Raw genomic sequence first — 112,238 nt, 5'->3', positions numbered from 1 at the left:
GCGTCGAAGTGGCGCGGTCCGGTGTAACCGGCGCGCTCGAGCAGGCGGACGAGGAGGAACGCCTCCTTGAGGTCCTCGGCGCCAAAGCGGAAGTCCTGGTCATAGCGGCCGATCCGCTGGCCGTTGAGGTCGATGTGGAAGAGCTTGTCCGCCCACAGCGCCTGCCCGACACCGTGATGGAAGGAGAGGCCGGCCATCGTCTCGTGCGCAACCTCGGGGTTGACCCCGACCATCTCCGGGTGCTCGAGCGTGCTGATGAAGTGGAGGGCGTGCCCGACGGTCGGCAGGAAGATGTCCCCGCGCGGCTCGTTGGGCTTGGGCTCGATGGCAAAGCGCAGGTCGTACCCCTGCTCGCGGACGTAGGCGCAGAGCAAGTTGATCGCCTCCCGGTAGCGCTCGAGCGCGTCCCGGGGGTCTTTTGCCACCCCGGCCTCTGTCCCCTCGCGTCCGCCCCAGAACACGTACACCTCCGCCCCCAGTTCGGCCCCGAGGTCGATCGACTGCATCGCCTTGCCGATCGCCGCCCGCCGGACGCGGCGGTCATTGGCGGTGAAGGCGCCGTCCTTGAAGGCGGGATGGCCGAACAGGTTCGTCGTCGCCATCCCGACCCCGAGTCCGGTGCTGGTGAGGGCGGCTTGGAAGCGACCGACGATGCGGTCGCGCTCGCTCGCTGACACGCCGTAGGGGACGAGGTCGTTGTCATGCAGCGAGACCCCCCAGGCACCGAGCTCGGCGAGCCGGTGGACGCTGTCGACGGGGTCGACGGGTGCGCGGGTCGCGTCGCCGAAGGGGTCCCGTCCGGGGTTGTTGACCGTCCACAGGCCGAAGGTGAAGCGGGACTCGGGGGCCGTCGTCATTGTCGGGGTCCTTTCAGGGTGCGGGAACGGCGGGGTTCGCCGACTCGGGGGAGACGGCCGAGATGGCCGGGTACAGCGCTCGGAAGCGGCGCTGAAGCTCGCGGTAGCGGGGCACGTCGGCGGCGACCGGCTCGATCGTGTCCCGCGGTCGAACCGCCGCGGCGGTCGCCTCAGTGAGGTCCCGCCAGAACCCGGCACTGACGCCCGCCAGCAGCGCGGCCCCGAACGCGGCCCCGTCGGCGGCGTCGGTCCGGGTGAGAGGGAGCTCGAGCATGCCGGCGGCGATCTCCGCCCACAGATCGCTCCGGGCTCCACCGCCGGAGAGCACGCCGGCGTCGATCGTCGCACCGCTGCTCCGCATCAGGTCGAGGCAGTCGCGCAGTCCCGCACAGACGCCCTCCATCACGGCGCGGACGAGAGCCCCGCGGTCGTGGCGGAGGCTGAGACCGGCGAACACCCCCCGCGCGTGGGGGTCGGCGTGCGGGGTCCGCTCACCCGCGAGGTAGGGCAGGAAGGTGAGGCCCTCCACCCCGGGCTCCCAGCGGGCGGCCTCGGCGACAAGCGCCCCGATGTCGGCCCCCGGGGCGAGGATCGCGGCAAGCCACTGAAGTGAGCCTGCGGCCGACAGCATCACCCCCATGCCGTGCCAGGTGTCGGCCACGGCGTGGCAGAAGGTGTGGCTCGTCCCGGCCGGATCGGGCCGGTAACTCGCCAGGGGGGCGAAGACGACCCCGGAGGTGCCGAGGACAACCGAGGCGACCCCCGGGGCGAGCACCCCGACCCCGACCGCGCCGGCCGCCTGGTCACCGGCGCCGGCGACGACGGGGATCCCGTCGGCGGTGTGACCCGCGACCGCTCCGGATTCAAGCGCCGGGGCGAACCACTCGAGCGGGATCTCGAGCCCATCGGCGACCGGCGCGCTCCAGGTTCGGGCTGCGACGTCAAAGAGCAGCGTCCCGCTCGCGTCCGAGACGTCATGGGCGTACTCACCGCAGAGACGGAGGCGAACGTAGTCCTTGGGCAGCAGCACGGCGGCGATCCGCGCGTAGAGATCGGGCTCGTGACGCCGCATCCACAGGAGCTTGGGCGCGGTGAAGCCGGCGAGCGCGCGGTTGCCGGTGAGGCGAACGAGCTCGGCGGCGCCGAACGTCGCCTCGATCTCCTCACACTCCGCGGACGCCCGCTGATCGTTCCAGAGGATCGCGGGCCGCAGGGGCCGGCCCCGGCCGTCGAGCGCGACGAGCCCGTGCATCTGGCCGCTGAGGCCGATGCCCACCGGCCGGCCCACCTCCCCGCACAGGCGTTCGAGCACGCCCGCCGTCGCCTCCCACCACCGCTCGGGCTCCTGCTCGGCCCAGCCCGGGCGGGGCACCGACAGGGCGTAGCCTTCCTCCGCGCGTGCCGCGACCCTCCCCGCGGAAGTGACGGCCACCCCCTTGACGCCGGAGGTACCGATGTCGAGCCCGATCACCATCGGCCGGTCACCGCGGGGCGCCGCCCACCGTCACTGAATCGAAGCACCGCCACCGCCAGTGATGTTAGCGTTATCACCCTGTCCAGTCAAAGACGATCTTCCCTCTTTGCTGGCATGTCCGGTGCAATGAGCGAGCCCAGGTGAGAGCGTGAACAAGATCGGTGTGGGCACCGTCGAGAGCGACGTGGAGGCGACCCTGCGCCTGTCCGCAGGCACGGCGAGCGCCGTCATCGTCGGCGGTGCCCTGCTCAGTGTCGGCTCGCTGCGGGTCGCCGGGCGCGAGTGGCTGTGCCGTGACGCGGAGATCCCCCCCAACTACCGCGTCCACGGCCAACGGGCCGGGATCACCCTGCTGCACCCGTGGGCCAACCGCCTCGGTGCCGACCGGTTCCCCCTCGGCGGACAGACCGTCGACGTGAGCGCCGCCGGGGATCGCCTCTCACGGGACGGCAACGGTCTGCCCATCCATGGGCTGCTCGCCCCGCGCCCCTGGCGGCTCGCTCGCGTCGGTGACGCGGTGGCGGTCGCGTCGCTCACCTGGTTGGAGGAGCCGGCCTTCCCGTTTGCCCATCAGGTGTGCGTGCGCTTCACGCTCAGCGCCGGACGGCCCGGCGTCGACGGCGCTCCCGGCAGCGGACATCCCGATGGCGGCGACGATCCCAGCCGCGACGCGGACGCCCGCGACGCGGACGCCCCCGGCGCGGCGCTGACCGTCGAGACCCGCGTGTCCGCCCTCTCAGACGCGGAGGTTCCCGTCGCGATCGGCTGGCACCCGTACTTCCGGCGCTGCCCGACTGCTGCGGTCGACCTGCCGGCGCTCGTCCGCCTCGCCGCCGACGCTCACGGTCTTCTGACCGGTGTGACGACGACGGCGGCCGCCGAGCAGATCGCCCTCCCCGGGGCGAGCCTCGACTTCGGGGTCGGCGGCCTCGATCCCGGCGCCGAGATGCGCCTCGCGCAGGACGACAGCACCGTCACGGTCCGTCTCGACGCGGGCTACGCCTTCGGACAGGTCTTCGCTCCCGAGGACGCGGCGGTCGTCTCCCTCGAGCCGATGGTGGCGCCGACCGACGCGCTGCGCGAGCCCGGCGCCGTGCCCGTGGCGACCCCGGGCCACCCCGTCCGCACCGGCTTCTCGGTGACGGTCCGGGCGGGAGACGGAACTCAGCGCGCGGCGGCCCGCCGGTAGCGGGAGACCGCCAGCGGCGCGAACATAACGAGGATCCCCGCCGTCCACAGCAGGGCGAAGAGCACGTTGGAGGCGGCGATCCCGTGGCCGTGCTCCCACAGGTACCGCGTCGCGTTGACGACGATCGTGAACGGGTTGACCTTCGCGAAGGCGCGCAGCACGGCGGGGAAGCTCTGGGTGGGCACGAAGGCGGAGGAGACGAAGGTGAGCGGGAAGACGGCGATGAAGCCGACCGAGTTGGCCGCCTCCGGCGAGGAGACGATCAGCCCGAGGAACGCGAACACCCAGGAGAACGCGTACCCGAACAGGGCGAGCAGGAGGCCGCCGGCGATCCCGTCGAGGATCGTCGTGTGGAAGCTGAACCCGATGATCAGTCCGGTGACGATCAGGACGATCATCGACAGGACGTTGGTGACGACGTCAGCGAGGGTCCGTCCGCCGAGCAACGCGGCGCGGGACATCGGCAGGGACCGGAAGCGGTCGATCAGCCCCTTGTGGAGGTCCTCGTTGAGTCCGAGAGCGGTGACGAAGCCGCCGAAGGCGATGTTCTGGACGATGATCCCGGGGATCAGGAAGTCCGCATAGTTGCCGTACCCGGTGTGGATCGCCCCACCGAACACGTAGCGGAACAACAGCACGAACATGATCGGCTGGACGGTGAAGGCGAGCAGCAGATCGGGGGCGCGTGGGAGGCGCACGAGGTTGCGCTCGGCGATGATCAGGGTGTCGGTGATCAGGCGCCTCATGGCCGACTCTCCGGGTCGGTTCCATCCTCGGCCCCGTGGCCGGTGAGGGAGAGGAAGACGTCATCAAGGGTCGGGCTGCGGAGGATGATGTCGTCGACCCCGACCCCGGCGGCGCTGAGCGACGTGACCGCCGCGACGATCGTTCCGGCGCGTTCGGCGACGCTCACCTTCAGCAGGCCGTCCTCGAGCACCGGCTCGTCACTGCCGACGCCCGCGAGCGCGGCGAGCGCGGCCGGCCGGTCCGCGCCGGCCTCGAGGGTCACCTCGAGCCGCAGCCCCCCGACGCGAGCCTTGAGTTCGGTCGCCGTCCCCTCTGCGATGACCCTGCCGTGGTCGATGACGGCGATCCGATCCGCGAGCCGGTCGGCCTCCTCCAGGTACTGGGTGGTGAGCAGCAGCGTCGTGCCCTCCGCGACGAGCCCCTCGATCACCTCCCACAGCCCGAGCCGGCTGCGTGGGTCAAGCCCAGTCGTCGGCTCGTCGAGGAAGAGGACGGGCGGGGAGACGACGAGCGCGGCGGCGAGGTCGAGGCGGCGGCGCATCCCGCCCGAATAGGTTTTCACCGGCCGGTTGGCCGCCTCGAGCAGATCGAAGCGCTCGAGCAGTTCACGGCCGCGTGCTTTGGCGGCCGCCCGCGGTCGGCCGTACAGGCGCCCGACCATCGTCAGGTTCTCCAGGCCGGTGAGGTTCTCATCGACGGCCGCGTACTGGCCGGCCAGTCCGATGCTCGCCCGCAGCGCGGCGGCGTCGGCGACGACGTCGAGGCCGGCGACCCGCGCGCTGCCCCCGTCGGGCTTCAGCAGCGTCGTGAGGACCCGGACGAAGGTCGTCTTGCCCGCCCCATTGGGGCCGAGCAGGCCGAGCACCGTCCCGCGGGTGACGTCGATGTCGACGCCCGACAGCGCGTGCACCTCCCCAAAGGACTTGGTGATCCCCCGTGCGCTGATCGCCACCTCAGAGCCGGCCTCCGCCCGTGGGCGGCCCTCGATGCTGGGTCCGGTCACGCCGCCGAGACTAGCCACCGGCCCGTCGGCCCGGCGGGCGGCGCGCCTCCCGCGGTGGCAGCGGCTATCCTCGCCGCACGCGCTCCGACCGGAGGAACCCAGTGAGAGTCTGGAGCGGTCGCGCCACTGTGAGGAAAGCCCGGCTTTCCGCAGTCAGGAACTCCGGCCGGTGTGAGAAACCTCGAGTGGGAACGCGCCATTCCCGGGGATGGGTCTGATGACAGTGGTTGGGCAGGATCGGTGCCCGGGAGTGCTCGCACTCCATGAGGCAGAGGACGGGCAACTGGCCCGCGTTCGCCTGCCGGGCGGACGGATCAGCGCCGACCAGCTTCGTGCCGTCGCGGACGTGGCGGAGTTCGGCAACGAGATCATCGAGCTCACCTCCCGGGCGAGCCTGCAGATCCGCGGCCTCGCCGACGGCCGCCGCCTCAGTGCCGTCCTCACGGACGCCGGGCTGCTGCCGTCGACCAGCCACGAACGGGTACGCAACATCCTCGCCAGCCCGGTCGCCGGCCGTCATCCCGGCTCGGTGTGGGAGACCGACGCCGTCGTGGCCGAGCTCGACCGGGCGATCTGTGGCGACCCCGACCTCGCCGCCCTGTCAGGCCGGTTCCTGTTCGGGGTCGACGACGGCGCCGGGCTGCTCGGCCACCCCGTCGACGTCCTGATCGGTCCCGGCGGGTCGGTGACGGCGGCGATCGAGGCGGCCCGGGCGGCCGCCGCCGACCGGGGCGGCGGCCGCACCACCACGGGGCCCGGCGCGGGTCCCGCCGTCCCCGTCGGCGCCTTGAGACAGCGCGACGGCCGTCACGCGTTCACGTTCCTGCCGCCGCTCGGGCGCCTCGACCCGGCGAGCGCGCGCGGACTCGCCGACCTCGCCCCGGAGGTGCGGCTGTCGGTCCGGCGCACCCTGACGATCGTCGACCTGGACGATCCGCTGGGGGTGATCGACGCCCTCGACGCCCTCGGGATGGTCTGTGACCCCGACTCCGGCTGGGTGGGGCTGAGCGCCTGCGCCGGTCTGGGGGCCTGCCGCCGGGCGACCGTCGACGTCCGGGCGCTCGCCGCCGCCCGCGCCCGGGGGCGCGGTCCGGGATCTCACCCCGAGCACTGGGCGGCCTGTTCCCGCCACTGCGGCCTCACCGGCGGTGCGCAACTGATGGAGGTGACGCTGTGAGCTACATCAAGGACGGGGCGGAGATCTACCGGCGCTCCTTCGCGCTGATCCGGGAGGAGGCGGACACGGCCCGGTTTGACCCGCTGCTCGAACGGGTCGTCGTGCGGATGATCCACGCCTGCGGGATGGTCGACCTCGCCGGCGACGTCGCGCACTCAGACGGCTTTGGCGCCGCGGCGGTCGAGGCTCTCGCCGCGGGGGCGCCGATCCTCTGTGACGCGAACATGGTCGCCTCCGGGGTGACCCGCGCGCGGCTGCCCGCCGCCAACGACGTGCTCTGCACCCTGACCGATCCCCGTGTCCCCGACCTCGCGGCCAGACTCGGGACGACGCGGTCGGCCGCGGCGATCGAACTGTGGCCCCTCGGGCAGGCGCTCGTGGTGATCGGCAACGCGCCGACAGCCCTCTTTCACCTCCTCGAGGGGATCGCCGCGGGCCGGCTCGCCCGTCCGGCGGCGGTGATCGGCGTGCCGGTCGGGTTCATCGGCGCGGCCGAATCGAAGGATGCCCTCGCCGAGTCGGGCCTCGAGTTCCTCACCGTCCGCGGCCGCCGGGGGGGATCGGCGATCGCCTGCGGGGCAGTCAACGCGCTGGCGAGCGAGCGCGAATGAGTGGCCGGCTGCTCGGCGTCGGGGTCGGCCCCGGCGACCCCGAGCTCGTCACCGTCAAGGCGGCCCGCGCGATCACCGCCGCCGACGTGATCGCCTACCCGGGCAAGGAGCACGGCCACAGCATCGCCCGGGAGATCGCCGCCGCCTACCTGCGGGAGGGCCAGATCGAGGTTCCGCTGCGCTACCCGGTGACGACCGGCCCGACCGATCATCCCGGCGGCTATGAGGGGGCGTTGGCGGACTTCTACGACGGCTGCGCGGAGACGCTCGCCGTCCACCTCGATGCCGGCCGGGACGTCGCCGTCCTCTGTGAGGGCGACCCGTTCCTGTATGGCTCCTACATGTATCTCCACGACCGGCTCGCCGCCCGCTACCGGACCGAGGTGATTCCCGGAGTCACCTCCTTCTCCGCCGCCGCCGCGGCGGCGGGGACGCCGCTCGTGCGCCGCGATGACGTGCTGACGATCCTTCCCGGCACGCTTGACCGCGACCTGCTCGCCGCCCGTCTCGCCGCCACCGACGCGGCGGTCGTGATGAAGTCGGGACGGACCTTCGCCGGGATTCGGGGGGCGATGGAGCAGGCGGGCCGGCTGGCGCGCGGCATCTACGTCGAGCGGGCCTCCTCGGCCCAGCAGCGGGTCCGGCCGCTCGCTGAGGTCGACGGCCCGGTCCCGTACATGTCGCTTGTGCTGATGCCGGCCCTCGGCGGGCCCGGGCGGGCGGCGGCGCCCGCCGGGCCGGGGCGGGCGGGCCGGGTCTCGGTCGTCGGACTCGGGCCGGCAGGCCCGGAGTGGCTCACCCCGGAGGCGAGTGGGGCCCTCGCCGCCGCGGAGGTGCTGATCGGATACGGGCCCTACCTCGACCGGGTCCCGACCCGGCCCGGGCAGGTGCGCCACGCGAGCGACAACCGGGTCGAGGCCGAACGCGCCCGCCACGCCCTCACGCTCGCCGCCGAGGGCGCGGAGGTCGCCGTCGTCTCCTCCGGGGATCCGGGGATCTTCGCGATGGCGACCGCCGTGCTCGAGGAGGCGTCCGCCCAGCCCGAGGTCGAGGTGCGGGTCATCCCCGGCCTGTCGGCGATGCAGGCGGCCGCCGCCCGGGTCGGCGCGCCGCTGGGCCACGACTTCGCCGTCATCTCCCTGTCAGACCAGCTCAAGCCCGCCGCCGTCGTGTCCGAACGGGTGAGCGCGGCCGTCCGGGCCGACTTCGTCCTCGCCCTCTACAACCCGGCCTCCCGCACCCGCCGGGACGGGCTGGCGGAGGCGATCGCGGCGATCGCGCGCGTGCGGGCGCCCGAGACACCGGTGCTCGTCGCGCGGGCGGTCGGCGCCGCGGATGAGTCGGTCGGGCTGACGACGCTCGGCGCACTCGACCAGTCGGTGATCGACATGCGCACGCTGCTGATCGTCGGCTCCTCCCAGAGCCGGGTCGAGCACGGGCGGATGTTCACCCCGCGCCGCTACCCGGCGGGCACGAGCGCCGGGGCGGGGACGGGCGCCGGGGCGGGGACGGGCGCCGCGGCGGGGACGGGCGCCGAGGCACGCCACACCGGTGGATGAGGTCCTCGTCATCGGCATCGGGGCGGGGGACCCCGAGCACATCACCCTCGCGGCGGTGAGCGCGCTCGCCCGCGCCGACGTCATCTTCTCCCTCGACCGCGCGACCGGCGATCTCACCGCCGCCCGCGATGCGCTCATCCGCCGCCACGCTCCGGCCACGCCCGTGGTCGTCGTGGACGAACCGCGCCGGGACCGTGGCGCCGCCGACTACGCGGGTGCCGTGGAGGCGTGGCGGGCTGCCCGCGCCCGGGCCTGGCAGGCGGCGATCGACGCCCACGCCGGGGTCGGCGCCTTCCTCGTCTGGGGTGACCCGGCCGTCTATGACTCGACGATCGCCGTGCTCGCGCAGTTGGCCGTGCCCTTCCGGGTGATCCCGGGGATCTCGAGCGTCGCCGCGCTCTGTGGCGCCCACCGGATCGCCCTGACCCGGGTCGCCGGGGAGGTGCTGATCACGACCGGCCGGCGGCTGGCCGCGACGGGCTGGCCGGTGGGGATGACCGACGTCGTCGTGATGCTCGACGGCCAGGGCGCCTACCACCGCGTGCGCACCGAGCCGCTCGCGATCTTCTGGGGCGCCTACCTCGGCACCGACCGGGAGCAGCTCATCTCCGGACCGCTCGCCGCCGTCGCCGCGCAGATCGACGCGGCGCGGGAGCGCGCACGGACCGAGTACGGGTGGATCATGGACACCTACCTGCTGCGGCGGTCCTGAGGGGCGGGGCGGACAACGCCGCCCCGCCCCTCGGGTGGGAGCTGCTCCCGCCGCGGCTCAGGCGGCACAGCAGGAGAGCTTGGCGACGTCCCGGCCGAAGGTCTGGGCGGCGAGCTTGAGGCCCTCGGCCATCGTCAGGTAGGGCGCCCAGGTGGACGCGAGGTCCGTGAAGGTCATCTCCGCCTTGATCGCCAGCACGGCGGACTGGATCACCTCACCGGCGGCATCGGCGATGATGCTCGCCCCGAGCAGCCGGCCGCTGCCGGCGTCCGCGACGAGCTTGAACAGGCCGTCGGTGTCGCCGTTGACGATCGCCCGCGGGATCGCGGAGAGCGGAAGCACGCTCGTCTGGACGACAAAGCCCGCCTCACGGGCCTGCTGCTCGGTGAGCCCGGCGAGGGCGATCTGCGGGCTCGTGAAGATGATCTGAGGCAGGTTGGTCAAGTCGAGGTGCCGGCCCGCGCCGGTGAGCGCGTTCTCAGCCGCCGCTGCGCCGCCCGCTGCGGCGACGTAGACGAACTGGGGCTGGGTGGTCACATCTCCGGCGGCGTAGATCGACGAGACGCTGGTGCGCTGAGCGTCGTCGACGACGATCGCTCCGTGGGTGTCGGTGACGACACCGACCGCCGCGAGGTTGAGCTGCTCGGTGTTGGGTCGCCGTCCGGCTGCCACGAGGATCGCGTCGACCTCGACCTCGATCCGCTCTGAGCCGACCTCCACCTCGAGCATCTTCGCGTCCGTCCCGGGGCGCACCCGGCGCGTGCTGGCGTGTTCGAGCACGGTGTGGCCCTGGCCCTCGAGCACCCGCCGGATCGCCTCGGAGATCTCCGGCTCCGAGCGCGGTGTGAGCGCGCGACGGGAGATGAAGGTGACCTGGCTGCCGAAGTTGCCGAGCATCTGTCCGAGCTCGAGCCCGACCGCGTTGGCGCCGATCACCGCCAGCCGTCGCGGTACGTCGGTGAGCTCGAGCGCGGTCGTGGAGGTGAGGTACCCCGCCTCCGCGAGACCGGGGATCTCGGGGATCTGCGGACGCGCCCCGGTGGCGATGAGGATGCGCGCGGCGGTGACGCTCGCCTCCCCGATCGTGACGCTGTGCGGGCCGCTGAGCTGCGCGGTGCCTCTGCGCAGCTCGATTCCGTACTCGTCGATCAGGTCGACGTACTTCTCCTGGCGGAGGCGTTCGACGATCTCCGCCTTGACCGACACCGCCTGAGCGAGCGCGCCCGGGTCGGCCCCGTCATGGTGGAGGGAGGAGACGAGCAGGCTCTTGGACGGGATGCAGCCGACGTTGACGCACGTACCGCCGATCGTGTGCGCCTCCACCATCAGGACGCTCTTACCCAGGTCGCGGGCGCGGATCGCGCCGGCGAAGGCCCCGCCGCCGGACCCGAGCACGATCAGGTCGTAGTCGTAGTCGGCGTCTGGGATGTCGCCGCCGTCAGGCACCGCGGTCTGCCCGCCCCGCTCGACCGCCGAGCGGACCCGATAGCGCGTGTCCGCCAGCGCCCGGTTCATCGCCTCCAGCGACGGGCCGTCGGCGGCGATCGTTCCGGTCCCCGCCCGCCAGTCGACCACAACCGATTGCGCCCCGGCCTCCTCGAGACCGTGGCGGACATGCCGGGCGCAGTCCGCGCAGGTCATTCCTTCGATCACCAGCGCAATTTCAGACACAGGGGGTTCTCCTGAGGTGGGTAGCGGTCATATACGTGATTCCGTATATTAGACCACATGGCCCCGCCCCCCGATGCCCTCCAGACCCCCGACGCGCCCGTCGATGCGCCCGACACTCGCGATGGCGCAGCGGCCGCGGACCTGCGTGCCGCCCCCTTCCGGATCGCCGCGCACCCGACCGAGCGGGAGCTGCTCGCCAAGTACTTCCGCACCTTCGGGGATCCGACCCGCCTCCACATCCTCGAACTGCTCGAGCGACACGGCGAGCTGTCGGTCGGGGAGATCGCCGCCGAGACCGCGACGAGCCAGCCGCGCACCTCCGCCCACCTCGCGTGCCTGCGCTGGTGTGGGTTCGTCTCCACCCGCCGCGAGCACCGGACCGTCCACTACGCCATCAGCGACGACCGCATCGGCGCGCTGCTCGGCCTCGCCCGTGAGCTGCTTGCCACCAACGCCGAGCACGTTGCCGCCTGCCGGCGGATCGACGGTTGTTGACCCCGCCCCACTCTCGCCTCGCCACCTTCTACAAGTCTGTAGTACTCTCTACAGGTCTGTAGAGGCAACGTTCGATGGAGGCACCGTTGACAGTCAGGACAACCCGAGGGACCAGCGGGCGCACGCGCCGGCTGCCGCGAGCAGTCGCGGCAGCTGGGGTCGCCCTCACCCTCGCCGGTTGCGTCCAGGCCGGCGCCGCGGCCCCCAGCGCTGCACCGGCGATCCCCATGACCGGCTCACCCTCCACCGGCACCCGAACGGGCCACCCGGTGCTGCAGGCCCCGTTGACCTTGCTGAGTGGCCGGGAGACGGCTTTGCGGGCGTTCACCGGCCGGCCGCTGATGGTGTGGTTCGTGGCCTCAGGGTGCGGTGCCTGCGCGGCGAGCCTGCCGGTCATCGCCCGCCATCTCTCGGCCTTCAGGGCCGCCAACGTGCGCATCCTCGTCCTCGGCCTCTATGGCGCCTTCGCGGGGGGCGAGCCGGGACGGGCCCAGCTCGTCCGGTTCGGACGCGGAGCCGCCGGAGATCGGTTCTACGACCCGGCCTGGACCTGGGGGCTCGCCTCCGCGTCACTGACCGCGGCGCTGGACCCGGCCGCGATTCCCGATGAATACCTCCTGCTCAACCGTTCCGGACACACCGTCTACCGTGGCTCAACGCCCGTTTCGACGTTGGGTCCTCTCCTCAACCACGTCAAGGAGCTGTGATGATCACCCCGCAGGCCGATCGGCCGACCCGCCCCCTCGCGTCGCCTGTCCCCCAGCCAACGAACCGTGAGCGGCCCCAGGAGCCGGGGGGCCAGGGCTGGCTGCTGCTCCTGCTCGCCCCGCTGCTCTGCTGCGGCGGCCCCCTGTTGATCACCGCAGCCGCCACCCTGGGGGGAGTTGCCTGGGGGGCGATCGGCGCGATCGTCGCCCTGGCGGCCGCCGTCGGCCTCGTACTCCTGCGCCGGCGCTCCCGCCGCTGCTGTGCACCTGGGGTCGGCAGCGGCCGGTCGGCCAGGCGGGTCGGTGACGATGTGACGGTGTCCCGGTGAGCGCGCTGACCGACCGGTCAACCCCGGCGAGCCCTGCGTCGTCTGACCGACCAGCATTCAGACGCGTGCTCAGAGACGTCGCCACCGACCGGGTCGCCCGGCGTGTCTTCGTCCTCGCCGTGCCCCTGATCGGGGTCGGCTACTCCCTCGTGCTGCCCTTCAGCTTCACCCAGCGCATCAGCTTTGCCAACTGGCACTACCTGGACCTGCGCTACGTCGCCTTCAGCGCCGCCTTCGCGGTCGGGATGGGATGGCTGATCGCGGTGCAGGTGCACGCCGTCCGCCGTATCCGCGCCAACGTGAGCGAAACGGCTGGCCGGACCGGACCCCTCGCCGCCCTCGCCGCGATCGTCAGCGTGCTTCCGAGCCTGCTGTGTTGCAGCCCGATCCTGCCGACGTTGATCGGTCTCGTCGGCCTCTCGGCCACCGCTCGGCTCACCACGACCGCCCACCTCCAGCATTTCTTCGCCGCTCGGGAGAACCTGGTGATGGGCGGCGCGCTCGCCGTGCTGGTGCTCACCGGGCTGTGGTCGAGTCGCAAGGTGGCCCGCGCCAACTGCCTGGGAGGGGTCTGCTGCGTTCCCGCCGGGCCAGAGGAGGGCGGATTCAGCGGCGACCGGCTCGGTCCCCTGTCCCCCGGGGCCGATGCCGACGCGGATCGGAGCCTGCGATGAGCCGCGGAAAACGCTCCCGGCAGGGAGGCACGAGCTCATCCCCGACCGGCGCCGCAGCGACGGGGACGCCACGCAGGAGCACCCGCGGCGGCACGGCGGCTGCCCAGCCGTCCCGCGCGCGACGTCCCTGGCTCGCCTGGGGACTCGGTGGGATCCTGCTCGTGGCGATCGTGGCGGTCGTTGCCGTCGCCGCCGGCAGCGGCGGCGGTCTGCCGCCCGGCACCGGCGGCCCGCCGGTCAGCCACGCGACGGGCACGCCGACGGCGGCACCGGACGGGGCGTTCATGACGACCACGCACACCGCTGAGACGGTCTCCGCGCTGAGGGGCACGCCGACCCTGCTGTGGTTCGTCACCACCTGGTGTTCGAGCTGCCAGGCGGGCACCCAGGTGATGAGCGCCCAGATTCCGAACCTCGCCCACCGGCACGTCCGGGTCGTCGAGCTCGAGCTCGCCGGCGATCTCGGAGAGCCGGGCCCCGCCATGACGACCTTTGCCCGCCAGCTCGCCGGCGGCGAGTACCACAGCCCCGACTGGATGTTCGGCACCGCCTCCCCCGCCCTCACCCAGACCTATGACCCCCACGGCTACCTGGACGTCTACTACCTGCTCAACGCCGCCGGGCAGATCACCTACGCCAACAGCAGTCCGGCCGCGACGATGAGCCAACTGCTCGCCGCGGTTGGCAAGATCACCCAACATGCGTGAGTGTGGATGGGAGACCCGGCCGGCGGCGGCTGGAGGCGGCGCGCCGGACGGACGCGGTCAGGCGGCATCCCGTGAGTGAGGGCCGCCGCTACGTCTGCGGGCACCGGCTCCCCGCCCTCGAGGCTGACGTCCTCGAGCTCCTGCTCGCCGCCGCGGGACCGATGACGGTCACTGAGGTGCAGGGCGCGCTCACCGGCGCTCCGCGCGCCCACACGACCGTCTCGACGCTGCTGACCCGTCTGCGCGAGCGCGGCCTGGTGACGCGTGAGCTCCGTGACCGTGTCTATGCCTGGGCACCCGCCGCCAGCGCTCAGGAGCTGACGATCGCCGCGCTCGAGCAGATCCTCGACGGGGTCGATGATCCGGACGCGGTCGTCCTCGGCTTTCTCGACACGGTGCGCGGCCGGCGGGCACGGCGACCGCGCCACTGAGATGGGCGCCGGGACGCTCACCATCCTGGCGCTCGCAGCCGTGCTCGCGTTGCTCCCCGCGGCGGTCGATCGCTGGGCGTCGCGCCGCGGGGCCTCCCCCCAGGCGCTGATCGTCCTCGCATCCATCACCCTGGCGGGCATCGGCGCCCTTCCGGTCGCCCTGATCGTCTGTCTCAGCGCCCGTGGCATTGGCCGAGACCGCCCGCTGCCGGGCGGTCTCGTGGTGCTGCTCGGGCTCGTGCTGCTCGCCGTGCTCGCCGGCCGCGCCACCGCCCGGACGGTCATCATCCGCCGGCGCTGGCGGGCGCTGGCCGAGATCGCGCATCGCCTCACCCCGACCGGGGCGAGCAGTGAGGTCGCGGTGATCCCCGTCAGCGACCTGCTCGCCTTTGCGGCGGGATCGCAGACGTTCGTCTCCCGTGGCCTGCTCGAGCGGCTCAGCCCGTCCGAGACCCTCGCGGTCATCGAACACGAGCGTGAGCACGCCGATCATCACCACGGCCGGCTGCTGATGGCCGCCACCGCGATCACGCACGCCTCCTTCAACCTCGCCCCGGCCCGGCGGGCGGCGCAGATCATCACGCGCGAACTCGACGTCCTCGCCGACCGGGCGGCCGCCCACCGGCTCGGGGATGCCTCCGCGGTACAGAGCGCCCTTGAGACGATCAGCGGTGCCGGCGATCCGGCGGACGGAACGGATCCCGCGACGCTCCGGCGCCGCCTGGACCGGCTCGGCCCCGCCCCGGGCACGTCGCCGCTGCGAGCCGAGAGCGGCGTGCGGCTCGCGACCCTTGCCGTCAGCACGGGCATCCTCATCACGATCTGTCTCTCCGTTCACACGACGAGCCTGTGGTTGGGGATCGCCACCTGCACGCTGCTCGTCATCAGCCTGTGGGCGTTCGTCGGTCCCGTGGTCGGCCCGCGCGCCCGGCGGGGCGCGGGCTCCGGGTGACGGCGCCGGTCAACCCCTCACGCCCTCGCGGATCCGCGTCATTCGTTGTCGATCTTTCGGGCGAGCCGTCAAGCGATCCAAAGTGACGAGGGGCTTGGACGCACGGCCGGAAGGCCATCGCCACTGCTCATGTGTGGTTCCGCCGATCCAGGCTTTCTCCCGTGGATGCCGGTGTGCGAGGCGCCACCGGCGACACGCGAGCGAGGGGCGGTCACCGACGGTCGCACACCGGCACGCTCGGTGGCATCCCGTAGACGCCCAATGCTACGGTTCTGTCATGTGCCGTGAGGTGTCGGTCCGAGACCTGCGTAACCACACCGCTGACGTGGTCGCGGCCGTCAAGGCCGGCGAGCGCCTGTCGCTGACGGTCAACCGGATGCCGGTGGCCGACATCGTCCCCCACGAACCGCGACGCAGCCCGTGGCTCCCGTCCCAACGACTCCGTGCGCTCGTCGACCAGTCCGGCGCAGATGACGCGCTCTTGGCCGATCTCGCCGACGTCCGCCGGGCGCTTGTCGGGGAGCCGTGAGTCGCGCAGTCGCCGATACGTCGGTGTTCATCGCGCGTGAGGCCGGGCGTCCGCTGGGGGAGTTGCCGGACGAGATCGCGGTCTCGGTGGTGACCGCCGCGGAGCTTGAGCTGGGTGTCCTCCGCGCGGTCGACCCAGGCGCCCGCGCGACTCGGCTGCGAACGCTCTCTCGGGTCCGAGCGGAATACCCACTGCTGGTGATCGACGATCAGACCGCTTCGTGCTTTGGGCGGATCGCCGATTCGGAGCTCCGGGCCGGCCGCAAGCTTCGTCGCCACGACGCATGGATCGCGGCGACAGCGCTACGTCACGGCGCGGCCGTCGTCGCTCAAGACCAAGATTTCAGCGTCTTCGCAGACGTCGAGGTCAGTCGCGTCTGAAGCGCGGCTCCCGGCGGGCGAAGCGATAGCACCTGAGCGTCTGCGAGCGCGACATGGTAGTGGCGGCAGTTTCGCGATCGCCCGGGCGTCGGCAGGTGCCAGGGGAACCGCCCGCACCTTTCCCGACGTCAGTGTGGTCAACGCCCCCATCGAGTCGCTGGCCGACAACCGCACGACGGAGGACGGAGAACGCGAAGGCAACCTCGCGCCAGCGCAGCGCGAGAATCTCCCCCATCCGCAGGCCGGTCACGCCACGGCGGGGAACAAGGTGCCGTCCAGCTCGACTCCCGCTGGGTCGTCAACTCCCAGTTGCTTCCGGCCCTTGACCCATCCCGGGTTTGCGCCCGCGCTCGAACTCGATGCCGCGCAGCCACCTCACAGGGCTTTCGCAGGGCCGACGGGGGGACTCGAACCGCCGACCCCTTCAGTACGAGGCAATCGTGCATTGCGCTCGAGCAACCGAGCAACCGCGTATTTGCAGGGCTTTCTCACTCGCACCACTTTCGCATGTGTGGCCAGATCCCCGTGGATTACCAGGGGATTTCTGTCGATCTGGACACAGATTCCGGGTTCTGTGGCCGGTTCCGGGTCCCCACCTGCTGGATCGCCGATTGGCCCTACCGCGATGCGACCGGCGGCGGTACTGCCAGGTCCTTGCAGATCTTCCGCGCGAGCTGCCAGACGATCTCGTTATGACGCGGGATCACGGACGCAGGGCCGGCGGGCCCGCGCCACTTCTCGTGTTTGGTTCCGCCGATCGGCTCGCAGCCATGCTCACGCAGATGACGTTCGAAGTCGCGCCGTTTCACGCTGTGGTCGTGAAGATGAGCGGCTCAGTGACGGCGGCCGTGTCAAGCGCCTCGTCTGGCGTCAGCATCGTCTGCAGCGCGTCGATCACATTCTCGCGCGCCTCGGCACGTGTACGACCCTGGCTGTGAACACCACGCACAGCTGGGATCGAAGCAACGATCCAACCGTCGTCGGCGTCCTCGTAAACGATCGTCAGTTGCAGCGTCTCGCTCATCTAGCGACGAACGGTAGCGCTCCGGTAGTCCGGGATCCAGCGCCCGCAGCACGGGGAGGGCAGGCCCTACGACACACCACCAACATCCACAACTGGCCATTTGCAGGGCTTTTGAGAAGCCGACGGGGGGACTCGAACCCCCGACCCCTTCATTACGAGTGAAGTGCTCTACCAGCTGAGCTACGTCGGCATATGCAGGGGATTGCCAGAATCACCGGCCCCGCGACCCAATTCTTGGAAGCGCGGGTACAGCAAACTCCTGGTCGACCACTGCTGGCGGCAAGCGTAGCTAACGCCCCGCGACTGCGGACCCGTCTGTGATTACCGGATCACCGGATCACCGGATCCCGGGCCATGGCCGAGGATCGAACGTTCAGGAGGCGCGACGTTCAGGCGATTCGGAGCTTCAATTCAGTGCTCGCCATCGCGAGCTGCCGCGCGCGGAGGCGCTCCTCCTCCGCCGGCTTTGGGCCCTCGTCCTCGAGGTCCTCCAGAGCGAAGGAATAGCTGCGCTCGATCATCTCGACACTGGTGCCGCACTGCTTCGCAATCGTCTGACGGTCCTCGCCGGCGCGAATCCGGAGCGAGATCATCCCCCGGCGCAGCGAGTACGGCGTCGCGCCCACGATCTCGCCGTGCTGGTCCGGCCATTGCTCCGCGACCTTGCGCACGGCGGGGGTGAAGTACCTGCCAGGCCACGTATGAGCCTGGCTTGCGCTCATGTGGCCGTCAGGTGCGCCGAAGCCGCCCCAGGTCGCCTCGCAGGAGGAAGTCATCAACGGCAGTTGGATAGCCATGCGCCGCGAGTGCGGCGTTCCATGCCTTGAGATCCTCAGCCAACAGAGCGTCGATCGGCGGCCTCCGAAGCGGCCCGGTCGCCCACTGGGTCTTGCCGGCATCAAGGACCCCGTAACTGAGTACCTCTCGGACAGCTGCGCGACGTCCTACGACATCGCCGAGCGCGAGGGCCCAGACCTCCTGGTTGCGCATTCCAAGGCCGTACTGCACAGATACGACGGTGGCGTCGCGCAGCGCAAGCAGCGGCGACCTTCGCTCGAGTCTTGCCAGCATCGCTAGCCGGATGCGCTCGACAGCGAGTGGCGAGAGTGCCCACGAGGAGAGATCGGCACGCCGCTTCCCGACAGGCTGGCGAGCGCGGCCGGTGCCGGCACGTCGGGACGCACGCCGCATGCCTCGGCGCCTCTGCATCCCAAGGCAGCCGTTAGCAGAGATCGGCCAGCTGTCGGACTCCACCGCCCACGACAGTGCCGACGACAGCACTCTCCACGCCCTCGTCTCGGTGGACGGACTCACGCCAGCCGCTCTCATTGCCTGAACCCAGCGCTTGAGCGTGTCAGCAGTCTGGAACTCGACGGCCGGCAGATGGCCAATCGCGTAGCCGCCACGCTGACCAAGTGGCTTGACCGCCGGTTCGACCTCGACCGTCTCTCCAGTCCTCTTCATCAAGCGTACCTTTGGGTTCCCGATGATGTGACGCGAAGCCACGTAGCGATAGCTGTCCCATGTGCTCGGGGCAAGCCCGCCGGATGAATCGGGATGCGTATCGGTCGCCAGCCATTCCCGAATCAATTCGCCAAGCGGCGTCTCGTCAGGCTGAACCTCTGGCGCGTCGGATCCCAGCAGAAAGTCCCGGAGTCGGTCGCGCCGCTCCGCATGGACGTAATCCTTAACCCACTTGTCGGCGGACTCCCGGGTCTTGAAGCTTTTCGAGTGCTCTTCCCCAGATGGTCTCGATAGCCGAGCTGCCAGCTACGCCCATGCCGACCCTGATAGGGCCACCGACCCGGTCTCCTCCACGGTTCAGCCATGTCGCTGTGCGGCGGAATTACGAGCGGAGGTGCCGGGCTTCCCCAGCGCGTCGGCGGACAGGTCGAACCGCATCTGCTTCCTCAGCTTAGGGGCTCGCTCCGGTTCGATCTGCTGCGGCCGGGGCGCCGGGTCGGACCAGCCAATCGGAGCACAGGCAGGCTCGACGAGTTGTGCGAGCGCCCAGTCGAGCACGTCCCCACGATCAAGCAGTACTGCTCGTGATCCGCGCCTTCGATGCGCGATCAATGCACCCGCTTGGTAGGCACGCCGCACGGTCTTGAGCGAGCATCGCGCAATCACAGCAGCCTCCCGTGGCGTCACCAGCGTTGGAATAACTGCAGCCATGGTCCAGCCATTCACGGAGTCGATCGGTAGTCGGCGAGGTACTCGTCGTCCCATCCGACCGTGCCCTTGACCAGCCGTTGGACCAGGCCGGCTTCCCAGCTGCCGGGGCGTCCGGCCGTCAGGGCGTCGGTAGAGCCGAGGTCCGCGGCGGCGCGTGCGAGGACGTCGGCGAGCCAGCCGCCGAAGTCGTGCTCCTGCTCGGCGGCGGCACGAACCGCCGCATGAGCCGTCTTGCTGTACTGGATCACGTCGAGCGTGGGCTTCATGTGTGTGCCTCCTGACTCATGGGGGTGCGGGTGGTGCTGACGGTTTCGAGCAGAACGGCGAGTGGCCAGGCGATCGGCCTTGGCCCGCTGCGGTGCCGGCTTGAGCGGCGGTGCTCACGGATGCGGTCGGTGAGGTCGTAGCCGTCGTTTCGCTCCGCGTCGAGGTCGACGACATCTACGGACTGAGCGACACCGGCGAGGTCGTGAGCAATACGCCTCGCGGCCTCTCGTCCGGGCACGTCGCAGTCCATGACCACGGTTACCTGACGGCCGGTGAACGCCTTCGCCCATTCAGCTCTCCACGCAGCGGCGCCGGGCACCGCGATCGCGGGGGCGCCGCTGGAGCGGGCCGCGATCATGTCCGGTGGTCCCTCCGCCAGGAGGATGTGCTCACGCAGGTCACGTGTCGGGTGTGGGATGAGCCCGAGACGGGTGCCGCGGACGGCGAGCACCTTAGGCCTGAGCTCGCCGAATGGGTCATAGCGGAGAAGGCCCCGGAGGCCGCCGTTGGCGTCGCGGATCGGAACGGTGATCCGTTCCCCGTCAAAGCCGATTCCGAGCTCGTGAATCGCCTGTGGCGACCACGCACGTTCCAGGATCAGCCGACGCATCAGACCGCCGTCCGCATCCAGCGCGGCTGCCCACCGATGTATGTCCGGATCGCTGATCTCGAGCGGACGGCACACCCGCGGCGGCTGGGAAGCCACGAGGACTGCCGGCCGCGCGGGAGCCGATCCGGAGCGGCGGTAGGCGAGCTGCCGCGGCTCAACCAGCCCACAGGCGACCATGAGGTCCATGGCGCTGCGCGGCGTGTGGCCTCGGGCGATTGCCGCGTCATATGCGCCGCCGCGGGCACCGCAGCCATGGCACTTCCAGGCGCCCGTGATGACGCTGACCGAGCAAGACGGCCGCCCGTCCCCGTTTTGATGAGCGCCAGAGTCGGCGAAGCAACGGACCGAGGCGTTGAGGTCCGCCCAGTCGGGCAGGTGGATGCCGAGCGCGGCGTAGAAGGAGCGCACGTCGGGGGTCATTCGCATGCCTCTGGGGTCTTGATGGCGATGAACCAGAACTCGCCGTTCAGCAGCGGAACCTCCCCCGGTCGGTGGCGCGCCCACTCCCAGCACTGATCCCAGCTGAGCCGCCCGGCCAGCATCGCCTCGGCTCGCTCGGTCGCAGTCATGTCCCAGAGCTCGACGGGGCGTTGCCGGGAGGTCCTGGCGGGAGCTTCGAGAAGGCTGGTCATGCTCCGCTCCCCCTGTACTCGCGGGACAGGTCTTGCCGGTCGCGCACGCCGCTCTCGTGCGCCTCCTTGACATCCGCGAGCAGGTCTTCCAGCTTGTAGTCAGCGATCGCCAACGCTTTGACGGATTCCGTCAGCGCGTAGTGCAGCTTGCTGGCGGCGTAGCGGTGATCGAGGGGATCACGTTCGAGGACGTCAGCGACTCGATGCCCCATGTCCTCGACGTTCTCGGCGTAGCGGACAAGCCAGCCGCCGAGCACCATCCGCACCGCGTGGATCGGGTCAGGGCTAATGCCTCTCTCTGTGTGTGTCGGCTGTTTGATCATGGTGTTCTTCATGTGCCGGTTGGCTGACAGGCGCCGGCCTCATAGGCCGGCGCCCATGGCTGTCAGCTCAAGCGGCCTCCTCCCCCGGGTCATCCTCTTCAGTCGAGGGGCTGTCGTCGTTGCGGCCGCCGAACTGCACGCGACCGATGACGTGGTGGCGGGAGCGGCGGTTGCCGCTGTCGTCTTCCCATTCGCGGTAGATGAGCCGTCCGGTGACGGCGATCGCCCGGCCCTTGGCCAGGTAGTTGGCGCACGCCTCGGCTTGGGAGCCGAACGTTGCGACGTCGATGTAGAGCGGTGGCTGTCCTTTCTGGTCGTTCACCGCCAGGCGCAGGGCGCAGACCTTGCGGTCATCGGCGAGTTCTTTGAGGACCGGGTCGGCGGTCAGGTGACCGACGAGGATGACGTTGTTGACTGCGGGTGCTGATGCGCTCATCTTTGGTTCCCTCCTTGTGGGGATCCGGTGGTTGACATAGCCCAAAACGCCGGCCGCTGGCAGGACGCGAAACCGGACTGTTGGGGAGGGGAAGAAAGCTGCGCGACCTTGGAGCGTTCTGCCAGTGGTCGGCGACACTGGGCGGCGGCAACCCAACCGGCTCCCGTCAAAGCGGAGGAACCCCGGTGAGCCGAACGCCAGGAAGCGGTCATCGCTGTCTCCCGGACCTGAGCGTGATCCACGCTGGGGCCAGGCGTCCGTAGACAAGCAGGCTGCTGGACCGCCCGGCTTGGCGGACCCGGTTGGGTGCTGCCAGGGGCCGATGCTCGGTTGAGCGGGTCCTGCCGCCCTGGCTCAAGCCGCGCTGTTGAGTGGAGATACGCGCGATCTCCTCCTCCCCGAGGATGTTCTTGAGGTAGTCGAGCGTCGCTCGGTCACCGATGCCGGAACAGAACAGGCGAGCGCGGTGGTTGGCGATGATCGTTTCGGCCCGGTCCCGTCCCCAGCGGTCATAGCCTTGGCTGATGTTCTGCAGGACGCAGAGCAGGTGCACGCCCTGCCCCGGTCCGGTTGAGGCGATCTCATCCAGGTTCGGTAGCGGCGCGATGTTCGCCACCTCATCCAAAGCCAACAGGAGCGCCGGCTCGATCGGCTTGCCGGTCTTGGCGCTGCGCTCATACGCCCCTGCGACCAGATGGGTGATCAGCGCGGCGAAGAGTCCGGACAGGCGCCGCTGGTCATTCGCGGGCGCCACGATGTAGAGGGTGTTCGCGCCGGAGAAGAGCCAGTCGGCGCTGAGCTTCGATTCCCCCATCGTTGCCCCAGCGACCTGGGGTTCCTGCCAGGCATCAAGGGCGGTCGCGATGGTCTGGAGCAGACTCGAGGTGAACCGGGGGTCAGCGTCTCGGACGGAGGTGACTGAGTCCAGCGCCGGCGTCGGTGTCCCGGCCGGGGCGTCGGACAGGATGTCGATCGGCTCCGTGAAATCGCTGATTGCGATCCAGTGGAGAACATCGGCCATGGTCATGTTCGCCGCCTGTGAGGCGGCGAACAGCAGCGCCGCGAGGTACCGGGCGCCGGCGGGTCGCCAGAACGCGTCATCGGCGCTGTGGCTGCTGGCGCCGTCGGCGACACCGAGCAGCGCCGCGGCGGTGCGGCGCGCACCGGTCCAGGTCGTCGACGCAGCCAGCGGCGACCACACCGCATGACTCAGCGTCGTGGACTGGGTGGGATCAAAGACACGAGCCTCACCGAGTTCAGAGCGGGCGGCGAGGGTCGCTTGGAGCAGATCGGTCTTGACCGACGTTGCCACGACCGGTCCCGCCCACTCACGCATCGCGGGAATCACCAGTCCCGTGGTCTTCCCGGACTGGGTCGGCCCCACGACGAGCACCGACGCTCGCTCCTCGGCGGCGATCAGCGCGCGGCCGTGACGGCCCAGCGTGATCCGTCCCGCCCGCGGCTCTTTGACTCTCAGGGTGCTGAGGTCACCGCGGCGTGCCCAGTGGGCGCTGCGTTTGCGTGGCCCGGCGTCGCGGAGACGGTCGATCATCGTGACTGCAATGACGAACCCGCCCGCCGCCAAGCCGGCAAGCGCGAGCCAGATCAGGTTGACCGGCTGGCCTTTCATGCGAACCCCAGCGGAGCCCGGCTGCCCATCGCCTGGTCGGTGTCGATCAGCTCCCACTCCAGGTCAGACAGGAGGTGACGAACCTCGAAGGAACGGCCGCCGACTCGCCACAGGGCGACGCCCTGCTCGAGTGAGCCGATCAGGTCACGTTCGGTCTCTGACAGCCCGAGCGCCTCGGTGCTGAGTGGGAGTTCCTGGGCGTGCTGGCGGTAGATGATCGTCGTGGAGGCATCTGCAAGCAGACCCTCGGCGAGACGCTGTTGCCGGGACCCCTCATCGCCGGCGGCGCGGAGGTCCGAGATGCGGTGCAGCACCAGCCAGTGCTGCACCCCGGTCTTGCGCGACAGCTTGAACGCAGCCTGGTAGTAGTCACCCAGGCCCGCGATCGGCAACGCACGCCACGCCTCGTCGTTGATCCGGATCGTCTTCTCGACCTCATAACCCAGCCGCTGGGCCCTGTCGGCACGTTCGACCCGTTTGGCGTCCAGGAACGCGACGGCGCAGACCATCGCGATCGCGATCGGCAGGTTCACCGCCGCCACCCCGTCGGTGATCTCCGACAGATCGAGGGAGATGACCGGGGAGTCAAAGACATCCTCTCCGGCGGTTGTGGGTCCGTCGAACATCCCGCGCAGCGGCCCCTGGCAGAGGCGCTGGAGGGCGAGGGCGACCTCGCGCAGTTCCTCCTGCGCGCTGTGGGGACTCACGCCGAGACGATCTGCCAACTGCGCTGTCGGATGGCGGAGTTGCTCGATGACGTCCGGGATGGACACCTCCGCTCCGTCGCTGGCGAGGTCAGCAGCTTCAAGCGCGGCGGTGAGTCCGATCGCTTCGGCCTGTGAAAGCGGCCGGTTGAGCATCGCCTTGGCGATCGCCTCCAGCAGGTTCTCCCGCAGCTCCCGCCGACCGATCCGCGTCAACGGGTTCAAACGCGTCCCGCCCCCCGGCGTCAGACGAATCACGGTCCCACCCAAGGCTCGGACGAGTGGCTCGTATTCGCCTTTGAGGTCGACGATCTCGCCGCGGCGCCCGAACAGGCGGGATCTGAGCAGCCAGGTCTTGGACAGGCTCGATTTGCCGAAGTCAGGCCGGCCGATCACCAGCGTGTTCGCGTCGTTCAACACGCCGCGGGCATAGAGCAGCCAAGGGTCATAGACGAAGCTGCCGCCATGCATGTCCCGGCCGATGTAAACCCCCTCAGAGCCCAGCCCAGCCTCAGCGACGGCCGGGTACACGGCCTGGAAGTGAGCGGTGGTGACCTGATGGCCGGCCCTCTCCCCCGGCACGAAACAGCGCCGCAACCGGGTGAACGGTGGCTGTGACAGGCCGCGCTCATGCGAGGTCATTTGAGCCCCCGGCAGAACGGCAGGCCGAAGGTGAACCCGACAGCCTGCTGTCCCCACATCCGCTCCAGTCGCAGTGGCGCGGCTTTGGCTTGGAGATCGACGCGGGAGACGGCGGCCTCGAGTTCGTCACGAGCGTCGGGACCGTCAGGAACCGAGACGGTCACATACGCGCTGTAGCGAACGTTCGCGTGACCATGGGCGAGCTCAACCTCCTGCCGCGCCGCGGCGGACTCGCGTTGGCGTTGGCGCTGGCTGGTCCGCTGCCCGATCCGGCCACGCAGGCTGTCCTCGGTCGCCGCCTCGGTCATCGCCCGTTCTGCCCGCCGGATCGCCTTCGCCGGGCCGAGCAGCTCCATGCACAACGCGACCGTCCGGGTGGTATCGGCGCGCATCAACAGCGGCTGCAAGAAGATCGCCCGCACGTCGATCCGTGGCCATTCCGCGACCCACAGCGTGCAGTGCAGGGCACCGTCGGTCTGGAGGTGGGACCAGTGCTCATCACGAGCCGCCGGCCACGCGGTGTGAGCCGCTGTGCCGGGTTCGGTGTCGCGGTCCTGATCGCGGTGGCGCTGGCGCCGTCCCCACGGGTCATATCCATCCCTCACCGCAGCGGCAAGCCCGCGGCGGGTCAGGACACCCGTCGGCGTGATCCCGGCTCCGTCGAGAAGCTCAATCAGCCGACCGATCTCACCGGCCAGGACAGCCATCGCGCCAATGTCCCCGCCGCCCAAACGCTGGATCGGTCGCTTGGCCGCGGGACGACGGGCATCGACCTGGAGGGCGAACAGCAGCTCGTGCTCCTCGGCGACGAGGCCGGCGCGGCCGATCAGGCGAAGGTATGAGACCAGCTCATAGGGAGGGTCGTCCAATGACGCGTCCTCACGCTTGGCGTCCAGCAGGTATCCGCCGAGCGCGTCAGGATCCCCCGGGAGGGCGCGCTCGATCCAGCTGATACGCCGGACCGGTGAGTCATCACGGGCAAGCGAGGCAAGCACCCCGCCGTACTCCTCCAACCGCTGGCGGCGCTCCTCCGGGGACAGGAGCTCGAACGCGCGGCATTGAACACGCACAGCAGCGGTATAGGTTCGGGCTCGCGTGTCCTTCGCGACCCCCAGCAAGGCGCGGTCATAGGCCGACAGCTCACACTCCAGCAACTGGATGTCGGCCAGCTCCGCCGGCATCGAGACCGGATCGGTAACGGGCTGGGGATCGAGGTCCCCGTCGGAGAGCGCGATCAGGTGCCCGGCCTGGGCGCCACGCGCGCGGAACCTGGCAGTGTGACGCCGGCTTGTGAAGCTGGTGATGACCGGCGCCCACTGCTCGATGGTCTGCCCCCGGACCGGGATCAGGACCAGCGCCGCGGCGACGCTGATTATCGCCAGGGCAACCAGTAGACCCTCGAGGCCGCCGAGTCGGAGGCAGCCGAGCGCAGCCGCGCCGGCGATGATCAGCCCGAGGATCTGCGGGATCCGCAGCCCCAGAATGAACCCGGCCGACGGGTGCGGCGCGAAGCGGTAGGTCGTCTCCCTCGGCGCCTCAGCCATCAGGAGCCTCCTGCCGCGCCGACCTCAGACACGACACGCAGCGATGCACGGCCCGGCCGTGCTGGGGGCCGGACCTGAGGGCCTGGCACGGCCGCCTTCACTTCCCCACCAGACTGCGCCGCAGCACCCGGTGACTGCCTCCCGCTTCTTGCCGGAGGAGCTGGCCTAGGACCGCGCGCCGTGCCGCCGATCCCGGCGGCAACTGCGACCGCGCCCTGAGCCGCACGGGATTCTGGCCGTATCCCGTCCGCTGGGACCCACGTTCCCCGCAGATCGAGCTGGGACATCACCGCAGGCGCGGGCGTGCCGGCAGGTGCCGGCCGCGCCGGACCTGGCCCGTTTGGAACGGTGTGGCCGACGGAATTGCCAGGACTGCCACCCTGGCCACCCGAGGGCCGCGGCCCCTGCGGTCCGCTTGAACCGCCCGGAGGGGAGGGCCCCACGCCCCCGCCACCACCTGAGCGGCTGCCAGACGGGCGGTAGCCACCCGAGCGTGTCCGCCCGCTGCCACTCAGGCGACCGCCGAGCCGACTCGCCCGTGCCGCCCCATCGCTGACAGCATGCCCGGCGGCGGCCCGGAACCCGGCAGCGATCGCCGCCGATTCAGCATCGGCGCCCACGATCAGCATCAGCGCCCACGGCGCCATCGCCGCCAGGGCAAAGATCGCAACCGCGGCGATGATCGTCCCAGCCGCCGGCGCCAGCCCACCACTCAGCGTCAACCCCGCCAGCGCCGCGTTCCCAGCGAAGGCGAGCACGATCAGCGTGACCGGCTTCAAGATCACAAACAGGAACAGAAGGCGAGCCAGACGACTGGTCCAACCCGACAGGCTCGGCCAGACCGACGCCGCCAACGCCACCGGGAAGAACAGCACCGCCAGATAGATCGCCGCGTTCCTCACGGCAAGCTCCACCCAGACGACCAGCCCCGCGAAGATCTCAACGACAGCCATCAACATCGCCAGGGCAGAGGAACCAAACCCACCGAACCCGCTCGACCCCCAGGCATGGGTCACCTGAGACCAGAACGTCTGATGCGAGGTTCCGATCACATCCGCGGAGATCGCATCTGTGACCTGCAAGGCCAGCATCGTCAGCGCGATCAGCAGCGCCGTTCCCAGCCCGGCGCGGAAGATCCCGACCAGCGTTGCCGCCAGCGCCGAGGGGTCACGGCGCACGGCTGCTGACGCGAATGCGATCAGCGAAACCAGAAGCGCGAGCGCAGCGCCAAGCCCAGCCATCGGCGCGAAGGACTTCTGAAACCACGCGGCCCGCAAGTCCGGGCTGCTGGTATTGGTGATCATCGAGACGATCGCCCCGGTCACCTTCTCCGCCGCACCGATCATCCACTTCGCTGCGAGATCGAACGTCGCTGCGATCCCGACCGCACCCACAGCGGCTTTGGCCAACGAGCTGGCAGCACCGCCGCTACCGCTGCCGCTGCAGATCACCTTCTGGACGACGCCGACACCCTTCTTGACCACACCGCCCACAGCGCCGCCTGCCGCGGCGCCCTCGGCCGTTCCCGCACCGTCGCTGGCCGCACCCGCCGCCGTTGCGCCCGCGGCGACGCCGGCTCCCTCAGCCACCGTGCCGGCGGCGGACAGGCCCTTGCAGACCAGCGTCTTGCCGACGCTCAGGATCGTCCCACCGACACCCTCGAGAACATGCAGCGTGCCGGAGACAACCCCGGCCTGGGCGGGAGTCGGTTGGGCGACACACAGCGCAGCCGCCAACGCGACAACAGCTGCGACGCTGCTAGCGAACCGTCGCATCACCGACTCCTGGAAACTCCAACTGGCTGCGCAGCTGCGACAGCGACTCGTCTCCTGAGGAGGCAGCGCCGGCGATCGCGCTCACTCTCCAGCGTCCGTCGCGCCACACAAGCGAGACCCGCTCGATCGCCCACACCGCTTCACGAGTCGCGGTCGCGTAAATCCACTCCTCCAGCACGGTCACCTCAGCAGCGCTCGGGGAGTAGCTGATGGGGTCCGTGGCGATCGCGACCCGCCGGAGCGGCACGCCAGATGAGCGTTCGATCGCGATCACCGACGCCGCGTGACTATCCATCGCGGACGCCTCCGCCGGGGTGCCAACAAGCCGGGCGACAGACGCCGTTCGCTCGATGCTCAGTGAATCCATGGCCCGCTCCAGCTCAAGGAGGTAGTGCGCCGCGGCCGCCTCTGCTCCGGGCTCGCTGTCGGCGAACCCAACCGTCACGCCGTCGACCACCCGCCTCGGTCCGGACATGACCGGCCGAGCCTCCCGTGTGATCGTCGCTCGCGAGGCTGCAAAGCCGAGCCAGAACAGAGCCAGCGCGACGGCCATCAGCACAAGCCCCGAGCTGAGCGTGCGCTCGGCCAACATCAGCCGAGGTTGAAGGCGAAGTTCAACAGCGTCGCCGCTGCCCCGACCAAGAACGCGACGGCCAGGGACGTGACCATCCCGATCTTCCCCCCCACCGCCGTGTGCTCGTTACCGATCCGACCGCCGATCGCCCACGTCGCCGCACCCAATAAGAAACCGGCCGCTGCGGCCATCAGCGCATAGACCGCAAAGCCGTTGATCGCGTGCTGGATCCCGACCGCCCCAGGGACGTTGGGATCAGGAGCGACCTTGAACGTGTATCCGGCCGCCGCCAAAAACAGGGACTGCACAGCTCCTCCTTCGATCGCACTGCCGTTTGGGAAAAGCGATGCTAACACCTGTTTTGCAAAACATGTAAAACTTGCGTTCTATGTTTCATGCAAGAGGCCGGTCCTCCTTTCTGCGTCACGGGCGGATCTCGTGAAGCGATGGGTGCTGTTCTTCGGAGTGCCCGTCATCGGCGTGTTCTGCGGCGGTACCGCAATCGCAGTGGTCGCTGGGCTGGCAGCCGTCGGTAACTGCTCCTCATCGGCCGCGGCTGCCCCGTCCCCTGCGGCAGTCTCCGCGATCCCAGCCGACCTGCTCTCGATCTACGAGCAGGTCAGCGCCCGGTACGGGATCCCGTGGGAGGTGCTCGCGGGGATCGGCCAAGAGGAATGCGACCAGGGCCGAAACCCCTCCCCCGCCTGCACCATCCAGCCCGGTTCCCAAGGTCCGGGCACCGCCAACTCTGCGGGTGCGTCCGGGCTCATGCAGATCGGAGTCGGCGGCGCGTCCGGCGACGCCTACGACCAACTACGTGGAGACCTGCCCGACCCGTCGCTCGGCCCCCATGACCCGACCACCAGCATCGAGCTGGCAGCATTGGTGCTGATCAAGGACAAGGGCGCGCCGGCGAATCAGCCGATCAGCGCCTACCTCCCAGCCGTCACCGCCTACAACGGCACCGGTCCTGCCGCGGTCGCCTACGCAAACCGCGTCATCGCAGACGCCACGTCCTACGCCGGCGATGGCGTTTCAGCCGTCTCAGCCTGCGAGACATCAGACAACAACAGCACCCTGATCATTCCCGGTGACCAAGCGAAGATTCTGCCGGACGGAGAGGCCGAAGCCCCCGCCAACGCGCCACCCGTGGTCCAAGAGATGATCGCTGCCGGCAACCGACTCATCCACTTCCCCTACAGCTGGGGCGGCGGCCACGGTGATCCCGCCCAGACCATGAGCCAAACCGACCCGAACCCGGCTCACTGGCCCGGAGATCAAGAGAACGGCGGGCCGGGCTACGACTGCTCCTCAGCCACCAGCTACGTCCTCTGGGGTGGCGGTTACCGGGATTCCTTGCTTGGCGGAAGCGTCTGGGATTCCACCGAACTGGAAAACGTCGGCCGACCCGGACCAGGGCATTGGGTCACCATCTACGCCAACGCCGGACACGCCTACATCGAGGTCGCTGGGATCTACCTCGACACGGCTGCCGGCGAGGGAAACTTACCCAACCCGCCGACTACCGGCCCCCGTTGGAGCCTGCGAGGCACAGGACCAGCTGGGTTTGTGGTCAGACATCCGCCGGGTCTTTAGTTGCGTCACAGCGTCGTTGACGACAGCCTGCGTGTACCGGATCAAAGCTTGCCTCGTGGGGTCACGCCGCGGATTCTGGCTCCGCGCCGAGCCGAGCAGACTTGGTCGTCGAACGACGACGAATGTCGTTGCCATCGAACTGTCGGCGACTAGGCCCGCTGAAGCCAGCCCTTTCGCCGCAAGAATTTACCGACTAAGCCTTATCGGCACTTCCTGTCCTGAGTTCCGGTCAGGTGCGAACCAGCACGACCGCCGAGTACTCGACATCGTTCGTCTCAGTGGCCGCGCCCCAAAGTCCTCCCGTCCGGCGTGAGCGGCGCGGGACCACCGAGTGCGACACGCTGATGATCTCCTCAGCGTCGTAGCCCACAAGGCAGTTGCTGAGCTCTTTCTCAAGCTTGTCGAGCGACGGCGCCGCCGCCCATATGACTCCCACGTCACCCATGAGAACAGGTTGGACCCGTTCCCGGACGGACCGCGTTCGCTTCACTCGATGCCCAACTCGACGTCACGGTGTCGTGGCCCGACGGCCCGGCCGAGTTGTCGCTGCGCCCGCTGGAGGCTGTCGTCAGCGCGCTGCCACTCCCGCTGCGCATCCCGGTCATGCGCGGACTTTGGCCCCAGCACTGACTTGTCGTCGATGACGTCGTGGTTGATGCGGAAGACCGTGACGTCACGGGCTGCTCGGTCCCACATGTCGCGTTCCGTCCGGGACTGCGGCCGATCACCGAGGGCATCGCGCAGCCACGCGGGATGCTGGTCCAACACGCGGCCGACGAGCTCATCCCTGATCTGCACGTAGTCCTTCTGCAGATCGGTCAGCGCAGTCTGTAGCCCGTCTCGTTCGGATATGACCTGAGAGGGATCCCCGAGTTCGAGTTCGAGATGAACGCGGCTGCCGCGGAGATCGTCGAGCTCCTGGTGATCCATCGCGATCGCCTTGGCGAGGAACTCGCGCTCCTGAGCGTGTCCGTCATGGCTTCGACCGAACTTTTGTGTCGGAGCGGGTACGGCCTCGATGCGGGTCTCGTGGTCAGCGAGGCGATCTGTGACCTCCCGGATCTGGACGTCAAGCTCGTCGAGCCTGCCTATTGAGCGGAGCGGCAGAACGGTGAGCGACATCTGCATATGGCCGATCTGATCACGGAGGTTGAGGAGGCGCTTGAAACTGACAGGCGGTTCAACGGCCTCGAGGCGAGCAGCGCCACGTTCCTGGGCGACGGGATGTCCGGCGGCCCGGCCGGCCACAAGCTTGCGGTCATCCTCCCGCCCGGACGGCGCGAGCTGAACCACAGCGAGGTCTTCGTCGTCGCGGACCAGCATCCGCCGCGCGACTGCCGCCAGCACGCTCGCTCGATCCCGTGCCCCAAGGCCGGGATCGGGCGCCACCTCGGCCCGGCCGTCGTAGTGGCGCTGCTCGTCAGCGATCAGCAGTTTCGTTTCGCCACGGGCACGGGACAGCGCGCTGTAGCTCCAACCGCGAGTCAAATCTGTTGGCGAGGCGACAACAATCGCCCGCTCGACGGTGCCGCCCTGCATCCCGTGGCCTGTAAGGCAGTAGGCGTGCTCCACGTGATCGGCGACGTAGGCGGCGGGCAGGTCGCGGTAGAGGCCGCCGTCGGTCTCCAACACGATGGCGTCAGATGCGACGCGGCGGACGGTGCCGCGAGTGCCGTTGTCGACGCCGACGCGCGCATCGTTGTCACGGCAGATGATCCGGTCACCGACGGCGACGGCGACCGGGCCAAACGCGTGCTCATCGCTCAGCTCCCCATTTGCAGTGCGGTGCGCCCGAGCGGCGACGTTAAGGTGATCTCGTGTCTCGTTGTCGCGGGAGATCATGACGGCGTCACGCGGACCGAGGTCGGCGATGGCGTCGACCCAAGCGCGGATGGCATGGTCACGCAGCTCGCTGGGGTCGAGGACGTTGACGCGCCCGGCAGTCTCGGCCCACGTCAGGAACCGCTCGGGCGCCCCGGCGTGAAGCGCGCCGAGCGCGCAGCGTTCCCCGGGGTCGCGCTGTCGCATCACCTCTGTGAGCCGGACCTCCCCGACGCGCTGCCCGACAGCCTTGAGCCAGCCGCCGGCGAGCACGGACGGCAGCTGGCCTGAGTCGCCGATCGCAATCACCTTCGCACCGGCCGTATCTGCGTGCTCAAGCAAGCGGGCGGTGATCCGGGTCGGGGCCATGCCTGCCTCGTCGATCACGATCACGGCGTTAGCCGGAATCGGTCGGGCGTTTTGCTCGATGTCGATCAGCGCCCTGTCGATCGTGCGCGCCGGGATGCCCGCCTCATCACTTAACTCCCGGGCGCCACGCCCGGTCGGTGCGAGACCGAGCACGTCATAGCCCGCCGACTCATAAGCCTGGCGGATCACCCCAGCGGTGTAGGTCTTGCCGGTGCCCGCCAGCGCCTCGACCACATCCACCCCGTTTCCCGAGGTCGCTACGGAGATGACCACGTCGCGCTGATCAGCCGTCAGCTGCCGATCAGCCCGCGAGACCATTTCATCTATGCGTGCCTTGTTGAGACTCGCGGTACCGGTCTTCGCGCGTCCTACCGCGGCGCGGATCAGCCGCTCCTCAGTGGCCACCAGATCGCTCGTGGTCATCTCACCGTGGAGGGTCGGCAAGACGTCAGCGCGGAGATTGAAGCCTTGGGCCAGCGAACGAACAGCAGGCACCCGCGCGCCTTGCTCTGCGGCGCCCGCGAACTGCTGAAGCACAGCCCGGTCATCAAACGTGTTGGCCCGCTCGGTGAGTCCGTGCTCGCCTGCCAAACGATCTTCGAGGCCTCCGTCTGACTCAGCATCGACGCTGCTGACCCCGGCGCGATCCTTACCTTGGCTCAGCAGCCGCCCTACAGCCTCGCGGTCCAGCCCGTGCTCCGCAGCCCTGGCTTGAACCTCCTCCCGCCAGGTGTGCGTGTCGACCCCGTATTGCTTCCGCTCTCTGGTGTCGACGGCCGCCGCCTCAGCCGACCGCTTGCTACGGAGCGAAAAGCCTCCCTCCTCAGCCGCTCTCTGCATCTCATGCCGCCGCTTCGAGAACTCCTCGAGCACGTCCTTTGGGATCGCCTGCAGCTCCGCCGCACCCTTCTTCACCGGGCCCCACTCCAGACCCAATCGCTCACTGACCTCGGCCCGGAGGTGGGCCTGATAGAGGTAGCCGGCGGTCTTGGCCGAGCGGTAGAGCGGGGTGCCGTTGAGCGCCGTGAAGCGACCGTCGGGCCCCTTGGCCATATTCGCGGCGACGACGTGAGTGTGAAGCTGGGGGTCCAGCGCACGCGACATCCGGTGCCGGTAGGCCGCGGCGATCAGGCCCTCAGCCAGGAACGTCTCCTGGCCGCCTGAACCGCGCCGGACCTCCACAGACGTGTCCTCGATCCACACCAGTGCCGCCCGCACGGAGGACTCATGAGCGGCAACCAGCTCGCAGGCAACGGGTTCGTCAGCGACAGCGAACAGGACGCTCACGCTCTTGGGCGCCGAGAAGGTCAGATCGAGCGCGGCGACCTTCGATGGGCGCCACCCCTGGAGCTTGGTCTGAAGATCCCGAGGGTCGGTCCCAGACAGCAGAGCATCGAACTGTGCGGCGTGCACGACACCATCCAGACCGAGCGCTTTGGCGCCGTGTCCGACCCACTCACCCGGTGCTTCGCCTCGCCCCGAGTAGTAGTCGTCATGCCCTTGGGCGACCTGCTGGTCGTAGTAGCGCTGCTGGCCGACGACGAGCTTCCCGATCGAGAGCATGCCCCGCATTATTGCATGTGCAAAACAAGACTTTACAAAAAGTGCAACTGTGTGCGAACCGGCGCGAAGCGACGGGAAGCAGCTTTGCCTGAGGCCGCTCAACCGATTTGTTCGCACAAGCGTTAGGATGTGAGGATGTCCGAGAGCGACACCTGCGAGCTGCTGTGTCTCGACCTGCCGCGCGCAGAGGCGCTGCGCCGTTCGCGCCCCGATCCGGCTGCGCTGGTGATTGCGGCCGAGCGCGCGAAAGCGTTGGGTGACCCGACGCGCCTGTCGGTTGCGTTGGCGTTGCGCGATGGCGGCGAGCTGTGCGTGTGCGATCTGGCGTGGGTGTGCGAGCGCTCTGACAAGCTGATCTCTCATCACGTGCGCCAGCTGCGTTCCGCGGGGCTGGTGCGTTCCCGCCGTGACGGCAAGATGGTGATGTACTCGCTGACCGAGGCCGGCACGACGCTGCTCGCAGCCGTTCACGAGCCGTTGACGGAGCTCAGCGCGTGAGCGAGGTTGAGCTGCCGACGCTCCCGATCCCGCCTTCCGCTACGTCGACGCTGAGGCGTGATGCGGGGTGGTTGCGCAGCGCCCGTCGGGCGCGGTGGTTGTCGTATTTCAGCCTCGTGTGGATGATGGCCGAGGGTGTCGTCGGCCTCGTCGCCGGCGCCGAGGCGCACTCCATCGGCGTGATCGCCTGGGCGATCGGTTCCGCTGTGGAGGCCGCCGCCGCGGTCATCGTGATCGTTCGTTTCACTGGACAGAACCGCTTCTCAGACACCGCCGAGCAACGCGCCCAGAAGTGGGTCGCTGGCAGCTTCTTCGTCCTGATCCCATACATCCTTTATGAGTCGGTGAGCAGGCTCATCGCCGGCAGCGACCCGCACCGCAATTGGCTGGCGGTCGGGCTGCTGGTGTCGAGCATCGTGCTGATGCCGACTTTGGGGTGGGCGAAGCTTCGCCTGGGCAGTCGTCTTGGCTCGGGCGCGACCGCGGGTGAGGGCACTCAAAACCTCCTCTGCGCGCTTCAGGGAGCGGTGGGACTCATCGGGCTGCTGCTAGGCAGCGCCGGGGTGGGGTTCCTTGATCCGGTGGCTGCGCTGGTGATCGCCGGGATTGCTGCGAAGGAAGGCGCTGAGCTGTGGCACGGCGATGATTGTTCGTGCCACTCCATGCCCGGACTCGAAACACCGCGTGCGGGCTGCGGCGATGAGGGCTCTGCGTGCTGCTGATGGCCCACGATCACGATCACGCTGCACGCGAGCACGACGGACATGGCCACGGCGGGCACTCTCACGGTGTCTCAGCCGATGCCGACCGCGGCAAGCTGGCAATTGCGCTCGGACTAATCGTCGGCTTCATGCTCTTCGAGGTCGTCGTCGGCGCGGTTGTGCACTCACTGGCGCTGCTCTCAGATGCCGCGCACATGCTCACCGACGCCGGCGCGATCGCTCTCTCGCTCGTGGCTATCCGACTGGCCGCCAGGCCGGCGAGGGGCGCGATGACGTTCGGCCTCAAGCGCACCGAGATTCTCTCCGCCCAGTTCAACGGCGCGACCCTCCTCATCCTCGGGCTGCTGATCATCTACGAAGGCATCACCAGGCTTATCAACCCGCCGAACGTCGGCGGCAGCGCGGTGCTGATCGTGGCGCTGGTTGGAATCGTCGTGAACCTCGCCGCCAGCTACACGCTCTCGAAGGCCAACCGACAGTCGATGAACCTGCAGGGGGCTTTTCAACACATCCTCACCGACCTTGCAGCGTTCATCTTCACCGCTGTCGCCGGCGCCGTCATCCTCGCGACCGGCTTTCGGCGAGCTGACGGCATCGCCTCGCTGGTCATCGCCGCGATCATGCTTCACGCCGCCTACGGGCTACTGAAAGCCAGCGGCCGCGTGTTTCTCGAAGCGGCACCCGAAGGACTAGATCCCGACACCATCGGCCAACGCATGATCGCCCAGCCCGGAGTGCGGGAAGTGCACGACCTTCACGTGTGGGAGGTCACCTCGGGTTTCCCCGCCCTGTCCGCGCACGTCCTGGCAGCCGAACACGACGACTGTCACGAGGTCGCTCACGCACTCAAGCGCCTGCTGCACGAGGAGTTCCACATCGCCCACACCACCCTCCAGGTCGAACACGAGCACGCCGAGCTGCTTCGCATCGAGACGCCTGAGCAGCAAGAACGACCGATATCGGCCCCGCCCTCAACCCAGATCTCACGGGCGACCGAGAGCAGCCGACCGAGAATCCCGACCAGACGCGAGCGATGAGAGTCGAGGTCCTCTACTTCGACGGCTGCCCAAGCCACGAGACCCTGCTGCCACGCCTGCGCGACCTACTGGACCAAGCGGGCGTCGACGCACCGATCGAGCTCAAGCGGATCGACTCACTGCAGACCGCCGAAAGCGAGCAGTTCCTCGGATCTCCGTCGCTACGCATCAACGGACAAGACGTCGATACGACCGCCCGCTCACGCGCCGACTACGGTCTGAAATGCCGCCTGTACAGCACCGCCCGCGGGCTCCAAGGCGCCATTCCCGACGAGCTCATCAACTCCAGCATCAGAGCACATCAGGACACGACCGCCTGAGCGCCCCCGTGCCCCCACAGACGCAAAAGCAAGGTACCGCGCCGTACCGGCAGTTTTCCCTTCCTCTTCGCCGTGGCTGTCGGGCAAAGGTTGTCGTCCGGAGCGGTTAATTCAATTCAGGCATGCCGCAGAACTTCATCGCTTGTGACCGGGGGCAGACGATGTTGATGCCGCCGGATTTGACGGATTGGGTACCGGACGATCATGTGGTGTGGTCGATTCTCGGGGCGGTTGATCAGATGGACCTGAGGGCGTTCTACGGCTCATATCGCGCGAACGGGCAGGGCCGCGCGGCCTATGAGCCGTCGATGATGGCCTGAGCTCAACCGGTCGTCGCAACGCGGGTTGGTGGAGTGACTCTAGTTCGGCCGAGACGACGGCGGCGGCGGGGTTCCCGCCGCAGATGCCGCTCTCGTCAAGGCCGCAAGATACTTGGAACGGCGTACCTCCAGCGACAGAAGTGCGGCCACCACCAGCTTGAAAGCCCCGGGTCAAGGGATGGGGCCGACGAAATTACCGGGAGGACCAAACTGTCGACGTTCCGAGTGAACGCCACTTCGGAAACCCGTCCATGCGGAGGCCCGTACCGGTCGCTCGAACTGTCTGGATCACGCGAGAGGGGGCGTCCGTTTTCAGGGTTCGCTGCTCTCCGTGCGGGGTTTTCCGCCGCGAGCGGCAGTTGCTTTCCGGGACCCATGCTGCTGTCAAAGCTCGCCGAATCCGGTCCAGCTGCAGCTCGCCGAATCCGGTCCACGTGTTGAACCAGCCCGCCGAGTATGGTCCTATACATCCCATGAGACAGCGAGCGCCAGTAATTCCGCTCTTTCTGGGTCTTGTTGCCTTGATCCTGCTGGGCGTGTTCGGTCTGCGAACCCACCACGCGGCCTCGGCGGGAAGCCTGGCCAGCAATCCCAACCTGGACCCAGGCACGTCGCTAGCCAAGCCAGCGACGGACTTCACGCTGCGCGACCAGTTCGGCCGGCGAGTGTCGCTTGGCTCCTATCGGGGCCGGGTGGTGCTGCTGGCCTTCATCGACTCCACCTGCACGACGGTCTGCCCGCTGACGACCAGCGCGATGCGAGCTGCTCAGCAGCAGCTCGGTCGGGCGAGTTCCCGCGTTCAGCTGTTGGCGGTCAACGCCAATCCCGCGGCGACGAGCGTCAGTGCCGTGCGCGCCTACTCCAGCGCGCACGGCATGCTCGTCGATTGGCGGTTCCTGACCGGATCCCAAGCGCAGCTGCGTCGGGTGTGGCACGCCTACGGCATCGCGGCTGAGATCACGCGCGGCCAGATCGACCACACGCCCGCGCTATTTGCGATCGACCCGCGCGGGGTCGAGCGCAAGGTCTACCTGACCCAGATGAACTTCACTACAGTCGATCAGCTCGGGCACGTGCTGGCGCGTGAGGCCGCCAGCCTGCTCCCAGGGCACCCACGCCTGCGATCCAGCAAGTCGTACGCGCCGCTGCCGCTGATCACGCCCGGAATGCCGGTCACGCTCCGGCGCGCTGGCGGAGGTAGCGTTCGCCTTGGGCAGCAGGCGCCGCGGCTATCGCTGTTCTTCGCAACCTGGGTGGACCCGGCAGCGCAACTGGCGCGGCACCTGGAGGAGTTGGGCAGGTATCAGGCGCTGGCGGTCCGCCACCACCTGCCTTTACTAACCGCGATTGACGAGCGCACCGTCGAGGCATCCCCCGCCGCGCTCACGAGCTTCCTGCGTGCGCTGCCGCACCCCCTCTCCTATCCGGTCGCCGTCGACCCAACCGGTCAGATCGCGGATGGCTATGAAGTGCAGGACGAGCCCTGGCTAGAACTTACCTCCGCCACTGGACAAATCCTGTGGTATGACGACCCAGTCAACGCCGGCTGGCCGAGCGCGTCTGCCCTCGGGGCCGATGTGCGAGCCGCGTTGGCGCACGCACCCAAGACTCCGGCGGGAAGTCAGGCGCTGGCGGGCTCGCCGGCGCCGCTAGCGGCGCTGCACGCCCAGGCAGGGCAGCTGCTCGGCACTAGTGGGCTGCTGGCGCGCATACGCGGTCTGCGCGGCTATCCAATCGTTCTGAACGCGTGGGCGTCGTGGTGTACCCCCTGCCGCAAGGAGTTCGGGCTGTTTGCCTCCGCCTCGCGCCGGTACGGTCAGCGGGTCGCGTTCCTCGGCGCCAACACCGAGGACTCTCCCGGCGACGCCCGGGCGTTCCTTAGACAGCATCCCGTCAGCTACCCCAGCTACCAGGCCACCACGGCCGAGCTCGCACCGTTGGCCGCGATCGAGGGACTCCCGACGACGATCTTCATCGGCCCCTCCGGCAAGGTCCTGTACGTGCACACCGGCCAGTACGAGACCCAAGGCACCCTCGACCAGGACATCGCCACCAACGCGCTGAAATAGTCGTCGTTGGATTTGGCCAGAAAGCAAGGCTCGCCAGCGGATGGCTAGCGGCGGTTCCTCATGCGCCACCGTCGAATGACACCAACATGGGGCACTGAGGAGAGCCACTGCGATAGGTCGGCCCCATGCCAACGCCGCACCTCTAACAGCTTCTCGGATCCAACGGACGATGAACCTCGCCGATATGCCTTCTTCCTAGGAGTTTGGTGTTTTTCGGGCTTGGGACAGGGGGAGAGCTGAAGCTCTCCTGAAGGTTGTCTCCGACGAAGACGGCCGCTGCGCGGCCTCCTGCTGTGCCTGAGAACTGGGTCGTTGGGCGGCCTTGGGTCTGTCCGAGCCTCAAGTCAAACTTGAGGGTATGAGTCTTGGTGTTTCTCCTCGCCAGCCGGACCTGTTCGCGACGACCACCAGCTTCTGTGAGAGCCGGATCGCGGCGGACTCGATCTACGGGCTGTTGCACCGTGAGTGCTTTGAGCTGTTCCCGGATGAGATGTTCGCGGACCTGTTCACCAAGGTTGGGCGCAGGTCGGTGCCGCCGATGATCGTCGCGGTCGTGATGGTCCTCCAGCGACTGGAGGGCTGTTCAGATCGTGAAGCGGTTGACCGGTTCGCTTATGACTTGCGGTGGAAGTACGCGGCGGGCGGCCTGGATTTCGACTATCCGGGGTTCGTGCACACGGTGCTGGTCGATATGCGCGCCAGGCTCGCAGCGTCTGAGAAGCCGGATCGGGTGTTCGAGGTCACGCTCGCTGCGGCGAAGCAGGCGGGGTTGGTCGGGCGCCGGCGGGTGTTGGACTCAACCGCTCTGTTTGATGCGGTCGCGACGATGGACACCGTCACTTTGATCCGCTCCGCGATCCGCGGAGTGCTCGCAGCCGCCGATCCGTCGTTGGAGGCCGGGTTGCGGGCGGTGCTGACGCGTGATGATGAGTACCGGTCTGCCGGCAAGCCGGTGTGTGATTGGGACGATCGCTCGGCACGCGAGGAACTCGTCGACGCGCTCGCCCGGGACGCGCGGGCGTTGCTGGCTGTGTTGGACGGACTGGAGCTTGAGCCGGTCTTGGAGAAGGCTGGTGAGTTGCTCGCGACGGTCGTTGGCCAGGACCTCGAGACCGATCAGGACGGCCGGTTCCGGATCGCCCGCAAGGTAGCGAAAGACCGGGTGATCTCAACGGTCGATCCGGACGCCCGGCATGGGCACAAGACCGCCGCGCGCGGGTTTGACGGTTACAAAGGCCATGTCGCGATCGACCCCGACTCAGAAGTAATCGTCGCTACGCACGTGAGCGCCGGGAACGTTGGAGACGCTTCGGCGGTCGCTGACCTACTCGCCCAAGACCTCCCCGCCGAGACCGCCGAGACCGCCGAGACTGCCGAGACCGCCGAGACCGCCGAGACCGCCGAGACCGCCGAGACCGCCGAGACCGCCGAGACCGCCGAGACCGCCGAGACCGCCGAGACCGCCGAGACCGCCGAGACCGCCGAGACCGCCGAGACCGCCGAGACCGCCGAGACCGCCGAGATGGTCGAGCCGTTGACTGTCTATGGCGACAGTGCTTATGGGACCGGCGCGGTGCTGGACACGCTGGAGCAGGCCGGCGTCCAGACGTTCTGCAAGACCCAGCCGCCCAGAGCGCCTGGCGGCCGGTTCCCGAAGACCGTGTTCCAGGTCGATCTGGACGCCGGCACGGTCACCTGCCCGGCCGATCACACCGTCGTCCTGCGGAAGCTCAAGAGCGGGCAAGTCGCCCGGTTCGGGAAGTTCTGTGCCGGCTGTCCGCTCGCCGCCCAGTGCACTGCCAGCCGGAAAGGACGCAGCATCCACCTCGGCCACCACGAACACCAACTCGCCGCCGCTCGCGCCCAGCAAACCGATCCGGCGTGGCGGGCTGATTACAGGCAGACCCGCCCGAAGGTCGAACGCAAGATCGCGCATCTGATGCGCCGCAAGCACGGCGGTCGTCGCGCCCGGGTGCGTGGCAGCACCAAGGTCGCCGCGGACTTCTCACTCCTCGCCGCCGCTGTGAACCTCGCCCGCCTCAGCGTGCTCGGACTTGACCGCCAACCCGGCGGATGGATACTCAGCACAACCTGAAACACGATCCGCAGACGCCCAGGACTGCCCAACCGGCCCAGGACGGCGCCTACGGCCAGTTAAAGCCGGCGTCCCGTCTCCGACGCGCAGCAAAAGGCCGCGCAGCGGCCGGCCTTCGTCAGAGACAACATCAGGGAGAGCTCCGCTCTCCCTCCTTCAAAAGCCCAGTTCGACACCAGCCTTCTAGCGCGACCCGACACGGGCAGATGATGTCGTTACCGGACGTGGGCGCACGAAAGCTGGTGCTCGGCCACGCCAGGGCAGATCGCGGCGTCGGGCGGATGCATGGGCGGTCCATAAGGCGGGAGGGGCATGATGAATCCGCCCGAGGCGGCGATCCGCTTCTGCATCCTCGGCTAATCCTCGATTCACCGTTCGCTGGGACGGAGTCGTCCGGAGCTGAGATTTAAATGAGTAACTGTTCAGTCCGTGGGGCCAGCTCAGGCGAGCTGCGGGAATGGGTCGCCGCGGTTGTGAGCGGTGATTAGTTCGCTGAGGTAGGTGAACAGTGAGCGGTGTTGCAATCGGCAGGTGCCGGCGGCGGAGAGGGCGCGTTCGGCGAATCGTTCGCCGTTGTCGCTTTGGGTGCCGAGCGAGACTTTGCGGTGGATCACGGGTGCGCGCAAGGCTCGTTCGGCGGGGTTGTTCGTCGGCTCGACACCATCGATCAGGGTGAAGGTCCAGAGCGCGGGCCAGATCTTCAGCAGGTTGTTCGCGAACCCGCGGTGCCAGCGGTTGCGCGCCTTCTTCGCGCTGGCGTGCTCGAGTAGCTCTCGTAGTTGTTCCTGGATCGGCGCGATCTCGGCCTGCAGCCGGGCGCGGTCGTGATGGTCGTGCTGGTAGGCGCGCCACGCGGCGAACACCTGCTTGGTCAGGTGCCCGCCGTGCTCACCGAAGGTCTTCTGCTCCGCGAGCCCGTCGGCATGTTTGCGGAAGTCGCGCTGAAGATGTGACCAGCACGCCTGGCGCTGGTTGGGGTCCAGGTGGTTGTATCCGGGCCAACGGTCGGAGATCACGATCCCGTCATAGCCGCTGCCGATCAGCGCGTTGAACTGCTCGCGGTTGCAATGCTCGGCGATCTGCAAGAAGACCGCGTCCGGGATACTCGCGCCCCACAACGCGCGCCCGTCGCCGCTGGTCCGCCAACCGGTTTCATCGACATGCACCGCGCCCTGATCCAGCACAAAGTCCTGGAGTTGCAGGTACGGGCCCGCCAAGGCCTCAGACGCGCGTTGGCAGATCGCGTCCGCGGCGCCCTTGGAGAGCGTGACCCCGAACAGATCACAAGCGATCTCCGTGATCCCCCGCCGCGAGATCCGGTAGGCGGCGGTCAACGTCACCAACGCCGCCTGCAACCGCAGCCCGAACGGCGAGCCAGCGATCTCCGGCACCTGTGCGCTGGTCCGCGCACGGCAGTGCCGGCAGCGCAACTGGTGGGTGCGATGCTCGGTCAAGAACACGCCGATCGGCGGCAGCTCAGCGACCTGATGGCGACCGAACCGGCCACCCGGCCGCTGCTGCGCAGCCGCGAACCCGGCGCCGCACGCGCCGCACGCATCCGGGTAGTGATCAACGATCTCATCCATCTGATCAGACGGCTTGTGCTCACGACCAGCACCACGATGCCCCGGCTGCCCGCCAGCCCTGCGCCGCTCACCCTCTCGCCGCGCGAGCTCCTTCGCTTTCTCCCGCGCCTCCGCCCGCCGCTGCTGCCGTGACTTCGGGGAATCCTGCGACGGCGGTCTGGAACTCGTCCGCGAGTCCTGACGCGTCTGCTCCTCCAGCCGCCTCAGACGTTCCTCATGCTGAGCAAAGCGGCCCACGAGATCGAGAATGAACTCAACACACACCTCACGCCCCGAGTCAAAGATCGCCTCCGCCTCAGCCCGCTCCATAACCGCAAGATTCGCTGCACCAAGCAGGAATCCCTGCCCATGGCCCCGACGACTGAACGGTTACTTAAATGACCTCCTGAGCAGGCAGAAAGCTGTCGTATGCGGCGACGGCGGGCCTGCAACAGGAGGTCACCCACATGGTGAAGGGTCTGCCGGACGCGACGCGGGTGCTGTTCGATGACGAGCGGGCGGTCGCGAACGCGGGGGTGATGCTGCCCGCGGTCCTTGCTGGGCGGCTCGGGATCGAGGCGCTGGTCGAGGAGATGGTCGATCTCGGTGATCGCGCCGGGGCGGCGAACCCGGGACGGAAGGTCATGTCGCTGGTGTCCGCGATGGCACTCGGCGCTGATTGCATCGACGATTGTGACGTGTTGCGCTCCGGCGAGACCGAGGCGGTGCTCGGGCATGGAGTCGCGGCGCCGTCGACGCTCGGGACGTTCCTGCGGGCGTTCACCTTCGGGCACGTCCGTCAGCTCGACCGCGTGCTGGCCGAGTCACTCTCACGCGCATGGATGGCTGGTGCCGGACCGGGTGACGGTCAGCTGGTTGTGGACGTGGACTCGTTTGTCGGTGAGGTCTATGGCTATGACAAGCAGGGCGCCGGCTATGGGTACACGCACAAGCGCGGGTATCACCCGATCCTCGCGACCCGTGCCGGGACGGGCGAGGTGCTCCATATCCGCGCCCGGAAGGGATCGGCGAACACCTCGCGCGGCGCGCTGCGATTCGTTGAGGAGTTGATCCCGCGCGTGCAGCGGGCGGGCGCGAGCGGGCCGAAGCTGCTGCGCGCGGACTCGGGGTTCTGGAACCACAAGATCATGGACCGGCTCCAGGCCGCTGGCTGGAGCTACACGATCGGTGTGCGCCAGCAGAAGCACGTGAAAGCCGCGATCACGGCGATCCCGGAGCAGGACTGGCGGGAGCGTCACAAGGTCTGTGTAAGGCGTGATCGAAAGAGACGAGCATGCCTTCAACCAAGCAGAAGAAGATTGATTGTGAGCGAGCTGGTGTTGATCTGGGTGGCGCCGGGGGCGAGCCCCTGGGCGAGCCCTCGGCGCCTCGGCGGGAGGTGTTTGGGCGACGGCCGCGGTCGAGGATCAGCGATGAGCGGGTCGAGGAGGCCGTGGAGCAGTGGCGGCTGGATCGGATGGTCGCTGGCTTGGATGAGCAGCAGCGCTCAGAGTTGGTCGACGGGCTGTTGGAGTCGTTGGGCGACGAGCACGGTCAGCTGCCCGAGGCGGTCAGCGATCGGCTGGTGGACGGGCTGATCCGCGGCAAGCGCTCTGAGGGCGAGATCCTGGGATCGGACGGGGTGCTGGGCGAGCTGACGCGGCGGCTGATCGAGCGGGCGCTGGGCGAGGAGCTCTCAGAACATCTGGGCTACCCGGCCGGGCACGCGCCGGCGGGCGGGACGGGCAACAGTCGTAATGGCGGGACCCCGAAGACGGTGCTGACCGCCAACGGGCCGGTGGCGATCCAGACCCCGCGCGATCGCCAGGGGCGGTTTGAGCCGGAGCTGGTCAAAAAGGGTCAGCGGCGGCTGGCGGGGCTGGATGAGAAGATCATCGCCCTGTATGCCGGGGGGATGACCACCCGGGAGATCGAGACCTACATGGGCGATCTCTACGGGCCGGGGGTCAGCCGCGAGACCGTCAGCCGGGTGACCGCCGGCGTGCTCTCAGATGCCAAGGAGTGGCAGGCCCGGCCATTGGAGGCGATCTACCCGATCCTGTACTTGGACGCGTTGATCATCAAGATCCGCGACGGCAACGCGATCCGCAACTTCGCCTGCTATCTGGCGATCGGCGTCAACCTCGAGGGTGAGCGCGACGTGCTGGGCATGTGGTTTCAGCAAACCGAGGGCGCCAAGTTCTGGCTTCAGGTGTTGACCGACCTCAAAAGCCGCGGGGTCGGCGACGTGCTGGTCTGCTGCGTGGACGGCCTGACCGGCTTTGCGGAGGCGATCGAGGCCGTTTATCCCAAGGCGTGGGTGCAGACCTGCCTGGTGCACGCCGTCCGCGCCGCGCTGCGGTTTGTGCCCTACAAGGACCGCCGCGCGGTCGCCGGCGACCTCAAGCGCATCTATACCGCGCCTGACCGCGACGCCGCCTGGGACCAGCTGGAAGCGTTCGCCGAGCGCTGGGATCCCAAGTATCCGATGATCTCCGCGGCCTGGACGGAGAACTGGGAGCGGATCGTCCCGTTTTTGGCGTTTCCCCCGGACGTGCGCCGCGCGGTGTACACGACCAACACGATCGAGGCGCTCAACCGCCAGATCCGCAAGATCATCAAGACGCGCGGGAGCTTCCCCGACGAGGATTCGGCCCGCAAGCTGCTGTATCTCGCGATTACCCGCGCGCAGCGCAAATGGCGCCACACCTACAACTGGAGCACGGCGCTGGCCGCGTTTCGGATCCATTTCGGCGACCGCATCCCTGACACTGCAATCTGACACCCACACGTTGACAAATCAGGAGTAACTGTTAACCTATCCACAGCGCTTACACAGAAAGCGTGACGCCCTCGGACTGGCAGACCCTTCCGGACTACCCCGAGAGCGGAGAGGCGCAGATCGCACAGACGATGCTCGGCCGCCAAAGACTGATCGTCAGGCGCACCCGCCTGGTCGGCGCGCAGGCCGAGCTGTGGCCCGACTGGCGCCACCACGCGTTTCTCACCAACCGAACAGATCCGCTCGAACAGGTCGAGGCCGAGCACCGCCAGCATGCCGTGGTCGAGCTCGCGATCCGTGACCTCAAGGACCAAGCGCTCGCGCACTTCCCGTCCGGGAAGTTCCTCGCCAACGCCGCCTGGACCGTGATCGCCGCACTGGCGCACAACCTGCTCAGGTGGACCACGCTGATCGGACTCCCCGACACGATCGTCCCGACCGCCCGGACGCTGCGCCGCCGGCTGCTGAGCATCCCCGGACGGATCACCCGCACCGCGCGACGAGTGACACTCCGAATGCCCGCCCGCTGGCCATGGCAGGCACAGTTCCTCACCGCGCTGCAGCGACTACGGGCCGTGCCAGCGCTCACCTGACCCGCCGACACGGGCAACGACGACGATCGGCTCGGGACCCTCAGGTTCGGCCTGCCCGAACACCGCCGCCAACAAGACCGCGACGGCCTCAACTGGCCCCACCCACAACCCGAACGGCCACCACTACACCGACCGAGCGCCCGCCGACCGTCCCAACGACCGATCACGCGCCGACTACGCCATCTCCGCGATCAGACCGGTGGATCGAGGCTAAACCCTGATCCACCGATGGGCTGGGTCAGAGTTCTTTTTTGCGGTCGCTGGGCCGGTTCTTGCTTGATGGGAGGTGCTGGCGGGGTTGAGACGGGGTGCCAGGTCTCTCGGCTATCGGGTCCAAAGCGGTTTTCGGGGTCGGTTTGGGGCGGCGGTGATCGCGCCCGGGGTGAGCGGAAGGTCGGCGGGAGTTCAGTGAGGCCGGGACCGGCCGGTCGGCCGGTCAGGCGGCTGGGAGTGCGCGTATCCGTGCGAGTGCGGCGAGGTAGTCGCCGTGCCAGGGCCAGCGGGCGGGGAGGTGCAGGGTCCAGCCGCGTGCGTGTCGGGTCAGCCGTCCGGTGATCTGGATCAGTCGGCGCCGCAGGGTGCGGGCGGCGCGGATGGTGCTGTTGGGCAGCCCGATGATCTGGGTCCATCTGAGCAGGTTGTGCGCGAGTGCGGCGAGCACGGTCCAGGCGGCGTTCGCGTAGAAGTGACCGGAGGGAAAGTGCTGAAGAGCCTGGTCTTTGAGGTCGGCGATGACCTGCTCCACGACGGCGTGGTCACGGTGTTCGGCCTCGACCAGGGCGAGCGCGTCGGTGCGGTTGGTGATGAAGCAGAAGTGTCGCCAGTCCGGCCAGAGCATGAGCTGCTCAGGGTCAGTCAGGCGGGTGCGGCGCACGATGAGACGCCGGTTGTTGTAGAGAGTCTCGGCGATCTGGGCTTCACCGCCGTCGGGGTACTCAATCGACTGCCAGTCACCATCTGCGATCCCATGGATCGCTGTGGTCACAGCCTTGATGTTGCGCACCCCGATGGAGTACTGCCAGCCCTTGGCCTCCAGCAGCTCGAACACCTTCATGTTCCAGAACCCCGAGTCTGCGCGCACGAGCTTTTGCCCGGTCGCACCGGCGCGTTCGACGCGGGCGATCAGTTCCTCACAGAACCGTTTGACACCCTTTTGCGTGTTCGCTGATCCCTTGCGCAGTCGGATGTGCAGCGCCTCGCGGGTATCGGCCCGGGTCGCCAGCAGCGGGTGATATCCAAACAGCTTGGTGTACCCGTATCCCGCTCCCTGTTTCAGTGGGCCGCACACCTCCCCGACGAAGCTGTCGATGTCGATCACCAGCCGGGCGTGGCCGGGGCCCGCGCCGGCCCGCCACGCACGCGCCAGCGTGTCGCCGAGCAGCTTGTCGAGCTGGCGAACATGCCCGAAGGTGAACGCGCGCAGGAACGTGCCCAGCGTCGAGGGCGCCGGCATCCACCCGCCGAGCAGCCGTCCGGTCCGGCCCGCCCGCAGCACCTGACAATCATCGATGCAGTCCGCGCCGAGGACCATCGCGAACAGGACCGCCATGACCTTGCGGCCCGCGTTCGCCGCCCCCGGACGGTCAGACCGCAGAGAGATCAGCCGGCCGGCGAGTGACTCGACCCCAAGGCGCCGCGCGAGCGTGCTGACCAGCGCGATCCCGGCGTCAGACACCGCCCGCTCATCATCAAAAACGACCTGGACGCCGTCCAGTCCGACCGTCGTGGCATCGTTCACCATGAAGGTGACCTCCTGATCGCAGGCCGCGACCGCCGGAATCGGTCGCTTTTAACCTGCTCAGGAGGTCATTCTTCACACGACCCCGGACAGAACCACCCCACAGAATCAGTGGATCAGGGCTAAAACGTACCCGTCCACGGACAGCCGCCACTTCTCGGCGTCCTCCGGGGACAGTGCCGTGGTTACGCACGTAGAACAGCTCCCACCGGGTTGAGTAACTCGCGTGCAAGCAGCTCCAGCGACGGCTCCGCCTTCGCTGGATCGCTCTCGTGCACGACCGGCTGATCGTTCTTTCCGAGCGCACGCCAGTCGTTGCGCCCCAGCCTCCGCTGCGCCCTCACCCCTACCACGCCGCCCCGGTTGTGGGCATGAGGTTCAAGGAGGCTTGCTGCGGCGGGCCGCGGACGGAGAACCCCTGAGTATGCAATCTGTAGCTACGACGCCAGGTAGTAGAAATGCTAGTGTTAGGAGGCGACCACCCCGGGTGGAGTCCGTAGGCGATAGAAGGAGCACAGGATGCGAAGGCGAGCTATTGCTGCCGCTGCTGGCGCAGTTGCGATCGGTACGGTCGGCTATCTTGGCGGGGTCAGCGCTAATCCCGCGCCGGCGGCTGCCCAGGCCCGCCCAGCGGAAGCGTCGATGATGGCGGACGCCGGCTCAATGATGGTCGGGCCCGGTGTCGGGGGGGCCTCCGAGATGATGGCGGCCCACCGCGGAAAGATGATGCGCGGCCCTGTGACGCGCCGGCTGCACCAGGCGATGGTGCGTGAGCATGAGGCGATGCTCCGGGACCGCGGGATGCGGCGCCTGTACGAGCAGATAATCGAGGTACCTCCCCAGATGGAGGCGATGATGCATGCGTACATGGGAGGTTGACGATGCAGCAGGAGTACAAGCCCTCGGCAGTCAACCGACTCAAGACGAGTGGGGCCATCTGGACGGAGTGATTCGGATGGTGGAAAAGCGGACCTACCTCATCGAGGTGATGAAGCAGTTTAGGCCTCGGACGGATTTGATCAACAACCACGGCAAGCATGTGAGCGCGTGCTTTCGGGCGCGGTATCTGAGCTGATCTCACTCGCACGCGCGCATCCGGACGCGCAGATGTCCTTTCCGGCACGCCCGGACCGTTGCCGTCGGGGCGCTCGGTCGTTCAGCGGAGCAGCGACAGCTCGCGGGTTGTGGCGCCGGCCGCTACGCCCAGAAGCTCGCAGAGGCTCTGGGCGCCTCACCCCTGATGGTCGGCGACTCGCGCCGCGAGCACTGACAGATCAAAGGCCGCTAACGAAGTGGATCGATACCGGTTTGACGAGCGGGCGGCCCACGTCGAGTTGGATCTGGGCGTGGGCCTGGAGCGGAATGTCACGCGGGTTGCCGTCGTAGAGCTTGCCGTCGTAGATGGCGGTGACCGCTCCGCTGGCCGGCCCGACTCTCGCCGGCCCCAGCGGCTGCCCCCAGATGTCGAAGAAGTCGCCGAGCGTGAATGTGCGCTGGACCGGGGACTCGATGTGGATGATCCCGTCGGCGGCGTGGGTGTGCAGCCAGTACAGGCAGCTGCCGCCCCCGACAAATGCGCCCTGCGGAGTGTTCTGCACCTGTGCGTTTGGGATGCCGATGCCGTAGGGCACTTGGCGGGCGGCACCGTCGACGAAGATCGTTAGATGAGCGTGGATGTGAAACAGGGACTGCTCGCTGCCCTGGCACTGGATGCCGTCGACGGTCTCGCCTCTGGCCGCCGATCCGGTGCCGGCAAGCGCCTGTGCCTGGAAGACTGGGATCCCCTCGGGGCTCAGCGAGGTTGGCTGCGGAGGGGCAGTGAGGTGACCCAATGAAGCGAGCGAGCTGAGCTTGAGCTTCGGTGCAGACCCCCGCGTGCTGAGCCGCTGCGCGATGCTCGGGCCGCCGCTGGCGATGGTGCTCACAATGACGATCGCGACGATTACGATCGCCGCCGCGCCGCCGCCGGCGAGCATGAACAGGCGCTTGCGGCGCGTGGCCTCCTCGAACGCCGCTTCGCGAGCCAGACGCTCTTGTCGTGCACGCTCCTTCTGTTCCTTGCGGCTGGCCATCGGCGGTCGAGATTACTACAGTGGCTAGCAGGTCGACGCTCGCGGGTTATGGGGCACCTCGTCCTCCTGTTCCGTCCAGAATCGCGTCGGCTCCTCGGTTCACCTACTATTCCCTGTAGAAGATGGTCCGGAACTTCGCCCGACGACGCCCGCCTGCTGTCCTGTGCGTCGCGGCGTTGGCGTTTGGGGCGCTCATGCTGCTGCGGCCCGCGCCGGCGGCCGCGCACGCGTTCCTGATCCGCTCGACCCCGACCCAGGGCGCTCGGCTCGCGCGCGCGCCGCGGCAGCTCACACTGGACTTCAGCGTGGCCGTCGTGCCCACGGCCACGCGGGTCTCCGTGCGGGACGCCGCGGGGGCCCGCATCCCGCTGTCGCGTCCGACCGTCCAGGGGAATGTCGCCGTTCAACGGTTGCCCACTGCCACGCGCGGCGTGTACGTCGTGTCCTGGCGGGTCGTTTCCAGCGGTGACGGGCACCTTACCGTTGGCGAGTTTGCGTTCGCCGCGGGATCGGGCGCGGTGCTACCTCACGTCCTAGCCTCAGGTGCGCAGATTGGTTGGGGGCAGGCTGTGGCGAGTTGGCTGCTGTTCGCCGGCCTGGCGCTCGCACTCGGCGGCACCGTCAGCGAACGCGCGGTGTGGCGGATCCAGGCAGGTCGGGGGGATCCCATAGCCCCGGCACCGGTGCGGATCGGCATCGCGCTTGCTATGGCGGCGTCGCTGGCGCTGATGCTGCTGCTGGCCCATGCGATCGCGGGTGGCGGCATCCTGCCCGCCTTTAGCTCCCTGGGGGCCGCACTTCGGTCGCGGTCGGGGGCGCTGACGCTGCTCTTGTTTGCCGCGCTAGTAGTGGCCGCCTGGATCGGACTCTGGCGACGGCAAGCAGCCGTCGCGCCGCTGATTGCGGCAATCCTCGCCACGGCCTGGCGAGGTCATTCCGGAAGCTCCGGGCACGCATGGGCCGTTGCCGCCAACACGGTGCACCTTACGGCCGCCGCAGTGTGGACGGGCGCGCTCGCGCATCTCGTGCTCGTGATCAGCCGGGGCCGCCGTGCGCTGACGGCGCATGAACTCCACGAGCCCCTGCGGCGCTACGCCCGGCTGGCGCTGTGGACGGTGAGCGTGATGCTCGGCGCCGGCGTGATCACCGCCCTGGCCGAGTTCCAGCACGTTGGGCAGCTTGTCGACACCAGTTACGGGAACGTGCTGCTGGCCAAGGGCGCCCTTGGCGCGCTTGCCCTCGCCACCGCGCTGGCAGCGCGCAAGCGGGCCCTGCCGTCTAATTCAGGACTGCGCCTGCCGCTGCTACGGCGCCTGACCCGAGGGGAGCTGGGCCTGCTCGCTGGCGTGTTGCTCGCCGCCGGCGTACTGGCCAACACGGCGCCACCGCAGCCCGCTGTCGCGGCATCGCCGGCCGCGGCCCGTCGCGCCCGCGCGCTGCTGGGTCCGCCCCCGGTAACTGGGCCTACGCTCCAGCTTGCGGACCTGGCCGGCCAGCTGGTGGTCGGCGTCACCGCCACCTCAGAGGAGCTGCGCTTTGCGGTGCTCCCGCCGACCGAGACGCCGGGACCCGGCATCCGATTGACCGCCAACGCCGTCGCGCCGGGCACAGGACCGGCCGGAGTCGACCTGTTTCCCCGGCCTTGCGGCACGACCTGCTTCACGCTCCACTACGCCCTGCGCCGCGGTATCACCGCCCTCACCGTGACGGCATCGGACCCGCCGTGGAAGGGCGGGTCTGCACGAATCGAGATTCCGTGGCCGCCAGGACCCAATCAGCCGGCGCTGCTGGCGCGCGTGACGCAGACGATGCGAGCGATCCCCCGGCTCGCGCTCACCGAGACCGTCACCAGCGGACCGGGCAGCCACGTGCTCCCCGACCATACGATCGTGAGCGGCCAGGACCTGATCAGTCAGGTCGAGGCCTACGCCGCCGGCGCCAGCGACGTTCACATCCTGCGCCGCCACGACGGTCAAACCGAGCTCGCCTTCGCGCTCCCGGCCTCCGAGATCTGGTACCGGATGACGATCGATAGCCATGATCGCGTCCTGCGGGAGACGATCGTCGACGCGCCAGCCCACCTGATCCGCAACAGCTTCCGCTACCCACCGTTCCGCCGGTGAGCCGGCCGCGGCACCACCCTGAAGTTCCCACCGCCCGCGCTCAGCGGCTCGCGCCCGCCTGCGGTGTCTCGATCGACGTGCCGAAGCGCTGTAGCCGAGCCGCGAGCTCGGCTTGACGGCGCTCGAGCACGATCAGCTCATCCTGCAGTCGGTCGCTGACCGAAGACGACGGTTGAGACGGTGGGCAGCAGGCTGGACGTCGCCCGCGGCGATGCTGCCACCACATGTGCGCCGGGCACAGCGAAGCCGCCACCAGCGCTAGCAGGCCAAACAGCCAGTCGCTCACGGCTGCTCGTCGTAGCCGACGGCGGTTGCCCGCCGGCCGCTGTCGAGCCGCTCGATCTGCTGACCGAGGCGTTGGTGCTCCTCGCGCAGCACCTCCAGGGATGGATGGGGGGATGTCTCGGCCACCGGAACGTGGCTCTGAGTCGGCTGCTGATTGGGGCGGCTGCGGTTGCCGCGCATCATCATCCACATCATCGCTCCCATGCCCACGGGGCATGCGAGAAACGCGAGCGGAGTCAGAATCGAGCTGATTGTTGCGATCTCCACGAGACCTCCCGTCGTTTGTTACGACGAAGTGTAGTACGCCGGAGTCGAGGGGTTGATGACGCTCACGAGTACACGGCCATTGGGGGGCGGACGCTGCCGGACAAGCACTGGGCTAAACGGCTCGCGCGGCGAGCATCGACGAAAGCTACCTCGCATCAGGCGATTCAGTGGCACGTTGGCGATCTACGCTCAACGTGATCGTCTGGTCGTTCGCCATCCCCATCAGAGTGTCGGCTCTACACGCTCTGGAAGAAGTTCAACCCGAAGTGCCCGAGAAGGTGCTGGGCTTGGATGTTCAGCTGGAAGAGTTCGCCGGTGATCACCAGGTATCCCATTCCAACCATCACCAGTCCGGAGCCGATCTGGATCGCGGCATAGTGGCGCTTGAAGAAGGCGAATGCCCGCGTGGCCGTGTTGAACGCGATCGCCGTGAACAGAAACGGGAGCGCGAGGCCGGCGGAGTACATCGCCAGCAGCAGCCCCCCCTTGGCGGTCCCCGGAGCGGTTGCGGCCAGCCCGAGGATCGCCCCCAGGGTTGGGCCCACGCACGGCGTCCAGGCGATCGCAAAGGCAGCTCCCGCCAGCACCGGTCCCCCACGGCCGGCTCGCTCGAGCAGCGCGTGCGGGCGGAACTCGCGGTTGAGACGGACGATGAACACCGACCCGACGAACAGCGCGCCCATCGCGATGATCAGGACACCCGAGATCCGCTCCAGCGTCGTGCGACTCGCAAATAGCCACGATCCGATCGCCGTGGCCGCGAGCCCTGAGAGGATGAAGATCATGGAGAAGCTGGCGACGAACAGCACGCTCCGGGCCATGACCCGACGGTCCACCCTCCCGGTCATGGCCTGACCGGGGCGGGCGCCGCACACGGTGGCCAGATAACCGGGGACGAGAGGCAGGCAGCACGGCGAGACGAACGACACGACTCCGGCGGCAAACGCCAGCAGCAGGCTCGGGCTACCAATCATGCCAATAGACGCGAATCAACGATCCGCAATCGTAGCGAGCAGGTTTCTGGCTTGCGCGCCCGTAGGCCCGGTGGGATCGAGCGCGATCACACGCTTGAGCTGACGCTGCGCCTGGGCTGGATTCCCGGCTCGCAGCAGCACGGCGCCGAGGTGCAGGTGCGCCGCGGGGAGCGACGGTTCATGCGACAGGGCTTGCCGCACGCCAAGCGCTGGAGCGAGGTGTCCCGCGCGCGAGAGCCCAGCCGTACTGTTCGCGGACGTTGCCCGCCCCGGGGCAACGTGGCTGTGGCTTGCTCGTACAGCGGCAGCGCGAGGGCAAGCTGGCCGCCCTCGTCGAGCCCCAACGCCTGGTCGAACAGCACTGTCCCTCGGGCTAGGGCCGGTGGGAGGCGCGGCGTGGGTGCGAACGGCGCCGCGCGCAGTGACCGGTCGGGCGAAGCGCCCGGTCTCCCATGGCATAGACGCCTAACGACACGATCAGCACGGCGAAGGTGATCAGGAAGCGCCGTACGCCGGGCCGGGGCCACGCGCCGCCAGCGCCTTGCGACGGTCGTGGACCGAGCCATTTCGGGTGGTGCTAGCGCGCCCACGTCTCCCGAGGCTGATAGCGCACACCTGCGCAGCTGAGACAATGTTGTGGTCACGGTCACCCTCACTTTGCTGCGATCCAGCATAGTAGCCAATAGATGGCACCAGGGGTGATCGCCTATCCTGGGCGAGCAGCCGTGATGGCCTTCAGTCGATGTGCCCTCCGCATGAGGGGGATATCCTTGGTCCGATGCCCCGTTCGCGGACGCCAGAGCCGCTGCCGTCACTGTACGAGCTGGAGGCCGAGATCATGCAGGAGGTGTGGCGCCGGGGCGAGACGAACGTCAAGCAGGTGATGGAGGCGCTCAATCAAGTAGCGGCGACTCCGCGTGCCTATACGACCTACATGACTGTGATGCAGCGGTTGCACAAGAAGGGGCTGCTCGACCGCACGCGCACCGGTCGCAGCGACACTTACGTGCCGACTCTCTCTCAGGGGGAGTACCGGGAAGGGCGTGCGCGGGCGCAAGTGGCCGGGCTGGTTCAGGAGTACGGCGACGTGGCGCTGGCGCACTTCGCGCGAGCGCTCACGTCCGCCGATCCAGCCACCCTCCGCCGCCTACAAAAGCTGGCTCGCGATGAGCTCTAACGCGAACCGGTTGTTCAGGCTGAACGGCGCTCTTGCGCTGGCGGGCGTTCTGGTCGCGCTCGCCTCGATGGCCGTCGCTCTGCGCGCCATGTCGTTCAGCGTCCCGTCGGCGGCGCGGGCATTCGCGGCCTGCCGCTCTTGGCTGACCACCCTGGACCCTGTTGGGCTACTGGCGATGGCAATCGGTGCCATCGGCATGATGGTGATCGTCCGGACGCTGAGCTCGGCACTGCGTCTCCAGCGTTCCACGAGCAGGTACCTACGGTCGCTGCAGCCCGTCGAAACGCTTCCCGGTTACCCGCCGGTCGAGGTAGTGGCTGACGCTGCTCCACAAGCATTCTGCGCGGGGCTGCTGCAACCTCGCATCTACATCTCGACCGGCGCACTCGAGCGGCTGAACCGAGACGAGCTGCGATCCGTCCTCGCCCACGAGACCCATCACACGTGCGTCCGAGATCCATTTCGCCTGCTCGTCACCCGGGCGCTCGGGGACGGTCTCTTCTTTGTGCCCGCGATGCGGCGGATGAACCGTGACTACGCAATGGTCTCGGAGCTCGCCGCCGACGAGGCGGCAGTTCGCGCCGGGGGCGGTCCCCAGCCGCTGGCTTCGGCGATGCTCACGTTCGGCGAGGCCGGAGACCCTGCCGTAGTCGGTGTCTCCACTGAACGGGTCGATCACCTGCTGGGCGGCTCTCCGCCGCTGCTGCCGCTCCGGCTCCAGGTCGCTGGTGGACTCACTATTGGGGTCTTGATGCTTGCGGTGCTTTTGGTGGCACATGCGACCGCGACCGCTCACATCAGTTTGATGTTGCTGCTGATGCAGAGCTGCGGGCCGTTCATGCTCGCGTTCCCGGCTCTTCTGGTCGTCGCCGCGGCCCGCGCGTGGGTGAGCCGGTAGGCGGTCGGCATCCGGGCCAGCAGCTCCGCAGGCTGCAACGCCGGCGCCGTTTCGCAGTCGTATGCGAAGCGCGAGTCCATCGCTTCGCCGACGATCAAAGGACGCACAATGGGAGGGGCCTTCGGAGTCTGATCCCGCTCAACGTCGCCACCTTCAGTTCGAAGGGCTCGATCGCCCTCGGGGTGCTCGCGGTTGGGGTGGCGGCCGCGTCCGAACCAGCCTCACGGACCTCGAGGCGATCCTGTCGGCGTGCCGTCCTTCGCTTCCTCTGAGCGCACGTGCTCGAGGAACAGCAGACGCCCGCCGGCGTCCAGGGAAGCCTGATCTCAGCCGCCCGCCTGAGGATCGGGAATCGTGCACAACACGATTTGTGGCCACCACCGTGTTGAAGTTCGCCTCGCGAAACGGCAGCTGCTCGTCCGCGCCGGCACCACCTCGACGTGGCGCGACGGGTGGAGATGAGTTCGGCCTGGGTGAGGTTGAAGCGCCCGGCAGCGTTCGGCAGTGGATAGCTTGCGCTCGAGCCGTCGACCCAAAGACGATCAGACAGCTTGCCGGGCCGATCGGGAGGGTACCTAGACTCGCGACCTGCTCCGACACTCCGTCGTCGGATCTGACGATACGGAGGCCAGCGCGGATGTCTTCGATCTTGTGCGTGGAAAGGTTGTCCATCACCCAGGTAGATCCGTCGATCGCCGGGGTAGTGGGCACGTGGTGGCCGGAAGCAGTTGAGCACCTCGCCGGTGTTCTTGTGCGCCCGCAGCTCGCCGTCGGAGCGGTCCTCATGCACGTCGTAGGCTCCGAACGGACAAGCATTCCGGCGAAATTCGGGATCGGCCGGCCAATGCCGCCAGCGGTTCCCGATCTTGCGGCTAATCCAAATCAGTCGGCACGCCTCGCCGTTGTTGACGCCCCGGGCGATCAGCTGCCGCTTCGCCGCCTGAACCTCTGAGCGCTCTCGTCGTCGTCCCGTATTACAGCCTCCACAGCAGCGTTTGGTGTTGCAACGTCACTGTAATCCGCCCCATCACTCTCACTCCGGTTTCCACGAGCCAACGCCGATCCGCGGCATCCGCAGCTATAACTCCCACCGGCGGATTGCCTAGCGTTTTGGACGTGGGCGCCGTGCACCGCACTGCACGTGTGGTGCGGGTGGTACCGGCTCATGGTGCTCGCGCGTTCGGGTTGGTTCCAGCTACTATGCGGCATCGTGGTGCTTCGGCGCGCAGCTGACGTGACGGTTCAGATCGGGTGGCGAGCCATACGTCACACGCGCATCACGCGGGCTGTGCTGTGTGCGTTGTCGACCCAGGCTAACCAGCGCGATTCAGATGACGGGTCCAACGAGCTCCCTCCGTTCGGGACCAGTCGCTGGTTTCGCTGGTCGACGTTCGCCCAGACCGTCTGGCTGATCAGCGCGCACCACACAAACGACGATCCAGCGCGGTCATTGAACTGATGGATCCGGGAACACCGGTGTGGTGGATCCTCCACATCGACACCCGCGCCGACCTCGCGTGGTACGCGACGCTCGTCACTCCTCGGTACACCGAGGTCGAGGCGATCCGATCCTTCAATACTCGGTTCGAGATTAGGGCGCCCAGCTTTTCCAAATGAACACCGAGCCACCACCAGACGACCTCTCACGGCCCGCGCGCCTATCATGGCTACTCCCGCTCACAGCCGTGGCAGTCGTGACCGGGTTCATTGCGCTTCTGGCCTACGGGCTGCTGGCACAGGGGTCTACAGGCACAATCGAGGCCGCGCTGGCACGTGGCCAGACGCCGGATGCGCCCGCTTTTCGGCGACCAGTGCTCGTCAGCGGATCGCTCGGCCCGAGGTTCGGTTCCCGAATCGTTACGGCGCTCGAACGCGGCACGCTCTCGCTGTCGGACCTTCACGGTACCCCGGTGATTCTGAACATCTGGGCGTCTTGGTGCGTGCCCTGTCAGCTTGAGGCGCCAACACTTGAAAAGGCATGGCGACAAGTAGCCCGCCCCGACGGGGTGCTGTTCCTTGGCCTCGACCAGCAGGACGACCCGCGCGACGCGACGGCCTTCATCCGCCGCTACCGGATCAGCTACCCCAACATCCATGACCACGGAAATGACGTCACCGCTAGCTACGGCGCAACCGGCGTGCCGGAAACATTTGCCATCACAGCGCGCGGTCGGATCGTCGCGCACATCATCGGCCAGAGTTCCGCAAGACAACTCAAGGCCGCGATAGCCGCAGCCCGCAGCGGCCACATTAAAGGGACGACCTGAGCCGGGGGCTCTCCCACGCCGTCAGATTAGGCCTGTGCCGGCGCTGGTCATCCGATGCTCTCGCCCGCGCCGATTGCGCTGAACCGCGACGCGTTGATGGTCGCCGAGCACGTCGACACCACCGTCGCCCTTGAGGCGCATCAGGCCTCGTCCGACCTTCGGCGAGCGCGCCTTGACAAAGAACAGGACGCCGAGGCCTCATAGCACCGGCTCCCGGTCTTGCGCCGTTCTCCCGCCCAAGCAGAAGCCCTTGGCGGCGGACCAGCGAGACCTCCGAACACACCGCGCCTTTTCTTTCGGCTGTGGCCGATCTAGCACGTGTGGTAGTAGCCGGACGCAGACCCCGGCGCTCCGGCGACAGTCGTGGCAGTCTAGGTGCTGTGCCGTAGCTCGTTCGAACGCGGCTGATGGGTGTGGGAGTTTCCTTATCGTCGTCGACGAGAAGGGCGCGGCTCGCCGGAGCGAAGCGCCGACTCGCGCTCGAAGTATTCCTCGGCGGTGATCTCGCCTGCTGCGAGCCTGCGGTTCAGCAGAGTCCGGGCGTCATCGCCGGGAGGAAGGTGACGATGACCGCTCCGCATCGCCAAGGACGCAACCCCGCCGACCAAGGCAAGGAGCACCAAGAGTCCGATCAGCATCCACAGCGACATGAAACCCATCATCATGCCCTAATACTAGCTCCTTAATGCAGCTCCTATGCTGCGTAGTAATGGCCGCATGAAGACCAGAGTAGTCATATTGGGAGCGGGTTTCGGGGGTCTTGAGCTCGCGACCGCATGGTCGGAGGCGCTTGGCGACGAGGTCGACGTGACCTTGATCGACCAGCACGACGCTTTCGTGTTCGGCTACTCAAAGCTCGACGTAATGTTCGGCCGCACCCCGCCCGGCGCGATTCGCCTCGCGTACCGCGACATCGCCAAGCCCGGGGTGCGTTTTTTGCAGCAGGCGGTCACTGCGATCGACCCGGAAGTGCGGCGCGTGACCACCGACGGCGGTGTCCACGAGGCCGACGTCCTGGTCGTGGCGCTCGGCGCCGACCACGACTTGGACGCCGGGGCTCGCCAAGGGGGGCAACGAGTTCTACACCGTGGCTGGCGCCGAGCGCGTCGGGGAGCTGCTTCCCGCGTTCTCACGCGGTCAACTGATCGTCGGCGTCTGCGGAGCACCGTTCAAATGCCCTCCGGCGCCGAGCGAGGCGGCGCTGCTGCTGCATGACTATCTGTCAGAGCGAGGCGTCCGCGACGATTGCGAGATCTCCTTCGTGCTTCCGCTCAGGAGCTCGGGATGCTCAGCCCGGCAGACTACAAGGCCGCTGCTCGGTGCTGAACGAGTACATCAAGCAGATGATCAGCATCAACAACTCTCGAGTGTCCACCGGGGCGGGGGGAAGTCCACGTTGTCGGGATCAATGCACAGTCATGGGTCGACAGCGTCGGAGCCTGGCGTGACCCGTCGTCCTTTGACAGGGCGCGCGCCTACCGCGCGTGTCGTCGTGCGCCACCGGGGCGCACCTGCAGCGGATGCCCGGCTCTGGCCGCGGAGATCCCCGCACTGAGCTGGTTGGCGGACGCGGTTCCGATGATGTGAGCGACGATGTCCCCTTGGGCGTCGATGAAGAAGGTGTCGGGGACGCCGGTGGCTCCGTAGTTACGCGGGACATCGTTTCCGGCGTCATGAAGATTCGGATAGTCGATCCCGTACTGGCGCAGGAAGCCGCGCGCATCCCCAGTCGTATCCTGCTGATCGAGTCCGAGGAACAAGGTCCCGCCCGGGCGCCCTTGGTGTTCCCAAGTGCGCTCGAGCAGCGGCGCCTCCTGCTGACACGGCACGCACCACGACGCCCAGATGTTAAGCACGATCGGGACGCCGCCAAGCGCGTGCAACCCGACGTATGGTCTCTCCAACGCTCCGCTGACCGACGGGGTGAAGGCATGGCCGAGGCTGCCTCGCCGCAGGACCTGGAGGCGGAACGCGGGAGCCGCGGTATGTCCCTGCGCCAGACGGGCCGCCTCGCCGCCGGGCGCCCGGGTGCGCAGACCAAATGCGGGTCTTGTGACGTGTTCGTGGGTCATTTCACCCGGTCTGGGAGTGGCGGGCAGAGCCCGGATAGCGTGAGCATCGCGAGTGCGATCAACGCCGCAGCGCTGTGAAACCCGTAAGCGCGTCTGGTGATCAGCCGGATCTGGGTGTTGATCTGTTCGACTCGGGCGTTGGACAGTCCGAGGCGGACGGCGGCGAGGATCCCGTCACGTTGGGCTTTGATCGTCCGGGCGAGCTTGGTGAACGCTGGCAGGCGACATCGCCGAGCCCAGCACAGCCAGCCGTCCAGCAGCGCCTCGGCTTCCTCGGGACTGTCGGCCCGGTAGATCTGGCGGAGTTGTTCCTTGAGCAGGTACGCGCGGTAGAGCGGCCCGTTGAGCTTCTGGATCACCGCGAGCTTGGCCTGCTGTTTGTCGGTCAGGTTCTCGGGGTTTTTCCACACGCAGAACCGGGCGCCTTTGAGGTCCTTGGCGAGCGTCAGGTTCTTCTCCCGGCGAGCCTCGCGCCACAGCTCACGGCGGACCTCGTCCAGCGCGTCGCTCGCCAGCTGAACAACGTGGAACGGGTCCACGCACCGCTCGGCCTGGGGGACGGCCTCAGCGACCGCCGAGCTGATCCAGCCGGCCATGTCGCAGGACACCGATTCGATCTCTTTGCAGCGCTCTTCGCCCAGGGTGGCGAAGAACACAAGGACTGTCGCGCGGTCACGGCCCGGGGCGGCCCACACCAGCCGGCCGGTGTGGTGATCGACTACGACGGTCAGGTATCTCTGACCGCGTCGGTGCGAGATCTCGTCGATCCCGATGCTCCGCAGGCCCGACAGAAGATCGACCTTGAGGCGCTGTTCGTTGCAGACGCGTTCAACGATCCGTCCGACGCTCCGCCAGGAGCAGCGCATCAACTGAGCGACTGCACTCTTGGAACAGTTGACAGCCAGCCACGCCACCTGGTCCTCGAACGCGCGCGTGAACCCCGAATCGTGGCGCGCCCACGGCACCCTCGCGACGACCACGCCGTGACGAGAACAGCGCACGCGTGGCGCGTCGGCCTCGATCCAGCAGAACGACGTCCCGAGATCCAATCCGCGCCAGCGCCGCCGCCCGCCACCACGATCGAACCGACCCGAACGCCGTCCACAGATCCCGCACCGGTCCCGCTCGCGCCAGCCCGGCCGGACCGCCACGACGACCTCTACCCCGTCCCCAGCGTCGTTGACCGTCACGTCCTCGATCACCGCTCCGCGCAGCCCAAGCAGCCGCGCCCATACCCTGATGCTGCGCACGTCTCGTTTCGCCTCCTGAGATTTCCAGCCCTGAAGAAGCCGGAAAGCCTAGAAGCGACGGGGCGTGCGCCCCTATCTCAGCCGGTCACTGCACCCACGAAGACGTCACAAGCGCCCCAAATGCCAGCAAGGCGATCAACAGCACCGCGGCCGCCGAACCCGCCGCGAGGAGAATGAATCGCTGCCGGACGCGGACCGGCAAGTCGGCGAGATCCTGACGAGCGTCCGGTGAACGACGTTCGTCACCTGGGCGAGGCGTCTGTGAACCGAGTCTCATGCTTGTGGTGATCTAGCGCGGCGATGAGTGTCGGCGGTCACGTCACACACCACCCATAGTCGAAATATCATACCGTGGGTCACCAGCGGTGATGCCGTTTAAGAGCGGTTACAGGCAGCCGCCTGAGTTTGCTTGTCTGCCGCCGCCGGCGGAGATAGGATCGCGCCTGTGATGAGCAGGTTCCGTGGTCGGTAGCCCGAGCCTGCTGCTGGCACTGGCGGCGGGGATCGTGTCGTTCGTCTCTCCGTGCTGCTTACCCTTGGTTCCCGGCTATCTTGCCACGGTGTCGGGCACGGGAGCCGACGAGCTGCGAAATGGTGGCTTCGACCGACGGGTCCTCGGTCGAAGCCTGCTCTTTGTCGGGAGCTTTTCCACGATCTTTGTTCTCTCGGGGCTTGCCGCGACTGCGCTCGGTTCATGGCTGTTCACCAACCGACCGGCGTTCGAGCGGGTCTCCGGGTGCTGATCATCCGATGGGAGTGCTGTTCCTGGCCTCCGTGTTCGTCCTGCGCCTCAATCGTGAGTTTCGCCCGCCCGCACTGCTCCAACGTGCGGGCCGGGGCAGCCCCGTCGTCGCCGGAGCGGCGTTCGCGCTCGCCTTGGACACCCTGCGTCGGCCCTACGCTGGGGGCGATTCTCGGGCTCGCCACCACGGCGGGCGGGACAGCTAAGGGCGGGCTGCTGCTTGCCGTCTACTCGGCCGGACTGGCGTTGCCGTTCCTGTTCTCTGCAGTTGCTTTCAACGCAGCAACACGAGCATTTACTTTCTTCAAACGCCACTACTCCGCGATCCAGGTCGGCTCAGGACTGGTGTTGATCGGGATGGGGTACTTGGTACTCACCGGGGAGCTGTTCCAGCTCAACATCCAGGCACAGCAGTTCCTCAGCCACTTCAACCTGAACTTCTTCCAGAGCGTCTAGGCGTCCCTACCTCGACAAACTGAACCCCTGGGACTGCGCTGGCCTCGCGCCTAACCGCCTCCTCTCAGTGTCTGCAGTGCATCCTTGACACTGGTACGTCTTCATTGCTTTTGGCTACGGCTTCGCCGACAGGGCTGCGCCGAGCTTGTTGGCCTGAAGTGAGAACGTGTAGATGTCAGACTGCGAAGCGTGTAGCTGTTTCACTCCGGCTCTCAGCAAGCCGGCAGCCGTTGCGCGAACATTGCCCCTCGAACCTTCGAGCGCCCGACGTACAGCTTGGGCGAGGGTGTGCTGAGCGAGCTCCCCGAGTGTGACCGACCGGCCGAGCTGCGCGGTCAGGCTGGCCAGCTGCCCGGGGGTGTTCTGACGGGTGGTGCTGAGATGCAGCCTGTGCTGGGCGTCGGCAAGCTTGTTCTCCGACTGGTGCAGAGCGGCGAGCAGGTGATGCAAACCGCGCGATGGCAAGCCGTTGCTCAATGCTGCATCGACCCTTATCGCTGAGTCGTAGGAGAGCACGATCGGGATGACAGTCTGCTGCCATCCGCTGAAAGCGGATTGTTCCACCGTTTGAGTTGCGCGGGTTCCGCTCGCCAGCCCGGCGACCCCGGCGCCGATGTGGGGAGCGGCGGCGGCGACGATGAACGCTGCGGAGAGTAGCCCGATGTTCGACCATGCGGTCATCGAGCGCCACAGTGACCGTCGCGAACGACCCCCACCCCGGAGCATCCGGTGGAGGAGTGCGACGCCCAACAGCGAGATCAGGCCTGCCGCTGCGCCAGTGACGAGCGCAGTCAGCAGCGCTGCTGGTGATCGGTAGCCCGTAGCTGGCCGCTGTAGGGTGGCGTCTGCCAGGGCAGCGATGAGGAGCACGCCGACCAGGGCTGCGATGGCGGTGAGCCCGGTAGCCGAGCGGGTGGCGCGTGGCCTTGACGGCGTCCGTGGATAACCAGCTTCATCGTCGGGGATGCGAGAGGCAGGCCGGATCCCAGCCGACTCAACCCGTGAAGGTGGGAGACGTGAGCCGTCGTTCATCTGTAGAAGTTCCTCAGCTTTACGGATGAGGCAGGGACGAGACGCACAGAGCGGGTTGCGACAGTCATCCGCCGGTGAGCATGCGCGCATGGTCGGCAAGGTTCACGAGCGGCTCTGCGAGGAGCCCGAAGCCGACGGTCGCGGTCGTGGCGACGACGAGCGCGAGGGACAGCGGCGCCGAGCGCCGAGCGGGGAGAGAAGCCGGGTCGGGCGGGTCGAGGATGGCTGGCGCGATGACGCGTAGGTAGGGGTAGAGCGAGACGACCGTGTTGAGGATGGCGATGACGGCGAGCCATGCCTGGCCGGCGCCGATTGCGGCCTTGAACACTTCGAGCTTGCCGAAGAAACCCGAGAGCGGCGGGAGGCCGAGCAGCGACAGGAAGGAGAGCACGAGTGCGGCGGTCCACCAAGGGTGGCTGCGCCCGAGGCCGCGGAAGGCGTCGAGGTCGGCCGAACCACGCTCGCGCTGCACCGCTTGTACGACAGCAAACGCTGCGAGATTAGTGGCGGCGTAGGCAAGCGCGTAGTAGACGAGGGCGGCGAGGCCTAGATGGGAGTGGCCGAGCGCGGCCACTCCCATCAGCAGGTAGCCGCTTTGGGCGATCGAGGAGTAGGCGAGCAGGCGAACGACGTTGCGCTGCGCCACGGCGGCGAGGTTGCCGAGCGTCATCGTGGCGGCGGCGATCACGGCGATCGCCGTTGGCCACCCGACGGTGTTGTGGGGCAGTGCGAGCATCATCACTCGGGCGAGGGCGATCAGCCCGGCGAGCTTGGGCACGACCGAGAGGTAGGCGGCGACCGGCAGCGGCGCGCCGTCGTAGGCGTCGGGAGTCCAGAAGTGAAACGGGACCAGAGCCGCCTTATAGCCGAGCCCGACCAGCACCAGGGTGGTGGAGGCGATCACGGCGACGGCCGGAGCGTGCGGAAGAGCACGGCCGATCACGGCGAAGCTGGTCGAGCCGCCGAGGCCGAACCACCAGGAGAGGCCGTAGACCATTGCGGCGCCTGAGACGGTGCCAAAGATGTAGTACTTGATCGATGCCTCGCCCGCCGTGGGCGAGGCGCGCCGGTAGCCGGTCATCACGAACGTCGCGAGGCCCAGGGCGGCCAGCGCCAGCGCCAGCAGTGCGGCGTCGGCGGCGGCGCCGAGCACTACGGCGGCCAGCGAGGCGAACGCCAGCATCGCGTAGAGCTCCCCCTCCCGATCAGTGCCGGCGACCGCGGGGCGCAGCAGCGCTACACAAACGGCGCCGACTACTCCGACCAGCGCGGTGAACACAAGCGAGAGCCCGTCGACGGCGATCGTGCCGGACATCGTGAGGCGAAACCCGCGGTCGAGCCACACGTACGCGGCCAGGCCGGCGGCGGCCAGATGCATGGCTCCCACCCACCATGCGACGAGCGCTTGGCGGCGGTGGGGGAGCACGATGGCCAGCAGGACCGCTCCGGCTGCCGCGAGCGTCAGCGCGCCGATCGGGGAGAGCCAGACGAGCTCCTTGAGCATCTCATGCTCGGCGCGCTGGGCTTGGGTGAAGGTGCCGCCGTTTGGGCTCATCTAGAGCCCGCCGGCGAGCCAGTGGGCAGAGTCGATCACGTAGAGCACGAGGCGGGGGTAGAGCCCGAGTGCAACGAATAGCGCAACCAGCGGTGCGACCGCCATCACCTCGCGGCGGCGAAGGTCGGGAAGCCGCGCGAGGCGCTCGGGCAGCTCGCCCATGAAGGCTTGCTGTAGCGCGCGGAGGAACAGCGCGGCTGTGAGCACGATCCCCACCACTGCGACTGACGCGATCGCCGGGTAGACGTCGAAGGTGCCGAGGAAGATCTCAAGCTCGGCGGGGAATTGGGCGAGCCCGGGAAGCCCGAGCGAGGCGAAAAATGCCAGGGCGGTCAGGCTGCCGTACCAGGGCATCGCGCGCAGCAGCCCCGAGAGCTGTCGCAAATCGCGCGTATGGGCCCGCTCCTTGATAAACCCGGCGACGAAGAACAGCGTGCCGGTGACCAGGCCGTGGGCGATCATCTGCAGCACCGCGCCATCGATCGCGAGGTTCCTTGCTCGCCCGGAGATTCCCGTCGCGGCCGCGGCCGCGACGCCGATCACGACGTAGCCCATGTGGTTGATCGAGGTGTAGGCGATTAGCCGCTTCAAATCGCTCTGGGCCAGCGCCAGCAGCGCACCGTAGAGCGCTGAGACCAGCCCGAGCAGCGCCACCGCCAGCGCGTAGCGATGAAACGCCCCCGGCAGCATCTGCAGGTTCACCCGGATCAGCCCGTAGGCCCCCATCTTCAGGAGCACGCCCGCGAGCAGGACCGACCCGGAGGTCGGCGCCTCGACGTGTGCGGCGGGCAGCCAGGTGTGAAACGGGACCAGCGGCGTCTTGATCGCGAAACCAACGAAAAACGCCAGGAACACCAGCGACGCGCTGAGCCCGTCGCCAGCGAGCGGGTGCTCGCGCGCGAGACGGATCATGTCGAAGGTGTGCGGTGATGAGTCGAGGTAGAGCGCGATGATTCCGAGCAGCACCGGTAGCGAGCCGACCAGCGTGTAGAGGAAGAACTTGATCGCGGCGTAGCGACGGTTCTCCTCCCCCCACAGCGCGATCAGGAAGTACATCGCCACCAGTGTCAGGTCAAAGGCGACGTAGAAGACGACAAAGTCCTCAGCCAGGAAGAACGCGAGCGTCGAGCCCTCGAGCAGCAGCAGCATCCCGGCCGCCGCGCGCGACAGCGGCCGCGGACCGACGCCGTAGACGATGCTGACCGCAAACAGGACCACGGTGAGCGACGCCAACGCCAGCGACATTCCGTCCACCCCTACCCGCCAGGAGACCCCCAGCGTCGGGATCCAGGCGGCGTGCTCGACCAGCTGCATCCCCCGTCCGGTATCGAATCGAGCCCAGGTGACCGCCAGGCAGGCCAGGCTGACCGCGGTCGCACCGAGCGCCAGCAGCCGCGGGGCACCACGAGCGCAAGCTGGCAGCAGCGCGCACAGCAGCGCGGCCAGCAGCGGTACCGCGATCGAGAGGCTCAGCCACGGCATCAGCTAAAGCGCCGCCAATGCCACGATCACCGCAACCGCGACTGCGCCGAGCACCGCGTCGCGCAGGTACTCATACAGCCTCCCGGACTGAAGCCGACGGCTCGCCGCGCCGCCGCGACCAACCGCCGCGGCCAAGCCGTCGACGGCGGCATCGACACCACGGCGCTCGATCCACTCCGACGCGCGCGCGGCGGCAAGGGTGGCAGCAGCGGCGGCATCGACGCCACGATCGAGCCCGCGCAGCTCGAACGCCGAAAGCAGCCTGGAGGTCGTCGCGACCGGGACCTCGACCGCGAGGCGCTGCAGCGCCGGCGTGTAGAGCTGGTGCTCGGCGGCACCGCGCACCGCCGCGGGAACGCGCGGCGCGAGCAGCACGATCACGCCGCCGCCAACTAGCGCCGCCAGCGACAGCGCGAGGCTCTCGCCGGTGCTTGGAAGCGAGCGAGCTCCGAGCAGCCGCGCGAGCGGGCCGCCGAGCACACCGCCGCCCAACGAAGCGACGGACAGCGCCGCGACCCCGCAGAGCATCCACATCCGCCCGGCCCCCGTCTTTGAGCGCCCCGCCCCGGCGCGATCCCACAGGATCAGCGCCGGGCGCAGCAGATACGCTGAGCTGCCGGCGGCCGCCAGCAACACGAGCACGAACCAAGCCGTCCTCGGCTGCGCGGCAGCGACGATGTGATCCTTGCTCCAGAACGCCGCCAGCGGCGGGACCGCGGCGATCGACAGGGCGCAGATGACAAAGCCGGCGAACGCCGGCCGGTCGTCGCGTCCGGCGCCGCGCAGCTGCTCCAGCGCAACCGAGTCCCGACCGTGCTGGAAGACGCCGGTGGCCAGGAACAGCCCGGCTTTGCCCACTGCGTGGGTGACCAGCTGGAAGATCGCCACGGCCGGAGCACCCGCGGCGGCGGCAACGAACATCAACCCGAGCTGACTGGCGGTGGAGCCGGCCAGCACGCGCTTGAGGTCGCGCTGCGCCAGCGCGATCACCGCGGCCGCCACGGCGGTCACCGCGCCCACCCAGCCGACAAGCTCTAGCGGCCAACCGGCCAGCAGCATCCGCGAGCGCACCAGGAGATACACGCCCGCGGCGACCATCGTCGACGAGTGCAGCAGCGCGCTCACCGGCGTCGGACCTGCCATCGCCCCCGCCAGCCAGTTCTGAAGCGGCGCCTGCGCGCTCTTGCCGATCGCCGCCAGGACCAGTCCGGCTCCGACGATCGCGCCCAGCCCGCCCCCCGGCCGGAGCTGACCGAACGCCAGCGACCCCGTTGCGGTGAACAGCGCCAGCACCGCAAGATAGAACCCGACATCAGCGCTGCGGGTCGTCAGGAACGCCCGCACCGCCCCCGGGGGTGCCGCCGGATCCTCGCGGGTGTAGGCGATCAGGCGCGCCGAGAGTGCGCCGACGAGCTCCCAGAAGATCAGCAGAGCCAGGTAGCCGTCGGCCAGCACCAGCCCCTGCATCACCGCTAAGAACGCGAGCAGCCCCGACAGGGCCGAAGCCCGCCGCTCATCGCGGGCGAAGTAGCCGATCGAGTAGACCAGCACGACTGCGCCGACACCGGCGACGGTCGCGGCCATCGCGGCCGAGAGTGGATCGAGCCGCAGCCCCACTCCAAGGCCTTCGCCGGGCAGCCAGTGAAAGTCGCTGCTTGCCCGGCTGCCGGTCGCCGCGCCGGCCAATAGCAGAGCCGGAGGCACGGCCGAGGCAACAGCAACGGCGCCGGCTACTGAGGGGCTGCGCCGGCCGGTCAGCCGCACGACGAGCGCGCCCAGGCCCGGCAGCCCGACTGAGAGCCACAGCAGCACGGTCATCAGCCGCTCAGCTCCGTCAGGTCGTCGGCCTCTGAGGTGCGGCGGCTGCGGAACACGCTGACGACCAGTGCGAACCCGACCGCGCCCTCTAGTGCCATCAGCGTCATCAACACCAGCACGAAGAAGTCCCCGCTGGTGGCGTGCGGATGGGAGTAGCGCAGGAACCCCACGACGTTGAGCATCGCCGCCCCCAGCATCAGCTCGACACCCATGATGATCATGATCGTGTTCGTCTGGCCAAGCACTCCGTAGACGCCCACGCCGAACAGCAGCGCGGCAACCGCCAAAACGACCGGCAGCGAGATCAAGATCGCTCCTCCGGCGGGCTGTGTTCGCCGCTCTGCTCGTCACCGGCCGCCGGCAGACCGAAGCGGCCACCATGTTTGGCCAGCAGCACCCCGCCGACCATCGCTAGCAGAATTGTCATCCCGGCGAACAGGAAGCTGATCATCGAGCGGCCCATCACCTCAAAACCGATCGCACGAACGTCAGGCGCGCCACGGCCGACGACCCGCGCCGGCCAGTCGGTCAGCACCGCCACCAGCCCGAGCGCAGCCGTGACCGCCACCGCGACCGTCGCCGAGCGGCGCTTGTCGTGGGTCATGTCCATACCCATCAACCCCCCGGGGTCTGGCATGAACATGACCATGAAGAACACCATGATCACCATCTCACCGCTCATCATCAACAGCTGCAGAAACCCTAGAAAGCGACTGCCCAGGGCAAGGAACACCAGCCCCTCGATCGCCAGCGACGCGAGCAGCAGCAACCCGGCGCGCGCCATCGAGCTGGTGATGAACACGAACACGGCAGCCGCCAGCATCAGGCCCACGGCCGGCCAGAACACGATCGCGGTAGCGAGATCGCTCATCGATAGAACAACAACGTCAGCAGGCCTGCGTACACGATCGCCAGCATCGACAGCGGATTGGCGACCCTCCACGCCAACGACAGTGCCCGGTCGACCGCGACCCGCGGGAAACGCCGCCCAGCCCACAGCAGCAGCCACGCCACCGCCGCTGTCTTGAGGCCCATCCACACCGCCGGCGGCAACAGCGGCCACTCCCAGCCAGCCAGAAACAGCGCCGCCGTCATCCCCGAGACCGCCAGCAGCAGCACGCGCTGAGCCAGCGCCACGAGCGCCAGGTCAAGCCCTCGGTACTCGGCGAACACTCCGCCGAAAAGCTCCCCACCGGCCTGTGGCAGGTCAAACGGCGGCAGAAAGCAGACAGCTGTGACCGCCGGCAGCCACAACGCCAGCGCCAGCGGTTGTGCCACCGCCATCGGCACCGCGTGCTGAACGCGGACAATGTCGGTCGGGCGCAGGGACCCCGCGGGCGCCGCCACCGACGTGATCACCATCGCCAGCGGCATCGCGTAAGCCAGCATCAGCGCCACCCACCGGAAGCCACCGAGCACCGCCAGCGGCCGCCCCGCACCCCAGCCCGCCATCACCATTGCCGGCGTCACATACGCCAGCGCCGCGACGAACAGCAGCGCCCCCGCCTGCAGGTCAATCCCGCGGAACCCCGGCGCCCACGGAACCGTCGCCAGCGCCACCACCGAAGCTAGCACCAGCAGGGAGGGGGCGAGGTGAAACAGCGCGCTATCACAGCTCTCCGGCCGCTGCAACGGCGACCCGAGCATGATCCGCAGATCCCGCAATGCGCGTCCCGGCGCCGGACGCTGGCCCGCCACCAGCTGCTCAAGAAGCCAGACCCCGGGCGCCGCCGCCAACGCCAACCCGACCACCGCCAGCGGAGTGAAGTAGCTCACGGTCCCACCTGCCAACCCGAAAGATCAAAGGAGGCCAGCACCACCAGCGCGGAGCCCCACTCAAGCCCGACCGCCGCCCGGGAGGCCACCCGCAGCACCGCTTCCCGCCCCGGCGCATCGACCCTCAAGCAATCGCCGACGCGGCGGGCGCGCAGCGGCCCGCGCGGTCCCTCCAACGTCACCCACTCGGCTTGCGCATCGCCCCGCCCGGGCCGGCCGCTGTAGGCATGGGCCAACGACCCACGAGCCAGCTCGACCGCGGCAACCGACTCCGCGACGCGCAGCAACGTCCGGGCCAGCGCGTCTCCGCCCTGGCCCGAGACCGGTTCGAACCCCAGCTCGCGATAGAGCGGATCCTCGCTGCGAGCATCTCCACCGACACCCGAGGCCCTGGCAACCGGACCGGTCAGGCCGGCCGCACGTGCCTCGGCCGCGCCCACAACGCCTCGCCCCGCTGTCCGGCTGGCCAGCCGACGGCCGGCACACAGACGCTGCAGTCGGGCCAGAGCTTCGGACGCCAGCTCCAGCTCCCGTACAGCCGCGAGCTCGTCACCCGGTTCGATGGCGACAGCACCAACAGACACCCGATCCGCCCCTCCTTGGCGGGCCAGCGACGCTTGCGCAGCGAGCAGCGGAGCGACGGCGACACGCGTCGCTTTCACCAGTTCACCCCAACCCAGCAGCCGCGCCAAGCTGCGCAGCCAGGCCAGGTGACTGGTCGCCCGCTCGATCTCGACACGCACCATCCGCAGCCACACCCCGGCTGTGTCAGGCGGCTCGCCGGCAGCCGCCGCGCTCGCGAGCACGGCCGCCCAGGCACGCGGCTCAAGCGGATCGGGAGGCGGACCGCCCGGCTTCAGCCGGACGGCAGGCTGGCGCAGGAGCGCTCGCAGGGTGCACTGCGCCACCACATCCCCATCGAGGGTCACCTCGGCTACGAGCCCCGCCACCATCGGGCTCATCAGCGGCCCAAGCGAGACATCGATCGACTCCATCACCAAACCATCGCCAGACGGCTCGCCCGTGATCGCCATCATGTCCTCGTGGTCGCCACCGTCACCGTGGTCGCCACCGTCACCGTGGTCGCCACCGTCACCGTGGTCGCCGCCGTCACCGTGGTCTCCGCCGCCACCGTGGTCGCCATGACCGTGGCGGTGGTTGGCGTGGTCGTGCGCGCGATCATTTCCGTGCCCCACGTCCTCCTCCGCCGCAGCCACCGATCTCGCCAGCTCCGAAACTGGACGGTGCATGACCGGCGCCGTCGGAGCCAGCTCGCTCAGGCAGGCGGCCAGCGGCGCCCCCAGCACCGCCGGCATCGGGTCAGGGACCAGCACTCCCCGCACTGCTCCCCAGTCGAGCACGGGTTCAAGCCCATCCGACGCCGGGTCGAACCCCCAAACGAGCCACGACTGCTCGTCGGGAACGATCAGGGCCGGGGAGGCGGTACTCCGAGCGGCGGACGCTAGGACCACTCCAGCGCACCCTCACGCCAGGCGTAAAGGATTCCAAGTCCCAGGACCGTGAGAAAGAACCCGACCTCGCCGTAGGCAATCACGCCCATCGCGCGGAATACCACCGCCCACGGATACATGTAGGCCATCTCCATGTCAAAGGCGATGAACAGCAGCGCGAACGAGTAGAAGCGGACGTGGTACCGAGGCCACGACGGCCGCTCACCCGCACGAACTCTGCGCACGCCACGGCGCAGCAGCGTCGCCGCATACGCCGCCGCCAGCAGCCCAACGACGAGCGCCATCAGCACGAAGAGCAGCCCAACCGCCCTCACGTCAGCCAGTTGCTCCTGAGAAGGCCGCACCCACGTGACGCGCCTGTCGTGACGCGGGTGCGCGTCCCGCTCGACGGGCAACTGCCCCTCTGCCTCGCGGTGGCGGGTGCAGAGCGCGCGGAATCTCCATCAACGACGATGGCGCACTCGGCTGAGCAGAAGGTGTAGGCGTGCTCTTCGTGAGCGCGGTGCTCGCTGCCGTCAGCGGGTGGACGGCCAGGCGGCAGACAGGCTCGATCGTCGGAAGGCGCGCCGCGGCTGGTTGAGCGGCTAGCGTGAGCGAGAACAACGAGACCGGCTCGGCGACGTCCTTCGGCTGCTTAGCCTCGAGAGACCTGGTCGTGAAGCCGTCGCCGTGAGCGTCGGTCAGCGCCATGACGGCGAGGTCAGCGAGCACGAAGGTGGGCCAGAATGTGCTTCGCGGGCAGCTGACGGTCAGCACTGCACGAACCTAGCACACCCCCCTAGGGTATGGGCTACCATGTGCGACGTGAGCGAGGAACCCACGCCCCGGGGCTACTCCGCGACCAAGGATCAGCTAAAAGCCCGGCTGCGGCGGATCGAAGGGCAGGTGCGCGGGGTCGAGAAGATGGTCGATGACGAGCGCTACTGCATCGACATCCTCACCCAGATCTCCGCGGCTCAGGCAGCACTCGACAAGGTCGCACTCGGGCTGCTCGATCAGCATGCCCATCACTGCGTTCTCGGTGCCGAGGCGCTCGAGGATCGCGACGAGAAAACCAAAGAGATGATGGCGGCCGTAGGACGCCTGATGCGCCGCGGCTGAGTATCACGACTGCCCGGCGCCCCGCTGGATAGCTGGAGACCCAGAGGAATGTCGATCGCTGCTGCCCCTGGCGGGGGTATAACCTCCGGGCTCGTTGCCAACGTCGCCTCCGAGATACGTGCCGGCTGCCGGCCGTGCCGCCTTCACCGGGATCTATGACAGGGTGATGGCCCTCACGATGCGCGAGGGCGTCTGGCGGCCCGCGCTCACCCATGCCGTGCTCGAGAGTTTAAAGGATGGCGGTGTAATCGTCGATCTCGGCTGCGGAACCGGAACTCAGTCTCTTGCTCTGGTCCGCGAACGGCCGGACCTGCAGATCATCGGCATTGACGGCGACCCCGACGCGATCGCGATTGCCGCCCGCAAACCGGGTGCCGAAATGCTCGACCTCCGCCTCGGAGATGCGCGGGCAGTGGAACTCCCAGACGGTAGCGTCGATCGCATGCTGCTCGTACTCGTCCTTCACCACCTTTCGGGCGAGGGAAAACGCACGGTCCTCAGCGAGGCCAAACGCTGCCTGCGGGCGGACGGGCAGCTGCACATCGTGGACTGGGGCTCTCCAGCCGACCCGTTGTCCAGCGCCGGCTTTTTGGCGCTACAGCTGCTCGATGGCTCTTCCGGGACACAGGACCATCGGACCGGACGCTGGCACGAGCTTCTCGCTGCCGTCGGACTGGGGGAAGTGCAGATAGAACAGCGCGTTCGCACCCCGTTCGGCTGGCTGGAGCAGCTGTGGGTGAGCGGTAGCTGAGCCCGCGTGAAGTGCCGCGCTCAGCCGCCGGCGGGGTCGCTCCGGCTCCTTTGCTGCGATGCCTACAGGGCATCCGAACTGAGCATTCTCCGTAACTGCTCCATCCAATCGGTCGCATCGAGCCACAACAAGGCGGCTGGTAGGCGAAGCAGGATCGCGAGGCACAAAGGCATCGGACGGGCCTTCGGCGCGCCTCCCGGTCGCCGCGGCTCCCCACGTCAGTTGCGGACGCTGCGAAACTGCCGCAGGCGCAGGCTGTTGGTAACGACGAAGACGCTGGAGAGCGACATCGCGGCTGCGGCTGTCATCGGGCTGAGCACGCCAGCGACCGCCAAGGGAATCGCCGCCACGTTGTAGGCAAACGCCCAGAAGAGGTTGCCCTTGATCGTGCTCAGGGTGCTGCGTGCCAAGCGGACCGCGTCGACCGCCGCACGCAGGTCTCCCGAGACCAGGGTGAGGTCAGAGGCCTCGATCGCGACGTCTGTTCCCGTACCGATTGCGAGGCCGAGATCTGCCTGGGCGAGGGCGGGAGCGTCGTTGACGCCATCACCGACCATGGCCACGATCTCGCCCTGCTCCTGGAGGCGGCGGACCTCGGCTGCCTTGCCATCTGGCAGCACCGAGGCGAGGACCTGCTCGATTCCAACCTGGCTGGCAATTTGCCGGGCAACGCCGGATGCGTCACCGGTTAGCAGCACTGGTGTCAACCCGAGATCCTTCAGCTCTTGGATCGCCTGGCGGCTCGTTGGCTTGACGTTGTCGCTGACTATGAATACGGCGCGGGGAAGGTTTTCCCAGCTGACCTCGATTCCCCCAGCGCCGCGACCGACATGCACCTCTCGCCCCTCGACAACCCCGCTCACGCCCACCCCTGGCTGGTTTCTGAAGCCCTCTACCGCCGGTAACGCCCCGAATTCGGCGCGTGCCGCGGTCACGATTGCTCGGGCGACTGGATGTTCACTGGCTTGCTCAACCGCGGCAGCGAGCCGCAGCGCCTCGGCTCTCCCGGCGCCGTTCAGCGGGCGGACCGAGACGAGCTCAAGCTTTCCTTCGGTGATCGTGCCGGTCTTGTCCAGCACGATTGTGCTGACGCGGCGGGTCTGCTCGAGGATCTCCGGGCCTCTGATCAGAATCCCTAGCTGGGCGCCGCGCCCGGTGCCTACCATCAGCGCCGTTGGTGTCGCCAGCCCCATCGCGCACGGGCAGGCGATGATTAGAACCGCCACGGCCGCGGTGAACGCGTGCGCCGCACCGGCACCTGACAGCAGCCACCCCGCCCACGTGGCCAAGGCCAGGACGATCACGATAGGCACGAACACCGCCGCAACGCGGTCGGCGAGCCGCTGCACAGGTGCCTTTCCCGTCTGCGCCTGTGAGACCAGCCGGGCAATCTGCGCCAGCGCCGTCTCCTCACCCACACGAGTGGCCCTTACCAGCAGCCGGCCGTAGGTGTTGATCGTGGCGCCGGCGACATCGGATCCGGGAGATATCTCGACCGGTAGTGACTCGCCGGTCAGCATCGACTGGTCCACGGCCGAGTCCCCCTCTTCCACAACGCCGTCGGTGGAGATCTTCTCCCCCGGCCGCACCACGAACAGGTCGTCAACCGCCAACTGGTTGACCGGCACAAGCACTTCCTCTCCATTGCGCAGAACTCGTGCCTCCTTGGCCCCCAGTTCAAGGAGGCCCCGGATCGCCGCGCCGGATCGACGCTTGGCGCGCACCTCGAACCAGCGTCCGAGCAGGATCAGCGTCGTGATCACCCCAGCCGCCTCGAAATACGTCTGGGCGGGGATCCCGCCAATCAGCACGACAGTCGACCAGGTCCACGCCGCGACCGTTCCCAGCGACACGAGCGTGTCCATGCTCGCACTCAGGTGACGCGCGCCCACGACTGCAGCCCGGTGGAAACCAAACCCGCACCACCACACGACCGGTGTCACCAGCGCCAGAGCCAGCCACTCCCACCCCGCGAACTGGAGGGGCGCGACCATCGCGACCAGCGCCACGGGCACCGTCAGCGTGACCGCCACCGCCAGCCGGGACCCGAGGCCGCCGCCACGGCCCTCTTCTGTCGCTTCGTCGAGCAGCCGCGCTCGATAGCCTGCGGCCTCAACGGCCTGTATCAGCCGATCAAGCCCGGTCTGCGCCGAGTCGTAATCGACTGCCGCACGCTCGGTCGCGTAGTTGACCGACGCACTCACCCCCTCGAGCTTGTTCAACTTGCGCTCGATCCGTGCCGCGCACGACGCGCAGGTCATCCCCTCGAGCGCCAGCTCCGTCCGCTGACGTTCACCGAGGCCACCGACCGCTGGCTGGTCGACGATGCTCATGCTTCAGGCCACTTCAAAGCCGGCCTCATCGATCGCAGCACGCAATGCCGGGTCCTCCAGCCCATCGCCGGAAATCCTCACCAGCTTGTGCTCCAGATCCACCTCGACGGACTTGACCCCGTCGATCGGCTCGACCTCGCGCTTGATCGCCGCTTCGCAGTGCGAGCAGTGGATCGCGGGCACGGTGTAGGTCATCGTCTCGCTCATCGCAACCTCCGGTCGGTGATGGTTGAACCACGTCATCGCATCAAACGTGGTGTACCCCAAGGGGGTATCAGTCTAGAACACTTCGTCCGCCGAATCGGCTTGGGCGCGGTGACGATGACGGCTCAGCTCAGAGCCAGCGCACGGGCTAAGACCCCCGCGGCCCAGTCAAGGCGGCGGCCTCGCCCTCCCCGCTGCTACCGCGGCCCGCCGCCCGTCGCCCGTCGCCCGTCGCAGGGACAAGAATCACAGTTGCCACGAGCACCCCGATGGCCAGCACGAGCAGCAGCGCGGACATCCTCCGATCAAGCGGCCCACGACGCGCGAGCTCCTCGTCCCTAGATGGCGTCCACTTCGAGTGGTGCGTCCGCGCCCACGCGGCGTCGATCGTCCCGAAAATCATCCCGCGCAGCGCCGGCCGGGTCGTCCGCCGCGCGAGCGCCATGTAAATGTGCCCGGCGACGAGCACGGTCGCCGCCACGGTCAGCCCGTCGTGCAGGACAATCGTGCCCGGCAGACGCAGCGCCGTGTCGTGCTCGCCGAGCAACAACAGCGTCCCGGAGACGAAGAACAGGACTGCGAACGCGGTCTGCACGATGGCGTGAAGCTTCTGACCCGCGTTGAATCGCCCCTGCGATGCGCTCCTGCGGCGCAGCCAGCGCCCGTCGTCGGCGTCGAACCACTCGAGCTCCGACAGCGTCTTCCGCAGCGCATGCCGATTCCCGAGCGCACACACCCCCAGCAGCGCCCCGATCCAGCCGCCAACGGCAAACAGGTGCACCGATGTGACCGCCTCCCGTGAGCCGACCACGCCAGCCAGGGCGGGCAGGTACAGCGTCACGCCGCTCGCCAGCATCACCCCGAACGCGGCAGCGTGGATCCAGTGCAGCACGCGCTCGGTCGCAGTGAAGCGCCTCACGTGCCCGGGATCACCCCTAGCCGTTGGAGCGACCGACCCAGGCGTCTCGGTCATACCCTCGTCTCTCCGAAAATCCCGTCTCCGGCGAGCTAACCACCCCAGCGCACGTAGTCCCAACCACCACCGGTCCGGACCTGTAGACGACTCTGCCCCTGAAACGACGAGGCAGCTCACGCGAACCATGCCCAACCTCTGCCACAGCGCAACCCGTGGGGGAGCAGGCAGATCGATCCTTCAACGCCGTTTCAAGACGCCCGCTGGTGCTCGTGCCACACGAGGAACCTACAGAGTGACCACCGCGGCCTGATCGGAGCGTGTCTTCGGGTCTTCATCGGGCATCAACGGGCCCGACAATTGATTCGCGCCGCCGGCCGGCTTCTATCCGTCTCATGCACCAGTCGCGGAGCAGGAGACCTCGCCGCGCAACCGTACCGCCAGCCCGAACGCCAGCAGCATGACGCTGAGGACCCCGAGCAGCGGCTGCAGGGGCGCCCAGTAATTCAGCGCGCCGCTGACGCCGATCAGCCCCACCACGACCTTGTTACAGATCGGGCACCCCACGGCGAAGCCCGACAACAGCATCGCTGCCACGTTGCGTTTGCCCTTGAGCGGCCCGGGCACGGGCACCGCGCCAGCGGGACACCGCACGTAGCTGGCGGCCAACATTCCCGAAAGCACCGAAGAGACCGCCCACACCGGATAGTCCCACCAGGTGACCGGCGTCATACGCCCGAACAGCGGCGTCGGAACGATCCGCGTGGGCACGCCAATCAACACCGCTGCGACCATTGTTCCGCCGGTGGCCCACGTCCAGCGCACACCTGGCCACATGCGCAGCAAACCGAGGCTCTGGCTGTACGTAACTCCGCGCAGGCGGCTCGTCTCTGTCATGGCCGGCAATCATAGGACGACTGCCATGACCCTCTGAGGGAGGCCGACTGACCCCGGGGCCGACAGGCAGAGCCTCCTAAGATGCAGGTGGTCACGAACACGGCCATGCCCTGGGAACAGATCGCGAGGAGGCGACGATGGGTACAAAACCGCAGGGCGAGGAGCTGTCGCAAGCGGGCGAGCCAGCCACGAGCGAGCGCCGCTCGCGCTGGCCAGGAGCGACGTCGACGCCCCCGTCGGCGGCCGGGCCGGGTGACTATGCCGCTCTAGAGACGGTGTTCGTGGCGGGGCTGCTCGGGGTGATCGGGCTCGCCCGGCGCCAAGAGCGCGCTGGCCGCGACCGGATCCAACGGGCGGATCTCCCGGTGCTGGCAGTCGCGACGTTCGCGCTGGCCGACGTGGTGGCCAAGGAGAAGGTGTCGACCTGGCTGCGGGAGCCATTCGTCCGCGAGAGCGCCGACCACAAGCCCACTGTCCCGGAAGGCAGCGGCATCCGTTACGCGATCGGAGAACTCCTCACCTGCACGCGCTGCGTGGGCACGTGGAGCGCGCTGACCCTGGTTGGCCTCTGGACGGCCTCGCCGGCGGCGGGCAGGACGGCCAGCAGCGTGCTCGCGCTCACGGGGGCCAACGACCTGCTGCAGAGCGGCTTCCAGCTGCTGGCCGAGCGGACGAACAAGACCTCCCTTGAGGTCGACGCTGCGCGCAAGTCAGCATCTCCGAAAGACACCGGCTGACGCTGCCCCGCAGCAGGGCCGACGTACCCGTGAAGATCCTGTGGTCTCCCAGCTGGTCGTGCTCGTGCTGGCGACCGCCACACTGTGCCCGCCCCTCCCGCGAGCGCGTGCTCGACAGTGATAGGAGCGAAAGCTACTCGTCGCAGTAGTCGATCTGATCGGTTGGTGAGAAGTCGCCGAGCAGCAGCTCGCGTTTGAACGGTCCTCCGCGTGACATGTCCTCCGCTGATACGTCGAAGGCGAACTGCTGGCCTTGACGCAGGGGGGTGCCGGCAATGGTCGTCGCCCTCACCGCGGTGTAGATGGGCGACCACGGACAGCAGTAGTAGTTCCCCAGCCAATTCCCGGCGCGGTCGGTGGCGTACCGGATGTTGCCGGCGGCCAACGCCGCTTCCAGGTCTGATTGGACGGAGATCGTGCGGTGAGCGTCGGGGTCGCGCTGCCACAGCAGTGTCATCGCCCGCTGCGCATCGCGATCGTTCTGCCAATGAGAGCGGCTCTGCGGGTCGGTCAAGCACCAAGGGTCAAAGCCAGGTTCTCCAGGACCCGGGATCAACGGGCGGCCGCCGGGCACCGACGCAGGGTTGCTGATCAACTGCGGCATTGCAGCGAGCTGTCCGAGCCGGTAGGCGCCCTCGATCGCGTCCTTGATCGCCTGCTCGATGCGTTCGTGAAGCTCGCGCGGCGCGGTGTGATGATCAAGCGAGGCGGCGTGATCAGCGGCGCTCGTCACCATCGCTAGTGCCTGACGCAACCGGTCGAGATCTTCTGAGTGCCGGCCCACCGCCGCACGCTCCGCGTCAGCGACAGCCAGCTCGGCGTGCTCGCGCATCGCCGCGCACGCAGCGAGCATCGCGTCGAGATGCGCGTGAGGACACGGATCGACATCAACCCAGGGCGGCAGCAGCGCCGGCACCATCACGTCGAATCTGTACCCCGGGTTGCTCTGCGCCTGATGCGCGCGGCTCACCCACGGCTCGACCTCAGAGTAGAACGCGAGCGCTTGACGTTCAGTCACCCTCGGCAGAAACCCGACGGTCTTCGGATCTGCCGTGTAGTCGGCCTTCAGGAACGCGTCGCCCAACGTCTGAAGCGCGAATGCGTTCCAGCAGCAGAGAAAGCACGCCCGCGTGGGGTAATCGAGATCCCACAGGTCGGTGCGCGCCTCGATCAACTCGCCGCGACGCTGCTCCACCCCAACGTAGAGATCGAAGGCCGCGCCGCCAGCGTGTTGATAAGACTCAACGGTGGCAGCCGAGACCTCACCAACCAGGCTGGCTCTCACGCGCATCATGAGACTGGGCGCACTCGGGTTCTGGCTCATCGCAACACGCCTCAACTCAAGCTACTGCTCGGGATGTGGCTCAGAAGGATGTGGCTCAGAAGACTCTGGCCTGGCGGGTTGAGCTGATCGCGGCTGCTCCGGCTGGAGCCCCTCGACATAGGCTCCGGCCCTCGCACCGACCTGCTCGATCTTGTCGTGATACTTCCCGCCGGTCTGCTGGTCGGCGGCGGCCTCTGCCTTTGTGATCGTCCGGCGGATCTCCTCCTTGTGCTCTGCGGCCGTCTTTTCCGCCCGCGACGTCAGATCGCTCAACCTCTCTCGGAATCCCATTGGTCTCCTTCCTCAGCCGCGGTGTGCGACTGCTTGTGATCGTAGTTGACCTGGGGTTCTGCGCTGGGCGCACCCACAGTGCCGAGCCTCGCGCGCAGCAACAGTGAGACTGTGCGTCCGACCAGCGCGAGGAGAACGCGCTGCTGCCAGCCCCGCGGCCGGTCGGCGGCGCGCTGTTCTCGAGTGTCCCCGGAGCGAGAAGAAGCTCGCTTCAGCGGAGCATCTGGACTCGTCCCGGCCGGTCTCGTGTTCTCAGGGCTTTATTGGCTCATTGGTTGCGCCCTGCAGGGTTGTGTTCAGAGCGATCGGGTTGCGTAGGCAGAAAGCGCCGGGGCAGTGCTCGTCGGCTAGACGCTTGAGCTCCTGGAGCTTGTCCGCGTCCGCGTCGGCGTCGATCTCCAGCCGCCAGTCGACCTGCTCGACCGGCGGGCGGTCGCTGAGCCCGAGCGCGCGGGTCTGGTCCACTTCGGCTTGGGCGTGTGCCCGTAGCGCTCTGATCTGTACGCCTTGGCGAGCGGCTTCTTGCGCGAACGTCATGGCGTAGCAGGCCAGCCCGCCCCAGAAGCAGTAGGCGAGCGGGTTCGGCGCTGAGCCGCTGCCACCCATCGGCGGTGGGAAGTCCGCCTCGAAGATCATCTCGCCGCCCGGGTGCGGGATCGCGCCCCGAAATTGCGCAGCGCCCTCCTGAACGTTCCATTCGCCGGTGAACGTGGCCTGCTGCCGAACTGCGGCAGGGTTCTCGCGTGCCTTCTCGACCGTCTGGTTGAGCGCCTCGAGGTTCACGTTGTGCATGCGCATTCTCCTTGCTTCAGGTGGTGAGGCTGAAAGCTGGCCGACGGTAATGCTGAGGCCGACGGCGATCCAGTCGTTCAGGCCGTCACAGTAATTGCATCGACTGTAAGGGACGTTCTGATCGTGTTCACGGCAAGGTCCTGGCCGAGCCGGCTGCAGACAAATCACTGCGGGTGCGGTCAAGCTCATCGATCCGGACGGTGATCGACGAGCGACGTGCCGTGCCCTCGCGGAAAGCGACTGAGACTTGAACAGCATCAGTACCGCTCGACCCCGACCGTAGCATTCGCCGACCTGGAGTCGTTCGACGGACCGGCCGGGTGGTGACGGCGAGGGTCTGGGAGACGCGTGAGATCGCGGCTAACCGGAGTTGAATGGTGGCTTCGCCAACGCTTCAGGCTACGATCGGCGAGGATCAGCATCTCTGCGGCGGTGTCGGGGCCGATCCCGAATGCTTCACGCATCTGCGGCCTGCTGGGTGAGCTCCTCGATGATTTCGTCGTGGGAGGAGATTTCGAGATCGAGGTCCTGCCAGCGGCGCCAGAGCGCGTAGTGCGGGCTTGCAAGCGGCCAACGGGTGGTCACCGCGCCAGGGCGCAGGCCCGGCGCTCGCTTTCTCAGCGAGGGTGTCGAGGAACCCGGGAGTGTTCAGCCAATCGGTGAGCGTGTAGTCCAGCAGGCTGACTTGATCTCGGCGGCTGCGAGCAGCTCGACCGGGTCGGGCTCGGCCTGCACCCCCACGACATCGTTCCAGCCGGTGGGTTTGTGATGATCGGGCCGTGGATGAGGCGGCGCGCCCGTGGCGGGACGACGATCGGCCCGGGCCAGACGTCTTCTGCCTCACGGTGTAGCCAGGCGGCGATGCTTTCGCGCTCAAGCGGGTCGGGGTCTTGAGCCCGTTGATCCAGGCTGGACTTGGCGGAGGGACACGTCCTCATAGATGGCCAGCTCGCTGAGCTCGACGCCTTCGTCGATCAGCACTGTCAGAAGACGGCCATCGCTCACGTCCACCACCACCTTTTAGGACCCCGGCTTGTCTGTTCCGTGGGTTATTTCACTGCGGCACCGGGGGGCACGGGCCCGCGAGCTTGAGCATCGCGAGCGCGATCAGCGGGGCGGGTGAGCGAAACCCGAAGGCGCGGCGGGCGATCAGTCGGATCTGGGTGTTGATCTGCTCGATCCGGGCGTTGCTGAGGCCGTGCTGATCGCGGCGAGGATCCCTGCGCGCTGCTCGGTGATCGTGCGGGCGAGCTTCACGAACGACGGCAGCCTGGATCGTCGGGCCCACGCCAGCCAGCCGTCCAGGAGCTTCTCGGCCTGGGCGGAGCCAACGCGGTAGATTCTGTCGGAGTTGCTCCTTGAGCAGGTATGCCCGGTAGAGCCGGGCGTTGGTCTTCTGGATCATCGACATCTTAGATCGCTGGCGATCGGTGAGGTTCTCCGGGTTCTTCCAGACAGCGAACCTGGCGCCCTTGAGGTCCCGCGCGAGCTGCATGTTGCCCTGCCGGCGGGCGTCGTTCCAGACCTCACGGCGCACTTGGTCCAGCGCGCCGGTCGCGAGCATGACCACGTGGAACGGGTCCACGCGCCGTTCGGCCTGCGGGGCGCGCTCGGTGATCGGAGCGGCGATCCAGGCGGCCATGTCCGCCGAGATCAATTCGAGCTGTTTGCAGCGCTCTTGGCCGAGCGCGTCAAAGAACGCGAGCACGGTCTTGCTGTCGCGGCCCGGGGCGGCCCACACGAGGCGACCGGTGTGATGGTCGACCACGACGGTGAGGTACCGCTGCCCCCTTGCGATGGCTGATCTCGTCGATCCCGATCCGTCGCAGACCGTCGAGCAGATCCACCTTCGCACGCTGCTCGTCAGCGACGCGCTCGAGGAAATGCCCGACGCTGCGCCATGCGACGCGCATAAACTCCGCGACCGCGGTCTTTGACGTATTCACCGCCAGCCAGGCGATCTGATCCTCAAAGGAGCGGGTGAACTGGCTCCCGTGCCTTGCCCACGGCACCGCCGCGACCGCGACGCCGTGCCGACGGCAGCTGACCCTCGGCGCGTCGGCCTCCAGGAAACAGAACGCGCTCGCCAGATCGAGTGCTCGCCAGCGACGACGGCCCTCGCCAAGGTCATACCAACCGCACCTCCGCCCGCATACCCCGCAGCGATCCCGCTCCCGCCAGGCCTGACCGCGACGATCACCTCTCCCTCGCTGCCCGCAGTCACCGCCTCGACCACCGCGCGTTGCAGCCCAAGCAGCCGCGCCCATACCCTGATACCGCGCACGTCGTATCGCCTCCAGAGATTCCGACCTTCGAACAGCCGGAACCCTAGGAACCACACGGCGTGTGCCTTTCTCACCCGCTCACTCGACCCACGGAAACGTCAGGAGCGCCTTTACTTTCGTGCCGCCCCGTCCGCTCTTGAGCACGACATCCCGTCTGCGTCGAAACAATGGCCAGCCGCGACTGCCCGGGCGAGAGGTTTGCCACGAATGGGATCACCAGCCGGCGCATCGGCGGGCGATGCTATGACGACATAACGATCACGCGCTTGGCTGCGACAGGGATCGCCGGATTCCTATCGCAGGCCCGATGCCTTCGGTGACCTCTGGATCGTCCGCTGCCGCAACGTCGCGCGCATCGCCACGCGTTCTTTTCGATGGTCCACGCGGTGCCCGTTGGTCGGCCATCTCACGCCACCGAAGCACACAAGCGGAACGCATGCTGAGCACAGGAGGATCTGGTTCGTTACAGACAGGTGGATGTCCGCCCGTGAGATGGCGGGCTGATAGCCCAGACACCCCGGCCTCCACGCCCCCGGCGCGTGAAGGACCTACGCAGACCGTCGGCGCTTGGAGGCGACCGGCGCCAGGAGCCCGCTCGCCCGATCGTCACGCTCCACCGCTGCCGCAAGCTTGTCGGTGACCTCGGCGAGCTCGGCGTAGGCGCGCCCCACGGCGCGCATGCTGCGGCCTTCGCTGACGCGGTCGAGTTCCTCAACGGCCTCGTCAAAGCGCTCCCAAAGCTCTTCAGGGCCGCGCCGGCCGGTGCCCGGTTGAAGCTCATACGGTGGTTTGGCGCCACCGCGGGCGGCGGGCCACTCGAAGCCGTCCTCGTGGGCGGTTTCGCAGGCGGCGGCGCGCTGATGCGCAGCGGCAGCCAACTGGTGCAGCCGGACGGAGAAGCCAGCGTCGGGCGGGGCCAGAACGTGACCGCGTAGCGCTTCGCGCCAGACCTCGCGCGCCTCATTGAATGCCTGCTCGGAGTCCATCAGGCTCCCAGCAAACCCTCGGTAGGGTCGGTCTTCGGTCGACTGGTGCGGCGTTGTAACGGCTTGGCGGCGCTGGAGACGTCCCAGGGACTGTCGCCCTCGAAGACCGGCGCCGAGCCGCGGATTCGTTCGACCTCCTGGCGGGAGATGAGGAAGCGGTTGCCGATTCTGACGGCGTCAACCTGGCCGGCGCGAATCCAGTTGCGAATGGTCTGGCTGGTGGCGCCGAACGCCTCAGCAGCCTGAGACACTGTGAGTAGCTCAGACTTGTCCACGAGGTCACGAGTATAGCCAAATACGCAAAATTTGCGCTAGAGTATCCGACATGGCTCTCAGCGGAGGGGAGTGAGACGTTGACTCCAGCGGATGGAGAACACGTAGCGAGGGTGATACCCCTCAGGCGTCGCGGGATCGCGACGCTGGAGCCACCTCGGCCTCGAGAGCCGCTCCTGGCCGAGAATGCCCCTTTTGACCCGGAATTGGAGCAGGCCGGGGTGACATTGCGGAGACGACGGACACGGCGCCTACGGGCGCCGTTCGCGTTTCTTGGGTCGCTTCGTCTGGTTCCGGTCACGCTGCGGTTGGGGCTCCTCGGCGGGATCATCGCAAGCGCCGCGGTCGCTGCGGCGCTGCTCTTCGTGACCCACTCGGCCGGCCAGCGCGTGCACCATCCTGGCGTCGTGGCAAACAGCCCCCGATCTGGCCTCCGAACCGCTCAGCTTCAGACGGCCCAGCTCGAGCAGCGCATCAGGATCGATCGCCGGGCAGCCCAGCAGCAGATCGCCGCGTTGAGGCTTCGCACGCGGCGGACGTTGCGGGCACGGCGGACGCGGCGGACATGGCGGACGGTCGCGCAGCTGCCGCCCGAGGCGACGGGACTGGGTGCTGGTCCCGCAGACCAGCACCCACAGCAACAGCAGCAGGCACCGACCGAGACAGTCGTGGCATATACGCCGCCGGTCCCCCCCACAGCGGCCACCCAGGCCGCGCCTGCTGAGACGGCGGCGAGTTCTCAAGCTTCATCCACGCAAGCATTCGGCTCATCGGGCGCTCTTGGACCGGGGAGCTCACCAAATGGTTGACCCAACCGAAGGGAGATGTGCGTGTCCAGGCTGATGGCACATGCCCGAGCGAACGCGGTGGCGTACTTGGCCCTGTTCGTTGCGCTCGGCGGCACGAGTTACGCAGCGGAAGTCAATTTGCCTACGAACTCCGTCGGCAGCAGGCAGTTGCGACACGGGGCTGTGACGGCAAGCAAACTTGGCGCTTGTGACGTTCTCGTGGGTGCGGTGACTGGCTGAGAATGGGGCGCACGCCCCGTCGCTTCTAGCCTTTCCGGCTGTTCGAAGGCTGGGATCGACTGGAGGCGAAACGAGACGTGCGCAGCATCAGAATATGGGCGCGGCTGCTTGGGCTGCGCGGGGCGGTGATCGAGGACGTGACAGTCAACGACGCTGGGGAGGAAGTAGAGGTCGTCGTGTCGGTCCGGCCGGGCTGGCGTCAACGGGACCGCTGTGGGATCTGTGGCCGGCGGTCTGGGCGCTTTGACCGTGGTGGCGGACGGCGGCGCTGGCGGGCGATGGACCTCGGGACCAGCTTCTGTTGGATCGAGGCTGACGCCCCGCGCGTGTCCTGTGCCCGTCACGGGGTTGTCGTCGCCCGTGTCCCGTGGGCACGCCATGACAGCCGCTTCACCCGCGCCTTTGAGGATCAATGCGCCTGGCTGGCGGTGAACTGCTCCAAGAAGGCTGTCGCTGAGCTGATGCGCTGCTCCTGGCGGTCTGTCGGCACGATCCTGGAACGCGTCTGCGGCGAAGCGGGGTTGAGCGTTGATCTGCTGGCGGGGCTCAAGAGCATCGGGATCGATGAGATCAGCCACCAGCGCGGTCAGAGATACCTCACCGTTGTCGTTGACCACCACACCGGCCGGCTGGTGTGGGCCGCCCCCGGCCGTGACCGCCGGACCGTGCTCGCGTTCTTTGACCAGCTTGGCGAAGAACGCTGCAAAGAGATCGAATCGGTGAGCTGTGACATGGCCGGCTGGATCAGCTCCGCGGTCGCTGAACGGGTCCCGTGGGCGGAGCGGTGCGTGGACCCGTTCCACGTGATCGCACTCGCGACCGACGCGCTCGATGAGGTCCGCCGCGAGCTCTGGCGCGACGCGCGACGCGAGAAGAACCTGACCCTGGCCAAGGACCTCAAGGGCGCCCGATTCTGTGTCTGGAAGAACCCTGAGCACCTCACCGACCGCCAAGTCGCCAAGCTGTCTGAGATCCAGAAGCTCAACGGGCCGCTCTACCGCGCCTATCTGCTCAAAGAACAGTTGCGCCAGATCTATCAGGCCGACACGCCCGAGGAGGCCGAACGGCTGCTGGACGGCTGGCTGTCCTGGGCGCGGCGATGTCGGCTGCCAGCGTTCTGCAAGCTCGCCAGAACGATCAAAGCCCAGCGGGACGGGATTCTCGCCGCGGTCCGTCTCGGACTGTCCAACGCCCGGGTTGAGCAGATCAACACCCAGATCCGTCTGATCACCCGGCGCGCATACGGGTTCCACTCCGCTCACGCGCTGATCGCGTTGGCGATGCTCACGCTCTCAGGGCTCTGCCCGCCACTGCCAGGACGGGTGAACTGACCCACGAAAACGTCACAAGACCCAGAAAAAGCTCATGTTCAACGGGATCACAAGGAACTCCTCGGGGTAGGGGGATTGCCGGCTTGGTCTGGTGCGTCGGTTCGCCGGTCGCCAGCCAACGCGTGGTAGGCGCGCAGGAAGTTGCTCATCGCTTCGATATCCCGCTGCAGCGACAGCACCCAGCCGTCGAGCTGTTCGCGTCCGTTGTCGGTGATCGTGTAGACCCGACGCGCGGGACCCGCGCTCGGGGTCTCCCACGAGGACACGACCGATCCCTCGCTCTCCATGCCCCGCAGCACCCGATAAAACGTGCCGGGATCCGGCAGGCCGCCTGACCGAGGAAACACCTCGGCCATACGCGCCAACAAGTCATAACCATGCGCGGGCGCCCCAGCCAACAGCAACAAGACCGCGGGCGTGATGAACCGCCAACCACCCCGACCGCGCCCATGCTCTGACGGGCCTTCTTCTCCACCCTGGGTCGCTCGCGTTCTCGGCATCTAGATGCAATATACACCTATAGGGAGCTGCGCGAGATCTGGCCTCGGCGTGAGCCCATCGCCAGGGCTTGGCTGCGGCATTGATGGCTCGGCGAGGCGCCCGGATGGTCAGCCAGCGTTCGCGATGAGATTGGGGCCAGCTCGCCAGCCGTTTACGAAATAGCCTCCGCGCGGAGCAGGGCTCTGTTCGCCTCGCGGTAGAGGACCAGCAGACACCACGCCAGATGCCCCTCGGGCAGCCACTCCCGCAACGACGGCGGCAACAACAAAAACGCCTGATCCCGGTCCACAGCAATGAAGTTCTGAGCCATGCCCGGAATCGTCTTCCCCGGCCCGGACAAACCTTCATGAAACAGCCTCCGCGGTGAGCAGGTCGCGCGGTCGAATCGGCTGGATGTGAGTGCTGGTGTGAAAGCGAGCGCCACGGGCAGCCGCTGGCCTCCTTTCGCAAGTCTCCGGACCGACAGTCTCCTCCGCCGCTCCGAGTGCGGAGCAGCAGTACGACGGTCTTTATCGCAATGCTCGCGAGGGCGCACGATGCCCCCGATCACGTTGTCGGCCCACCACGGCCCCTGGTACGTCGTACCGTGAGCCGACTCATCCCGGCGGCTACGCCGCCCGAAGAGAGAGCCCGCTTGAGACGCCCGAAGAGCCTGCTTGGGATCGCGTCGCGCGCGGACATTATTCTGTCGCGGATGAATTCGGCTTGACCTGACACCCGAGTGTCAGGCTTATTGTGTGTGTGTGGAACGGACGGTCACCCAGATTGCCGCGGCGGTGGGGCTGCCGAGTCGCACCGTGCGCTACTACGACAGCATCGGTTTGGTGTCGCCGTCGGCGCGCAGCGATGCCGGGTATCGGCTCTATGACGCCGAGGCTGAGGGCAAGCTGCGCTTCGTTCGTCAGGCCAAGGCGCTCGGCTTCAGCCTTGAGGAGGTCCGGCAGCTGATCGCCGCTGCCGAGAGCGGCTGCTGCGGGCAGGTCGTGCCCGAGCTGCAGCGCCTGCTCTCCGAAAAGGTGGCCGAGATTGACCAGCGGATCGGGGAGCTCAGCGCGTTTCGTCAGCATCTTGTCGATTACGCCGAGGGCGACGGCGGCGGCTGCGGCTGTCAGGGTCACGGCGCCTTCTGCGGCTGCTTGAGCGACGTTCCGCTTCTTCAGATCAACAACGGAAAGGAAGACCTGCATGTGTGAATGCTGCAACTCGACCACTACGATGACGCCGGAGGTGGAGTCTAAAACACTCGCTCAAACCGCCTCCGACTGCGGGTGCGGCTGCGGCGGCGCTTGCGGCTGCGGCGAGGCGCGCGATCCGGCCGAAGGAGATGAGCGCTCCGGTCGAACGCGCCGGCCAGCTGTGCTGGCCCTGCGGGCGCCAAACCGCATTGCGCTCTGGCAGGGCACGCGTCTGCGGCTGGCCGGCCACCGCGCCTTGTGCGGAGGTCTTGGCGACACCGAAAGGGTCGTCTAATGTGCCTGCCGATGGTGGTAGCTGGGGCAAGCGCCGCCGCCGGCGGCGGCGCTGGAGCGCTCGCGGTGGTGGCGGTATACAGTCGCCGAGCGCGCCGAAGCATACGCCGGCTGCTCAAGGGCCCCATAGCAGCAGACCAGGTCCGCTCCGACGTTCCCGAGCCAGCGCAGGGTCCGGCCGTGAGTGACGCGCGGCCCGAGCGACAGCGCGATCCGGTGAGTGCGTCTCCCGACCCTCCGGCCCAACCGTTGGTATCGCGATGATCAGGCTCGCTCGGCTCGAGCCGGCTCGGCTGGGCGGGTACTGGGCTTGCGTGGCGGCCGGGGAACCCTCACCTCGTTGGGTGAGGCGAGGACAACAGGTTCCGCCGGGGAGCGCAGAGATCGCCGCGGGCGAACTCGAGGCGCTCGTGGGAGGCGGCGAGCCTGGCGTGCGATCAGCGATAGGACGGCGCCGGGCCGCGGGGTTCGAGCTCACGTTCACCGCGCCAGCCCGCTTCGGCGTGGCGTGGGCTCTGGCCGGAGAACGGCCCGCTGACGTCATCGACGCGGCGCAGAGCCGGTCCGTCGCGGCGGCCATCGGGCTGTCCTGCAAGCTGATGGCCCTCTTCAGCGTGCTCGGTGGGCCCCTCCGAAACGGCGACAAGGGGATCATCGTGGCGGCATTCCGCCACCACAGCACGCAGTTTGGCGAGCCCAAGCTCCACGATCACGTGCTGGTGGTGCTTGCTGGGAACGCCGACGGCCCGCGCAGAGCTATGGCCCCCAGCGCGGCGCTGTTCGCCAGCTTGGTGGTAGCTGCGCCGACATACTCGTTGTGCTTGCGCTCCATGCTGCGGAATATGGACGGGGTGACAGGCACCCCGCTCTCCAAGGAGATCCGCCGTGCTCTTGCGCCGCCCCGTTGGCGGGTACGTCGTCCCCGCTCGATGCCGGCTGACGCTGATCCCCAGCAGCTCGTGACGATCGCGCAGCTGCGGCGCTCATGGCGGGAGACCGCCAAACGAGCCATGCCAAACGGCAACACCCCTGTCAGCGCGAGAGCGGAGTCCGAAGAGGGGCTCACCTCCTCTTCTCTTTCTGGGTGACCTCTCGGGCTATGCGAGCGTCTCGCGGTCCGACTGCATGATCGATCTGGCGCGTGTTATCGGCCGCTTTCAGAGGATTGCGCAACCGCTCGTCGCCACAGCCGCGAACGTCAGCGCCTGCAACGTGCGGCCCCATCGACCCCGAGCAATCCATCGATCGCGAGCGATCTCGCACCCGCCGCTTGTGCTCCTTCGCCAGCACCGCGAGCTTGGAACCCTCCCGCGCCAAGGGAGAGCCGCTGCGCCTCGGTTTGAGCGCGACCCGTTCGGGCACGCGTCCGCCACCGCTTTCATCGTTGAGCGAGTTACTCCGGACGTCGGCGTGCTCAGAACAAGTCCGCCGGTGGTCGGATAGCACGGCGCCATACGGGCGAGAAACGTGGCAGCACTGGGGCAGCAACTCACGGCCAGTGCTGTCCTCTCAAGGCCTCTCATGGATCGTCCGGGTACACGGACATCTCACCAAAGCACCTGCACCCGCGGGAAATGCCGCCGAAACAAAGGCGATTCGCGCTCCAGGCCCAAAATGGGGGTAGCGCTTTACGAGTGAAGTGCTCTACCAGCTGAGCTACGTCGGCGTGTGCAGGGTTCCTGGACTCGGCGGCCCCGCGATCCGATGCTTGGAAGCGCGGGTACAGCAAATTCCTGATCGACCACTGCTGGCGGCAAGCGTAGCTAACGCCCCGCGACCGCGGAGAGGTCCGGGATCGCCGGATCGCCGATCCCGGACATGGCCCAGGATCCGACTTTCGGCCTCCGCTGACTTTGGGCCCTCGTCCTCGAGGTTCACTACGGCGAAGGGAATAGCTGCGCGTGATGATCGGGCGATTAGGATCCGTCCCTGATGGTTGCTCGCGGCGGCCTGCGCCAGATGATCGAGGGGCGTGAACCCGGGGTCGGGGGCGAGTTTCTGCTGGAGCGTGATGCGGTGCTGACCGCGATCGAGGATGCGATCAGCGCTGTCGGGCGGGGTGGTGGTGAGTCCGTGTTCGTGATCGGTACGGCCGGGATCGGCAAGACGTCGGTCCTCGGGGCGGCCGCGGCGGCGGCTCGGGCGCAGGGGTTTCGGATCGCCACGGCCGTTGGGAGTCCGATGGAGGTGGGCTTGCCGTTTGGGCTGTTCTCGCAGGCCGTCGTGGCGTTGGGGGGTGCTGCTGTTGAGGATGTGGTGCGGTTGGAGCGCCTCGGTGGCCAGCCGGCACGGTTTTATCGAACGTTGCGCTGGCTGGGGGAGCTGGCAGCCCGCACGCCGGTGTTTCTGGCGCTGGATGACTTGCATTGGAGCGACCCGGACTCGCTCGCGCTGTTGGGCTTCCTGTGCCGACGTTTGACGACCAGTCGCGTTCTGGTCCTCGGCTCGCTGCGGCCCGAGTCTGATCCCGCCTCCGCACTCGTGCAGGAGTTGGTCGTGAGCGGCCACGCGCGAGTGGTGGAGCTGGAGGCGCTCAGCCCGCAGGCTTCCGAAGCGCTCGTGGCCCGGATCGCGTCACGCCCGCTGGATGCGGGGCAGGGCGATCAGCTGTGGCGGGCGTGCGCGGGCACGCCGCTGCTACTGGAGGCCGGGGCCTGGGTCCTCAATGCCGGGGGGGCGCTGGATGTTGGACATGGAGGCACGCTCGGGCGGGCGTTTTTGCTGCAACGGTTCGCCGGGGTTGGTGATGAAGCGTTTGGTTACCTGCACGCGGCGTCGATCTTCGGCGTGCGGTTCGCGCCCAAGGTCGCAGCGGCGCTGGCTGACCTCGATCCTGTGGCCGCGCAGGCGGCGCACATGCGCCTGGTACGGGCACGCTTGCTCGATGATCTCGGCGCCGGTGAAGCGGCATTCGTGCATCCGCTGTTCGCTCAGGCGCTGCTGGAGAGCCAGCCGCTCTCTGAGCGTGAGCGCCTTCACGCGGCTGCCTTCCGGCTGCTGGTCGCTGCCGGCGCACCGGATGCCGTTGCCGCCGCGCATGCGGCCGCGGGCAGGTTGATCGGCGACCCCTTAGCGGTCCAAGTCGCCGCGCGGGCAGGCCGGGCGGCGCTTGGCCAGGGGGCGCTGGAAGCTGCCTGCGTGCATCTCGCGAGCGCCGCCGAGCTCGCCCAGGACACGGCAGACGGCGAGCTTCTGCTCGAGTACGCGTCCGCGCTCGCCGCGCGGGCTCAGATCGATGCTGCCCGCGTGGTCTGCGAGAGGCTTCTCGCACGGCCCGCTCTCGAGCTCGGCGCGCGGGCGCGCGCCCTGGCGCTGCTCGGGCGAGGCGCGATGGTCGCCGGTCGCCCGGCGGTGGCCGAGAGTTTCTTCGATCAGGCGGTGGCCGCTGCGACCCTTGCCGGCCCGGCGGTCGAAGCGGCGACTCTCGCCGATGCGGCGGTCACCTGCCACGTGGCCTCACCGATTCCCTGGGTGATCACGATCACCTCGCGCGCGCTTGCGCTGCTGGGGGCTGACGCTCCGACCCGTCCCCGACTGGAGTTCCTCAGTGCCTATTCGAGGCTGATGGGGGGCGATCCATGCGGAGTTGCGCTGCTCACGCGTGAGACGAAGCGCTGGTCGGCTCGGACCGATCCGAGCGACAGCGGGTGGGCCTGGACGATGGCGGTTCATTCACTGAACACGTTCAAGCTGCTGGAGGACCCTGCCGGTGCCACAGACCTGTTCGAGCGTGAGTTCGCGGCGGCGATCGAAGATGGCGCCCCGATCTTGATCAACGCCCTCGCTGGGGCCTACGCCGACGCCGTTCACAGGCTCGGGCGTACACGCGAGGCACTCGAGCTGGTGCAGGGCGCGATCTCCCTGAGCGCCGTGCCGATGGCTCCGTGGATGGACCTCGCCCAGGCCGTGCTGCTGACAGAACTCGGTCGCGATGAGGACGCCCGCGCGCACTTTGAGGTGCTGCGCTCCTTCACGTCGGGGAACCCGCCGCGGTATTACGCGCCGGTATCGCTCTGGCTTGACCTGCTCGATGCGAGAAGGCTGCTGGCCTCCGGCGAACCCGAGCACGCGTCTGACACGATGGTGCACGCCGCCGAGATTGCAGAGCTGACGGGATGGCGCGAGCCGTGCATCGTTCCGTGGGCCAGCGTCGGGATCGAAGCCCACCTCTCCGCGGGGCGCGTCGACCGCGCGCGCGCGCTGATCGAAGATCTCGAACTGCTCGCCCACCCCTTATCATGCCGCTGGCCACGGGCCGTCCTGGCGCTCGGACACGCGCGCATCGCCGCGGCCGAGGGGCGGTTACAGGAGGCCGACCGGCGGTTCGAGGCGGCGCTCGGAATCTTCGCCGAACTGCCGATGCCGATCCACCACGCGGATGCGCTGATCAGCCACGGCGTGTATCTCCGCCGCAGCGGCAGGCCGCGTGAGGCGCGCGAGCCGCTGAGCCTTGCGCTCTCACTTGCTGAGCGCACCGGCTCCGAGCGAGCGGCAAGGCTCGCGCGCGCTGAGCTTGGGGCGGCTGGCGGCAGACGCCGGCGACGGGATCGCGACTCCACCGAGCTGACCGCTCAGGAGCAGCGCGTCGCCGGGCTCGCCGCAGAGGGATTGAGCAACGCGCAGATCGCCGCGGTGCTGCAGCTCTCGCCAAGGACGGTCGGACACCATCTCGGGCACGTCTACGCCAAGCTGGGCGTCAGCACCCGGCGCGCGCTGATCGCAGATCGGACCGAGCGAGACTGACCTGAGCGCGGGAAGCGGACCGTAAAAGATAGGTCGCGTTACCGATGCTAACGGGGCGCGGATGTCCTTAGGTTTGTGGTAGGTGGACGCAGGCGAGCGGATCGTTGATCCGCCCGGTGCCGATCTGAGGCCAGTCCAGGAGGGTTGTGGTGGGGCTGATCGAGAAGCTGAAGGAGGGGGCCGAGCAGGCCACCAACCGCGCTCGTGAGAGCGTCCGGGAGACGCAGCTCAGGCACGATCTCACCCGGGCCTACGGCGAGCTTGGCCGCGCAACGTTCGCGCTGCTCGAGCACGGCGGCCTCGAGCACGAGGGGCTGAGACCTGGCGTCGAGCACATACGAGAGCTCGAGACACAACTCGCGGGGCTCGCCTCAGAGACGGCATAGGTCGCGAACCATGGCATCGACGCACAGATGGAGGAGAACCGCATGAGAACGGTCAGGCTGCGCAGATCAGCTGGGCGCTATCGGCGTCGTCTCTGGTTCGCGATCGCGAACGCGATTGCGATCGCGGGCATCCTTGTGCTTGTTCCCGCAAGCGCCCTAGCGTCAAACGGTTGGTCGGTGCCCAGCAGCATTGACGGGACCAACGCCTTTGAGTCGGTGTCGTGCCCATCGTCGTCGTTCTGCGTCGCGGTCGACGCTGCCTCGCCCGCGAACGTGCTGACCTATGACGGCAGCTCGTGGCGCACAAGCGCGAGCATTGACGGCGGCAACGTCGTTCGGTCGGTGTCGTGCGCTTCATCGTCCTTCTGCGTCGCGGTTGACGACAACGGCAACGCGCTCACCTTCAACGGCAGCACGTGGAGCGCGCCGGTCGACATCGACGCGACGAACGTCATCAGCTCGGTGTCGTGTCCGTCGGCCTCCTTCTGCGCGGCCGTAGACAACGCCGGAAACGCCTTGACCTACAACGGCAGCAGCTGGAGCTCCACCCCGGTCCAGTCGGCGACGTTTTTCTCGGTGTCCTGCCCATCCTCGTCATTCTGCCTCGCGGCGCTCAACACCAGTCACGGCGATGAGGCCGTGATCTACAACGGGAGCTCGTGGAGCATCTCGGGGAATGCCGATGACCCCAGCGTTTACCCGGTCGAGTCGGTGTCGTGCGTCTCCGCGATGTTCTGCGCCGCCGTCGACGGGGATGGCAACGCCATGATCTATGACGGCAGCAACTGGAGCGCGCCGGCTCGGATCGACGGCGGCAACGATCTCACGGCCGTGTCGTGCCCGTCAGCGTCATTCTGCACCGCGGTGGACTATGCGACTGGGGTAACCGGCAATGCTTTCACCTACAACGGCAGTAGCTGGAGTGCGCCTGCCGCCATTGACGGCGCTGGCGCGCTCAACTCGCTGTCATGTCCGTCGACGTCGTTCTGTGCCGCCGTCGATGGCGCTGGGAACGTGCTCACCTACTCCGCGAGCCCACCGCCACCCCCGCCCCCCACGTTGACGGTGTCGCTCAGGGGGATCAGCCGCGGCACGGGTAGCGTCAGCGGCTCAGGGATCTCGGGTCTTGTGACGTTTTCGTGGGTCAGTTCACCCGTCCTGGCAGTGGCGGGCAGAGCCCTGAGAGCGTGAGCATCGCCAACGCGATCAGCGCGTGAGCGGAGTGGAACCCGTATGCGCGCCGGGTGATCAGACGGATCTGGGTGTTGATCTGCTCAACCCGGGCGTTGGACAGTCCGAGACGGACCGCGGCGAGAATCCCGTCCCGCTGGGCTTTGATCGTTCTGGCGAGCTTGCAGAACGCTGGCAGCCGACATCGCCGCGCCCAGGACAGCCAGCCGTCCAGCAGCCGTTCGGCCTCCTCGGGCGTGTCGGCCTGATAGATCTGGCGCAACTGTTCTTTGAGCAGATAGGCGCGGTAGAGCGGCCCGTTGAGCTTCTGGATCTCAGACAGCTTGGCGACTTGGCGGTCGGTGAGGTGCTCAGGGTTCTTCCAGACACAGAATCGGGCGCCCTTGAGGTCCTTGGCCAGGGTCAGGTTCTTCTCGCGTCGCGCGTCGCGCCAGAGCTCGCGGCGGACCTCATCGAGCGCGTCGGTCGCGAGTGCGATCACGTGGAACGGGTCCACGCACCGCTCCGCCCACGGGACCCGTTCAGCGACCGCGGAGCTGATCCAGCCGGCCATGTCACAGCTCACCGATTCGATCTCTTTGCAGCGTTCTTCGCCAAGCTGGTCAAAGAACGCGAGCACGGTCCGGCGGTCACGGCCGGGGGCGGCCCACACCAGCCGGCCGGTGTGGTGGTCAACGACAACGGTGAGGTATCTCTGACCGCGCTGGTGGCTGATCTCATCGATCCCGATGCTCTTGAGCCCCGCCAGCAGATCAACGCTCAACCCCGCTTCGCCGCAGACGCGTTCCAGGATCGTGCCGACAGACCGCCAGGAGCAGCGCATCAGCTCAGCGACAGCCTTCTTGGAGCAGTTCACCGCCAGCCAGGCGCATTGATCCTCAAAGGCGCGGGTGAAGCGGCTGTCATGGCGTGCCCACGGGACACGGGCGACGACAACCCCGTGACGGGCACAGGACACGCGCGGGGCGTCAGCCTCGATCCAACAGAAGCTGGTCCCGAGGTCCATCGCCCGCCAGCGCCGCCGTCCGCCACCACGGTCAAAGCGCCCAGACCGCCGGCCACAGATCCCACAGCGGTCCCGTTGACGCCAGCCCGGCCGGACCGACACGACGACCTCTACTTCCTCCCCAGCGTCGTTGACTGTCACGTCCTCGATCACCGCCCCGCGCAGCCCAAGCAGCCGCGCCCATATTCTGATGCTGCGCACGTCTCGTTTCGCCTCCAGTCGATCCCAGCCTTCGAACAGCCGGAAAGGCTAGAAGCGACGGGGCGTGCGCCCCATTCTCAGCCAGTCACCGCACCCACGAGAACGTCACAAGCGCCGGGATCTCCTGCCCGGGCACCTGCTCACAGAGCTACCCCGCGGGCACGAGAGTCACGCTGAGCGCCCGAGCCGCCGCGGGATCGACGTTCGCCGGCTGGAGCGGAGCGTGCACGGGGACCGGCGGGTGCTATCTGCTGATGAGCTCAGATCACGCCGTCACCGCAAGCTTCATTCCCGCAGTCGCGGTGCTCTCCGGGCTGCGGCTGGTGCCGCACAGGTTTCACGCCGGGCGCAGCGGGCCGTCCGTCCCACCGAACTCAGGACCACGCGGCAGGGCGAGCGGCGCGGTCGTGAGCTACCGGGACAGCCTCGCGGCGACGAGCACCTTGCGGCTGCTGCGCTGGACGCCGCTGACCCACTGCACCCCGCGCCGCACTCTCCCCGGACACGGGACCATCGGCGGCTGCAGGCGCATCGGCTGGCACTTGGTGACGGTCGGTTCCTTCACCCATCAGGACTACGCTGGGATCAACCGGTTCCGCTTCAGCGGACGCGTGAACGGCCACCCACTCAAGCCCGGACGCTACACCCTACAGGTCACTGCGGCGCTGTTTGGGCGACAGAGCCGGGAGATCAGCGCTCAGTTCACGATCCTGTCCCCACCGAGATGACGGTCTCCGCGCACGTCGCACTGCGGCATTCTCGGCTCTGGACCGGAACGACTCGTGGCGGGGCGAGCGAGCATGCCCGACCCAGGGTGGGAAACAGCGGGTCCCTAAACGCCGGTGGTGTCGGTGCCGCCGTCACGGGGCACGAACAGAAGACGAAGAATCACAACCGCCAGGACCCGGCCCGGACCGCGCGCTGCTTCCCCTGCCGTGGCTCACAGCCGGCCGGCCCGGTCTTCTCCTAGCCGAGGTTCGGGCTATTTCATGTCAAGGAGCCGCCCGATCGACGCGCCGTCAATTCCAAGCATCGGTCTGCGCGAGCGAAACTGGTTTCGGACCGCTCTCGTTGGGATAATCGTCGGGGTGCTGATGCTCGTCGGGTCGGGGATGGCGCTGGCCGCAAGTGGCTGGTCGACGCCATCCAGCGTTGACGGCACGAACCTGATCTCGTCAGTGTCATGCCCGTCACCATCGTTCTGCATCGCGGTGGACGGCCAGGGCAACGCACTGAGCTTCAACGGCAACTCCTGGAGCGCCCCGACCGCGATCGACAGTTACGCGCTCAATGCGGTGTCCTGCCCATCAGTGTCGTTCTGCGTCGCAGTGGATGGGCAGGGGAATGCGCTGACCTTCAACGGCAGCTCCTGGAGCGCGGCGGACAGCATCGATACGAACGGACTGGAGTCGGAGTCGTGCACGTCTACGTCGTTCTGCGCCGCTGTGGACTCCAGCGGCTATGCGCTGACCTTCAACGGCAGCTCATGGAACTCAGCGGGCGACATCGCCAACCAGAACCCGCTTCCGTCGGTGTCGTGTCAGTCGTCATCATTCTGCGTGGCCGTGGACAACCAGGGCAACGCTCTCACCTACGACGGCAGCTCATGGAGCGGTCCCGAGCCGATCGACACCGCCAGCCTCTCCTCGGTGGCGTGCCCCTCGGTCTCCATGTGTATCGCGGTCGATACCCAGGGCAACGAGCTGAGCTTCAACGGCAGCTCGTGGAGCGCTCCGGCACGTATCGACAGCGCCGGCGCGCCGGTATCAGTGTCGTGCCCGTCGACCTCGTTCTGCGCCGCGGTGGACAACGGCGGCTACGCGCTGACATATGACAACGGGCTCTGGAGTCCCCCTGCCAGCATCGATGCGGCCACCCCGCTGTCCGCGGTGTCGTGCGCGTCGGCGTCGTTCTGCGCGGCGGCGGACGGCAGCGGAAACGCGCTCATCTATTCGCCGTTGAATCAGCACACGCTGACGGTGGTGATACAGGGCAGCGGCACCGTGAGCGGCTCCGGAATCTCCTGCCCAGGGACCTGCTCGCAGAGCTACCCCGCCGGCACAGCGGTCGCGCTGGACGCAATGCCAGCAACGGGATCTGCGTTTGACGGCTGGAGCGGAGCGTGCGCCGGTAGCGGCGGCTGCAATCTGACGATCAGCGGCAACGAGGCCGTCACCGCGAGTTTCGCCCCGGCCACGACGCCAGTGATCAGCGATTTCCAGATTTCGCCTCCCAGGTTCGAGGCTGGCGGGCCGGCTCAGGTGGTGGCCACCTACAACCTCTCTGAGCCGGTGTCAGTGCACTTCGTGCTGCAGCTCAAGGTCGCTGGGCGGCGCGTCAACGGCAGCTGCGTTCCAGCGAACCTCACGAACGCGAACAGACCGGCCTGCTCCCGCTATGTGTCCTTTGGCGGACCCGGCCTGACCGTCCCGGCGCCACCCGGCCCCAACACCCTGTTCCTGACCGCCGGCATGTTCAACACCCTCAGTGGTGGGACGGCCGCCGGCGCGTCGCATCTGAAGCCCGGCTCCTACCGCGTCCAGGTGACCCCGGTGGGGGGCAAGACGGCGCAAGCCGACTTCACCGTCACCCCGCCGAAGAAGGTCCTGATCGTGATCCAACCGGTGACCGTCAGTGGCTCGGCGAGGGACGTAGTTCATTTTGTGACCAGGGATAATCCGTGCACCGGTGATGGGACGATGACGTTCACGTGGTCGACACAGGGGCTGCCGGGCGGACGCGCCCCCGGGGTGTTCTCACCCCGGATCGGCGTGCTTCTGTTGGGCGCGCACGGCTTCTTGCCCGGGACGTTCTCATTCGACGAGAACGTCACGTGCCCACCCGGCGCCTCTGTTGACGATCCTCATCCACGCTGCGGGCCGGTCCCGGCCAGGTATGCACTGTTCCTATGGTTTGTAACGCTTCCCAACCCGCGCTTGGGCGGCCCCGGCCTGAGTTCCTGTGTCGGCAAGGCGCTCCCGGCCGACTACGTCTCCAGTGACGGCCACATCTCGCCGCCGGACAAGGTCAAGCTCCATTGCAAGAAGGGCACCTCCCCAACGTTCCGAGACTGCACGGTTGAGCCAGGCACCAAGGTCACGTTTTCCGGGAGCGGGTCGATGACCCTCTGTCAGCGGCGACCGATCGGCTACATCCGATGCCTTGAGCTCCCCGGCGGCGGACCGCTGGGAACCGGTTCTGAGTTCAGCAGCTGGGAGGACCAACAGACATGGCGACTGCAGGTCAAGTTCAGCACGCCGAAGTGTTATGAGGTCGTACCCGGAAAACCGCGCAAGAAAGTGAGTTGCCCACACGCGTAGCCCGCGAAGGTGGCGGCGTGGCCCGAACCCCGCTGAGACGGGCTTCGGGCCACGCGTCCCCGCCATCCGCCGGGCCCTCAGTCGCCCAGCGCCCCCGGGTCGGCGGGCACGTCGACGGCGTGCTCCCGCAAGACCTCGAGCGGGACGATCTCCAGCGCACGCTCGTGGGTGGAGGCGAGGACGACGAAGGCAGCCGCACCGTCAAGGTGGGCCCGCAGCCAGTTGACCGCCGTCACGCACCAGCGGTCACCGGGCACCAGGCCGGGGAAGTGGTACTGGGGCATCGGCGTGCTCAGGTCGTTGCCGATCCGCTGCTGGTGGTCGAGAAAGTCGACGGTGACCACGGCGCAGATGGTGTGGCTGCCGAGATCCTCCGGTCCAGTTCGGCAGCACCCGTCCCGGAAGAAGCCGGTGACCGGGTCGACCCCGCAGGGCGCGAGCGGGCCACCGAGGACGTTGCGTTCGGGCATGGGCGCAGTATCGCGCCCCACGCCAGCGCATCGTCCCACCCTTCACCGGCGCGCCGCGCCCTATCCCCGCCGGCGCCGGAACGTGTTGACCCCGGTCCCCAGCAGCGCCTCGAGCGTCGCCCGCCACGGCCCGTAGGCCGGGTCCGGTGCCTTGCCGTCGCTGAGGCGGTGGATCTGATGCTGGGTCCACATCAGGTCCGCGGCGGCGTCGAGGGCGCGGATCCCGATCGTGTGGAGGGCGAACTGCGAGCGGGTGTGATCGGGGGCGGCCAGCAGCCGGCGGGACAGGTCGGGCTCGAGGGCGAGGGGGCGGGCGAGGCCGATCACGTCGACGGCGCCGGCCGTGAGGGCCGCCTGCATCGCCGCCCCGGAGCGGAAGCCGCCGGTGACCATCAGTGGGACGGAGCTGACCGCCCGAACCTGTTCGGCGAACTCGAGGAAGTAGGCCTCCCGGGCGATCGTCGACTCCGCGAGGGTGCCGGCCATCGCCGGGGCCTCGTAGGTGCCGCCGGAGATCTCGAGCAGGTGGATCCCGGCCGCCTCGAGTTCGGCGATCACCGCGAGGGACTCCTCCTCGCTGAAGCCGCCGCGCTGGAAGTCGGCCGAGTTGAGCTTGAGTGCGAGGATCTTCTCCGGCCCGATCTCCGCCCGGATCGCGGCGGCGACCTCAAGCAGGAACCGGCGCCGGCGCTCGGGGTCGCCACCCCAGTCGTCGGTGCGGACGTTCGCCTTGGGGGAGAGGAACTGGGAGATGAGGTAGCCGTGGGCACCGTGGATCTGCACCCCGTCAAAGCCGGCGGCGCAGACGAGCCGGGCGGTCGTGGCAAACCGCTCGATCAGCTCGAGGATCTCCGCGTGGGTGAGGGCGCGCGGTGTCGGGAACGCCCCCTTGATCGCGACCGGGATCGCGCTCGGGGCGACGACGCGCGCCGACAGCCCCGTCGGGGTCTGGCGCCCCGGATGGTTGAGCTGCACGATCGCCTGAGTCCCGCCGGTACGGGCGGCCGCCGCCCAGCGGGCGAGGCCGTCGAGGTGGCGGTCGTCCTCGACGATCACGTTGCGCGGCTCGCCGATCGAGCGGGCGTCGATCATCACGTTGCCGGTGATCGTCAGGCCGAGTCCGCCGGCGGACCAGTGCCGGTAGAGGGTCTCCAGCGCGCCGGTCGGCGCACCGCTGCGCAGGTCACCGAGCTGCTCGCTCATTGCCGCCTTGGCGATCCGGTTGGGCAGCACGGCGCCGTTGGCGAGCGTGAGGGGGGCCGACAGGGAGGCGGCGGTCGTCTGGGTCGCCATGGCGATCCTTGGTCGGGGCGGACGGGTTCGGCTCGCACCAACCGACAGGCGTGTCGGCAGTCGCGCGCACCGGAATCTAACGGGCCGGGTGCCGGAACGGCCCTCCGGTCGCGCAGATGACCACGTTGCCCCTACCCTCCGGGCCGGTGCCGCGCATCCTGCTCATCCGCCACGGCCAGGCCTCCTTCGGCGCCGCCGACTACGACGCGCTGTCGGAGCGCGGCCACGCCCAGGCGGCGCTCACCGTTGAGGCGCTCGCCCGCCAGGGCGTTCGGGCGGACCGGATCGTGACCGGGAGCCTGACCCGCCAGCGTGAGACCGCCGCCCCGATCGGCGCCCGCCTCGGAGCGAGCGTCGACACCGACCCGCGCTGGAACGAGTACGCGATCGAGGCGCTGCTCGCCGCCCACCCGCCGGCCGCCCCGCCGACCCTGGCCGCCCCGCCCACCCCGGCCGCCTTCCAGGCCCTGCTCGAAAGCTCGCTCACCGCTTGGATCGCCGCGGGGGCGGCAAGCCCCGCGCCCGAGTCCTACCCGGCCTTCCGCGCCCGGACCGACGCGGCCCTCCGTGACCTTGCCGCCGACCTCAGGGCCGGCCAGACCGCCATCGTGGTCAGCTCCGGTGGGGTGATCGCCGCCGTCTGCGCGACCCTGCTGGAACTCCCGACCGCCGGCTGGCTGAGCCTCAACCGGGTCGCCGTCAACACTGCGATCACCCGTCTGTCGAGCGGCCGCCGCGGCCTCTCCCTGCTCGCCTTCAACGAGCAGAGCCACCTCGGGCCCGACCCGGGGCTGCTCACCTACCGGTAGCCGGCCGCGCCGCTCAGCGCAGCCCGCGGGCGGTCAGCCAGTCCTCGGCGAGGATCGCCCAGCGTTCATGGTCACGCCAGCGCCCGCCGATCTTCAGATACCGCGGGGAGAATCCCTCGCGCTGGAACCCGGCCCGCCGAGCGAGGGCGAGCGACGGCTCGTTCCCCGGCTGGATGTTCGCCTCCAGCCGGTGCAACCTGAGCTCGAGGAAGGCGACCTCCAGGACCTGCTCGATCGCCTCGGCCATGTACCCCTGGCCGGCGTAGGGCCGCCCGATCGCGTAGCCGAGGTAGGCGCTCTGAAACAGCCGCCGCACAATCTGGGAGATGTTGAAGAAGCCGAGGATCGCGTCGTCCTCCCGGCGGCAGACGAGCAGGGCGACGAAGTTGTCGCGCTTGGCATCCTCGAGGTAGGCGACGAACCGCTCATGGTCACTCGGCGCCGACGCCCACGGCCGGTGAAAGGTCGCCGAGGCCTGCATCAGGGTGATGAACTCCCGTTCGTCAGCCGGCCCGGGACCGCGCAGGTACACCCTCGAGCGGCCACCGGTGCGCCTACCGCCGGCGCGCGTGAGCATCTCACTCATCACCGCTCACCGGTTCAGCGCGTCCTCGATCCGGTAGGCGAGCGCCTCCAGCGCGAGGTCCTCGTTGACGTTCAACACCAGCGTGATCCGGGTCGCCTCGACCTCGGCGACGGCGGCGATGAGGCGCTCCGGCGCCGGCCCGCCCCCGGCGTCTGCACCAACCCCGCCGCCGCCCGCAGAACCCCGGACCCGCGGTCCCCCACCCGGGCCCGCCACCGCCGCCGCTGCCGCCGCCGGTCCCGGCAGACCGGCGGCGGGCCGCTCACCCGCCGGGACCGACAGGCGTCCGGAGGCGTCGAGGCGATCGGAGTTGCGGACCTCATCGGCTGCCCCCCAGGCGAGCGCCGCCCCGTCGAGCAGCCACGCCTCGATCAGCGTGAGGGCGAGCCCGAGCGCACCCGTCTCGACCCGCCGGCGCACCCGCCGGGTCCGTTCCTCCCACTCGCGGCCGACCCGGGTGCGGTCCCGGCGCGAGACGATCGCCAGCTCAGCCTCGGCGGCGGCCGCGAGCTCGGCCGCGACCGCCTCCCCGCGCGCCCGGACCGCCTCGAGCAGGCCCCGCCAGGGTGCGGCCGTCGCGCTCTCCCCGGCGATCGCGATCACCGCGAACCGCTCGGCGGCAGCCCGCAGCTCGGCCCCGGCCGGGCTCGCGAGCTCACGGGCGACGTTCGCGTCGCCGAGGCTGAGCCGGGCGAGGGCCGCGGCGGTGTCGGCCGGGACCCCGGCGACGGCCAGTTCGGCGGCGAGCGCCGCCGGCGAGGGCCCGTCGAAGCGGACGAGCTGGCAGCGGCTGGCGATCGTCGCCATCACCTCGGCCGGCCGGTCGGCGATGAGGATCAGGTGAACGTAGGCGGGCGGTTCCTCGAGCGTCTTCAGCAGCCGGTTGGCGGCCGCCTCACCGAGTGAGTCGGCGCCGTCGATGACGAACACGCGCCGGGTCGCCTCAAACGGCGTCCGGGTCGCCGCCGCGACGACGGCGGCGTCGATGTCGGAGACGAGGATCTCGTGCGCGCCGCTCGGGGCGACCCAAGTGAGATCGGGGTGGGCGCCCGAGATCGCCCGTGCCCGGGCGCTCCCGGGGTCCGCGGCGTTCTCGGCGAGCAGGTCGGCGGCGATCAGCCGGGTGAGGCGGCGCTTGCCCGCCCCGCCGGGGCCGTGGAACAGGTAGGCGTGGGAGGGCCGCCCGGCACTGAGGGCGGGAGCGAGGACCGCGCGGGCGTGGGGGTGGTCGTCGAGGGCGACAGCCATCACCCTCGATGCTAAAGCCCGGTCGCTACCGTCACCACCGCGATGGCGCTGATCACGATCGAGGGGGTGGACGGGACCGGCAAGACGACGCTCGCCCACGCCCTCGCCGACGCCCTCGGACGGCGCGGGCAGACCGTCCGGTGCCTGCGCGAACCCGGCGGGGTGGCGGTGTCAGAGGCGATCCGTGCCCTCGTCAAAGACCCGGCGCTCGTCATCGGTGACCGTGCCGAGGCGCTCCTGTATGCGGCCGCCCGCGCCCAGCTCGTCGAGGAGCGCCTCCTCCCCGCCCTCGCCGCCGGCGAAACGGTGATCCTCGACCGCTACATCGACTCCTCGCTCGCCTACCAGGGCGGCGGACGCGGGCTCGGGGTTGGCGCGGTCGCGGCGATCAACGCCTTCGCGGCGGGCGGACTGGCGCCCGACCGGACCCTGTGGCTCGACCTCGCCCCCGAACTCGCCGCCGCCCGCGCGACCGCGCGCGGGGAGGCGCCGGACCGGCTCGAGCAGGCCGGGGAGGCGTTCTACGCCCGGGTCCGAGCCGCCTACGCCGCGCTCGCCGCCGCCGAGCCGGGGCGGATCATCCGGATCGACGCGGGACAATCGCCGGAGGCTGTGCTCGACGCCGCCCTCACCGCCCTCGCCGACCTGACGTTTTGAGGCGGCCTCAGCCGCCGGCGGGATATCCATGCGGGTGGGCCTGAGCGAACGCCCACGCGTCGGCGATCATCGCCTCCAGCGACGGTTTGGCCGGTACCCACCCGAGCTCGTCGGCGATCCGTTCCGACGAGGCGATGAGCGCGGGCGGGTCCCCGGGCCGGCGCGGCGCCTCACGAGTCGGGATCGCCTGCCCGGTGACCTGCTCGGCGGCGGCGATCACCTCCCGCACGCTGAACCCGCTGCCGGTGCCGAGGTTGAAGATGCGGTGCTCGCCTGCGCGGGCGCCGTGCAGGGCGAGGACGTGGGCGGCAGCGAGGTCGTTGATGTGGATGTAGTCGCGCACCGCCGTCCCGTCCGGGGTCGGGTAGTCGCTGCCGAACACCGACACCGCGTCACGCTCGCCGAGGGGCACCTTGAGCACGTTCGGGATCAGGTGGGTCTCGGGGTCATGGGCCTCACCGATGTGACCGGCGGCGTGGGCGCCGGCGACGTTGAAGTACCGCAGCGACACCGCCCCGAGCCCGTGGGCGGTGCAGAACCCGCCGATCATCAGGTCGACGGCGAGCTTGGAGGCGCCGTAGGGGTTGCTCGGCCGGGTCGGCGCGTCCTCGCGGATCGGGACCGTCTCGGGGACGCCGTAGGTCGCCGCGGTCGAAGAGAACACGAGCCGCGGGATGCCGTGGGCGACGATCGCCTCGAGCAGGTGGAGCGAGCCGAGCACATTGTTCTCCCAGTAGCGCCCGGGCGCGCTCATCGACTCCCCGACGAGCGACAGTGCGGCGAAGTGCAGCACCCCGTCATATCCGCCGGCGAGGGCGGCGTGGACGGCGGCGCCGTCCCGCAGGTCGAGCTCGACGAACGCGGCCCCCGGGGCGACCGCCGCCCGGTGGCCGGTCGACAGGTTGTCGAGCACGGTCAGCTCGTGTCCGGCGCCGAGCAGATGACGCGAGACGATCGACCCGACGTAGCCGGCGCCACCGGTGAGCAGGAGCCTCATTGGAAGCCAGGAGGTTATCCCGCGTAGAATCGCGGCGCAGTGAGCGATGCGGTCTTTGAGCTCCGTGCCTTTGAGCACGTCGAGGCGATCCCCGGACGGGCCCTGCTGCGGATTGCCGCCGAGCCGACCTTCGAACCGTCCGGTGCTGCCCTGATCATCGACGACGGCGAGCCGGTGCACCCGCTGCCCGCCCCCGCCGGACCGCCCGGCGTCGCCCGCGCCGCCTTCAGCCTGCCCGCCGAGCGGGTCGACGGCGCCCGCCGGTTCGTGCTCGAACTGCCCGACGGCGAACGGATCCCGCTGCCCAAGCCGACGAAGCGGACGGCGGCCCGGGTGACGCTGGCCGGCGCCGGTCTCCCGGGACCGGCGCCGGCGCCGGCGCCCGTGGTCGACGCCGGCGCCGGCGACCTGATCGCGGAACTCGAGCGCCGCCTCGCCGCCGAGCGCGCGCGGCGGGTGTCGGCCGATACGGCGGCGGAGACCTCCGCGGCTGCCCGCAGCGCTTCGGAGACCCGGCTCAAGAGCCTTGACGCCGAGTTGGCGGACGCGCGGGCGGACCTGGTCAGCACCCGCGACGACCTCGCGACCGTGCGCGAGGACCTCGCCAGCACCCGCGGCGACCTCGCCGGGGCGCTGGAGGAGCTGCGCGACGCCCAGGGGGCGGTCGAGCTCGGTCGCACCCAGGCCAACCACGCCCGCGCGGAGGCGGAGGCGGCTGAGACGACGCTGATCCAGCGGGGCGCCGAGATCCAGCTGCTGCGCCAGACCCTCGCGGACCGGGACGCCCACGCCCAGCACACCTACCTGCAGTGGGAGCAGATCACGGCCGAGCTGAGCGTCGAGATCGACGTCGCCCGCCAGGTCGCCGCCGACTTCCAGCAGCACGCCCGCAACCTGCAGCTCGAGCTCGCCGACTCACGACTCGAGTTGACCTCGCTGCGGGCGTTGCGCGAGGCCCACGAGCAGGCGGTCGCCGCCGGGTCCGCCGTCGACGGTGACAGTGGCGATCCCGCCGTTGTCGCTGCGAAGCTCAACGCGGCTGCGGCCGCGCTCGAGGAGGCCCGCTCCCGCGCCTCCGAGGCGGAGGCGGCGCTCGCGGCCCGGGAGACCGAGCTGGGCCGCCTGCGCGGTCAGCTCAACCCCGGGCAGTGACCGGGGTCGGGGTCGCCCAGGTCCAGGCGATCCGTCAGGGCGTCGGGATCGCGGTCGGCGAGGCCGCCGGCGGCGCGGCCGCCCGGTTGGCGGCGATCGCGTTCTCGGCGAGGCTGAGGTAGCCGTCGACGCCGAGCTCGGGGTCGAGGGCGAGCGCGCGGGTGATCGCCACGAGCGCCTCCCGGTCCCGGTTGAGCTGGAGGTCGACGTGGGCGAGGCCGACCCAGGCGGGCTCGTCGGTCGGCTGACGCTGGATCGCCTCGAGCAGGTCATCGCGGGCGATCCCGAGCTCGCCGGTGGCGACGGCGATGTTCGCGGCCGCGAGCGGACCGGCCCCCGACAGCGGATCGAGCGCAGTCGCCCTCGCCGCCTGTGCCCGGGCTTGGCGCAGCGCGGCCGGGGTGCCCGCGGCCGCCCGGACCAGCGCCGCGTTCGCGTCCGCGGCGGCGGCCCCCGGCAGCACGGCGGAGATGCCGTACAGGGACATGCCGAGAGTGATCGCCGCGAGCCCGAGCAGGCGGAGTGCCGCCGACGGGGTGGGCGACGGGGTGACCGGCGGTGGGACGACGAGCACGGTCGGCCGGTCAGTGCCGGGGCCCGCGAGGGAGCCCGCGAGGACCCCGAGCATCACGATCACCGGCAGGGTCACCCCGGGGATGTTCCAGTCCCAGTCATAGAGGGCGTGGACGGTGTAGGCGAACGCGGGCGCGAGCAGGGCGATGGCCGCGAGCCGGCGCCGGGCCGGGTCGGTGTCGAGTCGGGTCGGGTCGACGCGATCCCCACCGGCGCGACGGACGGCCGCCACCCCGCTGCGCAGCAGCGTCCCCCACGCCCCGACGGCAAGCAGGGTGCCGATCAGGCCCGTTTCCGCGAGCCACTGCAGAGGGACGCTGTGGGCGTCCTGGACGGCGACCGTGCTGTGACGGTAGAGGAGGTTGAGGACGGGAAAGGAGCCGGCCCCCCAGCCGCCGAGCGGACGGTGTGAGAACGCGGCGAGCGCCTGGCCCCACCAGGCGATCCGGTTGGCCGAGCTGGCCGACAGCAGCCGCCCGGCGCCGGAGGTCGCGATCGTGTCCGCGTTGGTGAAGCTCTGCCACAGGTGGCTGATCTGGCCGCCGAGGCCGCGGTGGGAGACGCCCGCGCCGATCAGCCCGACGGCGATGAGGCCGAGGCTGCCGTACCCGAGGCTGCGCCAGAGCCGCCGGCGCCGGGGACGGGTGAGCGCGGCCGGGAGCCGGTCGAGGACCGGGAGCAGCTGGGCGCTGAGGACCGCGACGGCGACCAGGACGACCCCGAGGTAGACGCCGGCCTGCTCGCGCGCGCCGAGGCTAACGCCGTTGCCGGTGAGCGGGTGGGCGAGCAGGCCGATGACCAGACCGAGGGCCCCGAAGGCGACGGCGACGGCCGCCCAGATCAGCGTCGTCAGCGAGTCGGGGCTGAGCAGGACGGTGACCGCGAGCGCGACGGCGAGGGCGAGGAACCCGCCCCGGGACTCGGTGAAGCCGATCCCGACGACGATCAGCTCGAGGCCGATGAAGCCGGTGAGCCGGGCACGGGGGGGCGCGCTCGGGGTCAACGCGAGCGTGAGCGCCGCGGGCGCGCCGAGGACGAACGCGAGCGCGAGCGCGTTCCAGTAGGCCAGCGGCGCCTGCAGGCGGGCGTACTGCCCGGTCCGGTCGAGGTTGAGCAGCCCGCCGACGTGCAGACCCGGTGCGACCTTCTGCCCGAGCGCGTAGAGAAGGATGACGAGGCTGAGGGTGAGCGCCCCGCGGCGCACGAGCATGATCGCGTTGGGCAGGCTCGCGCCGAGGCGGACGGCGAGGATGAGCACGAGCAGATAGGCGAAGACGCGGTTGGTCGCCACCCAGGTGCCGTCCGGGCTCGCGCTCCAGGCGAGGCTGACCGCGCTCCAGGCCCAGAAGCCGGCGAGCAGACCGACGCCGAGCCGCACCCGCCGGGGGACGGTGGGGGTCGGCGTCCCGGCGATCACCCCGATGATGGCGGCGGCGATCGTGATCAGCGCGATGCCGACCTGCAGGCGCGGCTCGTCGGGAGTGCGAATCGCCCCGCCGGCGAAGGCGGCATACAGGCAGGCGGCGAACAGGGCGACCCCGAGGGCCTGGGGGGCGCGGGCGGTTTTGGCGCCAAATTGCGGGGGATAAACTGAAGGGGGCACGTGTGGGTGGCCTCAGAGGCCGCTTGGACGCCGGTTCTGTCCGGCCGCTGCGCGAGGATCCGCTGTTACCGCCTCAGACACCGAGAGCTGAGGCAACGCGGCGGCGGAAGCGGTCAACGAGAGGAGTACGCAGGCGATGGAGATCACCCCGCAGACACAGCTGAGGGCAGGGCAGGGACTCTCAATAGAGCGCTATTTCACCACGTCCGGCGAGGATCCGTTCGCGACGGTGGAGTGGGAGCGTCGGGATGCCCGGATCGGCCACGGTGATCGGATCTCCTTCGAGCAGACCGGCGTCGAGTTCCCCAAGAGCTGGTCCCAGAACGCGACGAACATCGTCGCCCAGAAGTACTTCCGCGGCCAGCCCGGCTCCCCGGAGCGGGAGTGGTCGGTCAAGCAGATGATCACCCGGGTCGCCGGGACGATCGCCGGCTGGGGCGCCGAGCGCGGGTACTTCGCCACCGCCGAGGACGCCGCCGCGTTCGAGGCCGAGCTCACCCACGTGCTCCTGCACCAGATGGCCGCCTTCAACTCGCCCGTCTGGTTCAACGTCGGCTGGCATCCGGTCGGCAGCCCGAAGATGCAGGCCTCGGCCTGCTTCATCCTCTCGGTCGAGGACAACATGGAGTCGATCCTCGAGTGGAACACCAAGGAGGGCATCATCTTCCGCGGCGGGTCGGGCTCGGGGATCAACCTGTCAAAGATCCGTGGCTCCAACGAGCCGCTGAGTCGAGGCGGGACCGCGTCGGGCCCGGTCTCCTTCATGCGGGGCGCGGACGCGTGGGCAGGGTCGATCAAGTCCGGTGGCGGCACCCGACGGGCGGCGAAGATGGTCGTCCTCGACGTCGACCACCCCGACATCCGCGAGTTCATCTGGTGCAAGGCCAAGGAGGAGGACAAGGCCCAGGCCCTGCGCGACGCCGGCTTTGACATGTCCATCGACGGGGACGGCTTCCACTCGATCCAGTACCAGAACGCGAACAACTCGGTCCGGGTCACCGACGACTTCATGCGCGCGGTCGAGAACGACGAGGACTGGCACCTGATCGGCCGGGTCACCGGCGAGCCGGTCGGCGAGCCGCTCCCCGCCCGGCAGCTGATGCGCGAGATCGCGGAGGCTGCGTGGCGCTGTGCCGACCCGGGCGTCCAGTACGACACGGTGATCAACCAGTGGCACACCTGCCCGAATTCGGGCCGGATCAACGGCTCGAATCCGTGCTCGGAGTACATGCACGTCGACAACTCGGCCTGCAACCTCGCGTCCCTCAACCTGATGAAGTTCCGCCGCACCGACGGCAGCTTCGACGTCGAGTCCTTCGAGCGGGCGATTGACATCGTCTTCCTCGCCCAGGAGATCGTCGTCTCGCCCTCGAGCTACCCGACGCCGGAGATCACCGCCAACGCGCGGGCCTTCCGGCAGCTCGGCCTCGGCTTCGCCAACCTCGGTGCGTTCCTGATGTCCAACGGGATGCCCTATGACTCCGATCCGGCCCGCGGGACCGCGGCCGCCATCAGCGCGCTGATGACCGGCCGCGCCTACGCCCGCTCGGCTGAGATCGCCGCGGCGATCGGTCCCTACGACCGCTACGCCGAGAACCGCGAGGCCCACAACGCGGTGATGCGGATGCACCGGGACGCGAGTTACGCGATCCCCGACAGCACGCTCGCCGACGAGCGGCTGCTCACCGCCGCCCGGGCGGCCTGGGAGGAGGCGGTGCTCGCCGGGGAGACCCACGGCTACCGCAACGCCCAGGCGACCGTGCTCGCCCCGACCGGGACGATCTCGTTCCTGATGGACTGCGACACGACCGGCGTGGAGCCGGACTTCTCCCTCGTCAAGTTCAAGGAGCTCGTCGGCGGCGGTCAGATGACGATCGTCAACAAGACGGTCCCGCTCGCGCTGTCGACGCTCGGGTACCGCCCCGAGCAGGTCGACCAGATCGTCGCCCACATCAACGAGCACGGCACGATCGTCGGGGCCCCGGGGCTGGCGGAGGAGCATCTGCCGGTGTTCGACGTCGCCGTCGGGGCGCGGGCGATCAGCCACCTCGGCCACATCAAGATGATGGGGGCGATCCAGCCGTTCATCTCCGGCGCGATCTCCAAGACGGTCAACATGCCGTTTGAAACGACGGTCGAGGACATCGCCGACGCCTACACGGCGGCATGGCGGCTCGGGGTCAAGGCGCTGGCGATCTACCGGGACGGGTCCAAGACCGCCCAGGCGCTGCGGACCGACGCCCAGCAGGCCAAAAACGCCGCCGCGGACGCCGGGGAGGTCCTCTACACCCAGGAGGAGCTCGACGCCGCCCTCGAGCGGGCGGTCGCCGACGCCGTCGCCCAGGAGGTCGCCTCCGCGCGCAGTGAGGCGCTCGAGGTTGGCCGCCGTGAGGCGCTGCAGTCCGTCGGGCCCAAGCGCAAGCGGATGCCGGTGGAGCGCCAGTCGATCACCCACAAGTTCTCCCTCGGCGGCCATGAGGGCTACATCACCGCCGGCATGTACGAGGACGGGACGGTCGGGGAGATCTTCCTCACCGACATCGGCAAGGAGGGTTCGACCCTGCGCGGGATGATGAACTCGTTCGCGACGGCGATCTCGATCGCCCTGCAGTACGGGGTTCCGCTCGAGACGCTCGTGCAGAAGTTCGCCTACATGCGCTTTGAGCCGGAGGGGATCACCGCCAACCCGGAGATCCCGTTCGCCAAGTCGATGCCCGACTACATCATGCGCTGGCTCGCCTCGCGGTTCCTCGACGCCGACACCCAGGAGGCCCTTGGGATCATGACCCCGGCGGTACGGGCCCGCCAGTCCGCTCAGGAGGCGGCGAGCTCCTACCTCGGGGACACGGCCGGTCCGGCGCTCGGCAATCCCGCCGGCTCAGTCCGGACGGGTGCGGGCGCGAGCCCGGGCGCTGACGGTTCCACCGCGGACCGGGCGAACGGAAGCGGGAACGGGAACGGGGGGTCGCGGGCCGGAGGGGCGGGCAACGCCGGCGCCGGCGCCGGGGCGGCGCGGAAGCCATCGGCCTCCACGGCAGCGGCCCGGGCGGCCACCACGGCGCTGACCGACACCCCGCCGGTTCGCCCGGCGGTGATCGCCCCCTCCCCGCTCGGGATGATCGACGTCGGTGCCGTCTGTGACCAGTGCGGCGGGACGATGCAGCGCACCGGCGCCTGCATGACCTGTTCGAGCTGCGGCAACAACACCGGCTGCGGGTGATCCAGCGCTGAGACGGTCGTCGGGGCGTGCCGGGCCGACCGGCCGGTACGCCCCGACCGGGCCGCCCCGGATCGCCGCCCCTGCTCGCGCGCGGGCGTCGTGGCGGCTCGGCCTCGGGCCGGGTGACCGCGCGGCAATCCCGGAGGCGCGCCCCGGACTCGCGCCGGCGGCGCCCCGGACCCTGGCCGGAGACCCGGGCCGACGGCACCGCGGACCCTGGC

Annotated in this window: 110 protein-coding genes, 1 tRNA gene, 2 pseudogenes and 1 riboswitch (1 of these 114 only partly in view); of the genes and pseudogenes, 51 read left to right on the top strand and 62 right to left on the bottom strand. The window is 68.7% G+C overall.

Annotation, left to right across the window (positions count from 1 at the left end):
- Together xylA and xylB are read right to left on the bottom strand one after the other, a co-directional pair.
- Positions 1-857, bottom strand: the 5' portion of a protein-coding gene (gene xylA / locus M3M55_RS05855; protein ID WP_249011890.1) for a xylose isomerase. Its footprint begins 292 nt before the window's first position; only the first 857 of its 1,149 coding nucleotides appear in the window; the start codon lies at positions 855-857; its stop codon lies off the left edge, out of view.
- Positions 858-870: 13 nt separating this feature from the next.
- A complete protein-coding gene (xylB, locus tag M3M55_RS05850; RefSeq protein ID WP_249011889.1) occupies positions 871-2,331 on the bottom strand; it encodes a xylulokinase in 1,461 nt (486 codons plus the stop codon).
- A 148-nt stretch (positions 2,332-2,479) separates the two neighbouring features.
- Here xylB and M3M55_RS05845 point away from each other — a divergent pair, with 148 nt between their 5' ends.
- Complete coding sequence (locus tag M3M55_RS05845; RefSeq protein WP_249011888.1) at positions 2,480-3,520, top strand: aldose 1-epimerase; 1,041 nt, start codon at positions 2,480-2,482, stop codon at positions 3,518-3,520.
- Here M3M55_RS05845 and M3M55_RS05840 read toward each other — a convergent pair.
- Positions 3,496-4,266 (bottom strand): ABC transporter permease, encoded by a 771-nt coding sequence (locus M3M55_RS05840; protein WP_249011887.1) that lies wholly within the window; start codon positions 4,264-4,266, stop codon positions 3,496-3,498. The two genes, M3M55_RS05845 and M3M55_RS05840, sit on opposite strands and share 25 nt — an antisense overlap.
- Complete coding sequence (locus tag M3M55_RS05835; protein WP_249011886.1) at positions 4,263-5,270, bottom strand: ATP-binding cassette domain-containing protein; 1,008 nt, start codon at positions 5,268-5,270, stop codon at positions 4,263-4,265. The genes M3M55_RS05840 and M3M55_RS05835 overlap by 4 nt, the downstream gene beginning before the upstream one ends.
- A gap of 44 nt (positions 5,271-5,314) precedes the next feature.
- Positions 5,315-5,456, top strand: a riboswitch (cobalamin riboswitch).
- Positions 5,457-5,520: 64 nt separating this feature from the next.
- Between M3M55_RS05835 and M3M55_RS05830 the strand changes: the two genes are divergently transcribed.
- The 4 genes from M3M55_RS05830 to cobF are packed head-to-tail and all read left to right on the top strand — an operon-like array spanning position 5,521 to position 9,329.
- Entirely contained in the window at positions 5,521-6,447 is a 927-nt protein-coding gene (locus tag M3M55_RS05830; RefSeq protein ID WP_249011885.1) for a hypothetical protein, read from the top strand.
- On the top strand, positions 6,444-7,058 hold the full coding sequence (locus M3M55_RS05825) for a precorrin-8X methylmutase (protein WP_249011884.1): 615 nt from the start codon (positions 6,444-6,446) through the stop codon (positions 7,056-7,058). Before M3M55_RS05830 ends, M3M55_RS05825 begins: the two co-directional genes overlap by 4 nt.
- Positions 7,055-8,617: a precorrin-2 C(20)-methyltransferase gene (locus tag M3M55_RS05820; RefSeq protein ID WP_249011883.1), complete on the top strand. Its 1,563-nt coding sequence runs from the start codon at positions 7,055-7,057 to the stop codon at positions 8,615-8,617. Before M3M55_RS05825 ends, M3M55_RS05820 begins: the two co-directional genes overlap by 4 nt.
- A complete protein-coding gene (gene cobF / locus M3M55_RS05815) occupies positions 8,610-9,329 on the top strand; it encodes a precorrin-6A synthase (deacetylating) (RefSeq protein ID WP_249011882.1) in 720 nt (239 codons plus the stop codon). Before M3M55_RS05820 ends, cobF begins: the two co-directional genes overlap by 8 nt.
- A gap of 57 nt (positions 9,330-9,386) precedes the next feature.
- Here the strand turns inward: cobF and merA are convergent, their stop codons facing one another.
- Positions 9,387-11,000, bottom strand: a complete 1,614-nt coding sequence (gene merA / locus M3M55_RS05810) for a mercury(II) reductase (protein ID WP_249011881.1) — start codon at positions 10,998-11,000, stop codon at positions 9,387-9,389.
- 57 nt (positions 11,001-11,057) lie between these two features.
- Between merA and M3M55_RS05805 the strand changes: the two genes are divergently transcribed.
- The 9 genes from M3M55_RS05805 to M3M55_RS05765 all read left to right on the top strand — a co-directional run bounded on the left by M3M55_RS05805 (position 11,058) and on the right by M3M55_RS05765 (position 16,204).
- A complete protein-coding gene (locus M3M55_RS05805) occupies positions 11,058-11,495 on the top strand; it encodes a helix-turn-helix transcriptional regulator (RefSeq protein WP_249011880.1) in 438 nt (145 codons plus the stop codon).
- A 227-nt stretch (positions 11,496-11,722) separates the two neighbouring features.
- Positions 11,723-12,202: a hypothetical protein gene (locus M3M55_RS05800; RefSeq protein WP_249011879.1), complete on the top strand. Its 480-nt coding sequence runs from the start codon at positions 11,723-11,725 to the stop codon at positions 12,200-12,202.
- Positions 12,202-12,531: a hypothetical protein gene (locus tag M3M55_RS05795; RefSeq protein WP_249011878.1), complete on the top strand. Its 330-nt coding sequence runs from the start codon at positions 12,202-12,204 to the stop codon at positions 12,529-12,531. The genes M3M55_RS05800 and M3M55_RS05795 overlap by 1 nt, the downstream gene beginning before the upstream one ends.
- A 65-nt stretch (positions 12,532-12,596) precedes the next feature.
- Positions 12,597-13,205, top strand: coding sequence for a hypothetical protein (locus M3M55_RS05790; RefSeq protein WP_249011877.1), 609 nt, complete (start codon positions 12,597-12,599; stop codon positions 13,203-13,205).
- Entirely contained in the window at positions 13,202-13,912 is a 711-nt protein-coding gene (locus M3M55_RS05785; protein WP_249011876.1) for a hypothetical protein, read from the top strand. Before M3M55_RS05790 ends, M3M55_RS05785 begins: the two co-directional genes overlap by 4 nt.
- 71 nt (positions 13,913-13,983) lie before the next feature.
- Positions 13,984-14,343, top strand: coding sequence for a BlaI/MecI/CopY family transcriptional regulator (locus M3M55_RS05780; RefSeq protein ID WP_249011875.1), 360 nt, complete (start codon positions 13,984-13,986; stop codon positions 14,341-14,343).
- Between the two features lies 1 nt (position 14,344).
- Positions 14,345-15,295, top strand: a complete 951-nt coding sequence (locus M3M55_RS05775; protein WP_249011874.1) for a M48 family metalloprotease — start codon at positions 14,345-14,347, stop codon at positions 15,293-15,295.
- 289 nt (positions 15,296-15,584) lie between these two features.
- A complete protein-coding gene (locus M3M55_RS05770; protein WP_249011873.1) occupies positions 15,585-15,824 on the top strand; it encodes a type II toxin-antitoxin system Phd/YefM family antitoxin in 240 nt (79 codons plus the stop codon).
- Entirely contained in the window at positions 15,821-16,204 is a 384-nt protein-coding gene (locus M3M55_RS05765; RefSeq protein WP_249011872.1) for a PIN domain-containing protein, read from the top strand. Before M3M55_RS05770 ends, M3M55_RS05765 begins: the two co-directional genes overlap by 4 nt.
- 617 nt (positions 16,205-16,821) lie before the next feature.
- Here the strand turns inward: M3M55_RS05765 and M3M55_RS17565 are convergent.
- The 16 genes from M3M55_RS17565 to M3M55_RS05690 form a co-directional block, all read right to left on the bottom strand.
- Positions 16,822-17,013, bottom strand: a complete 192-nt coding sequence (locus M3M55_RS17565; RefSeq protein WP_371878731.1) for a type II toxin-antitoxin system HicA family toxin — start codon at positions 17,011-17,013, stop codon at positions 16,822-16,824.
- A complete protein-coding gene (locus M3M55_RS05760) occupies positions 17,010-17,228 on the bottom strand; it encodes a type II toxin-antitoxin system HicB family antitoxin (RefSeq protein ID WP_249011871.1) in 219 nt (72 codons plus the stop codon). The genes M3M55_RS17565 and M3M55_RS05760 overlap by 4 nt, the downstream gene beginning before the upstream one ends.
- 117 nt (positions 17,229-17,345) lie before the next feature.
- Positions 17,346-17,418: transfer RNA gene (locus M3M55_RS05755), tRNA-Thr, on the bottom strand.
- Between the two features lie 199 nt (positions 17,419-17,617).
- Positions 17,618-17,950, bottom strand: coding sequence for a hypothetical protein (locus M3M55_RS05750; RefSeq protein WP_249011870.1), 333 nt, complete (start codon positions 17,948-17,950; stop codon positions 17,618-17,620).
- A 7-nt stretch (positions 17,951-17,957) separates the two neighbouring features.
- The gene (locus M3M55_RS05745; protein WP_249011869.1) at positions 17,958-18,299 is read right to left on the bottom strand and encodes a hypothetical protein; all 342 of its coding nucleotides are present in this window, start codon (positions 18,297-18,299) and stop codon (positions 17,958-17,960) included.
- A gap of 1,115 nt (positions 18,300-19,414) precedes the next feature.
- A complete protein-coding gene (locus M3M55_RS05740; RefSeq protein ID WP_249011868.1) occupies positions 19,415-19,669 on the bottom strand; it encodes a hypothetical protein in 255 nt (84 codons plus the stop codon).
- Positions 19,666-20,706 (bottom strand): hypothetical protein, encoded by a 1,041-nt coding sequence (locus tag M3M55_RS05735; protein ID WP_249011867.1) that lies wholly within the window; start codon positions 20,704-20,706, stop codon positions 19,666-19,668. The genes M3M55_RS05740 and M3M55_RS05735 overlap by 4 nt, the downstream gene beginning before the upstream one ends.
- Complete coding sequence (locus M3M55_RS05730) at positions 20,697-20,912, bottom strand: hypothetical protein (protein WP_249011866.1); 216 nt, start codon at positions 20,910-20,912, stop codon at positions 20,697-20,699. The genes M3M55_RS05735 and M3M55_RS05730 overlap by 10 nt, the downstream gene beginning before the upstream one ends.
- Complete coding sequence (locus tag M3M55_RS05725; protein ID WP_249011865.1) at positions 20,909-21,247, bottom strand: hypothetical protein; 339 nt, start codon at positions 21,245-21,247, stop codon at positions 20,909-20,911. Before M3M55_RS05725 ends, M3M55_RS05730 begins: the two co-directional genes overlap by 4 nt.
- A 55-nt stretch (positions 21,248-21,302) precedes the next feature.
- On the bottom strand, positions 21,303-21,671 hold the full coding sequence (locus tag M3M55_RS05720; protein ID WP_249011864.1) for a single-stranded DNA-binding protein: 369 nt from the start codon (positions 21,669-21,671) through the stop codon (positions 21,303-21,305).
- Between the two features lie 208 nt (positions 21,672-21,879).
- Positions 21,880-23,301, bottom strand: coding sequence for a type IV secretory system conjugative DNA transfer family protein (locus tag M3M55_RS05715; protein WP_249011863.1), 1,422 nt, complete (start codon positions 23,299-23,301; stop codon positions 21,880-21,882).
- Positions 23,298-24,647, bottom strand: a complete 1,350-nt coding sequence (locus M3M55_RS05710; protein WP_249011862.1) for a hypothetical protein — start codon at positions 24,645-24,647, stop codon at positions 23,298-23,300. Before M3M55_RS05710 ends, M3M55_RS05715 begins: the two co-directional genes overlap by 4 nt.
- Positions 24,644-26,191: an SCO6880 family protein gene (locus tag M3M55_RS05705; RefSeq protein WP_249011861.1), complete on the bottom strand. Its 1,548-nt coding sequence runs from the start codon at positions 26,189-26,191 to the stop codon at positions 24,644-24,646. Before M3M55_RS05705 ends, M3M55_RS05710 begins: the two co-directional genes overlap by 4 nt.
- The gene (locus tag M3M55_RS05700) at positions 26,191-27,927 is read right to left on the bottom strand and encodes a hypothetical protein (protein ID WP_249011860.1); all 1,737 of its coding nucleotides are present in this window, start codon (positions 27,925-27,927) and stop codon (positions 26,191-26,193) included. The genes M3M55_RS05705 and M3M55_RS05700 overlap by 1 nt, the downstream gene beginning before the upstream one ends.
- A 22-nt stretch (positions 27,928-27,949) precedes the next feature.
- Complete coding sequence (locus M3M55_RS05695) at positions 27,950-28,558, bottom strand: hypothetical protein (protein ID WP_249011859.1); 609 nt, start codon at positions 28,556-28,558, stop codon at positions 27,950-27,952.
- Entirely contained in the window at positions 28,558-28,848 is a 291-nt protein-coding gene (locus M3M55_RS05690) for a DUF6112 family protein (protein ID WP_249011858.1), read from the bottom strand. Before M3M55_RS05690 ends, M3M55_RS05695 begins: the two co-directional genes overlap by 1 nt.
- A gap of 460 nt (positions 28,849-29,308) precedes the next feature.
- On the opposite strand from M3M55_RS05690, the gene M3M55_RS05685 reads away from it, so the two are divergent.
- On the top strand, positions 29,309-30,136 hold the full coding sequence (locus M3M55_RS05685; protein WP_249011857.1) for a hypothetical protein: 828 nt from the start codon (positions 29,309-29,311) through the stop codon (positions 30,134-30,136).
- A 229-nt stretch (positions 30,137-30,365) separates the two neighbouring features.
- Here the strand turns inward: M3M55_RS05685 and M3M55_RS05680 are convergent, their stop codons facing one another.
- Together M3M55_RS05680 and mobF are read right to left on the bottom strand one after the other, a co-directional pair.
- A complete protein-coding gene (locus tag M3M55_RS05680) occupies positions 30,366-30,581 on the bottom strand; it encodes a hypothetical protein (protein ID WP_249011856.1) in 216 nt (71 codons plus the stop codon).
- A gap of 41 nt (positions 30,582-30,622) precedes the next feature.
- Positions 30,623-33,889: a MobF family relaxase gene (gene mobF / locus M3M55_RS05675; RefSeq protein ID WP_249011855.1), complete on the bottom strand. Its 3,267-nt coding sequence runs from the start codon at positions 33,887-33,889 to the stop codon at positions 30,623-30,625.
- A gap of 135 nt (positions 33,890-34,024) precedes the next feature.
- Here mobF and M3M55_RS05670 point away from each other — a divergent pair, with 135 nt between their 5' ends.
- The 7 genes from M3M55_RS05670 (at position 34,025) to M3M55_RS05640 (ending at position 40,950) form a co-directional block, all read left to right on the top strand.
- Positions 34,025-34,387: a metalloregulator ArsR/SmtB family transcription factor gene (locus M3M55_RS05670; protein WP_249011854.1), complete on the top strand. Its 363-nt coding sequence runs from the start codon at positions 34,025-34,027 to the stop codon at positions 34,385-34,387.
- Positions 34,384-35,109 carry a cation transporter gene (locus M3M55_RS05665; RefSeq protein ID WP_249011853.1) on the top strand — a complete coding sequence of 242 codons (726 nt, stop codon included), beginning with the start codon at positions 34,384-34,386 and terminating at the stop codon, positions 35,107-35,109. The genes M3M55_RS05670 and M3M55_RS05665 overlap by 4 nt, the downstream gene beginning before the upstream one ends.
- Complete coding sequence (locus M3M55_RS05660; RefSeq protein ID WP_249012449.1) at positions 35,109-36,146, top strand: cation diffusion facilitator family transporter; 1,038 nt, start codon at positions 35,109-35,111, stop codon at positions 36,144-36,146. The genes M3M55_RS05665 and M3M55_RS05660 overlap by 1 nt, the downstream gene beginning before the upstream one ends.
- Entirely contained in the window at positions 36,143-36,466 is a 324-nt protein-coding gene (locus M3M55_RS05655) for a hypothetical protein (protein WP_249011852.1), read from the top strand. Before M3M55_RS05660 ends, M3M55_RS05655 begins: the two co-directional genes overlap by 4 nt.
- 122 nt (positions 36,467-36,588) lie before the next feature.
- Positions 36,589-36,786, top strand: a complete 198-nt coding sequence (locus tag M3M55_RS05650; RefSeq protein ID WP_249011851.1) for a hypothetical protein — start codon at positions 36,589-36,591, stop codon at positions 36,784-36,786.
- A 521-nt stretch (positions 36,787-37,307) separates the two neighbouring features.
- Entirely contained in the window at positions 37,308-38,855 is a 1,548-nt protein-coding gene (locus M3M55_RS05645) for a redoxin domain-containing protein (RefSeq protein ID WP_249011850.1), read from the top strand.
- Positions 38,856-39,213: 358 nt separating this feature from the next.
- Positions 39,214-40,950 carry a transposase gene (locus M3M55_RS05640; protein WP_249011064.1) on the top strand — a complete coding sequence of 579 codons (1,737 nt, stop codon included), beginning with the start codon at positions 39,214-39,216 and terminating at the stop codon, positions 40,948-40,950.
- Between the two features lie 440 nt (positions 40,951-41,390).
- On the opposite strand, the gene M3M55_RS05635 is transcribed toward M3M55_RS05640, so the two are convergent.
- Positions 41,391-42,845 carry an IS66 family transposase gene (locus M3M55_RS05635; protein ID WP_249011849.1) on the bottom strand — a complete coding sequence of 485 codons (1,455 nt, stop codon included), beginning with the start codon at positions 42,843-42,845 and terminating at the stop codon, positions 41,391-41,393.
- A gap of 137 nt (positions 42,846-42,982) precedes the next feature.
- On the opposite strand from M3M55_RS05635, the gene M3M55_RS05630 reads away from it, so the two are divergent.
- From M3M55_RS05630 to M3M55_RS05620, 3 genes are all read left to right on the top strand, one after another.
- Positions 42,983-44,113, top strand: a complete 1,131-nt coding sequence (locus M3M55_RS05630; RefSeq protein WP_256469042.1) for an IS1380 family transposase — start codon at positions 42,983-42,985, stop codon at positions 44,111-44,113.
- The gene (locus M3M55_RS05625; protein ID WP_249011848.1) at positions 44,005-45,297 is read left to right on the top strand and encodes an IS256 family transposase; all 1,293 of its coding nucleotides are present in this window, start codon (positions 44,005-44,007) and stop codon (positions 45,295-45,297) included. The genes M3M55_RS05630 and M3M55_RS05625 overlap by 109 nt, the downstream gene beginning before the upstream one ends.
- Before the next feature lie 62 nt (positions 45,298-45,359).
- Positions 45,360-45,890 carry a transposase gene (locus M3M55_RS05620; protein ID WP_249011847.1) on the top strand — a complete coding sequence of 177 codons (531 nt, stop codon included), beginning with the start codon at positions 45,360-45,362 and terminating at the stop codon, positions 45,888-45,890.
- A 436-nt stretch (positions 45,891-46,326) separates the two neighbouring features.
- Here the strand turns inward: M3M55_RS05620 and M3M55_RS05615 are convergent, their stop codons facing one another.
- Positions 46,327-47,631 (bottom strand): IS1380 family transposase, encoded by a 1,305-nt coding sequence (locus tag M3M55_RS05615; protein ID WP_249011846.1) that lies wholly within the window; start codon positions 47,629-47,631, stop codon positions 46,327-46,329.
- A gap of 516 nt (positions 47,632-48,147) precedes the next feature.
- On the opposite strand from M3M55_RS05615, the gene M3M55_RS05610 reads away from it, so the two are divergent.
- On the top strand, positions 48,148-48,507 hold the full coding sequence (locus M3M55_RS05610) for a hypothetical protein (protein ID WP_249011845.1): 360 nt from the start codon (positions 48,148-48,150) through the stop codon (positions 48,505-48,507).
- A 395-nt stretch (positions 48,508-48,902) separates the two neighbouring features.
- Here M3M55_RS05610 and M3M55_RS05605 read toward each other — a convergent pair whose 3' ends face one another.
- Entirely contained in the window at positions 48,903-49,700 is a 798-nt protein-coding gene (locus M3M55_RS05605; protein WP_249011844.1) for a hypothetical protein, read from the bottom strand.
- A gap of 194 nt (positions 49,701-49,894) precedes the next feature.
- On the opposite strand from M3M55_RS05605, the gene M3M55_RS05600 reads away from it, so the two are divergent.
- The gene (locus tag M3M55_RS05600; protein ID WP_249011843.1) at positions 49,895-51,823 is read left to right on the top strand and encodes a copper resistance CopC/CopD family protein; all 1,929 of its coding nucleotides are present in this window, start codon (positions 49,895-49,897) and stop codon (positions 51,821-51,823) included.
- 40 nt (positions 51,824-51,863) lie between these two features.
- On the opposite strand, the gene M3M55_RS05595 is transcribed toward M3M55_RS05600, so the two are convergent.
- The 4 genes from M3M55_RS05595 to M3M55_RS17560 form a co-directional block, all read right to left on the bottom strand.
- Complete coding sequence (locus M3M55_RS05595) at positions 51,864-52,109, bottom strand: hypothetical protein (RefSeq protein ID WP_249011842.1); 246 nt, start codon at positions 52,107-52,109, stop codon at positions 51,864-51,866.
- The gene (locus M3M55_RS05590) at positions 52,106-52,375 is read right to left on the bottom strand and encodes a hypothetical protein (protein ID WP_249011841.1); all 270 of its coding nucleotides are present in this window, start codon (positions 52,373-52,375) and stop codon (positions 52,106-52,108) included. Before M3M55_RS05590 ends, M3M55_RS05595 begins: the two co-directional genes overlap by 4 nt.
- A 236-nt stretch (positions 52,376-52,611) precedes the next feature.
- The gene (locus M3M55_RS05585; RefSeq protein ID WP_249011840.1) at positions 52,612-53,349 is read right to left on the bottom strand and encodes a cytochrome c biogenesis CcdA family protein; all 738 of its coding nucleotides are present in this window, start codon (positions 53,347-53,349) and stop codon (positions 52,612-52,614) included.
- A 15-nt stretch (positions 53,350-53,364) separates the two neighbouring features.
- Positions 53,365-53,808, bottom strand: a complete 444-nt coding sequence (locus tag M3M55_RS17560) for a type IV pilus biogenesis/stability protein PilW (RefSeq protein WP_371878730.1) — start codon at positions 53,806-53,808, stop codon at positions 53,365-53,367.
- Positions 53,809-54,127: 319 nt separating this feature from the next.
- Here M3M55_RS17560 and M3M55_RS05580 point away from each other — a divergent pair, with 319 nt between their 5' ends.
- The 5 genes from M3M55_RS05580 (at position 54,128) to M3M55_RS05560 (ending at position 57,895) form a co-directional block, all read left to right on the top strand.
- On the top strand, positions 54,128-54,526 hold the full coding sequence (locus M3M55_RS05580; protein WP_249011839.1) for a BlaI/MecI/CopY family transcriptional regulator: 399 nt from the start codon (positions 54,128-54,130) through the stop codon (positions 54,524-54,526).
- Positions 54,516-55,424 (top strand): M56 family metallopeptidase, encoded by a 909-nt coding sequence (locus M3M55_RS05575; protein ID WP_371878802.1) that lies wholly within the window; start codon positions 54,516-54,518, stop codon positions 55,422-55,424. The genes M3M55_RS05580 and M3M55_RS05575 overlap by 11 nt, the downstream gene beginning before the upstream one ends.
- Before the next feature lie 637 nt (positions 55,425-56,061).
- Complete coding sequence (locus M3M55_RS05570; protein WP_249011837.1) at positions 56,062-56,376, top strand: hypothetical protein; 315 nt, start codon at positions 56,062-56,064, stop codon at positions 56,374-56,376.
- 733 nt (positions 56,377-57,109) lie between these two features.
- Entirely contained in the window at positions 57,110-57,691 is a 582-nt protein-coding gene (locus tag M3M55_RS05565; protein WP_249011836.1) for a TlpA disulfide reductase family protein, read from the top strand.
- A 54-nt stretch (positions 57,692-57,745) separates the two neighbouring features.
- Positions 57,746-57,895 (top strand): hypothetical protein, encoded by a 150-nt coding sequence (locus M3M55_RS05560; RefSeq protein WP_249011835.1) that lies wholly within the window; start codon positions 57,746-57,748, stop codon positions 57,893-57,895.
- A gap of 221 nt (positions 57,896-58,116) precedes the next feature.
- Here the strand turns inward: M3M55_RS05560 and M3M55_RS05555 are convergent, their stop codons facing one another.
- Positions 58,117-58,350 (bottom strand): hypothetical protein, encoded by a 234-nt coding sequence (locus M3M55_RS05555; RefSeq protein WP_249011834.1) that lies wholly within the window; start codon positions 58,348-58,350, stop codon positions 58,117-58,119.
- Between the two features lie 58 nt (positions 58,351-58,408).
- Here M3M55_RS05555 and M3M55_RS05550 point away from each other — a divergent pair, with 58 nt between their 5' ends.
- On the top strand, positions 58,409-58,906 hold the full coding sequence (locus M3M55_RS05550) for an FAD-dependent oxidoreductase (RefSeq protein WP_249011833.1): 498 nt from the start codon (positions 58,409-58,411) through the stop codon (positions 58,904-58,906).
- A gap of 260 nt (positions 58,907-59,166) precedes the next feature.
- On the opposite strand, the gene M3M55_RS05545 is transcribed toward M3M55_RS05550, so the two are convergent.
- Both M3M55_RS05545 and M3M55_RS05540 read right to left on the bottom strand, forming a co-directional pair.
- Positions 59,167-59,763: a TlpA disulfide reductase family protein gene (locus M3M55_RS05545; RefSeq protein ID WP_249011832.1), complete on the bottom strand. Its 597-nt coding sequence runs from the start codon at positions 59,761-59,763 to the stop codon at positions 59,167-59,169.
- On the bottom strand, positions 59,760-61,013 hold the full coding sequence (locus M3M55_RS05540; RefSeq protein WP_249011695.1) for an ISL3 family transposase: 1,254 nt from the start codon (positions 61,011-61,013) through the stop codon (positions 59,760-59,762). The genes M3M55_RS05545 and M3M55_RS05540 overlap by 4 nt, the downstream gene beginning before the upstream one ends.
- A 461-nt stretch (positions 61,014-61,474) precedes the next feature.
- Between M3M55_RS05540 and M3M55_RS05535 the strand changes: the two genes are divergently transcribed.
- The gene (locus tag M3M55_RS05535) at positions 61,475-61,756 is read left to right on the top strand and encodes a cytochrome c biogenesis CcdA family protein (RefSeq protein WP_249011831.1); all 282 of its coding nucleotides are present in this window, start codon (positions 61,475-61,477) and stop codon (positions 61,754-61,756) included.
- A gap of 53 nt (positions 61,757-61,809) precedes the next feature.
- Positions 61,810-62,211 (top strand): cytochrome c biogenesis CcdA family protein, encoded by a 402-nt coding sequence (locus M3M55_RS05530; RefSeq protein WP_249011830.1) that lies wholly within the window; start codon positions 61,810-61,812, stop codon positions 62,209-62,211.
- Between the two features lie 114 nt (positions 62,212-62,325).
- Here the strand turns inward: M3M55_RS05530 and M3M55_RS05525 are convergent, their stop codons facing one another.
- The 9 genes from M3M55_RS05525 to M3M55_RS05485 all read right to left on the bottom strand — a co-directional run bounded on the left by M3M55_RS05525 (position 62,326) and on the right by M3M55_RS05485 (position 71,660).
- On the bottom strand, positions 62,326-62,892 hold the full coding sequence (locus M3M55_RS05525; RefSeq protein ID WP_249011829.1) for a hypothetical protein: 567 nt from the start codon (positions 62,890-62,892) through the stop codon (positions 62,326-62,328).
- A gap of 415 nt (positions 62,893-63,307) precedes the next feature.
- Positions 63,308-64,798 (bottom strand): NADH-quinone oxidoreductase subunit N, encoded by a 1,491-nt coding sequence (locus tag M3M55_RS05520; protein WP_249011828.1) that lies wholly within the window; start codon positions 64,796-64,798, stop codon positions 63,308-63,310.
- A complete protein-coding gene (locus tag M3M55_RS05515) occupies positions 64,799-66,280 on the bottom strand; it encodes a NuoM family protein (RefSeq protein ID WP_249011827.1) in 1,482 nt (493 codons plus the stop codon). It lies immediately after the preceding gene.
- A 3-nt stretch (positions 66,281-66,283) separates the two neighbouring features.
- Positions 66,284-68,098 carry an NADH-quinone oxidoreductase subunit L gene (locus tag M3M55_RS05510; RefSeq protein ID WP_249011826.1) on the bottom strand — a complete coding sequence of 605 codons (1,815 nt, stop codon included), beginning with the start codon at positions 68,096-68,098 and terminating at the stop codon, positions 66,284-66,286.
- Complete coding sequence (gene nuoK, locus M3M55_RS05505) at positions 68,098-68,406, bottom strand: NADH-quinone oxidoreductase subunit NuoK (RefSeq protein ID WP_249011825.1); 309 nt, start codon at positions 68,404-68,406, stop codon at positions 68,098-68,100. Before nuoK ends, M3M55_RS05510 begins: the two co-directional genes overlap by 1 nt.
- Positions 68,403-68,969: an NADH-quinone oxidoreductase subunit J gene (locus M3M55_RS05500; RefSeq protein WP_249011824.1), complete on the bottom strand. Its 567-nt coding sequence runs from the start codon at positions 68,967-68,969 to the stop codon at positions 68,403-68,405. The genes nuoK and M3M55_RS05500 overlap by 4 nt, the downstream gene beginning before the upstream one ends.
- Positions 68,966-69,874, bottom strand: a complete 909-nt coding sequence (locus M3M55_RS05495; protein WP_249011823.1) for a complex I subunit 1 family protein — start codon at positions 69,872-69,874, stop codon at positions 68,966-68,968. The genes M3M55_RS05500 and M3M55_RS05495 overlap by 4 nt, the downstream gene beginning before the upstream one ends.
- Positions 69,871-71,190, bottom strand: coding sequence for a hypothetical protein (locus M3M55_RS05490; RefSeq protein ID WP_249011822.1), 1,320 nt, complete (start codon positions 71,188-71,190; stop codon positions 69,871-69,873). The genes M3M55_RS05495 and M3M55_RS05490 overlap by 4 nt, the downstream gene beginning before the upstream one ends.
- A 146-nt stretch (positions 71,191-71,336) precedes the next feature.
- Positions 71,337-71,660, bottom strand: a complete 324-nt coding sequence (locus tag M3M55_RS05485; RefSeq protein WP_249011821.1) for an NADH-quinone oxidoreductase subunit A — start codon at positions 71,658-71,660, stop codon at positions 71,337-71,339.
- A gap of 481 nt (positions 71,661-72,141) precedes the next feature.
- Between M3M55_RS05485 and M3M55_RS05480 the strand changes: the two genes are divergently transcribed.
- Entirely contained in the window at positions 72,142-72,447 is a 306-nt protein-coding gene (locus M3M55_RS05480; RefSeq protein WP_371878729.1) for a metal-sensitive transcriptional regulator, read from the top strand.
- A 166-nt stretch (positions 72,448-72,613) separates the two neighbouring features.
- Positions 72,614-73,198, top strand: coding sequence for a class I SAM-dependent methyltransferase (locus M3M55_RS05475; RefSeq protein ID WP_249011819.1), 585 nt, complete (start codon positions 72,614-72,616; stop codon positions 73,196-73,198).
- A 218-nt stretch (positions 73,199-73,416) separates the two neighbouring features.
- Here M3M55_RS05475 and M3M55_RS05470 read toward each other — a convergent pair whose 3' ends face one another.
- From M3M55_RS05470 to M3M55_RS05455, 4 genes are all read right to left on the bottom strand, one after another.
- On the bottom strand, positions 73,417-75,531 hold the full coding sequence (locus M3M55_RS05470; RefSeq protein ID WP_249011818.1) for a cation-translocating P-type ATPase: 2,115 nt from the start codon (positions 75,529-75,531) through the stop codon (positions 73,417-73,419).
- Positions 75,532-75,534: 3 nt separating this feature from the next.
- Positions 75,535-75,738 carry a heavy-metal-associated domain-containing protein gene (locus M3M55_RS05465; protein ID WP_249011817.1) on the bottom strand — a complete coding sequence of 68 codons (204 nt, stop codon included), beginning with the start codon at positions 75,736-75,738 and terminating at the stop codon, positions 75,535-75,537.
- A 145-nt stretch (positions 75,739-75,883) separates the two neighbouring features.
- A complete protein-coding gene (locus tag M3M55_RS05460; protein WP_249011816.1) occupies positions 75,884-76,654 on the bottom strand; it encodes a cytochrome b/b6 domain-containing protein in 771 nt (256 codons plus the stop codon).
- Between the two features lie 387 nt (positions 76,655-77,041).
- The gene (locus M3M55_RS05455; RefSeq protein ID WP_249011815.1) at positions 77,042-77,545 is read right to left on the bottom strand and encodes a hypothetical protein; all 504 of its coding nucleotides are present in this window, start codon (positions 77,543-77,545) and stop codon (positions 77,042-77,044) included.
- 137 nt (positions 77,546-77,682) lie between these two features.
- On the opposite strand from M3M55_RS05455, the gene M3M55_RS05450 reads away from it, so the two are divergent.
- Positions 77,683-78,282: a DUF1360 domain-containing protein gene (locus M3M55_RS05450; protein ID WP_249011814.1), complete on the top strand. Its 600-nt coding sequence runs from the start codon at positions 77,683-77,685 to the stop codon at positions 78,280-78,282.
- Positions 78,283-78,415: 133 nt separating this feature from the next.
- Here the strand turns inward: M3M55_RS05450 and M3M55_RS05445 are convergent, their stop codons facing one another.
- The 7 genes and pseudogenes from M3M55_RS05445 to M3M55_RS05420 all read right to left on the bottom strand — a co-directional run bounded on the left by M3M55_RS05445 (position 78,416) and on the right by M3M55_RS05420 (position 84,235).
- Positions 78,416-79,606, bottom strand: a complete 1,191-nt coding sequence (locus M3M55_RS05445) for a hypothetical protein (protein WP_249011813.1) — start codon at positions 79,604-79,606, stop codon at positions 78,416-78,418.
- Between the two features lie 21 nt (positions 79,607-79,627).
- The gene (locus M3M55_RS05440) at positions 79,628-79,897 is read right to left on the bottom strand and encodes an antitoxin (protein WP_249011812.1); all 270 of its coding nucleotides are present in this window, start codon (positions 79,895-79,897) and stop codon (positions 79,628-79,630) included.
- A 252-nt stretch (positions 79,898-80,149) separates the two neighbouring features.
- Positions 80,150-80,689, bottom strand: coding sequence for an OsmC family protein (locus M3M55_RS05435; RefSeq protein WP_249011811.1), 540 nt, complete (start codon positions 80,687-80,689; stop codon positions 80,150-80,152).
- Positions 80,690-81,145: 456 nt separating this feature from the next.
- Positions 81,146-81,274, bottom strand: a complete 129-nt coding sequence (locus M3M55_RS17405) for a hypothetical protein (RefSeq protein ID WP_256469041.1) — start codon at positions 81,272-81,274, stop codon at positions 81,146-81,148.
- 469 nt (positions 81,275-81,743) lie between these two features.
- Positions 81,744-82,973 (bottom strand): annotated as a pseudogene (locus M3M55_RS05430) (ISL3 family transposase).
- Positions 82,974-83,522: 549 nt separating this feature from the next.
- Positions 83,523-83,960 carry a hypothetical protein gene (locus M3M55_RS05425; protein WP_249011810.1) on the bottom strand — a complete coding sequence of 146 codons (438 nt, stop codon included), beginning with the start codon at positions 83,958-83,960 and terminating at the stop codon, positions 83,523-83,525.
- Positions 83,960-84,235 (bottom strand): helix-turn-helix domain-containing protein, encoded by a 276-nt coding sequence (locus M3M55_RS05420; protein ID WP_249011809.1) that lies wholly within the window; start codon positions 84,233-84,235, stop codon positions 83,960-83,962. The genes M3M55_RS05425 and M3M55_RS05420 overlap by 1 nt, the downstream gene beginning before the upstream one ends.
- A gap of 1,103 nt (positions 84,236-85,338) precedes the next feature.
- Between M3M55_RS05420 and M3M55_RS05415 the strand changes: the two genes are divergently transcribed.
- Positions 85,339-86,592, top strand: coding sequence for an ISL3 family transposase (locus M3M55_RS05415; protein ID WP_249010767.1), 1,254 nt, complete (start codon positions 85,339-85,341; stop codon positions 86,590-86,592).
- 47 nt (positions 86,593-86,639) lie between these two features.
- Here the strand turns inward: M3M55_RS05415 and M3M55_RS05410 are convergent, their stop codons facing one another.
- Positions 86,640-87,092 carry a PadR family transcriptional regulator gene (locus tag M3M55_RS05410; RefSeq protein ID WP_256469040.1) on the bottom strand — a complete coding sequence of 151 codons (453 nt, stop codon included), beginning with the start codon at positions 87,090-87,092 and terminating at the stop codon, positions 86,640-86,642.
- Between the two features lie 152 nt (positions 87,093-87,244).
- Positions 87,245-87,403: a hypothetical protein gene (locus tag M3M55_RS05405; RefSeq protein ID WP_249011807.1), complete on the bottom strand. Its 159-nt coding sequence runs from the start codon at positions 87,401-87,403 to the stop codon at positions 87,245-87,247.
- Positions 87,404-87,836: 433 nt separating this feature from the next.
- Between M3M55_RS05405 and M3M55_RS05400 the strand changes: the two genes are divergently transcribed.
- From M3M55_RS05400 to M3M55_RS05380, 5 genes are all read left to right on the top strand, one after another.
- Positions 87,837-88,286: a MerR family DNA-binding protein gene (locus M3M55_RS05400; RefSeq protein WP_249011806.1), complete on the top strand. Its 450-nt coding sequence runs from the start codon at positions 87,837-87,839 to the stop codon at positions 88,284-88,286.
- A gap of 536 nt (positions 88,287-88,822) precedes the next feature.
- On the top strand, positions 88,823-89,650 hold the full coding sequence (locus tag M3M55_RS05395; RefSeq protein ID WP_249011805.1) for a relaxase domain-containing protein: 828 nt from the start codon (positions 88,823-88,825) through the stop codon (positions 89,648-89,650).
- A gap of 844 nt (positions 89,651-90,494) precedes the next feature.
- Positions 90,495-93,305, top strand: a complete 2,811-nt coding sequence (locus tag M3M55_RS05390) for an AAA family ATPase (RefSeq protein WP_371878728.1) — start codon at positions 90,495-90,497, stop codon at positions 93,303-93,305.
- Positions 93,306-93,454: 149 nt separating this feature from the next.
- Positions 93,455-93,691 (top strand): hypothetical protein, encoded by a 237-nt coding sequence (locus tag M3M55_RS05385; protein WP_249011803.1) that lies wholly within the window; start codon positions 93,455-93,457, stop codon positions 93,689-93,691.
- Positions 93,692-93,718: 27 nt separating this feature from the next.
- Positions 93,719-94,882, top strand: coding sequence for a hypothetical protein (locus M3M55_RS05380; protein ID WP_249011802.1), 1,164 nt, complete (start codon positions 93,719-93,721; stop codon positions 94,880-94,882).
- Here M3M55_RS05380 and M3M55_RS05375 read toward each other — a convergent pair.
- Positions 94,836-96,089: an ISL3 family transposase gene (locus M3M55_RS05375; protein ID WP_249010767.1), complete on the bottom strand. Its 1,254-nt coding sequence runs from the start codon at positions 96,087-96,089 to the stop codon at positions 94,836-94,838. The genes M3M55_RS05380 and M3M55_RS05375 overlap by 47 nt on opposite strands.
- Positions 96,090-96,208: 119 nt before the next feature.
- Between M3M55_RS05375 and M3M55_RS17555 the strand changes: the two are divergent.
- From M3M55_RS17555 to M3M55_RS05365, 3 genes and pseudogenes are all read left to right on the top strand, one after another.
- A pseudogene (locus M3M55_RS17555) lies at positions 96,209-96,364 on the top strand (hypothetical protein); the annotation flags it as partial.
- Between the two features lie 132 nt (positions 96,365-96,496).
- The gene (locus M3M55_RS05370; RefSeq protein WP_249011801.1) at positions 96,497-96,817 is read left to right on the top strand and encodes a DUF3324 domain-containing protein; all 321 of its coding nucleotides are present in this window, start codon (positions 96,497-96,499) and stop codon (positions 96,815-96,817) included.
- A 366-nt stretch (positions 96,818-97,183) separates the two neighbouring features.
- A complete protein-coding gene (locus M3M55_RS05365) occupies positions 97,184-99,409 on the top strand; it encodes a hypothetical protein (protein ID WP_249012447.1) in 2,226 nt (741 codons plus the stop codon).
- Positions 99,410-99,486: 77 nt separating this feature from the next.
- Here the strand turns inward: M3M55_RS05365 and M3M55_RS05360 are convergent, their stop codons facing one another.
- Both M3M55_RS05360 and M3M55_RS05355 read right to left on the bottom strand, forming a co-directional pair.
- Complete coding sequence (locus M3M55_RS05360; RefSeq protein ID WP_249011800.1) at positions 99,487-99,879, bottom strand: DUF2237 family protein; 393 nt, start codon at positions 99,877-99,879, stop codon at positions 99,487-99,489.
- A 60-nt stretch (positions 99,880-99,939) separates the two neighbouring features.
- The gene (locus tag M3M55_RS05355) at positions 99,940-101,172 is read right to left on the bottom strand and encodes an NADH:flavin oxidoreductase/NADH oxidase family protein (RefSeq protein WP_249011799.1); all 1,233 of its coding nucleotides are present in this window, start codon (positions 101,170-101,172) and stop codon (positions 99,940-99,942) included.
- A gap of 116 nt (positions 101,173-101,288) precedes the next feature.
- On the opposite strand from M3M55_RS05355, the gene M3M55_RS05350 reads away from it, so the two are divergent.
- On the top strand, positions 101,289-101,981 hold the full coding sequence (locus M3M55_RS05350) for a histidine phosphatase family protein (RefSeq protein ID WP_249011798.1): 693 nt from the start codon (positions 101,289-101,291) through the stop codon (positions 101,979-101,981).
- 13 nt (positions 101,982-101,994) lie between these two features.
- Here M3M55_RS05350 and M3M55_RS05345 read toward each other — a convergent pair whose 3' ends face one another.
- Together M3M55_RS05345 and M3M55_RS05340 are read right to left on the bottom strand one after the other, a co-directional pair.
- Positions 101,995-102,567 carry a GNAT family N-acetyltransferase gene (locus M3M55_RS05345; protein ID WP_249011797.1) on the bottom strand — a complete coding sequence of 191 codons (573 nt, stop codon included), beginning with the start codon at positions 102,565-102,567 and terminating at the stop codon, positions 101,995-101,997.
- Positions 102,568-102,573: 6 nt separating this feature from the next.
- Positions 102,574-103,815 carry a hypothetical protein gene (locus M3M55_RS05340; RefSeq protein ID WP_249011796.1) on the bottom strand — a complete coding sequence of 414 codons (1,242 nt, stop codon included), beginning with the start codon at positions 103,813-103,815 and terminating at the stop codon, positions 102,574-102,576.
- 42 nt (positions 103,816-103,857) lie between these two features.
- Between M3M55_RS05340 and tmk the strand changes: the two genes are divergently transcribed.
- Positions 103,858-104,472 carry a dTMP kinase gene (tmk, locus tag M3M55_RS05335; RefSeq protein ID WP_249011795.1) on the top strand — a complete coding sequence of 205 codons (615 nt, stop codon included), beginning with the start codon at positions 103,858-103,860 and terminating at the stop codon, positions 104,470-104,472.
- A 7-nt stretch (positions 104,473-104,479) separates the two neighbouring features.
- On the opposite strand, the gene galE is transcribed toward tmk, so the two are convergent.
- Complete coding sequence (gene galE, locus M3M55_RS05330) at positions 104,480-105,469, bottom strand: UDP-glucose 4-epimerase GalE (RefSeq protein WP_249011794.1); 990 nt, start codon at positions 105,467-105,469, stop codon at positions 104,480-104,482.
- A 39-nt stretch (positions 105,470-105,508) separates the two neighbouring features.
- Between galE and M3M55_RS05325 the strand changes: the two genes are divergently transcribed.
- Positions 105,509-106,621: a hypothetical protein gene (locus M3M55_RS05325; protein ID WP_249011793.1), complete on the top strand. Its 1,113-nt coding sequence runs from the start codon at positions 105,509-105,511 to the stop codon at positions 106,619-106,621.
- Positions 106,622-106,655: 34 nt separating this feature from the next.
- Here the strand turns inward: M3M55_RS05325 and M3M55_RS05320 are convergent, their stop codons facing one another.
- Entirely contained in the window at positions 106,656-108,797 is a 2,142-nt protein-coding gene (locus tag M3M55_RS05320; RefSeq protein ID WP_249011792.1) for an O-antigen ligase family protein, read from the bottom strand.
- A 136-nt stretch (positions 108,798-108,933) separates the two neighbouring features.
- Here M3M55_RS05320 and M3M55_RS05315 point away from each other — a divergent pair, with 136 nt between their 5' ends.
- Positions 108,934-112,017, top strand: coding sequence for a vitamin B12-dependent ribonucleotide reductase (locus tag M3M55_RS05315; protein ID WP_249011791.1), 3,084 nt, complete (start codon positions 108,934-108,936; stop codon positions 112,015-112,017).
- Positions 112,018-112,238 lie beyond the last annotated feature (221 nt).

Source organism: Conexibacter sp. DBS9H8, from assembly GCF_023330685.1.
GTDB lineage: Bacteria > Actinomycetota > Thermoleophilia > Solirubrobacterales > Solirubrobacteraceae > Palsa-465.
The sequence above is the reverse complement of the archived record's forward strand: the minus strand, read 5'-3'. Positions and strand labels throughout refer to the sequence as shown.

Excerpts from the sequence above, each read along its gene's own strand:
- xylB (WP_249011889.1), bottom strand. The coding sequence starts at position 2,331 with ATGGTGATCGGGCTCGACATCGGTACCTCCGGCGTCAAGGGGGTGGCC.
- M3M55_RS05840 (WP_249011887.1), bottom strand. The coding sequence starts at position 4,266 with ATGAGGCGCCTGATCACCGACACCCTGATCATCGCCGAGCGCAACCTC.
- M3M55_RS05820 (WP_249011883.1), top strand. The coding sequence starts at position 7,055 with ATGAGTGGCCGGCTGCTCGGCGTCGGGGTCGGCCCCGGCGACCCCGAG.
- M3M55_RS05805 (WP_249011880.1), top strand. The coding sequence starts at position 11,058 with ATGGCCCCGCCCCCCGATGCCCTCCAGACCCCCGACGCGCCCGTCGAT.
- M3M55_RS05800 (WP_249011879.1), top strand. The coding sequence starts at position 11,723 with ATGACCGGCTCACCCTCCACCGGCACCCGAACGGGCCACCCGGTGCTG.
- M3M55_RS05795 (WP_249011878.1), top strand. The coding sequence starts at position 12,202 with ATGATCACCCCGCAGGCCGATCGGCCGACCCGCCCCCTCGCGTCGCCT.
- M3M55_RS05785 (WP_249011876.1), top strand. The coding sequence starts at position 13,202 with ATGAGCCGCGGAAAACGCTCCCGGCAGGGAGGCACGAGCTCATCCCCG.
- M3M55_RS05775 (WP_249011874.1), top strand. The coding sequence starts at position 14,345 with ATGGGCGCCGGGACGCTCACCATCCTGGCGCTCGCAGCCGTGCTCGCG.
- M3M55_RS05760 (WP_249011871.1), bottom strand. The coding sequence starts at position 17,228 with ATGAGCGAGACGCTGCAACTGACGATCGTTTACGAGGACGCCGACGAC.
- M3M55_RS05750 (WP_249011870.1), bottom strand. The coding sequence starts at position 17,950 with ATGAGCGCAAGCCAGGCTCATACGTGGCCTGGCAGGTACTTCACCCCC.
- M3M55_RS05745 (WP_249011869.1), bottom strand. The coding sequence starts at position 18,299 with ATGCTGGCAAGACTCGAGCGAAGGTCGCCGCTGCTTGCGCTGCGCGAC.
- M3M55_RS05740 (WP_249011868.1), bottom strand. The coding sequence starts at position 19,669 with ATGAAGCCCACGCTCGACGTGATCCAGTACAGCAAGACGGCTCATGCG.
- M3M55_RS05735 (WP_249011867.1), bottom strand. The coding sequence starts at position 20,706 with ATGCGAATGACCCCCGACGTGCGCTCCTTCTACGCCGCGCTCGGCATC.
- M3M55_RS05730 (WP_249011866.1), bottom strand. The coding sequence starts at position 20,912 with ATGACCAGCCTTCTCGAAGCTCCCGCCAGGACCTCCCGGCAACGCCCC.
- M3M55_RS05725 (WP_249011865.1), bottom strand. The coding sequence starts at position 21,247 with ATGAAGAACACCATGATCAAACAGCCGACACACACAGAGAGAGGCATT.
- M3M55_RS05720 (WP_249011864.1), bottom strand. The coding sequence starts at position 21,671 with ATGAGCGCATCAGCACCCGCAGTCAACAACGTCATCCTCGTCGGTCAC.
- M3M55_RS05715 (WP_249011863.1), bottom strand. The coding sequence starts at position 23,301 with ATGAAAGGCCAGCCGGTCAACCTGATCTGGCTCGCGCTTGCCGGCTTG.
- M3M55_RS05710 (WP_249011862.1), bottom strand. The coding sequence starts at position 24,647 with ATGACCTCGCATGAGCGCGGCCTGTCACAGCCACCGTTCACCCGGTTG.
- M3M55_RS05705 (WP_249011861.1), bottom strand. The coding sequence starts at position 26,191 with ATGGCTGAGGCGCCGAGGGAGACGACCTACCGCTTCGCGCCGCACCCG.
- M3M55_RS05695 (WP_249011859.1), bottom strand. The coding sequence starts at position 28,558 with ATGTTGGCCGAGCGCACGCTCAGCTCGGGGCTTGTGCTGATGGCCGTC.
- M3M55_RS05685 (WP_249011857.1), top strand. The coding sequence starts at position 29,309 with ATGCAGATCGGAGTCGGCGGCGCGTCCGGCGACGCCTACGACCAACTA.
- M3M55_RS05680 (WP_249011856.1), bottom strand. The coding sequence starts at position 30,581 with ATGGGTGACGTGGGAGTCATATGGGCGGCGGCGCCGTCGCTCGACAAG.
- mobF (WP_249011855.1), bottom strand. The coding sequence starts at position 33,889 with ATGCTCTCGATCGGGAAGCTCGTCGTCGGCCAGCAGCGCTACTACGAC.
- M3M55_RS05670 (WP_249011854.1), top strand. The coding sequence starts at position 34,025 with ATGTCCGAGAGCGACACCTGCGAGCTGCTGTGTCTCGACCTGCCGCGC.
- M3M55_RS05660 (WP_249012449.1), top strand. The coding sequence starts at position 35,109 with ATGGCCCACGATCACGATCACGCTGCACGCGAGCACGACGGACATGGC.
- M3M55_RS05655 (WP_249011852.1), top strand. The coding sequence starts at position 36,143 with ATGAGAGTCGAGGTCCTCTACTTCGACGGCTGCCCAAGCCACGAGACC.
- M3M55_RS05650 (WP_249011851.1), top strand. The coding sequence starts at position 36,589 with ATGCCGCAGAACTTCATCGCTTGTGACCGGGGGCAGACGATGTTGATG.
- M3M55_RS05640 (WP_249011064.1), top strand. The coding sequence starts at position 39,214 with ATGAGTCTTGGTGTTTCTCCTCGCCAGCCGGACCTGTTCGCGACGACC.
- M3M55_RS05635 (WP_249011849.1), bottom strand. The coding sequence starts at position 42,845 with ATGGAGCGGGCTGAGGCGGAGGCGATCTTTGACTCGGGGCGTGAGGTG.
- M3M55_RS05630 (WP_256469042.1), top strand. The coding sequence starts at position 42,983 with ATGGTGAAGGGTCTGCCGGACGCGACGCGGGTGCTGTTCGATGACGAG.
- M3M55_RS05615 (WP_249011846.1), bottom strand. The coding sequence starts at position 47,631 with ATGGTGAACGATGCCACGACGGTCGGACTGGACGGCGTCCAGGTCGTT.
- M3M55_RS05610 (WP_249011845.1), top strand. The coding sequence starts at position 48,148 with ATGCGAAGGCGAGCTATTGCTGCCGCTGCTGGCGCAGTTGCGATCGGT.
- M3M55_RS05605 (WP_249011844.1), bottom strand. The coding sequence starts at position 49,700 with ATGGCCAGCCGCAAGGAACAGAAGGAGCGTGCACGACAAGAGCGTCTG.
- M3M55_RS05600 (WP_249011843.1), top strand. The coding sequence starts at position 49,895 with ATGCTGCTGCGGCCCGCGCCGGCGGCCGCGCACGCGTTCCTGATCCGC.
- M3M55_RS05585 (WP_249011840.1), bottom strand. The coding sequence starts at position 53,349 with ATGATTGGTAGCCCGAGCCTGCTGCTGGCGTTTGCCGCCGGAGTCGTG.
- M3M55_RS17560 (WP_371878730.1), bottom strand. The coding sequence starts at position 53,808 with ATGCCATGGGAGACCGGGCGCTTCGCCCGACCGGTCACTGCGCGCGGC.
- M3M55_RS05580 (WP_249011839.1), top strand. The coding sequence starts at position 54,128 with ATGCCCCGTTCGCGGACGCCAGAGCCGCTGCCGTCACTGTACGAGCTG.
- M3M55_RS05575 (WP_371878802.1), top strand. The coding sequence starts at position 54,516 with ATGAGCTCTAACGCGAACCGGTTGTTCAGGCTGAACGGCGCTCTTGCG.
- M3M55_RS05570 (WP_249011837.1), top strand. The coding sequence starts at position 56,062 with ATGTCTTCGATCTTGTGCGTGGAAAGGTTGTCCATCACCCAGGTAGAT.
- M3M55_RS05560 (WP_249011835.1), top strand. The coding sequence starts at position 57,746 with ATGCTCTCGCCCGCGCCGATTGCGCTGAACCGCGACGCGTTGATGGTC.
- M3M55_RS05555 (WP_249011834.1), bottom strand. The coding sequence starts at position 58,350 with ATGGGTTTCATGTCGCTGTGGATGCTGATCGGACTCTTGGTGCTCCTT.
- M3M55_RS05550 (WP_249011833.1), top strand. The coding sequence starts at position 58,409 with ATGAAGACCAGAGTAGTCATATTGGGAGCGGGTTTCGGGGGTCTTGAG.
- M3M55_RS05545 (WP_249011832.1), bottom strand. The coding sequence starts at position 59,763 with ATGACCCACGAACACGTCACAAGACCCGCATTTGGTCTGCGCACCCGG.
- M3M55_RS05525 (WP_249011829.1), bottom strand. The coding sequence starts at position 62,892 with ATGACCGCATGGTCGAACATCGGGCTACTCTCCGCAGCGTTCATCGTC.
- M3M55_RS05520 (WP_249011828.1), bottom strand. The coding sequence starts at position 64,798 with ATGAGCCCAAACGGCGGCACCTTCACCCAAGCCCAGCGCGCCGAGCAT.
- M3M55_RS05515 (WP_249011827.1), bottom strand. The coding sequence starts at position 66,280 with ATGCCGTGGCTGAGCCTCTCGATCGCGGTACCGCTGCTGGCCGCGCTG.
- M3M55_RS05510 (WP_249011826.1), bottom strand. The coding sequence starts at position 68,098 with ATGACCGTGCTGCTGTGGCTCTCAGTCGGGCTGCCGGGCCTGGGCGCG.
- M3M55_RS05500 (WP_249011824.1), bottom strand. The coding sequence starts at position 68,969 with ATGAGCGATCTCGCTACCGCGATCGTGTTCTGGCCGGCCGTGGGCCTG.
- M3M55_RS05490 (WP_249011822.1), bottom strand. The coding sequence starts at position 71,190 with ATGCCGGCGGTGCTGGGGGCGCCGCTGGCCGCCTGCCTGAGCGAGCTG.
- M3M55_RS05480 (WP_371878729.1), top strand. The coding sequence starts at position 72,142 with ATGTGCGACGTGAGCGAGGAACCCACGCCCCGGGGCTACTCCGCGACC.
- M3M55_RS05475 (WP_249011819.1), top strand. The coding sequence starts at position 72,614 with ATGGCCCTCACGATGCGCGAGGGCGTCTGGCGGCCCGCGCTCACCCAT.
- M3M55_RS05470 (WP_249011818.1), bottom strand. The coding sequence starts at position 75,531 with ATGAGCATCGTCGACCAGCCAGCGGTCGGTGGCCTCGGTGAACGTCAG.
- M3M55_RS05465 (WP_249011817.1), bottom strand. The coding sequence starts at position 75,738 with ATGAGCGAGACGATGACCTACACCGTGCCCGCGATCCACTGCTCGCAC.
- M3M55_RS05455 (WP_249011815.1), bottom strand. The coding sequence starts at position 77,545 with ATGACAGAGACGAGCCGCCTGCGCGGAGTTACGTACAGCCAGAGCCTC.
- M3M55_RS05450 (WP_249011814.1), top strand. The coding sequence starts at position 77,683 with ATGGGTACAAAACCGCAGGGCGAGGAGCTGTCGCAAGCGGGCGAGCCA.
- M3M55_RS05445 (WP_249011813.1), bottom strand. The coding sequence starts at position 79,606 with ATGAGCCAGAACCCGAGTGCGCCCAGTCTCATGATGCGCGTGAGAGCC.
- M3M55_RS05440 (WP_249011812.1), bottom strand. The coding sequence starts at position 79,897 with ATGGGATTCCGAGAGAGGTTGAGCGATCTGACGTCGCGGGCGGAAAAG.
- M3M55_RS05435 (WP_249011811.1), bottom strand. The coding sequence starts at position 80,689 with ATGCACAACGTGAACCTCGAGGCGCTCAACCAGACGGTCGAGAAGGCA.
- M3M55_RS05425 (WP_249011810.1), bottom strand. The coding sequence starts at position 83,960 with ATGGACTCCGAGCAGGCATTCAATGAGGCGCGCGAGGTCTGGCGCGAA.
- M3M55_RS05410 (WP_256469040.1), bottom strand. The coding sequence starts at position 87,092 with ATGCCGAGAACGCGAGCGACCCAGGGTGGAGAAGAAGGCCCGTCAGAG.
- M3M55_RS05405 (WP_249011807.1), bottom strand. The coding sequence starts at position 87,403 with ATGGCTCAGAACTTCATTGCTGTGGACCGGGATCAGGCGTTTTTGTTG.
- M3M55_RS05395 (WP_249011805.1), top strand. The coding sequence starts at position 88,823 with ATGATCAGGCTCGCTCGGCTCGAGCCGGCTCGGCTGGGCGGGTACTGG.
- M3M55_RS05390 (WP_371878728.1), top strand. The coding sequence starts at position 90,495 with ATGGTTGCTCGCGGCGGCCTGCGCCAGATGATCGAGGGGCGTGAACCC.
- M3M55_RS05380 (WP_249011802.1), top strand. The coding sequence starts at position 93,719 with ATGGAGGAGAACCGCATGAGAACGGTCAGGCTGCGCAGATCAGCTGGG.
- M3M55_RS05365 (WP_249012447.1), top strand. The coding sequence starts at position 97,184 with ATGCTCGTCGGGTCGGGGATGGCGCTGGCCGCAAGTGGCTGGTCGACG.
- M3M55_RS05360 (WP_249011800.1), bottom strand. The coding sequence starts at position 99,879 with ATGCCCGAACGCAACGTCCTCGGTGGCCCGCTCGCGCCCTGCGGGGTC.
- M3M55_RS05355 (WP_249011799.1), bottom strand. The coding sequence starts at position 101,172 with ATGGCGACCCAGACGACCGCCGCCTCCCTGTCGGCCCCCCTCACGCTC.
- M3M55_RS05350 (WP_249011798.1), top strand. The coding sequence starts at position 101,289 with ATGACCACGTTGCCCCTACCCTCCGGGCCGGTGCCGCGCATCCTGCTC.
- M3M55_RS05345 (WP_249011797.1), bottom strand. The coding sequence starts at position 102,567 with ATGAGTGAGATGCTCACGCGCGCCGGCGGTAGGCGCACCGGTGGCCGC.
- M3M55_RS05340 (WP_249011796.1), bottom strand. The coding sequence starts at position 103,815 with ATGGCTGTCGCCCTCGACGACCACCCCCACGCCCGCGCGGTCCTCGCT.
- tmk (WP_249011795.1), top strand. The coding sequence starts at position 103,858 with ATGGCGCTGATCACGATCGAGGGGGTGGACGGGACCGGCAAGACGACG.
- galE (WP_249011794.1), bottom strand. The coding sequence starts at position 105,469 with ATGAGGCTCCTGCTCACCGGTGGCGCCGGCTACGTCGGGTCGATCGTC.
- M3M55_RS05315 (WP_249011791.1), top strand. The coding sequence starts at position 108,934 with ATGGAGATCACCCCGCAGACACAGCTGAGGGCAGGGCAGGGACTCTCA.